The organism is Pseudomonas sp. NFACC43 (genome assembly GCF_900119645.1).
Taxonomy (GTDB): domain Bacteria; phylum Pseudomonadota; class Gammaproteobacteria; order Pseudomonadales; family Pseudomonadaceae; genus Aquipseudomonas.
Genome location: NZ_FPKK01000010.1, coordinates 1 through 114,060 on the forward strand (window position 1 = coordinate 1; position 114,060 = coordinate 114,060).

109 protein-coding genes, 1 tRNA gene and 2 pseudogenes (1 of these 112 only partly in view) are annotated in these 114,060 nt (G+C 61.4%); 60 read left to right on the forward strand and 52 right to left on the reverse strand.

Annotated elements, in window-relative coordinates; translation table 11 throughout:
• Positions 1–138 precede the first annotated feature (138 nt).
• From groL to BT179_RS17595, 4 genes are all read right to left on the reverse strand, one after another.
• On the reverse strand, positions 139–1,785 hold the full coding sequence (gene groL / locus BT179_RS17580) for a chaperonin GroEL (protein WP_072394986.1): 1,647 nt from the start codon (positions 1,783–1,785) through the stop codon (positions 139–141).
• A 52-nt stretch (positions 1,786–1,837) separates the two neighbouring features.
• Positions 1,838–2,131 carry a co-chaperone GroES gene (locus tag BT179_RS17585; protein ID WP_072394988.1) on the reverse strand — a complete coding sequence of 98 codons (294 nt, stop codon included), beginning with the start codon at positions 2,129–2,131 and terminating at the stop codon, positions 1,838–1,840.
• A gap of 243 nt (positions 2,132–2,374) precedes the next feature.
• Positions 2,375–2,851 (reverse strand): FxsA family protein, encoded by a 477-nt coding sequence (locus BT179_RS17590; protein ID WP_072394990.1) that lies wholly within the window; start codon positions 2,849–2,851, stop codon positions 2,375–2,377.
• Positions 2,852–2,952: 101 nt separating this feature from the next.
• Complete coding sequence (locus BT179_RS17595) at positions 2,953–3,684, reverse strand: HugZ family pyridoxamine 5'-phosphate oxidase (RefSeq protein ID WP_072431856.1); 732 nt, start codon at positions 3,682–3,684, stop codon at positions 2,953–2,955.
• A gap of 158 nt (positions 3,685–3,842) precedes the next feature.
• On the opposite strand from BT179_RS17595, the gene BT179_RS17600 reads away from it, so the two are divergent.
• Positions 3,843–4,601, forward strand: a complete 759-nt coding sequence (locus BT179_RS17600; protein ID WP_072394994.1) for an SDR family oxidoreductase — start codon at positions 3,843–3,845, stop codon at positions 4,599–4,601.
• Between the two features lie 59 nt (positions 4,602–4,660).
• Here the strand turns inward: BT179_RS17600 and apbC are convergent, their stop codons facing one another.
• Positions 4,661–5,755: an iron-sulfur cluster carrier protein ApbC gene (gene apbC, locus BT179_RS17605; RefSeq protein WP_072431857.1), complete on the reverse strand. Its 1,095-nt coding sequence runs from the start codon at positions 5,753–5,755 to the stop codon at positions 4,661–4,663.
• A 354-nt stretch (positions 5,756–6,109) separates the two neighbouring features.
• Between apbC and metG the strand changes: the two genes are divergently transcribed.
• The 8 genes from metG to BT179_RS17645 all read left to right on the forward strand — a co-directional run bounded on the left by metG (position 6,110) and on the right by BT179_RS17645 (position 12,900).
• A complete protein-coding gene (gene metG / locus BT179_RS17610; RefSeq protein ID WP_072431858.1) occupies positions 6,110–8,155 on the forward strand; it encodes a methionine--tRNA ligase in 2,046 nt (681 codons plus the stop codon).
• 120 nt (positions 8,156–8,275) lie between these two features.
• Positions 8,276–8,848, forward strand: a complete 573-nt coding sequence (locus tag BT179_RS17615; protein WP_072395000.1) for an Rnf-Nqr domain containing protein — start codon at positions 8,276–8,278, stop codon at positions 8,846–8,848.
• Positions 8,845–9,867 (forward strand): electron transport complex subunit RsxB, encoded by a 1,023-nt coding sequence (gene rsxB / locus BT179_RS17620; RefSeq protein WP_072431859.1) that lies wholly within the window; start codon positions 8,845–8,847, stop codon positions 9,865–9,867. Before BT179_RS17615 ends, rsxB begins: the two co-directional genes overlap by 4 nt.
• Entirely contained in the window at positions 9,854–10,840 is a 987-nt protein-coding gene (locus BT179_RS17625) for an RnfABCDGE type electron transport complex subunit D (RefSeq protein WP_072395004.1), read from the forward strand. Before rsxB ends, BT179_RS17625 begins: the two co-directional genes overlap by 14 nt.
• Positions 10,837–11,445, forward strand: a complete 609-nt coding sequence (locus tag BT179_RS17630; RefSeq protein WP_072431860.1) for an RnfABCDGE type electron transport complex subunit G — start codon at positions 10,837–10,839, stop codon at positions 11,443–11,445. The genes BT179_RS17625 and BT179_RS17630 overlap by 4 nt, the downstream gene beginning before the upstream one ends.
• Positions 11,442–11,975, forward strand: a complete 534-nt coding sequence (locus BT179_RS17635; RefSeq protein WP_072431861.1) for an Rnf-Nqr domain containing protein — start codon at positions 11,442–11,444, stop codon at positions 11,973–11,975. Before BT179_RS17630 ends, BT179_RS17635 begins: the two co-directional genes overlap by 4 nt.
• Entirely contained in the window at positions 11,972–12,610 is a 639-nt protein-coding gene (gene nth, locus BT179_RS17640) for an endonuclease III (protein ID WP_072431862.1), read from the forward strand. Before BT179_RS17635 ends, nth begins: the two co-directional genes overlap by 4 nt.
• A 107-nt stretch (positions 12,611–12,717) precedes the next feature.
• Positions 12,718–12,900, forward strand: coding sequence for a PA3496 family putative envelope integrity protein (locus BT179_RS17645; protein WP_072395014.1), 183 nt, complete (start codon positions 12,718–12,720; stop codon positions 12,898–12,900).
• A 55-nt stretch (positions 12,901–12,955) separates the two neighbouring features.
• Here BT179_RS17645 and BT179_RS17650 read toward each other — a convergent pair whose 3' ends face one another.
• The gene (locus BT179_RS17650; RefSeq protein ID WP_072395016.1) at positions 12,956–13,582 is read right to left on the reverse strand and encodes a response regulator transcription factor; all 627 of its coding nucleotides are present in this window, start codon (positions 13,580–13,582) and stop codon (positions 12,956–12,958) included.
• A gap of 475 nt (positions 13,583–14,057) precedes the next feature.
• Here BT179_RS17650 and BT179_RS26785 point away from each other — a divergent pair.
• Positions 14,058–14,331, forward strand: a pseudogene (locus BT179_RS26785) (hypothetical protein); the annotation flags it as partial.
• Positions 14,332–14,656: 325 nt separating this feature from the next.
• Here the strand turns inward: BT179_RS26785 and BT179_RS17660 are convergent.
• Positions 14,657–15,874 (reverse strand): argininosuccinate synthase, encoded by a 1,218-nt coding sequence (locus tag BT179_RS17660; protein ID WP_072395020.1) that lies wholly within the window; start codon positions 15,872–15,874, stop codon positions 14,657–14,659.
• 125 nt (positions 15,875–15,999) lie between these two features.
• The gene (locus tag BT179_RS17665; RefSeq protein ID WP_072395022.1) at positions 16,000–16,995 is read right to left on the reverse strand and encodes a flagellar protein MotY; all 996 of its coding nucleotides are present in this window, start codon (positions 16,993–16,995) and stop codon (positions 16,000–16,002) included.
• 190 nt (positions 16,996–17,185) lie between these two features.
• On the opposite strand from BT179_RS17665, the gene pyrC reads away from it, so the two are divergent.
• Both pyrC and rnt read left to right on the forward strand, forming a co-directional pair.
• The gene (gene pyrC / locus BT179_RS17670) at positions 17,186–18,232 is read left to right on the forward strand and encodes a dihydroorotase (RefSeq protein WP_072395025.1); all 1,047 of its coding nucleotides are present in this window, start codon (positions 17,186–17,188) and stop codon (positions 18,230–18,232) included.
• Positions 18,229–18,906, forward strand: coding sequence for a ribonuclease T (rnt, locus tag BT179_RS17675; RefSeq protein ID WP_072395027.1), 678 nt, complete (start codon positions 18,229–18,231; stop codon positions 18,904–18,906). The genes pyrC and rnt overlap by 4 nt, the downstream gene beginning before the upstream one ends.
• 102 nt (positions 18,907–19,008) lie before the next feature.
• On the opposite strand, the gene BT179_RS17680 is transcribed toward rnt, so the two are convergent.
• Positions 19,009–19,611: a peroxiredoxin gene (locus BT179_RS17680; protein WP_072395029.1), complete on the reverse strand. Its 603-nt coding sequence runs from the start codon at positions 19,609–19,611 to the stop codon at positions 19,009–19,011.
• 296 nt (positions 19,612–19,907) lie between these two features.
• Here BT179_RS17680 and BT179_RS17685 point away from each other — a divergent pair, with 296 nt between their 5' ends.
• Both BT179_RS17685 and bfr read left to right on the forward strand, forming a co-directional pair.
• Positions 19,908–20,126 carry a bacterioferritin-associated ferredoxin gene (locus BT179_RS17685; RefSeq protein ID WP_003178704.1) on the forward strand — a complete coding sequence of 73 codons (219 nt, stop codon included), beginning with the start codon at positions 19,908–19,910 and terminating at the stop codon, positions 20,124–20,126.
• Positions 20,127–20,325: 199 nt separating this feature from the next.
• A complete protein-coding gene (gene bfr, locus BT179_RS17690) occupies positions 20,326–20,799 on the forward strand; it encodes a bacterioferritin (protein ID WP_072395031.1) in 474 nt (157 codons plus the stop codon).
• 165 nt (positions 20,800–20,964) lie between these two features.
• Here the strand turns inward: bfr and grxD are convergent, their stop codons facing one another.
• The 3 genes from grxD to BT179_RS17705 all read right to left on the reverse strand — a co-directional run bounded on the left by grxD (position 20,965) and on the right by BT179_RS17705 (position 23,931).
• The gene (gene grxD / locus BT179_RS17695; RefSeq protein WP_072395033.1) at positions 20,965–21,303 is read right to left on the reverse strand and encodes a Grx4 family monothiol glutaredoxin; all 339 of its coding nucleotides are present in this window, start codon (positions 21,301–21,303) and stop codon (positions 20,965–20,967) included.
• 99 nt (positions 21,304–21,402) lie between these two features.
• Complete coding sequence (locus tag BT179_RS17700; RefSeq protein ID WP_072431864.1) at positions 21,403–23,511, reverse strand: molybdopterin oxidoreductase family protein; 2,109 nt, start codon at positions 23,509–23,511, stop codon at positions 21,403–21,405.
• A 132-nt stretch (positions 23,512–23,643) separates the two neighbouring features.
• Positions 23,644–23,931, reverse strand: coding sequence for a hypothetical protein (locus BT179_RS17705; RefSeq protein WP_072395037.1), 288 nt, complete (start codon positions 23,929–23,931; stop codon positions 23,644–23,646).
• A 400-nt stretch (positions 23,932–24,331) separates the two neighbouring features.
• Here BT179_RS17705 and argF point away from each other — a divergent pair, with 400 nt between their 5' ends.
• Complete coding sequence (gene argF / locus BT179_RS17710) at positions 24,332–25,252, forward strand: ornithine carbamoyltransferase (RefSeq protein ID WP_072431865.1); 921 nt, start codon at positions 24,332–24,334, stop codon at positions 25,250–25,252.
• On the forward strand, positions 25,249–26,358 hold the full coding sequence (locus tag BT179_RS17715; protein ID WP_072431866.1) for an ABC transporter ATP-binding protein: 1,110 nt from the start codon (positions 25,249–25,251) through the stop codon (positions 26,356–26,358). The genes argF and BT179_RS17715 overlap by 4 nt, the downstream gene beginning before the upstream one ends.
• 64 nt (positions 26,359–26,422) lie before the next feature.
• On the opposite strand, the gene BT179_RS17720 is transcribed toward BT179_RS17715, so the two are convergent.
• Both BT179_RS17720 and ybaK read right to left on the reverse strand, forming a co-directional pair.
• Positions 26,423–27,205: a PhzF family phenazine biosynthesis protein gene (locus BT179_RS17720; RefSeq protein WP_072431867.1), complete on the reverse strand. Its 783-nt coding sequence runs from the start codon at positions 27,203–27,205 to the stop codon at positions 26,423–26,425.
• Positions 27,206–27,368: 163 nt separating this feature from the next.
• Positions 27,369–27,839 (reverse strand): Cys-tRNA(Pro) deacylase, encoded by a 471-nt coding sequence (gene ybaK / locus BT179_RS17725; RefSeq protein WP_072395045.1) that lies wholly within the window; start codon positions 27,837–27,839, stop codon positions 27,369–27,371.
• A 320-nt stretch (positions 27,840–28,159) separates the two neighbouring features.
• Here ybaK and BT179_RS17730 point away from each other — a divergent pair, with 320 nt between their 5' ends.
• From BT179_RS17730 to BT179_RS17780, 11 genes are all read left to right on the forward strand, one after another.
• The gene (locus BT179_RS17730; protein ID WP_072395047.1) at positions 28,160–29,011 is read left to right on the forward strand and encodes an MIP/aquaporin family protein; all 852 of its coding nucleotides are present in this window, start codon (positions 28,160–28,162) and stop codon (positions 29,009–29,011) included.
• A 70-nt stretch (positions 29,012–29,081) separates the two neighbouring features.
• Positions 29,082–30,587: a glycerol kinase GlpK gene (gene glpK / locus BT179_RS17735; protein WP_072395049.1), complete on the forward strand. Its 1,506-nt coding sequence runs from the start codon at positions 29,082–29,084 to the stop codon at positions 30,585–30,587.
• A gap of 83 nt (positions 30,588–30,670) precedes the next feature.
• Positions 30,671–31,426 (forward strand): DeoR/GlpR family transcriptional regulator, encoded by a 756-nt coding sequence (locus BT179_RS17740; RefSeq protein ID WP_072395051.1) that lies wholly within the window; start codon positions 30,671–30,673, stop codon positions 31,424–31,426.
• Positions 31,427–31,766: 340 nt separating this feature from the next.
• Positions 31,767–33,305: a glycerol-3-phosphate dehydrogenase gene (gene glpD / locus BT179_RS17745; protein ID WP_072431894.1), complete on the forward strand. Its 1,539-nt coding sequence runs from the start codon at positions 31,767–31,769 to the stop codon at positions 33,303–33,305.
• Positions 33,306–33,753: 448 nt separating this feature from the next.
• A complete protein-coding gene (locus tag BT179_RS17750) occupies positions 33,754–34,668 on the forward strand; it encodes a glutamate/aspartate ABC transporter substrate-binding protein (protein ID WP_072395052.1) in 915 nt (304 codons plus the stop codon).
• A gap of 193 nt (positions 34,669–34,861) precedes the next feature.
• A complete protein-coding gene (locus tag BT179_RS17755; RefSeq protein ID WP_072395054.1) occupies positions 34,862–35,608 on the forward strand; it encodes an amino acid ABC transporter permease in 747 nt (248 codons plus the stop codon).
• Entirely contained in the window at positions 35,608–36,279 is a 672-nt protein-coding gene (locus BT179_RS17760; protein WP_072395056.1) for an amino acid ABC transporter permease, read from the forward strand. The genes BT179_RS17755 and BT179_RS17760 overlap by 1 nt, the downstream gene beginning before the upstream one ends.
• A complete protein-coding gene (locus tag BT179_RS17765; protein WP_072395058.1) occupies positions 36,276–37,010 on the forward strand; it encodes an amino acid ABC transporter ATP-binding protein in 735 nt (244 codons plus the stop codon). Before BT179_RS17760 ends, BT179_RS17765 begins: the two co-directional genes overlap by 4 nt.
• A 161-nt stretch (positions 37,011–37,171) precedes the next feature.
• On the forward strand, positions 37,172–39,073 hold the full coding sequence (locus BT179_RS17770) for a two-component sensor histidine kinase AauS (protein WP_072395060.1): 1,902 nt from the start codon (positions 37,172–37,174) through the stop codon (positions 39,071–39,073).
• Between the two features lie 44 nt (positions 39,074–39,117).
• Positions 39,118–40,395: a two-component response regulator AauR gene (locus BT179_RS17775; protein WP_231991131.1), complete on the forward strand. Its 1,278-nt coding sequence runs from the start codon at positions 39,118–39,120 to the stop codon at positions 40,393–40,395.
• A gap of 26 nt (positions 40,396–40,421) precedes the next feature.
• Positions 40,422–40,751 (forward strand): GlpM family protein, encoded by a 330-nt coding sequence (locus tag BT179_RS17780; RefSeq protein ID WP_165887865.1) that lies wholly within the window; start codon positions 40,422–40,424, stop codon positions 40,749–40,751.
• Positions 40,752–40,803: 52 nt separating this feature from the next.
• Here BT179_RS17780 and BT179_RS17785 read toward each other — a convergent pair whose 3' ends face one another.
• Both BT179_RS17785 and BT179_RS17790 read right to left on the reverse strand, forming a co-directional pair.
• Entirely contained in the window at positions 40,804–41,418 is a 615-nt protein-coding gene (locus tag BT179_RS17785; protein WP_072431868.1) for an NAD(P)-dependent oxidoreductase, read from the reverse strand.
• 94 nt (positions 41,419–41,512) lie between these two features.
• Positions 41,513–42,391, reverse strand: a complete 879-nt coding sequence (locus tag BT179_RS17790) for an MBL fold metallo-hydrolase (protein WP_072431869.1) — start codon at positions 42,389–42,391, stop codon at positions 41,513–41,515.
• A gap of 112 nt (positions 42,392–42,503) precedes the next feature.
• On the opposite strand from BT179_RS17790, the gene BT179_RS17795 reads away from it, so the two are divergent.
• The 8 genes from BT179_RS17795 (at position 42,504) to BT179_RS17830 (ending at position 52,747) form a co-directional block, all read left to right on the forward strand.
• Positions 42,504–43,409, forward strand: coding sequence for a LysR family transcriptional regulator (locus BT179_RS17795; RefSeq protein ID WP_072431870.1), 906 nt, complete (start codon positions 42,504–42,506; stop codon positions 43,407–43,409).
• 213 nt (positions 43,410–43,622) lie between these two features.
• Positions 43,623–45,131, forward strand: a complete 1,509-nt coding sequence (locus BT179_RS17800; RefSeq protein ID WP_072395066.1) for a sigma-54-dependent transcriptional regulator — start codon at positions 43,623–43,625, stop codon at positions 45,129–45,131.
• Positions 45,132–45,598: 467 nt separating this feature from the next.
• On the forward strand, positions 45,599–45,982 hold the full coding sequence (gene gcvH / locus BT179_RS17805) for a glycine cleavage system protein GcvH (protein ID WP_072395067.1): 384 nt from the start codon (positions 45,599–45,601) through the stop codon (positions 45,980–45,982).
• Between the two features lie 11 nt (positions 45,983–45,993).
• Positions 45,994–48,843: an aminomethyl-transferring glycine dehydrogenase gene (gene gcvP / locus BT179_RS17810; protein ID WP_072395069.1), complete on the forward strand. Its 2,850-nt coding sequence runs from the start codon at positions 45,994–45,996 to the stop codon at positions 48,841–48,843.
• Between the two features lie 173 nt (positions 48,844–49,016).
• Positions 49,017–50,393, forward strand: coding sequence for an L-serine ammonia-lyase (locus tag BT179_RS17815; protein WP_072395071.1), 1,377 nt, complete (start codon positions 49,017–49,019; stop codon positions 50,391–50,393).
• 40 nt (positions 50,394–50,433) lie between these two features.
• Positions 50,434–51,558, forward strand: a complete 1,125-nt coding sequence (gene gcvT / locus BT179_RS17820) for a glycine cleavage system aminomethyltransferase GcvT (RefSeq protein ID WP_072431871.1) — start codon at positions 50,434–50,436, stop codon at positions 51,556–51,558.
• Between the two features lie 393 nt (positions 51,559–51,951).
• Entirely contained in the window at positions 51,952–52,164 is a 213-nt protein-coding gene (locus BT179_RS17825) for a cold-shock protein (RefSeq protein ID WP_011335634.1), read from the forward strand.
• Positions 52,165–52,258: 94 nt separating this feature from the next.
• Positions 52,259–52,747, forward strand: a complete 489-nt coding sequence (locus tag BT179_RS17830) for an RDD family protein (protein WP_072395075.1) — start codon at positions 52,259–52,261, stop codon at positions 52,745–52,747.
• Between the two features lie 189 nt (positions 52,748–52,936).
• Here the strand turns inward: BT179_RS17830 and nadA are convergent, their stop codons facing one another.
• Complete coding sequence (gene nadA / locus BT179_RS17835) at positions 52,937–53,995, reverse strand: quinolinate synthase NadA (protein WP_072431872.1); 1,059 nt, start codon at positions 53,993–53,995, stop codon at positions 52,937–52,939.
• A gap of 339 nt (positions 53,996–54,334) precedes the next feature.
• Here nadA and BT179_RS17840 point away from each other — a divergent pair, with 339 nt between their 5' ends.
• The 6 genes from BT179_RS17840 (at position 54,335) to BT179_RS17865 (ending at position 60,949) form a co-directional block, all read left to right on the forward strand.
• Positions 54,335–56,140 carry a copper resistance system multicopper oxidase gene (locus tag BT179_RS17840; RefSeq protein WP_072431873.1) on the forward strand — a complete coding sequence of 602 codons (1,806 nt, stop codon included), beginning with the start codon at positions 54,335–54,337 and terminating at the stop codon, positions 56,138–56,140.
• Positions 56,141–56,184: 44 nt separating this feature from the next.
• Positions 56,185–57,036 (forward strand): copper resistance protein B, encoded by an 852-nt coding sequence (locus BT179_RS17845; protein ID WP_371128598.1) that lies wholly within the window; start codon positions 56,185–56,187, stop codon positions 57,034–57,036.
• Between the two features lie 59 nt (positions 57,037–57,095).
• On the forward strand, positions 57,096–57,482 hold the full coding sequence (copC, locus tag BT179_RS17850; protein WP_072395083.1) for a copper homeostasis periplasmic binding protein CopC: 387 nt from the start codon (positions 57,096–57,098) through the stop codon (positions 57,480–57,482).
• 2 nt (positions 57,483–57,484) lie between these two features.
• Positions 57,485–58,414, forward strand: coding sequence for a copper homeostasis membrane protein CopD (gene copD, locus BT179_RS17855; protein ID WP_072431874.1), 930 nt, complete (start codon positions 57,485–57,487; stop codon positions 58,412–58,414).
• Positions 58,415–58,713: 299 nt separating this feature from the next.
• The gene (locus tag BT179_RS17860) at positions 58,714–59,901 is read left to right on the forward strand and encodes a cyanate transporter (RefSeq protein WP_072431875.1); all 1,188 of its coding nucleotides are present in this window, start codon (positions 58,714–58,716) and stop codon (positions 59,899–59,901) included.
• Between the two features lie 136 nt (positions 59,902–60,037).
• Positions 60,038–60,949, forward strand: a complete 912-nt coding sequence (locus BT179_RS17865) for a DMT family transporter (protein ID WP_072395089.1) — start codon at positions 60,038–60,040, stop codon at positions 60,947–60,949.
• Between the two features lie 21 nt (positions 60,950–60,970).
• Here the strand turns inward: BT179_RS17865 and BT179_RS17870 are convergent, their stop codons facing one another.
• From BT179_RS17870 to BT179_RS17895, 6 genes are read right to left on the reverse strand one after another with little or no spacing between them, the layout of a single operon-like run.
• Positions 60,971–62,380: an amidase gene (locus BT179_RS17870; RefSeq protein ID WP_072395091.1), complete on the reverse strand. Its 1,410-nt coding sequence runs from the start codon at positions 62,378–62,380 to the stop codon at positions 60,971–60,973.
• Positions 62,381–62,382: 2 nt separating this feature from the next.
• A complete protein-coding gene (locus BT179_RS17875; RefSeq protein ID WP_072431876.1) occupies positions 62,383–63,723 on the reverse strand; it encodes an aspartate aminotransferase family protein in 1,341 nt (446 codons plus the stop codon).
• On the reverse strand, positions 63,701–64,825 hold the full coding sequence (locus BT179_RS17880; protein WP_072395095.1) for an aminotransferase class III-fold pyridoxal phosphate-dependent enzyme: 1,125 nt from the start codon (positions 64,823–64,825) through the stop codon (positions 63,701–63,703). Before BT179_RS17880 ends, BT179_RS17875 begins: the two co-directional genes overlap by 23 nt.
• Positions 64,826–64,833: 8 nt before the next feature.
• On the reverse strand, positions 64,834–65,715 hold the full coding sequence (locus BT179_RS17885; RefSeq protein ID WP_072395097.1) for a TauD/TfdA family dioxygenase: 882 nt from the start codon (positions 65,713–65,715) through the stop codon (positions 64,834–64,836).
• Positions 65,690–67,252: an AMP-binding protein gene (locus tag BT179_RS17890; protein WP_072431877.1), complete on the reverse strand. Its 1,563-nt coding sequence runs from the start codon at positions 67,250–67,252 to the stop codon at positions 65,690–65,692. The genes BT179_RS17885 and BT179_RS17890 overlap by 26 nt, the downstream gene beginning before the upstream one ends.
• On the reverse strand, positions 67,249–67,866 hold the full coding sequence (locus tag BT179_RS17895) for a thermostable hemolysin (RefSeq protein WP_072395101.1): 618 nt from the start codon (positions 67,864–67,866) through the stop codon (positions 67,249–67,251). Before BT179_RS17895 ends, BT179_RS17890 begins: the two co-directional genes overlap by 4 nt.
• 171 nt (positions 67,867–68,037) lie before the next feature.
• On the opposite strand from BT179_RS17895, the gene BT179_RS17900 reads away from it, so the two are divergent.
• Positions 68,038–68,973: a LysR family transcriptional regulator gene (locus BT179_RS17900; RefSeq protein ID WP_072431878.1), complete on the forward strand. Its 936-nt coding sequence runs from the start codon at positions 68,038–68,040 to the stop codon at positions 68,971–68,973.
• Between the two features lie 119 nt (positions 68,974–69,092).
• Here the strand turns inward: BT179_RS17900 and BT179_RS17905 are convergent.
• The 18 genes from BT179_RS17905 to BT179_RS17990 form a co-directional block, all read right to left on the reverse strand.
• Positions 69,093–69,168 (reverse strand) — tRNA-Lys (locus BT179_RS17905).
• Positions 69,169–69,231: 63 nt separating this feature from the next.
• Positions 69,232–69,924, reverse strand: coding sequence for a 7-cyano-7-deazaguanine synthase QueC (gene queC, locus BT179_RS17910; RefSeq protein ID WP_072431879.1), 693 nt, complete (start codon positions 69,922–69,924; stop codon positions 69,232–69,234).
• Position 69,925: 1 nt separating this feature from the next.
• The gene (gene queE / locus BT179_RS17915) at positions 69,926–70,573 is read right to left on the reverse strand and encodes a 7-carboxy-7-deazaguanine synthase QueE (protein ID WP_072395115.1); all 648 of its coding nucleotides are present in this window, start codon (positions 70,571–70,573) and stop codon (positions 69,926–69,928) included.
• A 162-nt stretch (positions 70,574–70,735) separates the two neighbouring features.
• On the reverse strand, positions 70,736–71,566 hold the full coding sequence (gene ybgF, locus BT179_RS17920; RefSeq protein ID WP_072395116.1) for a tol-pal system protein YbgF: 831 nt from the start codon (positions 71,564–71,566) through the stop codon (positions 70,736–70,738).
• 6 nt (positions 71,567–71,572) lie between these two features.
• On the reverse strand, positions 71,573–72,070 hold the full coding sequence (gene pal / locus BT179_RS17925) for a peptidoglycan-associated lipoprotein Pal (protein ID WP_072395117.1): 498 nt from the start codon (positions 72,068–72,070) through the stop codon (positions 71,573–71,575).
• 52 nt (positions 72,071–72,122) lie between these two features.
• Positions 72,123–73,424, reverse strand: coding sequence for a Tol-Pal system beta propeller repeat protein TolB (gene tolB / locus BT179_RS17930; protein WP_072395119.1), 1,302 nt, complete (start codon positions 73,422–73,424; stop codon positions 72,123–72,125).
• Entirely contained in the window at positions 73,421–74,482 is a 1,062-nt protein-coding gene (tolA, locus tag BT179_RS17935) for a cell envelope integrity protein TolA (RefSeq protein WP_072395121.1), read from the reverse strand. Before tolA ends, tolB begins: the two co-directional genes overlap by 4 nt.
• Positions 74,482–74,934 (reverse strand): protein TolR, encoded by a 453-nt coding sequence (tolR, locus tag BT179_RS17940; RefSeq protein WP_161796096.1) that lies wholly within the window; start codon positions 74,932–74,934, stop codon positions 74,482–74,484. Before tolR ends, tolA begins: the two co-directional genes overlap by 1 nt.
• Positions 74,935–74,957: 23 nt before the next feature.
• Positions 74,958–75,653 carry a protein TolQ gene (gene tolQ / locus BT179_RS17945; protein WP_072395123.1) on the reverse strand — a complete coding sequence of 232 codons (696 nt, stop codon included), beginning with the start codon at positions 75,651–75,653 and terminating at the stop codon, positions 74,958–74,960.
• Positions 75,643–76,110, reverse strand: coding sequence for a tol-pal system-associated acyl-CoA thioesterase (gene ybgC / locus BT179_RS17950; RefSeq protein ID WP_072395125.1), 468 nt, complete (start codon positions 76,108–76,110; stop codon positions 75,643–75,645). The genes tolQ and ybgC overlap by 11 nt, the downstream gene beginning before the upstream one ends.
• 128 nt (positions 76,111–76,238) lie before the next feature.
• Positions 76,239–77,300 carry a Holliday junction branch migration DNA helicase RuvB gene (ruvB, locus tag BT179_RS17955; RefSeq protein ID WP_072395127.1) on the reverse strand — a complete coding sequence of 354 codons (1,062 nt, stop codon included), beginning with the start codon at positions 77,298–77,300 and terminating at the stop codon, positions 76,239–76,241.
• A complete protein-coding gene (gene ruvA, locus BT179_RS17960) occupies positions 77,301–77,909 on the reverse strand; it encodes a Holliday junction branch migration protein RuvA (RefSeq protein ID WP_072395144.1) in 609 nt (202 codons plus the stop codon).
• A 113-nt stretch (positions 77,910–78,022) separates the two neighbouring features.
• The gene (gene ruvC / locus BT179_RS17965) at positions 78,023–78,547 is read right to left on the reverse strand and encodes a crossover junction endodeoxyribonuclease RuvC (RefSeq protein WP_024776477.1); all 525 of its coding nucleotides are present in this window, start codon (positions 78,545–78,547) and stop codon (positions 78,023–78,025) included.
• A 152-nt stretch (positions 78,548–78,699) separates the two neighbouring features.
• Positions 78,700–79,446, reverse strand: coding sequence for a YebC/PmpR family DNA-binding transcriptional regulator (locus BT179_RS17970; RefSeq protein WP_072395148.1), 747 nt, complete (start codon positions 79,444–79,446; stop codon positions 78,700–78,702).
• Positions 79,447–79,566: 120 nt separating this feature from the next.
• On the reverse strand, positions 79,567–81,342 hold the full coding sequence (gene aspS / locus BT179_RS17975) for an aspartate--tRNA ligase (protein WP_072395150.1): 1,776 nt from the start codon (positions 81,340–81,342) through the stop codon (positions 79,567–79,569).
• 75 nt (positions 81,343–81,417) lie between these two features.
• Entirely contained in the window at positions 81,418–81,639 is a 222-nt protein-coding gene (locus tag BT179_RS17980; RefSeq protein ID WP_042728755.1) for an FmdB family zinc ribbon protein, read from the reverse strand.
• Positions 81,640–81,813: 174 nt separating this feature from the next.
• Positions 81,814–82,185, reverse strand: coding sequence for a ribbon-helix-helix domain-containing protein (locus tag BT179_RS17985; RefSeq protein ID WP_072431880.1), 372 nt, complete (start codon positions 82,183–82,185; stop codon positions 81,814–81,816).
• Positions 82,186–82,461: 276 nt separating this feature from the next.
• Complete coding sequence (locus tag BT179_RS17990; RefSeq protein WP_024776472.1) at positions 82,462–82,935, reverse strand: Dps family protein; 474 nt, start codon at positions 82,933–82,935, stop codon at positions 82,462–82,464.
• A 377-nt stretch (positions 82,936–83,312) separates the two neighbouring features.
• Between BT179_RS17990 and BT179_RS27095 the strand changes: the two genes are divergently transcribed.
• The gene (locus BT179_RS27095; protein ID WP_072431881.1) at positions 83,313–83,921 is read left to right on the forward strand and encodes a cold-shock protein; all 609 of its coding nucleotides are present in this window, start codon (positions 83,313–83,315) and stop codon (positions 83,919–83,921) included.
• 70 nt (positions 83,922–83,991) lie between these two features.
• Here the strand turns inward: BT179_RS27095 and BT179_RS18000 are convergent, their stop codons facing one another.
• Positions 83,992–84,198 carry a SlyX family protein gene (locus BT179_RS18000; RefSeq protein ID WP_053146960.1) on the reverse strand — a complete coding sequence of 69 codons (207 nt, stop codon included), beginning with the start codon at positions 84,196–84,198 and terminating at the stop codon, positions 83,992–83,994.
• Positions 84,199–84,201: 3 nt separating this feature from the next.
• Entirely contained in the window at positions 84,202–84,627 is a 426-nt protein-coding gene (locus BT179_RS18005) for an HIT domain-containing protein (protein WP_072431895.1), read from the reverse strand.
• 878 nt (positions 84,628–85,505) lie between these two features.
• On the opposite strand from BT179_RS18005, the gene BT179_RS18010 reads away from it, so the two are divergent.
• The gene (locus BT179_RS18010; RefSeq protein ID WP_072395156.1) at positions 85,506–86,834 is read left to right on the forward strand and encodes an OprD family porin; all 1,329 of its coding nucleotides are present in this window, start codon (positions 85,506–85,508) and stop codon (positions 86,832–86,834) included.
• Positions 86,835–86,974: 140 nt separating this feature from the next.
• Here BT179_RS18010 and BT179_RS18015 read toward each other — a convergent pair whose 3' ends face one another.
• Positions 86,975–87,817 (reverse strand): mechanosensitive ion channel family protein, encoded by an 843-nt coding sequence (locus BT179_RS18015; protein WP_072395158.1) that lies wholly within the window; start codon positions 87,815–87,817, stop codon positions 86,975–86,977.
• Positions 87,818–87,888: 71 nt separating this feature from the next.
• Positions 87,889–88,374 (reverse strand): YajQ family cyclic di-GMP-binding protein, encoded by a 486-nt coding sequence (locus BT179_RS18020; protein WP_072395160.1) that lies wholly within the window; start codon positions 88,372–88,374, stop codon positions 87,889–87,891.
• A gap of 142 nt (positions 88,375–88,516) precedes the next feature.
• On the opposite strand from BT179_RS18020, the gene BT179_RS18025 reads away from it, so the two are divergent.
• Genes BT179_RS18025 through BT179_RS18035 form a run of 3 tightly spaced genes read left to right on the forward strand, consistent with a single transcriptional unit; the run spans position 88,517 to position 92,100 of the window.
• Entirely contained in the window at positions 88,517–89,434 is a 918-nt protein-coding gene (locus BT179_RS18025) for a putative 2-dehydropantoate 2-reductase (protein WP_072431882.1), read from the forward strand.
• Between the two features lie 45 nt (positions 89,435–89,479).
• A complete protein-coding gene (locus BT179_RS18030) occupies positions 89,480–91,516 on the forward strand; it encodes a sensor histidine kinase (protein ID WP_072431883.1) in 2,037 nt (678 codons plus the stop codon).
• 2 nt (positions 91,517–91,518) lie between these two features.
• Entirely contained in the window at positions 91,519–92,100 is a 582-nt protein-coding gene (locus BT179_RS18035) for a cob(I)yrinic acid a,c-diamide adenosyltransferase (RefSeq protein ID WP_072395166.1), read from the forward strand.
• A 62-nt stretch (positions 92,101–92,162) separates the two neighbouring features.
• Here the strand turns inward: BT179_RS18035 and BT179_RS18040 are convergent, their stop codons facing one another.
• The 3 genes from BT179_RS18040 to secA form a co-directional block, all read right to left on the reverse strand.
• Positions 92,163–93,107: a Nudix family hydrolase gene (locus BT179_RS18040; RefSeq protein WP_072431884.1), complete on the reverse strand. Its 945-nt coding sequence runs from the start codon at positions 93,105–93,107 to the stop codon at positions 92,163–92,165.
• Positions 93,108–93,291: 184 nt separating this feature from the next.
• The gene (argJ, locus tag BT179_RS18045; RefSeq protein ID WP_072395170.1) at positions 93,292–94,509 is read right to left on the reverse strand and encodes a bifunctional glutamate N-acetyltransferase/amino-acid acetyltransferase ArgJ; all 1,218 of its coding nucleotides are present in this window, start codon (positions 94,507–94,509) and stop codon (positions 93,292–93,294) included.
• 114 nt (positions 94,510–94,623) lie between these two features.
• Positions 94,624–97,365: a preprotein translocase subunit SecA gene (secA, locus tag BT179_RS18050; protein ID WP_072395172.1), complete on the reverse strand. Its 2,742-nt coding sequence runs from the start codon at positions 97,363–97,365 to the stop codon at positions 94,624–94,626.
• 308 nt (positions 97,366–97,673) lie between these two features.
• Between secA and BT179_RS18055 the strand changes: the two genes are divergently transcribed.
• On the forward strand, positions 97,674–98,129 hold the full coding sequence (locus BT179_RS18055; protein ID WP_072395174.1) for a DUF721 domain-containing protein: 456 nt from the start codon (positions 97,674–97,676) through the stop codon (positions 98,127–98,129).
• 127 nt (positions 98,130–98,256) lie between these two features.
• Here the strand turns inward: BT179_RS18055 and BT179_RS18060 are convergent, their stop codons facing one another.
• A complete protein-coding gene (locus BT179_RS18060; RefSeq protein ID WP_072395176.1) occupies positions 98,257–99,744 on the reverse strand; it encodes a helicase HerA-like domain-containing protein in 1,488 nt (495 codons plus the stop codon).
• A gap of 244 nt (positions 99,745–99,988) precedes the next feature.
• Between BT179_RS18060 and BT179_RS27270 the strand changes: the two are divergent.
• From BT179_RS27270 to BT179_RS18080, 5 genes and pseudogenes are all read left to right on the forward strand, one after another.
• Positions 99,989–100,963: pseudogene (locus tag BT179_RS27270) on the forward strand (cache domain-containing protein); the annotation flags it as partial.
• Between the two features lie 93 nt (positions 100,964–101,056).
• On the forward strand, positions 101,057–101,821 hold the full coding sequence (locus BT179_RS27275) for a methyl-accepting chemotaxis protein (RefSeq protein ID WP_371128599.1): 765 nt from the start codon (positions 101,057–101,059) through the stop codon (positions 101,819–101,821).
• A 174-nt stretch (positions 101,822–101,995) separates the two neighbouring features.
• On the forward strand, positions 101,996–103,117 hold the full coding sequence (locus tag BT179_RS18070; RefSeq protein ID WP_072395180.1) for an N-acetylglucosaminyl phosphatidylglycerol synthase: 1,122 nt from the start codon (positions 101,996–101,998) through the stop codon (positions 103,115–103,117).
• 15 nt (positions 103,118–103,132) lie between these two features.
• The gene (locus tag BT179_RS18075; protein WP_072431885.1) at positions 103,133–103,900 is read left to right on the forward strand and encodes an N-acetylglucosaminyl phosphatidylglycerol deacetylase; all 768 of its coding nucleotides are present in this window, start codon (positions 103,133–103,135) and stop codon (positions 103,898–103,900) included.
• A complete protein-coding gene (locus tag BT179_RS18080) occupies positions 103,897–104,892 on the forward strand; it encodes a glucosaminyl phosphatidylglycerol flippase (RefSeq protein ID WP_072431886.1) in 996 nt (331 codons plus the stop codon). Before BT179_RS18075 ends, BT179_RS18080 begins: the two co-directional genes overlap by 4 nt.
• 49 nt (positions 104,893–104,941) lie before the next feature.
• Here BT179_RS18080 and BT179_RS26790 read toward each other — a convergent pair whose 3' ends face one another.
• Positions 104,942–105,112 (reverse strand): hypothetical protein, encoded by a 171-nt coding sequence (locus tag BT179_RS26790; protein ID WP_177305128.1) that lies wholly within the window; start codon positions 105,110–105,112, stop codon positions 104,942–104,944.
• A gap of 53 nt (positions 105,113–105,165) precedes the next feature.
• Positions 105,166–106,014 (reverse strand): formyltetrahydrofolate deformylase, encoded by an 849-nt coding sequence (purU, locus tag BT179_RS18085; protein WP_039591673.1) that lies wholly within the window; start codon positions 106,012–106,014, stop codon positions 105,166–105,168.
• A 306-nt stretch (positions 106,015–106,320) separates the two neighbouring features.
• Between purU and mvaT the strand changes: the two genes are divergently transcribed.
• Positions 106,321–106,698 carry a histone-like nucleoid-structuring protein MvaT gene (mvaT, locus tag BT179_RS18090; RefSeq protein ID WP_072395207.1) on the forward strand — a complete coding sequence of 126 codons (378 nt, stop codon included), beginning with the start codon at positions 106,321–106,323 and terminating at the stop codon, positions 106,696–106,698.
• A gap of 92 nt (positions 106,699–106,790) precedes the next feature.
• On the opposite strand, the gene sbcB is transcribed toward mvaT, so the two are convergent.
• A complete protein-coding gene (gene sbcB / locus BT179_RS18095; protein ID WP_072431887.1) occupies positions 106,791–108,218 on the reverse strand; it encodes an exodeoxyribonuclease I in 1,428 nt (475 codons plus the stop codon).
• A 198-nt stretch (positions 108,219–108,416) separates the two neighbouring features.
• Between sbcB and BT179_RS18100 the strand changes: the two genes are divergently transcribed.
• The 6 genes from BT179_RS18100 to BT179_RS18125 form a co-directional block, all read left to right on the forward strand.
• Complete coding sequence (locus tag BT179_RS18100; protein ID WP_072395211.1) at positions 108,417–109,142, forward strand: RDD family protein; 726 nt, start codon at positions 108,417–108,419, stop codon at positions 109,140–109,142.
• Positions 109,139–110,110 (forward strand): stage II sporulation protein M, encoded by a 972-nt coding sequence (locus tag BT179_RS18105; RefSeq protein WP_072395471.1) that lies wholly within the window; start codon positions 109,139–109,141, stop codon positions 110,108–110,110. The genes BT179_RS18100 and BT179_RS18105 overlap by 4 nt, the downstream gene beginning before the upstream one ends.
• Positions 110,097–111,620, forward strand: a complete 1,524-nt coding sequence (locus tag BT179_RS18110) for a DUF4129 domain-containing protein (RefSeq protein WP_072431888.1) — start codon at positions 110,097–110,099, stop codon at positions 111,618–111,620. Before BT179_RS18105 ends, BT179_RS18110 begins: the two co-directional genes overlap by 14 nt.
• A complete protein-coding gene (locus tag BT179_RS18115) occupies positions 111,617–112,780 on the forward strand; it encodes a DUF4350 domain-containing protein (RefSeq protein ID WP_072431889.1) in 1,164 nt (387 codons plus the stop codon). The genes BT179_RS18110 and BT179_RS18115 overlap by 4 nt, the downstream gene beginning before the upstream one ends.
• Entirely contained in the window at positions 112,777–113,781 is a 1,005-nt protein-coding gene (locus BT179_RS18120; RefSeq protein ID WP_072395217.1) for an AAA family ATPase, read from the forward strand. The genes BT179_RS18115 and BT179_RS18120 overlap by 4 nt, the downstream gene beginning before the upstream one ends.
• Before the next feature lie 175 nt (positions 113,782–113,956).
• Positions 113,957–114,060, forward strand: partial view of a DUF58 domain-containing protein gene (locus BT179_RS18125; protein WP_072431890.1) — the beginning only. 1,228 nt of this gene lie beyond the right edge of the window; the window shows 104 of its 1,332 coding nt (coding positions 1–104); its start codon is at positions 113,957–113,959; its stop codon lies off the right edge, out of view.

Genomic DNA, 114,060 nt, shown 5'->3' on the forward strand with positions numbered 1-114,060 from the left:
TTCATGAGAGATCCTCCGCCGAAAACGAGAAAAGCCCTGCAAGCGTAAACCTGCAGGGCTTCTCGGTCAGGCTGACCATCTCATTAAACCCCGCCTGCTGACGCAGACGGGGTTTTTCAGTACAGGGGTAAGGCTGGCTTACATCATGCCGCCCATGCCACCCATGCCGCCCATGTCTGGCATGCCGCCGCCAGCTGCACCTTCTTTCTTCGGTGCATCAGCAACCGCAGCTTCGGTGGTCAGGATCAGACCGCCGATGGAAGCAGCGGCCTGCAGGGCCGAACGGGTCACCTTGGTTGGGTCCAGGATGCCCATTTCGATCATGTCGCCGTACTCGCCAGTGGCAGCGTTGTAACCGAAGCTGCCCTCGCCGTTCTTGACCTTGTCGACCACAACGCTTGGCTCGTCGCCGGAGTTGGCAACGATCTGACGCAGCGGCGCTTCAACAGCGCGACGCAGCACAGCGATACCAACGTCCTGATCGGCATTGTCGCCTTTCAGTTGGGTCAATGCTTCCAGAGCACGGATCAGGGCTACGCCACCGCCAGGTACCACGCCTTCTTCAACGGCTGCACGGGTAGCGTGCAGGGCGTCTTCAACGCGGGCTTTCTTCTCTTTCATTTCGACTTCGGAACCGGCGCCAACCTTGATCACCGCAACGCCGCCGGACAGCTTGGCCAGACGCTCTTGCAGTTTTTCACGGTCGTAGTCCGAGGAAGTTTCGGCAACCTGGGCACGGATCTGTGCGATACGCGCTTCGATGTCGCCTTGTACGCCAGCACCGTCGACGATGATGGTGTTTTCCTTGGACAGGGTCACGCGCTTGGCATTACCCAGGTGCTCCAGGGTCGTGCTTTCCAGGCTCAGGCCGATCTCTTCGGAGATTACGGTACCGCCAGTCAGGACGGCGATGTCCTGCAGCATGGCCTTGCGACGGTCGCCGAAGCCTGGAGCCTTGACGGCCGCGACCTTGACGATGCCACGCATGTTGTTCACGACCAGGGTCGCCAGGGCTTCGCCTTCGACGTCTTCGGCCACGATCAGCAGTGGACGGCCAGCTTTGGCAACGGCTTCCAGCACCGGCAGCATTTCGCGGATGTTGGAGATCTTTTTGTCCACCAGCAGGATCAGCGGGCTTTCCAGCTCGGCAACCATGGTGTCTGGCTTGTTGACGAAGTACGGGGACAGGTAGCCGCGGTCGAACTGCATGCCTTCGACCACCGACAGTTCGTTTTCCAGGCCCGAACCTTCTTCGACGGTGATCACGCCTTCTTTACCGACTTTTTCCATGGCTTCAGCGATGATGTCACCGATGGAGTTGTCGGAGTTGGCAGAGATGGTGCCGACCTGGGCAATCGCCTTGGAGTCAGCGCAAGGCTTGGACAGGCCCTTGAGCTCCTTGACGATGGCGATGGTGGCCTTGTCGATACCGCGCTTGAGGTCCATCGGGTTCATGCCGGCAGCGACAGCCTTCAGGCCTTCGTTGACGATCGACTGAGCCAGAACGGTGGCGGTGGTGGTGCCGTCGCCCGCGTCATCGTTGGCACGGGAGGCAACGTCCTTGACCAGCTGCGCGCCCATGTTTTCGAAACGATCTTCGAGTTCGATTTCCTTGGCTACGGAAACGCCGTCCTTGGTGATAGTCGGAGCGCCGAAGCTTTTCTCGATGATCACGTTACGGCCTTTCGGGCCCAGGGTCGCTTTTACTGCGTCAGCCAGGACATTGACACCGGTGAGCATTTTCTTGCGGGCGGAGTCGCCGAATTTAACTTCTTTAGCAGCCATGATCGATATTCCTTAAATACTTTGTAGTAACGGGAAAAATGGGCGGGAGAAATCAGCCTTCGATAACAGCGAGGATTTCGTTCTCGCTCATTACCAGCAGGTCTTCGCCGTCGACTTTCACAGTGTTGCTGCCGGAGTAAGGGCCGAACACAACCTTGTCACCCACTTTCACGGCCGGCGCACGTACTTCACCGTTTTCCAGTGCCTTGCCTGGGCCTACAGCGAGAACTTCACCGTGGTTGGCTTTTTCAGCAGCCGAACCTGGCAGGACGATACCGCCAGCGGTTTTCTTCTCTTCTTCGCTGCGACGGATGACGACGCGGTCATGCAGAGGACGAAGCTTCATTGTCGATCTCTCCTAATTTTGGTTTTCATCGGCCGGTGGATTCCCGGCGGGTTTAACAAAAGCCGGCAAAGCCGGATGCGGTTCGTCAGCCGAACCGCGGAAGTCTGTCCAGTGTTGCCACCGGGAACCTTGCGGTGACCGATACATAAGGGCGTACAAGACGATTACAAGGGCCGGGACGAAAAAATTTTCTTCCGGCGCCCCGAAAACGAACACGGCACCCGAAGGTGCCGTGCGGTGGGTCTACTTGGAGTCGCGGTGTTCGAACTCGCCTTCGATCACGTTCGGCTCTCGGCCCAGGGGCTCCCGCGGTGCCGGGCCGCCACGAGGCTGTAGATCGTCGGAAAAGGCACGCTGGCGCATGGCCTGCTCTTCGGCACGCTGGCGCATCTTGTTGGCCAGCATCCGACGGGTGAAAGGCAACAGCATGATCAGGCCCAGCACATCGCTGATGAAGCCTGGCAGGATCAACAGGCCACCGCCCAAGGCCAGCATCAGGCCTTCGAGCATGGTCTGGGCGGGCAGTTCGCCACGGTTCAGGCTTTCACGAGCACGCAGTGCCGTGGCGAGACCGGCGATACGCAATACGAATACGCCGAGCATGGAGCCGAGAATCACCAGCAAGAGGGCCGGGAAAAACCCGATCGCACCGCTGACCTTGACGAATACAAACAGCTCCAGCACCGGGAATAGCAGGAAGAGCAACAAAAAAGGGCGCATCAAAGGGTTCCTCAACGCAAGAATGCCTGGTGGCCTGTACTCGAATCAGCCACACAGGCCACCAGCTATGAAACCCTAAATGACGTCACCCTTTCGTGAATTCAAGCGTCGGCCTCTGCATTTTTTGGCCATTGTTCGGCGTGAGCCAGATAAACCAAGGCTTCGCGTACTTGTGTCGGCGTGTTGCAAGGTGCCTGGAACGCCAGCCAATGCAGTCCTTGGCCGATGCGCAGGTGCATGCCTTCACTGTCGATGCCTACCAGTTGCGCCGGCTCGGTCCTGGGAAGATTGGCCAATTCCACATAATGAGCAATGGCCTTGGCATGATCGGCATTCATGTGCTCGATCATGCTCGCCTCCGCCTTGCCAGCGAAGGGGTTCGCAAGCGTAATCCGGTCGATCCAGTGAATGGCGCCGAAGCCACCGATATAGCGGTGGCGCACCGGGCTGAGCACCCAGAAATCGAAATCGTGGGCCTGGTGGTAGTTCCGCGACTCGGGGAAGTAGCGGTAATAGCGCTCGGCGGCGGCCTCGATGGCTGCGCTGTCTTCGAGCTTTTGCGCCTCGGCCAGATAGGTCAGGCGCCCCACGGCCTGCACGTCCTCGGCTTCCCGTTCGCCCACCAGCATCGAGCATTTGGGGTCTTTTTGCAGGTTATGGGTGTGCTGGGCGATGCGGCTGATCAGGATCAGCGGCCGGCCCTGCTCGTCCAGGCAGTAAGGCACCACGGAACCGAACGGAAAGCCGGGCATGGACTTGGAATGGGTGGAGAGCATTCCACGGTATTCCTTGAGCAGCAATTCTCGTGCATGCTTGGCAACGTCAACGCTCAATTTATGACTCCTTTAGTGAAAGCCGTCTAAAAACGGTCAGGCGTTCGGGCTATGTTTCAGCCCCTCAACGGGCAGTTCTCTGCGCAGCTGAACGACCGTCGCCGATCGAGAGGCCGTCACAGGGCTCCCCTTCACCGCTGCGCCACCGGGACATGAGAATGCAACTCACCGACAAAGTAATCATTATCACCGGCGGTTGCCAGGGTCTGGGCCGCTCCATGGCCGAGTATTTCGCCGACAAAGGCGCAAAGCTCGCCCTGGTGGACCTCAATCAGGAAAAACTCGACCAGGCGGTTGCCGCCTGCAAGGCCAGGGGCGTCGAGGCCCGCGCCTACCTGTGCAACGTCGCCAATGAAGAACAGGTCAGCGACATGGTCGCCCGGGTGGCCGAAGATTTCGGAGCGATCCACGGGCTGATCAACAACGCCGGGATCCTGCGTGACGGCTTGCTGCTCAAGGTCAAGGACGGCGAAATGACCAAGATGAGCCTGGCCCAGTGGCAGGCAGTGATCGATGTGAACCTTACGGGGGTGTTTCTGTGCACCCGCGAGGTGGCCGCGAAGATGGTCGAACTGAAGAACAGCGGTGCCATCATCAATATTTCCTCGATTTCCCGGGCGGGCAATATCGGCCAGACCAACTATTCGGCCGCCAAGGCCGGCGTGGCAGCCGCTACCGTGACCTGGGCCAAGGAACTGGCGCGCTACGGTATCCGTGTGGCCGGCATCGCACCGGGCTTTATCGAGACAGAGATGACCCTGGGCATGAAACCCGAGGCGCTGGAGAGAATGACCAGCGCCATTCCCCTGAGACGCATGGGCAGGCCTGAAGAGATCGCCCATTCGGCGGCCTATATCTTCGAGAACGACTACTACACCGGCCGCATTCTGGAGATGGATGGCGGGTTGCGGATGTAGAACCGCCACGTCCCCTTGCGGGAGCGGGCTTGCCCGCTTCCACGAGGGTCGGCGTGAGATCAGTCGTCGCTGACGGTAATGTTCGGCATCGACGGCATCGCCGCTTCCTGCAGGACGATCCGCGCGCCCACGTGACGGGCCAGTTCCTGGTAGACCATGGCGATCTGGCTTTCCGGCTCGGCAATGACAGTCGGCTTGCCACCATCGGATTGTTCGCGGATCAGCATGGACAGCGGCAACGAAGCCAACAGCTCGACGCCGTACTGGTTCGCCAGTTTCTCGCCGCCACCTTCGCCGAACAGATGTTCCGCATGCCCGCAGTTCGAACAGATGTGCACGGCCATGTTCTCCACCACGCCCAGCACCGGGATGTTCACCTTGCGGAACATCTCCACCCCCTTGCGGGCGTCCAGCAGTGCCAGGTCCTGTGGGGTGGTGACGATCACCGCACCGGCCACCGGGACTTTCTGTGCAAGGGTCAGCTGGATATCGCCAGTGCCGGGCGGCATGTCGATCACCAGGTAGTCCAGGTCGCCCCAGGCGGTCTGCGTCACCAGTTGCAGCAAGGCACCGGACACCATCGGTCCGCGCCAGACCATCGGCGTATTGTCGTCGGTGAGGAACGCCATGGACATGACTTCCACGCCGTGGGACTGGATCGGTACGAACCATTTCTGGTCCTTGACCTGCGGCCGGGTGCCCTCGGCAATGCCGAACATGATGCCCTGGCTCGGTCCATAGATGTCCGCATCCAGCATGCCGACCTTCGCCCCTTCCCGGACGAGGGCCAGGGCCAGGTTGGCGGCGGTGGTGGACTTGCCCACACCGCCCTTGCCCGAGGCCACGGCAATGACATTCTTGACGTTCGCCAGACCAGGAACCTGCGCCTGGGCCTTGTGGGGGGCGATCACACTGGTGATTTCGACCTTGGCGCTCGTCACCCCGTCCAGGGCCTCGATCGCCATCTGCAGCATCTGCGCCCAACCGCCCTTGAACAGGTCGGCGGCATAGCCGATCTCCAATCGAACGTTGACGCGATCGCCTTGCACGTCGATATCGCGCACACATCCGGCGCTGACCGGATCCTGGTTCAGGTAGGGGTCGGTGTATTGGCGAAGGACGGCTTCCACCGTTGCGCAATTGACGGCGCTCATGGGCAACTCCGATAGCAGGACTTGAAAACAGGCCGCTATCCTACGCCCCACGCTTGCGCGTGGCGACCCGATTACAACAGGGCGAACACCTTTTGTGGCGAGGGATTCATCCCCGCCGGGTTGCGAAGCGCCCCAGAACCTCGCGCCCGGGTTGGTCTGGTTCGACTGTTTTTGCGACTGCTGCGCGGTCCAGCGGGGCGGTGCGATGTTTCGCTCGATCCATTCACCACAGATCGTGGCCCGGCGCCCTTCACCGCGCCCAATCGATGCATGCGGAAACAGGCCGGTGGGGTGAAATATATTTCCCAGCGCTTTATAGTGGCCGACCTCCGTTTCATCAAGTAGCCGAGCCCCATGTCCGAGCCACGCAAGATCCTCGTCACCAGTGCCCTGCCCTATGCCAATGGTTCGATTCACCTCGGCCATATGCTGGAGTACATCCAGACCGATATGTGGGTGCGCTTCCAGAAGCATCGCGGCAACCAATGCATCTATGTCTGCGCCGACGACGCCCACGGTTCGGCCATCATGTTGCGCGCGGAAAAGGAAGGCATCACCCCGGAACAACTGATCGCCAATGTCCAGGCTGAACACAGCGCCGACTTTGCCGACTTCCTGGTGGACTTCGATAACTTCCACTCCACTCACGCCGAAGAAAACCGTGAGCTGTCGAGCCTGATCTACCTGAAGCTGCGTGACGCCGGGCACATCGCCACGCGCTCGATCACCCAGTATTTCGACCCGGAAAAGAAAATGTTCCTGGCCGACCGCTTCATCAAGGGCACCTGCCCGAAATGCGGCACCGAAGACCAGTACGGCGACAACTGCGAGAAATGCGGCGCGACCTACGCACCGACCGACCTGAAGGACCCCAAGTCGGCGATTTCCGGTGCCACGCCAGTGCTCAAGGACTCCGAGCATTTCTTCTTCAAGCTGCCGGACTTCCAGCAGATGCTGCAGGCCTGGACCCGCAGCGGCACCCTGCAGGATGCCGTCGCCAACAAGCTCTCCGAGTGGCTCGACGCCGGCCTGCAGCAGTGGGACATCTCCCGCGACGCCCCGTATTTCGGTTTCGAGATCCCTGGCGAACCCGGCAAGTACTTCTACGTGTGGCTGGATGCGCCCATCGGCTACATGGCCAGCTTCAAGAACCTTTGCGACCGCACGCCGGAGCTGGACTTCGACGCGTTCTGGGGCAAGGACTCCACTGCCGAGCTGTACCATTTCATCGGCAAGGACATCGTCAATTTCCATGCACTGTTCTGGCCCGCGATGCTCGAAGGCGCCGGTTTCCGCAAGCCGACCGGCATCAACGTCCACGGCTACCTGACCGTCAACGGCCAGAAGATGTCCAAGTCCCGCGGTACCTTCATCAAGGCACGGACCTACCTGGACCACCTGTCCCCGGAATACCTGCGCTACTACTACGCGGCCAAGCTGGGCCGCGGCGTCGACGACCTGGACCTGAACCTCGAGGACTTCGTGCAGAAGGTCAACTCCGACCTGGTGGGCAAGGTCGTCAACATTGCCAGCCGTTGCGCCGGGTTCATCCACAAGGGTAACGCCGGGGTCCTGGTGGCCGGCAATGCCGCGCCGGAACTGACCGACGCCTTCCTGGCCGCCGCACCGAGCATCGCCGAGGCCTACGAGACCCGCGACTTTGCCCGGGCGATGCGTGAAATCATGGCCCTGGCCGACCGTGCCAATGCCTGGATCGCCGACAAGGCGCCCTGGTCGCTGAACAAGCAGGAAGGCAAGCAGGATGAAGTCCAGGCCATCTGTGCCCTGGGCGTCAACCTGTTCCGCCAGCTGGTGATCTTCCTCAAGCCGGTGCTGCCGCTGCTGGCCGCCGATGCCGAAGCGTTCCTCAACGTGGCACCGCTGACCTGGGACGACCACCAGACCTTGCTGAGCAACCATCAACTGAACGAATTCAAGCCGCTGATGACCCGTATCGAAGCCGCCAAGGTGCAAGCCATGACCGACGCCTCCAAGGAAGACCTGGTTGCCAGCCAGACCGACACCGGCGCTCCTGCCGGCAACGGCGAACTGGCCAAGGACCCGCTGTCGCCGGAAATCGATTTCGATACCTTTGCCGCCGTCGACCTGCGCGTCGCGTTGATCCTCAAGGCAGAGGCCGTGGAGGGTGCGGATAAACTGCTGCGCCTGACCCTGGACATCGGCGACGAGCAACGCAACGTATTCTCCGGCATCAAGAGCGCCTATCCGGACCCGGCCAAGCTCGAAGGCCGGCTGACGATGATGATCGCCAACCTCAAGCCGCGCAAAATGCGCTTCGGCATCTCTGAAGGCATGGTGATGGCGGCAGGCCCGGGGGGTGAGGAGATCTACCTGTTGAGCCCCGACAGCGGCGCCAAGCCGGGTCAGAGGATCAAGTAAACGCGACTGCGTGCTGCACTGATCCCACAGCCGCCCTGCTGGCGGCTGTGGGATTTTCGTATCTGGCCGCGCGCCAGATAATGCCTAATCTTGTAACAGGTTCCTTGCTGTCCACACGCCATGTCAGACGTCTTCCTCACACTGCTGGGCACCGCCCTGATCAGCAACCTGGTGCTGCATTGGCCGCTGGGCGTCGATCCGATGCTGGCGGTGGACGGGAGGAGGCAGGTGCATGCCCTGGGCCTGGCGTCGGCCTGCCTGATGCTGGTGGTCGGCACCCTGGGCTACCTGGTCGATCGCTGGCTGCTGGTCCCGGCAAGCCTGACATCGTTGCGCCTGTTTGCCTGGCTGCCCTTGAGCGTGCTGCTGATCGGACCACTGCTGCGTCTGCTGGCGACTTGGCTACCGGCATGGTCTTTCGAGGGGTTGTGGCCGCTGCTGCTCGGCAATGCCGGCATACTGGGGGTCACGCTGCTCAACAGCCAGGCCGACCAGGGACTGGTCCACGCCATCGCCCTGAGCCTGGGCGCCGGGCTGGGTTTCTGGCTGGTGTCGAGCCTGTTCGATGATTTGCGCCGGCGCACGGTCGACAATGACATTCCCCAGCCCTTTCGTGGCCTGCCGATCCAGCTGATTGGAGCCGGGCTGATGGCGGTGGCATTTCTTGGATTGCGCGGGCTGGTCAAGACATGAACCTGATTCAACGTATCGACGCCCTGCTGCCACAGACCCAATGTGGCAAGTGCGGCCATCCGGGTTGCAAGCCCTACGCCGAAGGCATCGCCGCGGGCGAGCCGATCAACAAATGCCCGCCCGGCGGAAGCGAAACCATCGCGGCCCTGGCCGACCTGATGAAGGTGCCAGTACTGGAACTGGACACCAGCCGGGGCTCGGCGCCGCCCCAGGTCGCCTTCATCATCGAAAACGAGTGCATCGGCTGCACCAAATGCATCCAGGCCTGCCCGGTCGATGCGATTGTCGGTGCGCCCAAGCTGATGCATACGGTCATCGTCGAGCTGTGCACCGGCTGTGACCTTTGTGTCGCGCCCTGCCCCGTCGACTGCATCGAAATGAAACCCTTGCCGGCTTCGACAGTGCCCGTGGTCGGTGACCTGGCCGCCAGCGCAGAAGAACGACTGGCACGAACCGCCAAGCGCGATCACGCACGGCGGCGCTTCGAACAGCGCAATGCGCGTCTGCGGCGCGACGAAGAGCAGCGCCAGGCCGAGCGCCTGGCCCGCACCCAGCGCACCCAGCCAGCCCAGAGCCAGCCCCTTGATCCCGTACAGGCCGCCTTGGAGCGGGTGCGCGCGCAAAAGGCCGCCAATGCCGACGCAGCGCTGAAAAAGGCCAAGGTCGACCTGGCCATGAGCCGGGCGCAACTGAATAAGTCCTTGAAAGCGTTCGGCCATCCACCGACTTTCGAACAGCAGTCGCAACTGATCCAGCTGCAACGCCAGTTCGAAGCGGCGCAACAGGCCCTGGCGCAGTTGGAAAGCGCTGCACCACGCGCCACGCCAGCACCAGCACCAGCACCAGCACCAGCACCAGCGCAGGATGCCGAGCTGAAACGGGCGAAGATTCAATTGGCGATGCGTCGGGCCGAACTCGGCAAGGGCCGGGCCGCCGCCGTCCCGGACCAGGAGCTGCGGGCGCTGGAGCAAGCGGTGAAGGACGCCGAATACCAGGTGGACGCTCATGCCCGGTCCTGACGCCTCGCAGGGTGCACTGCGGCAGGCGATGAGACGCGTGCTGCTGGCGACCCTGCCCGGTGTGTTGGCCTTGATGTGGGTGTATGGCTGGGGTATCGCATTCAACCTGCTGCTGTCCGGGCTCACCGCTCTGGCGGTCGAGGCCCTGGTCCTGCGCTTGCGACATCGGCCCCTCAGACCCGAACTGGACGATGGCAGCGCGCTGGTCAGCGCCACGCTGCTGGCGTTGGCCCTGCCGGCGTATTGCCCCTGGTGGCTGACCGTTTCCGCAGCCGCCTGCGCCCTGTTGTTCGGCAAGCACCTGTGGGGGGGCGTCGGCAACAATCCTTTCAATCCGGCCATGCTTGGATACGCCCTGGTGCTGGTGGCGTTTCCTTCCCACATGAGCCAATGGCCGGCTCCCCACAGCGTTGATTTGCTCGAAGGCCTGCAACAGGTCTTCGGCCTTCATCCACCAGCCGATGCCTGGGCCGGTGCGACAGCGTTGGACAGCCTGCGTATCAACACCACCCTGACCATCGACGAACTGTTCGCCAGCCATCCGGCCTTCGGACGCTTCGGTGGCAAAGGTATCGAATGGGTCAACCTGGCCTTCCTGGCGGGCGGCCTGTTTCTGCTGCAACAACGTGTGTTCAGCTGGCATGCACCGGTAGGCATGCTGGCCAGCCTGTTCATCGTCAGCCTGTTGTGCTGGAACGGTTCGGGCTCGGATTCCCATGGCTCGCCGCTGTTCCACCTGCTCACCGGCGCAACTCTGCTGGGTGCGTTTTTTATCGTGACCGAACCCGTCTCGGGCGCCAAGGCTCCGCTTGCGCGCCTGCTGTTCGGCGCAGGCGTCGGGCTGCTGGTCTATCTGATCCGCACCTGGGGCGGTTACCCCGACGGCGTGGCGTTTGCGGTACTGCTGATGAATCTCGGCGTGCCGGCGCTGGACCGTTTCGCCGAGGCACGACAAGGGCGGCAGGCGACATGAGCAATCCTGGCGGTGTTGCGACCCTGATACTGCTGACCGGCCTGGGCGTTGGGGCTGCCTATCTCACGCAGATCGGCACCGCCGAGCACATCGAGGCCCGGCAACAGGCCGACGCCAACAGAACCCTGCTCGATGTACTGCCGGCCGACCTGTACGACAACCAGCCATTGGCGCAGCCGATCGTGACGGAGCCCGTGCCTCTGGCCCACAGCACCCTGCTGGGCGGCTATCTCGCGACACGTTCCGGCCAGCCATCGGCCATCCTGCTACGGACTCAGGCCCTGGGTTATGAAGGCACCATCGAGTTGTTGATCGCCATCGACCCGCTGGGTCGGCTGCTGGGCGTGAAAACCCTGCGACAGTCCGAAACACCCGGCCTGGGCGCGACGATTGCCGATTGGCCCAATGCCTGGCTGCGGGCTTTCAGTGGCAAATCGCTCCAGACCACCACCGACAGGGACTGGATGCTGAAAAAAGAACAAGGGCAGTTCGATCAATTGGCGGGCGCAACGGTGACGTCCCGGGCAGTCCTCCAGGCCGTGCACGACACCTTGCGCTACTTCGACGAGCACAAGGTTTCCTTGACCACAGGGGGGCGCCCATGACCCACTCATCGTTATTGTCCCGTGGCCTGCTGCTCGTCCCACTGATCGGTGCGAGCCATTCATTGAACAACGCCTTGGGCCTATGGCTGGCATGGACGCTGATCAGCATTGGCCACGGCTTGGCCATGGGGCTTTTGCGGCCTCGCCTGACGATCCATCAACGACACCTGGCCTCCCTCATACTGGCTGCGGCCCTCACCGCTTGTGCCAGCCTGGTCGCACAGGCCTGGGCGCCAGAATCATATCGACCGTCAAGCCTGTACATGGGCTGGATCGCCCTGAGCTGCGTGGTACTGGAACACGATCGCGTCTTCGTCGAATCACGCTGGCCTGGTCACGCCCAGCTGGCAGGACTGTTCGGCCTGTCGATGGTCGGCCTGGGAGTCCTGCGCGAACTGATCGGCCACGGCACGCCTCTGGCCCAACTGACCCCGGGCGGGTTCCTTTTGCTCGGCTTGCTGCTAGCGGCCCGCCAGGCCTGGAAACCTGCGAAAACCCCATCACCTCCCAAGGAAATGCCGCGCCCATGAACGCCGCAAAACGCCTGGAAATATTCCGTCGCTTTCATGAAGACAACCCGGAACCCAAGACTGAACTGGCCTATTCCTCGCCGTTCGAACTGTTGATCGCGGTAATCCTGTCGGCCCAATCCACCGATGTCGGCGTGAACAAGGCCACTGCCCGGCTGTTCCCGGTGGCCAATACTCCGGAAGCGATCTATGCCCTTGGCGTCGAGGGGTTGTCCGAATACATCAAGACCATCGGGCTGTACAACAGCAAGGCAAAGAACGTGATCGAAACCTGCCGCCTGCTGATCGAGCGTCACGGCAGTGTCGTGCCCCAGACCCGAGAAGCGCTGGAAGCCCTGCCAGGCGTCGGCCGCAAGACTGCCAACGTGGTGCTCAATACGGCGTTTCGCCAGTTGACCATGGCGGTCGATACCCACATTTTCCGGGTCAGTAACCGGACCGGACTGGCCCCCGGTAAAAACGTGGTGGAGGTCGAGAAGAAACTGATGAAGTTCGTGCCCAAGGAGTACCTTCTCGACTCCCATCACTGGCTGATTCTCCATGGACGCTACGTCTGCCTGGCCCGAAAGCCGCGCTGTGGCAGCTGCAGGATCGAGGACCTGTGCGAGTACAAGCACAAGACCTCTGACGATTGAAGCGCTATTGCTTTTATTGATCCTTCGATTGAAAAAATCTTTTTTACCCGCTCGTGGTTTATCGATATAAGGAGCGCCAAAGGCAGTCTTAGCCTGGAGTCGAACCCATGAGTACTGGTAAAGAACAACTGGATGTAGAAGACGATTTCATCACCGCTGAAGCCGAAGACGTCGAACCGGTGGTGGTGGAAGTGCCCAAGACCAACCTGAGCAAACGGCGCACCATCGATAACCTGCTGGAAGAGCGTCGCTTGCAGAAGCAATTGGCCGATTACGACTTTGACCTCTGACACGTAAAAGCCTCCCTGATGGAGGCTTTTTACTGAGTACGCGTCACCGCCTGCCTCACACCAACCCGTTACGTTGCGCCAGCTCGATCAGATCGACCAGCGAACGGGCATTGAGCTTGAGCAACAACCGGGTCTTGTAGGTACTGACGGTCTTGTTGCTCAAGAACATTCCATCTGCAATTTCCTTATTGGTTTTTCCACGCGCCAGTTGCTGCAGCACCATCATTTCCCGTCCTGACAGGCGGTCCACCATGTCCGACTCGCTGGCATTGCCAAGACTCGAGCGAACCGTATGCAATGCCTGGTTGGGAAAATAACTGTAGCCGGACAATACCGCCTTTATCGCACTCAATAATTCGGTAAGGTCCTGTTGCTTGCACACGTAACCGGCGGCGCCCGTCTGCATGCAACGCATGGAAAAATGCCCCGGCGATTGGGAGGTCAATACCAGCACTTTCAATGGCGATGGGTTGGAGGTCAGTCGCGCGATAACCTCCAACCCATCCAGTTTCGGAATACCGATATCCAGGATAACGATATCCGGTGACAGTTCCCGGGCAAGTTGTAACGCATCGACGCCATTATCCGTTTCGGCAACAACTTCATATCCATGACGCTCCATCAGCAAACGTACAGCAAGACGAATGACGGGATGATCATCCACGATCAGCACTTTATTCATGGGCAAATCCAACTTCGCTGTTCGAATTTTTAGAGCACGCACAATAGCCTAGTCATTTCTACCTTGGCATGCTGCCCCCCCTGACCGCTCACACCGAAAGACGCAACCTACAAGCAATACAGAAAATTCCTACAAATTAGCCTGGAAATAATGTGCCATGAATTTGTCCAGCAAGAGCAGAACGCTTTTCTGACAGCGTAGCAACCCCATGAACAGCACGGCTTTTACTTGTTAAAAGCACGTCGCCACACAGAAATTGAAGCCTTCCGCTCATAAAAAGTAACTGAATTATTTGCCAATAAAACAGCGCGCATTGCGCATCAAGACGCCTGGATTTATATAAGAAGACCAGCCAAAGTTAATCCAGAAAATACATCAGACACAGGTCTTCCAGTCACTCCCACATGAACTTCAAACCCAATAAAACTTCACTCAACATTCATTATCGAGCCCGAACAACATATGAGCATCCACCATGAACAAACCTCTGAAGACAATAACCAACCCGATGACCCTGATTGCCATATTTGCGACTTTATCCGAAACCTCCGCGGCCATTTCATTGCCGTTCCTGGGTGACCAGGATCGAGAGTATTACCTGTGGTTCCTGATCAGCTTCCCCTTCTATCTACTATTGCTCTTCTTCGTGACGCTCAACTTCAACTATCGCTCGTTGTACTCTCCCTCGGACTTTCGCAAGAACAAGCACTTCGTCAAGACCATGGATGACGCAACCCGTAGACATAAACGCGTATTGCATCGCCCTCGCAAGGTCAGGGGTTGGCTGATACATCTGCATCGGGAAGGGCCCGCTCCACGACGAGGGGTCCTTTTCGTGTCCGGACTCCCGGAGCCTCTGTGCGAGGTCACTCGATCCAAAGGTCCCAAGCGGGCCGCAAGGCCCGGTGAAATCACCGTGTATATCATTTACAGCCGCGATGAGGCGCAGGTCCCCCTGGATGGGCCGGATGGGTAAGCGACACGAGGACCGTACCGCGACGAGAACGCGAGCAACCAGCAAGATATGGGCAAAAAAAAGGCCTGCACATGGCAGGCCTCTTTTTTTGATCGGGATCAGAACAGCTTGCGACCCTTGTTCGCCGCAATGCGCATGCGCAGGGCGTTGAGCTTGATGAAGCCGGCCGCGTCGGCCTGGTTGTAGGCACCACCGTCTTCTTCGAACGTCGCGATATTGGCATCGAACAGCGAGTCGTCAGACTTGCGCCCGGTGACGATCACATTGCCCTTGTACAGCTTCAAGCGTACGACACCGTTCACGTTGACCTGGGAAGCGTCGATCATCTGCTGCAGCATCAGACGCTCCGGGCTCCACCAGTAGCCGGTGTAGATCAGGCTGGCATACTTGGCCATCAGCTCGTCCTTAAGATGAGCCACTTCGCGGTCCAGGGTAATCGATTCGATCGCCCGGTGAGCACGCAGCATGATGGTGCCGCCCGGGGTTTCGTAGCAACCACGGGACTTCATGCCCACGTAGCGGTTCTCGACGATATCGAGACGACCGATACCGTGTGCGCCACCGATACGGTTCAAGGTCGCCAGCACAGTGGCCGGGCTCATTTCCACGCCGTCCAGCGCGACGATGTCACCGTTGCGATAGGTCAGTTCCAGATACTGCGGGGTATCGGGAGCCTTTTCCGGGGAAACGGTCCAGCGCCACATGTCTTCTTCGTGTTCGGTCCAGGTGTCTTCCAGCACGCCGCCCTCATAGGAGATGTGCAGCAGGTTGGCATCCATCGAATACGGGGATTTCTTCTTGCCGTGGCGCTCGATCGGAATCCCGTGCTTCTCGGCGTAGTCCATCAGTTTTTCACGGGACAGCAAGTCCCACTCGCGCCATGGGGCGATGACTTTCACGCCAGGCTTGAGGGCATAGGCACCCAGTTCGAAACGTACCTGGTCGTTGCCTTTGCCGGTGGCGCCGTGGGAAATGGCGTCGGCACCGGTTTCGTTGGCGATTTCGATCAGGCGCTTGGCAATCAGCGGACGAGCAATGGAGGTACCCAGCAGGTACTCGCCTTCGTAGACGGTATTGGCGCGGAACATCGGGAACACGAAGTCGCGGACAAACTCTTCGCGCAGGTCATCGATGTAGATCTCTTTGACGCCCATGGCCTGAGCCTTGGCGCGTGCAGGTTCGACTTCTTCGCCCTGCCCCAGGTCAGCGGTGAAGGTCACCACTTCGCAGTTATAAGTGTCCTGCAGCCACTTGAGGATCACCGAAGTGTCCAGGCCGCCGGAATACGCCAGAACGACCTTGTTTACGTCCGCCATGCCATCACTCCACGGGTTGTACGGAAAGCCGTGAAGTCTAACGTCCGGCGCGGATAATTTACAGAGGCGCGACAGCTTATGACGACGAAGCGACAGATTATGTCGAGCGCGCGACGATCAGCCCTTCAGGATGTCCGCGCCGCCGTGGTCGCCACAGGCTTGCCTGGAGCCGAGGCAGGTGCCGGAGCGGGCGCAGGCGCCCTGGCCGGAGCCGCGGCGGGTGGTGACGGCGGGGTTGCCGGTTGCGGTGCCGGTGCCGGTGCTTCGGTGGGCTCGACACGCGACAACTGCACCACCACCCGACGGTTCCTGGCCCGGTTGGCCGCGTTGGTGTTCGCCACCAGGGGATAACGCTCGCCATGGAAACGCAAGGTGATCTGCGACTCCTGGAAACCATTGGCCTTGAAGAAGTCCATGACCGCCAATGCCCGGCGACGGGACAGTTCACGGTTGGTCAAACGGTTGCCGCTGTTATCGGAATGGCCATCCAGCTCGACGTGATTGACGCTCGGGTCAGCCTTGATGAAGTCGAGCATCACTTGCAACTGGGCCTTGGCCCGGGCGTCGAGTTCGATCCCTTCCCCAGGGAAGGCAATCTGGGTCTGCTTGATCTGCTCGAAGTTCTTGGGCAGCAGCTTCGCCACGCAGCCTTGATAGTCGTTGAAGGCCTTGCTGAAGCGCACGGGCAGCAGTCGCACCTCCGAGACCCGGCCATCCTCGGTATTGCGTCGCACCACCGGGCTGCGCCCCTCCATCAACCCGCTGATCAAACGGCCCGCCTGGACCTGGGAGCTGTTGAACAGCACATCGCCACTGCCGAGCCTGACCGAACCCAGGTTGATATCGCCTCGTCCCGGCTGCCACGGCGCCGCGGCGGCCAGCAAGGTCGCGGAGCCACCGCCGAGCATCGGGTTATAGGCCTTGAGCCGGAACGTCGCCTGCTCACCCGCGCGTCGCACGAACTCGCCACTGCCGAAATCGGTGATCGGCTGGCTCAGCCGACACTCGAACTTGTCGCCTTCGACCGTCCACTCAATGCTCTCCAGACGGGTCTGGAAAGTGAGCGCCATGGCGGGAAGGCTGGCAAACACACTGAGCAAGGCTAGATAACGCTGGCGCACGGGAGGCTCCACTGGCTTTATACAAAAATCGATACACGCCGAGGCGTGACGCCGGTCCGGGGCATTGTCCCGGATCAGGGACATACCTGAAGGGGCTATCGGTAACTTGCGGCAAAACTTGATAGCGGATGCCTGCAACAGTCTTTTCCGGTAGCATTCCCCAGAGTTTGACCCGCCTGGAAGCCCCTCAATGTCCGACCGCCTGACCCTGCTGCGTCCCGACGACTGGCATATTCATCTTCGCGATGGTGCTGTGTTGACCCATACCGTCGCCGATGTGGCGCGTACCTTCGGGCGCGCAATCATCATGCCCAACCTGGTTCCGCCTGTACGCAACGCCGCCGAGGCCGATGGTTATCGCCAGCGCATCCTGGCCGCGCGGCCGGCCGGCAGCCGCTTCGAACCGCTGATGGTGCTTTACCTCACCGACCGTACCCAGCCCGAGGAAATCCGCGACGCCAAGGCCAGCGGCTTCGTCCATGCCGCCAAGTTGTACCCGGCTGGCGCCACGACGAACTCGGATTCCGGCGTCACCAGCATCGACAGGATCTTCCCGGTGCTGGAGGCCATGGCCGAAGTCGGGATGCCGTTGCTGATCCACGGAGAAGTCACCCGCGGTGATGTCGACGTGTTCGATCGCGAGAAAATCTTCATCGACGAGCATATGCGCCGCGTCGTGGAGCGCTTCCCGACTCTCAAGGTGGTGTTCGAGCACATTACCACCGCCGATGCCGTGCAATTCGTCAAGGAAGCGCCGGCCAACGTCGGCGCCACCATCACGGCGCATCACCTGTTGTACAACCGCAACCACATGCTGGTAGGCGGGATCCGGCCGCATTTCTATTGCCTGCCGATCCTCAAGCGCAACACCCACCAGGAGGCCTTGCTCGACGCCGCCACCAGTGGCAGCGCCAAGTTTTTCCTCGGCACGGATTCGGCGCCCCACGCCCGTCACGCCAAGGAAGCCGCTTGCGGTTGCGCCGGCTGCTACACGGCCTACGCCGCCATCGAAATGTATGCCGAGGCGTTCGAACAGCGTAATGCGCTGGACAGGCTCGAAGGCTTCGCCAGCCTCCACGGCCCTCGGTTCTATGGCCTGCCGGTGAACACCGATCGTATTACGCTGGTCCGCGACGAGTGGACCGCCCCCGCCAGCCTGCCCTTCGGCGAGCAGACTGTCATCCCGCTGCGCGCCGGTGAAAAACTGCGCTGGCGCCTGCTGGAGGAAACACCGTGAGTGAAGAGCATTTCGACGACGAACTGGACGGCAACGGTGGTTCTGGCGGCATCCGTCACCCCATGGCTGCACGGTTCCGGGGCTATCTGCCTGTCGTCGTTGACGTAGAGACCGGCGGTTTCAACTCCGCCACCGATGCGCTGCTGGAAATCGCCGCGACCACCATCGGCATGGACGAAAAAGGGTTCGTGTTCCCTGACCACACCTATTTCTTCCGTGTCGAACCGTTCGAAGGCGCCAACATCGAAGCGGCGGCCCTGGAGTTCACCGGGATCAAGCTCGACCATCCGTTGCGCATGGCGGTGAGCGAAGAAACAGCCCTGACCGACATCTTCCGTGGCGTCCGCAAGGCGCTCAAGGCCAATGGTTGCAAGCGCGCGATCCTGGTGGGTCATAACAGCAGCTTCGATCTGGGTTTCCTCAACGCAGCCGTTGCCCGCCTGGACATGAAGCGCAATCCGTTCCACCCCTTTTCCAGCTTCGACACTGCAACCCTGGCGGGCCTGGCATACGGCCAGACCGTCCTGGCCAAGGCCTGTCAGGCGGCCGACATCGATTTCGATGGTCGTGAGGCGCACTCGGCCCGCTACGACACCGAGAAGACCGCCGAGCTGTTCTGCGGCATCGTCAACCGGTGGAAAGAGCTGGGCGGCTGGCAGGATTTCGACGACTAGAGAGTAGAGTCAACCCAGCTCTGTGTTTCAGCCGATGATCCGGCTTGAAATACCCATAAAAAAACCGGCCACCAAGGGCCGGTTTTTTTATGCCTGATTCGCTTACAGCTTGTCGCCGTGCTCGCCCAGGTAGGCAGCAACACCTTCCGGGGAAGCGGTCATGCCTTTGTCGCCTTTTTTCCAGTTGGCCGGGCAGACTTCGCCGTGCTCTTCGTGGAATTGCAGAGCGTCGACCAGACGGATCAGCTCTTCCATGTTACGACCCAGCGGCAGGTCGTTGACGATCTGCGAACGGACCACGCCTTTGTCGTCGATCAGGAACGCGCCACGGAAAGCCACGCCGCCTTCGGACTCGACATCATAGGCCTTGGCGATTTCGTGCTTCATGTCGGCAGCCATGGTGTATTTCACCGGGCCGATGCCGCCGCCGTTGATCGGCGTGTTACGCCATGCGTTGTGAGTGAAGTGCGAGTCGATGGAAACAGCGATCACTTCCACGTTGCGAGCCTTGAAGTCGTCCATGCGGTGGTCCAGGGCGATCAGCTCGGATGGGCAGACGAAGGTGAAGTCCAGCGGGTAGAAGAACACCAGGCCGTATTTGCCTTTGATGGCCGACGACAGGGTGAAGCTGTCGACGATCTCGCCATTGCCGAGAACGGCAGGAACAGTGAAGTCAGGGGCTTGCTTGCCTACGAGTACGCTCATTGTATATCTCCTGGTGTAGTAACGTGAAAAACTCAGGTCCGCGCCAGCCTGCCACCCTCAGGCGACAGCCCTGTGACACGAACCCGCTTCGCAAGGACCGACCATCATACACCGCCCATTTGAGCTCTTCTCAACGGTTTTTGGTGATATCGAAAAATCGACAGCCCGACTTGGAAAGCCGTTCGTCAGCCCGGCATCTCTCTGACCTGGAAGCGTCGAGAAACCACTTTGACAATCATTCTCGTTAACATTAAGATCCGTCTCACTTAAGCCACAACCCGCGACGGTTCTTACTTATGTATGTTTGCCTCTGCACTGGCGTCACCGACGGACAAATCCGCGAAGCGATCTATGAAGGTTGCTGCAGCTATCGTGAAGTCCGCCAGGCCACCGGCGTAGCCAGCCAATGCGGCAAATGCGCATGCCTGGCCAAGGAAGTGGTTCGTGAAACCCTCGCCAAAGTACAAACGGCCCAGGCATCGATCCCCTACCCTGTAGAATTTACCGCCGCGTAAACACCGCTTTTCAAGGAACCGGACTCAATGTCCGGTTTTTTTATGCCTGTAAATCAAACGCTTAGCTTCCAGACGCGGAACACAAACATTCTTATTCCGATTAATTTTCATTTATTATTCAATAACTTAGGTTTGACACCCGGAAATGCGCGGCTCAAACTCTGCCTCATACACAGCTATTTTACAGGCAGGCCTCACCATGAAAGGCGACATCACAGTCATCCAGCATCTCAACAAGATCCTTGCCAATGAGCTGGTCGCAATCAATCAATACTTCCTGCACGCACGCATGTATGAAGATTGGGGCCTGAACAAGCTGGGCAAGCACGAGTACCACGAGTCCATCGACGAGATGAAACACGCGGACAAGCTGATCAAGCGCATCCTGTTCCTGGAAGGCCTGCCCAACGTCCAGGACCTGGGCAAGCTGCACATCGGCGAACACACCCGCGAAATGCTCGAATGCGACCTGCGTATCGAACGCACCGGGCATGCCGACCTGAAGGCCGCCATCGCCCACTGCGAAAGCGTTGGCGACTTCGGCAGCCGCGAACTGCTTGAAGACATTCTCGAGTCCGAGGAAGAGCATATCGACTGGCTGGAAACCCAGCTGGGCCTGATCGACAAAGTGGGCCTGGAGAATTACCTGCAATCGCAGATGGGCGACGAATAACCTCCGGCAAACGCGAACCAACAAAAAGCCCCGCCCTCTTGTGAGAGGCGGGGCTTTTTGTTGCCGGGATTTCAGGCAGTACCGACATCCACCCTGGAGGGAGCAGGCTCGCCCCACAAGGTTTGGCGCTTACCACAACCGGTGCGGTGAACCGACGCCCTTGGATCAGGCCTCGGTCTTCTTGGTCGCGTTGGCGACTGCTTCCTTGATGGTGCTCTGCAGGGAGCCGTCAGCAGCCATTTCAACCATGATGTCACTGCCACCGATCAGCTCACCGGCAACCCACAGTTGTGGAAAGGTTGGCCAGTTGGCGTACTTGGGCAGGTTGGCGCGGATTTCCGGGTTCTGCAGGATGTCGACATAGGCAAACTTCTCGCCACATCCCATCACGGCCTGAGCAGCCTTGGCCGAGAAACCGCACTGTGGCGCATTCGGCGAGCCTTTCATGTAGAGCAGCACGGTGTTGTTGGCAATCTGTTCTTTGATGGTTTCGATGATATCCATGGAGCACCTCGGCTTAAACTTCGCGACTCAAGTCGTCGACACGGTGGCGCATTGTAACGGAAACCCGAGCAAGGTGCTCGGTCTACGCTAGAGACAAATTCACGCAGCCGCCACCTTCACAGGCACACCGTTGAGGGCCGCGTTGCCGGACAATTCATCGAGCTGGCACTCATCGGTCAGGTCATTGGCACTGGAGCCGGGTTGCCCACTGGCGATACTCATCTGCACCCCCGGCCGGGCGTGTCCCCAGCCATGGGGCAGGCTGACAACGCCTTTCATCATGTCGGAGCAACCCTGCACTTCGACTTCAATCACGCCCACCCGCGAGCTGACCTTCACTCGCTGCCCATCGTCCAGCCCACGACTGGCCAGGTCGTCGGGATGCATCAGCAAGTGATGACGCGACTTGCCTTTCACCAGCCGATGGAAATTATGCATCCAGGAATTGTTGCTGCGAACGTGTCGACGACCGATCATCAGCAATTCGTCTGGCTGAGGGGCCTGAATCGCGGCGAACCGCCCGATATCGGCGAGGATCACGGCGGGAGCAGCCTGTATCCGCTGGTTTTCGGTTTTCAATCGCGACGCCAGGTTGGGCTTGAGCGCACCGAGGTCAAGGCCGTGCGGATGGTCGAACAGGGTCGCCAGGGACAGTTTGTGTGACGAGGCATCTCCATAAGGCCCTGCCCGCAAACCGAAATCGATCATCTGCGCGGGCGGCATGGTGGGCTTGAGCTCCTTGCCGGTCCTGGCGGCGAAGGCCTTGGCCAGGCCGACAAAGATCTCCCAATCGTGCAGCGCCCCTTCCGGCTTGGGCAGGATGGCCCGGTTGAAACGGGTCACGTTGCGCACCGCGAACAGGTTGAACGTGGTGTCATAGTGGTCATTTTCCAGCGCCGACGTCGAAGGCAGGATCAGGTCGGCGTAGCGGGTGGTTTCGTTGATGTACAGGTCCACGCTGACCATGAACTCCAGACCGTCCAGCGCCTGTTCCAGCTGTCGCCCGTTGGGCGTCGACAGCACCGGGTTGCCGGCCACCGTCACCAGGGCGCGAATCTGTCCTTCACCCTCGGTGAGCATTTCCTCGGCCAGGGTCGATACCGGCAACTCCCCGGCATACTCGGGACGCCCGGACACACGGCTTTGCCAGCGGTTGAAATGTCCACCCGAAGTGGTGGCGACCAGGTCCACCGCCGGTTCGGTGCACAAGGCGCCCCCCACTCGGTCCAGGTTACCGGTCACCAGGTTGATCACCTGGATCAGCCAGTGGCACAGCGTACCGAATGCCTGGGTCGAAACGCCCATCCGCCCGTAGCAGACAGCCGACGGGGCCGCGGCGAAGTCTCGGGCCAACTGACGGATCTGCGTTGCGGGCACCGCACACAGCGGGCTCATGGCCTCGGCCGTGAAGGCGGCCACAGCCTGGCGCACCTCTTGCAGCCCATCCACCGGCAAATGACTATCACGGGTCAGGCCTTCGCTGAACAGGGTATTGAGCATGCCGAACAACAGCGCGGCATCACCGCCTGGGCGCACGAAGAGGTGCTGGCTCGCGATGGCGGCCGTTTCGCTACGACGCGGATCGACCACCACCACTTTGCCGCCGCGGGCCTGGATCGCCTTGAGGCGTTTTTCCACGTCTGGCACGGTCATGATGCTGCCATTGGATGCCAGAGGATTGCCGCCCAGGATCAGCATGAAGTCGGTGTGATCGATGTCCGGGATCGGCAGCAGCAGGCCATGACCGTACATCAGGTGGCTGGTCAGGTGATGGGGCAACTGGTCCACGGAGGTCGCAGAGAAACGGCTGCGGGTCTTGAGCAGACCCAGGAAATAATTGCTGTGGGTCATCAGCCCGTAGTTGTGCACGCTGGGGTTGCCCTGATAGACCGCCACCGCATTCTGGCCGTGACGCGCCTGGATGTCCGCCAGGCGTTCGGCTACCAGCGCGAAGGCGTCTTCCCAGGCAATGGGCTGCCATTGACTGCCCACCCGCTGCATGGGTTGGCGCAGTCGGTCCGGATCGTTCTGGATATCCTGCAAGGCCACTGCCTTGGGGCAGATATGCCCCCGGCTGAAGCTGTCCAGCGAATCGCCCTTGATCGAGGTGATCGCCAGGCCCTGGCCTTCGGTTTCGGTGGTTTCCAGGGTCAAGCCACAGATGGCTTCACACAGATGGCACGCACGGTGATGAAGAGTCTTGGTCATGGCCAGTCTCTGTTTTATTCGTGGCGGGCACTTTTGGCCGCGGGAACAAAACTATGGCGCCTGGACCGTCACCGCGCCAGCGACGTTCGTCCTGTGAATTGCCGGGCATCAGGCTTGCCGATGAAGTTGGCGTCAGGGCTGCTCCACAGGAGGCGCCAGCAGCTGGATCTCCTCGACAGTCTCCACCTGTTCCTGGGCCATCGGCACGCCGGTCAGCTCGCCGATCAGACGCCAATGCTCGTCGAGCCCTCCGCTGATGGTGGCCATGCGATCGATCATGCGCCGTCCGGCGGCCTTGATGACTTCATCGTCGCTGCGCAACAACTCGAACGACATGGACGTCATCGAGGCGGTAAGGTGCGTCAGGGAGCGTGCCGTCAGCCCCAGCAATTCCATCAGTTGTTGCTCTTTCGAATCCATTTCGACGCTCCTGCCTCTAAGAGGTCTTTTATAACCCAGCCCCCTGCTTTAGGAAATGCTCACATCCGACAACTGACAGGCAGATCCTCAAACGCGAGCGCAAACCATCCACCAACGACCTCGCCCCCGCCCTGCTTGATTGCCAAGCCGTATACCGCCAGTGTACAAAGGGATCGCCGCTGTCAGGAAACCGGCCTCGAATCGCCTCCGTATTCGTACGCCGGCCTCGCTGAATTCCCCTAAAAACCAGGGCACTATTGGTAATACGCGACATTTAATGTCAATATCGCGCCTTCCCCTATTTTCGTCGCCCCGTGCGGCTTTTGCCGCAGGTCTCGCCCGTTTTTTCGTTAAACAAGGCTTTGAGCATCTGCGGTCAGTTACAAAAAGGTAGTCAATGATGAGCGCAAGGCACTTTCTCTCCCTGATGGACTTCACGACCGATGAGTTGCTCGGCGTGATCCGTCGAGGCGTGGAGCTCAAGGACCTGCGTAACCGCGGTGTACTGTTCGAGCCCTTGAAAAACCGCGTGCTGGGGATGATCTTCGAGAAGTCGTCGACCCGCACCCGCATTTCGTTCGAAGCCGGCATGATCCAGCTCGGCGGCCAGGCGATCTTCCTGTCGCCCCGCGACACCCAGCTGGGCCGCGGCGAGCCGATCAGCGACTGCGCCATCGTCATGTCCAGCATGCTCGATGTCGTGATGATCCGAACCTTTGCCCACAGCACCCTGACCGAGTTTGCGGCCCACTCCCGCGTACCGGTGATCAACGGCCTGTCCGACGACCTGCACCCCTGCCAGTTGCTGGCCGACATGCAGACGTTCCTCGAACACCGTGGCTCGATCCAGGGCAAGACCGTCGCCTGGGTCGGTGATGGCAACAACATGTGCAACAGCTATATAGAAGCGTCGATGCAACTCGACTTCCAGCTGCGCATTGCCTGTCCCGAAGGCTACGACCCCAACCCTGAACTGGTGGCCAGGGCCGGGGACCGTGTCACCATCGTCCGCGATCCGAAACTGGCAGTGCCCGGCGCGCACCTGGTGAGCACCGACGTCTGGACCTCCATGGGCCAGGAAGAAGAAACCGCCAAGCGACTCAAGGATTTCGCGCCGTTCCAGGTCACCCGGGCGCTGCTCGACCTGGCGACACCTGAAGTGCTGTTCATGCATTGCCTGCCCGCTCACCGCGGCGAGGAGATCAGCTTCGATGTCCTGCAAGACCCACGGGCGGTAGCGTGGGACCAGGCAGAGAACCGTCTCCATGCGCAGAAGGCCCTGCTGGAGTTTCTCGTCGAGCCGGCGTACCACCACGCATGAGCCATCCCCTGCTCCTGAACCTGCATGACCTGGCCTGTGGTTACCAGAACCAGCGGGTCGTGCAAAACCTCAACCTGCACCTCAATGCCGGCGATATCGGTTGCCTGCTCGGCTCCTCCGGGTGCGGCAAGACCACGACGCTGCGGGCCATAGCCGGTTTCGAACCGGTGCATGCAGGGGAGATCCAACTGGACGGGCAAATTATTTCCCGCGCCGGCTTCACCCTCGCCCCGGAAAAACGCCGCATCGGCATGGTGTTCCAGGATTACGCACTGTTCCCTCACCTGAGCGTGGCCGAGAACATTGCCTTCGGCATTCGCAAGCATCCGGACAAGGAACGCGTGGTCGAAGAACTCCTGGAACTGGTCAACCTGAAGAACCTGGGCAAGCGCTTGCCCCATGAGCTCTCCGGCGGCCAGCAACAACGCGTGGCGCTGGCCCGTGCGTTGGCCCCGGAGCCACAACTGTTGTTGCTCGACGAACCTTTCTCCAATCTCGACGGCGAGCTGCGACGCAAGCTCAGTCATGAGGTGCGCGACATCCTCAAGGCCCGCGGTACCAGCGCGATCCTGGTCACACACGACCAGGAAGAAGCCTTTGCCGTGAGCGACCATGTCGGTGTATTCAAGGAAGGTCGACTCGAGCAGTGGGATACGCCCTACAACCTCTATCACGAACCGCTGACGCCGTTCGTTGCCAGTTTCATCGGCCAGGGTTATTTCATTCGTGGCCAACTCGACAGCCCGGAATCGGTCCAGACCGAACTGGGGGTGCTGCGCGGCAATCGAGCCTACACCTGGCCCATCGGCTGCGCAGTGGACGTACTGCTGCGGCCGGACGATATCGTCTACTCCCCCGATAGCCCGCTCACCGCCACGATCGTCGGCAAGACATTCCAGGGGGCTTCAACCCTGTATCGCCTCCAACTGCCGACGGGAGCACAGCTGGAATCGATCTTCCCGAGCCACGCCGACCATCAGGTCGGCGCCAGTGTCGGCATCCGGGTGTCGGCTGAACACCTGGTGCTGTTCCAGGCTTCCGGCAGCACGGCGGCGCATATCCCGCCAGTGGAAAGCGGCGTGCGCCGATACAGCAGCGCCAACTGATGTTCAAGTGTTCGCCTTTGAGGCGAGGGAAAATGCCCCCTCGCCTCAAGCGCATGGAAAGTGGTCAGCCCAGCATCAGGGTCCCGCTGGCTACCAGCGTCGCATTGCCACCGATCTTCACGCGCTCGCCCTCCAGCCTGCAGAACAGCGCCCCGCCCCGTGCCGAGCACTGGTAAGCCGTCAGCCCTAGCTTGCCCAGACGCTTGGACCAGTATGGAATCAGGCTGCAATGGGTCGAGCCGGTCACCGGGTCTTCGTTGATGCCAATGGCAGGCGCGAAGTAACGTGAGACGAAGTCATGCCGGCTGCCGGGTGCGGTCACGATGGCGCCGGGCCACGGCAATTTCGCCAGGGCCGCCATGTCCGGCTTGCAGTCGAGTACCGCCTGTTCCGACTCCAGCACCACGAACAGCTCATTGAAGCCCAGCACATCCACCGCCTCGACGCCCAGGGCGCTCTGGACCGCCAGGGATGCTCCTACTTCCCCAGGCATGGTGGCAGGGAAATCCAGCCACAGCCGATCCCCTTGGCGAGTGACGCTCAAAGACCCGGATTTGCAGATAAAGTCCAGCCTCTCCACCGTTTCGTGATAGATCTCGAACAACACGTAGGCACTGGCCAAGGTGGCGTGCCCACATAAGGGCACTTCAGTGGTGGGAGTAAACCAACGGATATGCCAACGCTGGCCTTCGCGTACCAGAAAAGCCGTCTCGGCCAGGTTGTGTTCCGAGGCGATCTTCTGCATCAAGTCATCGGCAAGCCAGGCGTCGAGTCGGTAGACCATCGCCGGGTTACCGCCAAACGGCCGGTCACTGAACGCATCGACTTGATGAAACGCGAGCTGCATGGCACTTCTCCTTGTTATTGATGCACCAGCATGAAGGCTGAGGACACCGGTTATCCAGTGACAGATCGGCGGATTTTTCACCCGACAGAACAGGACCGACGATCCAGGTCCCATCGTGCCGGACGCGCTGCCCCACTTCGCGAGAAGGCAGAAAACGGCTCTTTCAAGCCCGCCCGATCTGCGCGAACTTCGCCCCGGTGTGTTCGGCCAATACCGAAGGCGCCAGTTCCACTTCCAGGCCACGCCGTCCCGCGCTGACAAAGATGCTGGCGAAGGGCTGGGCGGAACTGTCGATGAACGTCCGCAGGCGTTTTTTCTGCCCCAAGGGGCTGATACCTCCGAGCAGGTAACCAGTGGAGCGTTGCGCGGCCGCCGGATCGGCCATCTCGACTTTCTTCACACCCGCGGCATGAGCCAGCGCCTTCAGGTCCAGGCTACCGGCTACAGGCACCACGGCCACCAACAGCTCACCTTTTTCGCTCGCCGCCAATAACGTCTTGAACACTTGCGCCGGATCGAGTTCCAGTTTTTCTGCAGCTTCCAGACCGTACGAGGCGGCCTTGGGATCATGTTCGTAACTGTGGATACGATGATCGGCGCGCACCTTTTTCAGCAGATCCAATGCGGGGGTCATGACCGCTCCTGACGAGAAATCAAAAAAGAGTGAACGGGATTCTAAGTGATCGGCATCCAAAAGGCTTCGGGGCACGGCACCACGCTATAGGAGAGATATCGGCACCATGGTCATTCACATCATTGATAGTTGAAAAGTGACTGCTGGTTCATTTTCGACCTTTGACAGTAGCGTTTCTTGTCTATATTTTTTCGAAACTGAAAGACATATCGTGTGTCTACAAGCAACACCCCGAGCCCAGGATGGGGATCCTGCCTCGGTGAAAAACGCGCGATCGAAGCCTTACCGAATGCGCGGACAACAACAAAACCGAGGTTTGCATGACAGTCGATCTACAACAGCCGTCCCTTTCCAGCCAGTGCCTGGCCGAATTCCTCGGAACCGCCCTGCTGATCTTTTTTGGAACCGGTTGTGTTGCAGCGCTCAAGGTCGCGGGTGCCAGTTTCGGCCTGTGGGAAATCAGCATCATCTGGGGCGTCGGTGTCAGCATGGCGATCTACCTCAGCGCGGGTGTTTCCGGCGCGCACCTGAACCCCGCCGTCAGCATCGCCCTGTGCATCTTCACCGACTTCGAAAAACGCAGATTGCCCTTCTATATTGTTTGCCAGGTCGCCGGCGCCTTTTGCGGCGCGCTCCTGGTCTACCTGCTGTACAGCAACCTGTTCTTCGATTTCGAACAATCCCGCCACATGATTCGCGGCACCCAGACCAGCCTCGAACTGGCCTCGGTGTTTTCCACCTACCCGCACCCGGCGCTGTCCACCGGCCAGGCCTTCCTGGTGGAAACGATCATCACCGCCATCCTGATGGGGGTGATCATGTCCCTGACGGACGACAACAACGGTCTGCCTCGCGGCCCGTTGGCACCACTGCTGATCGGCCTGCTGATCGCAGTGATCGGCAGCTCGATGGGCCCGTTGACCGGCTTCGCGATGAACCCGGCACGGGACTTCGGCCCCAAGCTGATGACTTTCTTCGCCGGCTGGGGTGAAATTTCCCTTACCGGTGGACGTGATATCCCGTACTTCCTGATTCCGATTTTTGCACCCATTGTCGGTGCATGCCTGGGCGCCGCGGCTTATCGAGGGCTGATTGCCCGACATCTGCCCAGCGCCACCCATGCTACAAAGGACGCCACACCGGCCATTGACGGCAAGGCCAGAACCTCTTGAAACAGTGGGTGCGCATCGCATGCTGTGCACCGTGGGCTTTATCCCTCATTTACGTCCCAAGGCAATCGACATGACCGATATCCAGAACAAGAACTACATCATTGCCCTCGATCAGGGTACGACCAGCTCCCGAGCGATCATCTTCGACCGCGACGCCAATGTGGTCGGCACCGCCCAGCGCGAATTCGTCCAGCACTACCCGCAGCCCGGCTGGGTCGAACACGACCCGATGGAGATCTTCGCCACCCAGAGCGCCGTCATGGTCGAAGCCCTGGCCCAGGCCGGCCTGCACCATGACCAGGTGGCCGCCATCGGCATCACCAACCAGCGTGAAACCACGGTGGTCTGGGACAAGACCACCGGCCGCCCGATCTACAACGCCATCGTCTGGCAGTGCCGGCGCAGCACCGAAATCTGCCAGCAACTCAAGCGCGACGGCCATGAGCAATACATCAGCGACACCACCGGCCTGGTCACCGACCCGTATTTCTCCGGCACCAAGCTCAAGTGGATCCTGGACAATGTCGAAGGCAGCCGCGAGCGCGCGCGCAACGGTGAACTGCTGTTCGGCACCGTAGACAGCTGGCTGATCTGGAAATTTACCGGCGGCAAGGTGCATGTCACCGACTACACCAACGCCTCGCGCACCCTGCTGTTCAACATCCACTCGCTGGAGTGGGACGCGAAGATGCTCGACATCCTGGACATCCCCCGGGAAATGCTCCCGGAAGTAAAGCCCTCGTCGCAGATCTATGGCCGCACCAAGAGCGGCATCGCCATCGGCGGCATCGCCGGTGACCAGCAGGCCGCCCTTTTCGGCCAGATGTGCGTGGAACCGGGCCAGGCCAAGAACACCTACGGTACCGGCTGCTTCCTGCTGATGAACACCGGCGACAAGGCCGTCAAGTCCAGCCACGGCATGCTCACCACCATCGCCTGCGGTCCCCGCGGCGAAGTGGCCTATGCCCTGGAAGGCGCGGTGTTCAACGGCGGCTCCACCGTGCAGTGGCTGCGCGATGAGCTGAAGATCATCAATGACGCCCTCGATACCGAATACTTCGCCAACAAGGTCAAGGACAGCAACGGCGTGTACCTCGTGCCGGCCTTCACCGGCCTGGGCGCTCCCTATTGGGACCCCTACGCCCGTGGTGCGCTGTTCGGCCTGACCCGTGGCGTGCGGGTCGACCACATCATTCGCGCGACACTGGAGTCGATCGCCTACCAGACCCGCGATGTGCTCGACGCCATGCAACAGGACGCCGGCGAACGTCTCAAAGCGCTGCGCGTGGATGGCGGCGCGGTGGCGAACAACTTCCTGATGCAATTTCAGGCGGACATCCTGGGAACCCGGGTAGAACGTCCGAAAATGCGCGAAACCACCGCCCTGGGCGCTGCCTACCTGGCCGGCCTGGCCTGCGGTTTCTGGGGCAGCCTGGAAGAACTGCGCGGCAAAGCGATGATCGAGCGCGAATTCGAACCGCAACTGGACGAACAAGCCAAGGAAAAACTCTACGCAGGCTGGAAAAAAGCGGTCAGCCGCACCCGCGATTGGGAGCCCCACGAAGACGCCGAATAAGCCCCTGAGGGTCTGAAACTGGCCGGGAGTGGATTCCTGCGGCATCATGGGCAAATTTTGTATGGCAGCCCAAAGGAAGCCCCATGAATCTGCCTCCCCGTCAGCAGCAAATCCTCGAACTGGTCCGCGAGCGCGGCTATGTCAGTATCGAGGAAATGGCGCAGTTATTCGTCGTGACTCCGCAGACCATCCGCCGCGACATCAATCAACTGGCGGAAATGAATCTGCTGCGCCGCTACCACGGCGGCGCGGCCTACGACTCAAGCGTGGAAAACACCGCCTACGCCATGCGCGCCGATCAGATGCGCGACGAGAAGCAACGTATCGCCGAAGCCATCGCCGCCCAGATCCCCGATCACGCCTCGCTGTTCATCAACATCGGCACCACCACTGAATCCATCGCCCGGGCGCTGCTCAATCACAACCATCTCAAGGTCATCACCAACAACCTTCACGTGGCCTCGATCCTCAGCGCCAAGGACGACTTCGAAGTCCTGATCGCCGGCGGCAACGTACGCCGTGACGGTGGCGTGGTGGGCCAGGCCAGCGTCGACTTCATCAACCAGTTCAAGGTGGACTTCGCCCTGGTGGGCATCAGCGGTATCGACGAAGACGGCAGCCTGCTGGATTTCGACTACCAGGAAGTGCGCGTCTCCCAGGCGATCATCGCCAACGCCCGGCAGGTGCTGCTGGCGGCGGACTCCAGCAAGTTCGGGCGCAACGCCATGGTTCGCCTGGGCCCCATCAGCCTGATCGATTGCCTGGTGACCGACCAGCAACCCGTGCCGGCCCTGGCGCAATTGCTGAGCCAGCACAAGATTCGGCTGGAAGTGGTCTGACGCCCTCTCGGTACCCTGTGGCGACAGGATTCTGTGGCGAGGGGATTCATCCCCGCCGGGTTGCGCAGCAATCCCAATACAGTCACTCAATTTGCCTGGTATACCGAGTCGCGCAAATCCAGGGTTGCTGCGCAACCCAACGGGGATGAATCCCCTCGCCACAAATACCTCCTGCCTGCGTCAAGCAATCTTCGTGTTCGAAAATTTTCCTTTCAGCTTCCTTTGATCAGTATTTTCAATCGAAGTTGGCTGGCTGTTGCTGTCTTTATGGGCTAGTATTTTTCGCAAATGAACATTAATGTTCGATTTCAAATATTCAAAAAGACCCCGAGGCCAGCCGATGCCCACTTCTACCTTGCCTACGCCCCCTCTCGCCGAAGTTTATGACATCGCCGTCATCGGTGGCGGCATCAATGGCGTGGGGATCGCCGCGGATGCTGCCGGTCGCGGTCTTTCGGTGTTCCTTTGCGAAAAGGACGACCTGGCCAGCCACACTTCGTCGGCCAGCAGCAAACTGATCCATGGCGGCCTGCGCTATCTCGAACATTACGAGTTCCGCCTGGTGCGTGAAGCGCTGGCCGAGCGCGAAGTGTTGCTGACCAAGGCTCCGCACATCGTCAAGCAGATGCGCTTCGTGTTGCCCCATCGTCCGCACCTGCGTCCGGCGTGGATGATCCGCGCCGGCCTGTTCCTCTATGACCACCTGGGCAAGCGCGAGCAGCTCGCCGGCTCCAGGAGCCTGAAGTTCGGCGCCGACAGCGCGTTGAAAAGCGAAATCACCAAGGGCTTCGAATATTCCGATTGCTGGGTCGATGACGCGCGGCTGGTGGTGCTCAATGCCATGGCCGCCCGGGAAAAAGGCGCCCACATCCATACACGCACCCGTTGCGTGAACGCTCGTCGCAGCAAGGGGCTGTGGCACTTGAACCTGGAACGTGCCGACGGCAGCCTGTTCTCGATCCGTTCCAAGGCACTGGTGAATGCCGCCGGCCCGTGGGTCGCCAAGTTCATCCGCGACGACCTGAAAATGGAATCGCCCTATGGCATCCGGCTGATCCAGGGTAGCCATGTCATCGTGCCAAAACTCTACGAAGGCGAACATGCGCACATTCTTCAGAACGAAGACCAACGAATCGTGTTCACCATTCCCTATCTGAACCAATTCACCCTGATCGGCACCACCGACCGCGAATACACCGGCGACCCGGCCAAGGTAGCGATTACCGACGGCGAAACCGATTACCTGTTGAATGTGGTCAACGCCCACTTCAAGAAGCAGATCAGCCGCAGCGATATCCTGCACAGCTATTCCGGCGTACGCCCGTTATGCAACGACGAGTCGGACAACCCCTCGGCAGTCACCCGGGACTACACCCTGGCGCTGTCCGGCGGCGGCGAAGACGCCCCGCTGCTGTCGGTATTCGGTGGCAAGCTGACCACCTACCGCAAACTGGCCGAATCGGCCATGGCGCAGCTGGCGCCGTATTTCACCCAGATGCGCCCGAGCTGGACGGCCGTCGACCCGCTGCCCGGTGGCGAAAACATGACCACGCCACAAGCATTGTGCTCTTCGATCCGCGACAAGTTCGACTGGGTACCGACCGAGCTCGCCCGCCGTTGGGCCACCACGTATGGCAGCCGTACCTGGCGCATGCTCGAAGGCGTGCACAGCCTGGCAGACCTGGGCGAACACATCGGTGGCGGCCTCTACACCCGGGAAGTCGACTACCTGTGCAGCGATGAATGGGCCGTCAGCGCCCAGGACATCCTGTGGCGCCGCAGCAAACTGGGCTTGTTTACCAGCGCGGCCGAACAGCAAAAGCTTCAACAGTACCTGGACGAGGTCGAACACAACCGCCGCAAGATAGAAGCGGCCTGACGAATATTGCGCACAACCTAAAGCCCCTGAATCCAGCGATTCAGGGGCTTTTTGCTATCCGGCATCCACCGATGCCCCCCTGTGGGAGCGAGCTTGCTCGCGATGAGACCAGCACATTCAACACCCTGGGGAGATTGACACACCGCTATCGCGAGCAAGTTCGCTCCCACAATAGCTCAGGGCAGGTTAAAGGCATTCGGTTTTCCGAACGCGACCCGACAGTCAATTCGGCTAACCGGATAAACAAGCTATACAAAATCCGAAACAAAACATTAATTTCATTTAAAAACAATAAGTTAGCTATACATCACTGGCCTGGCACGAGTCATGCTCTACACTCGTGGAGACGATTGTCCGGGTGCCAGCACAACAGGAGCTACCGGACATCAGAGGTACTCAGGGCCGACGTACCGGCCGAAATAAAAAAAACAATGTCGAGGAAACATCGATGCGTATCGTTCCCCATCTCCTGGGCGCAGCCATTGCTGCCGCTCTGATCAGCACTCCAGTCTTCGCGGCCGAACTGACCGGCACGCTGAAAAAGATCAAAGAGTCCGGCGTCATCACGCTCGGGCATCGCGACGCTTCCATTCCGTTTTCCTACATCGCGGACGCTTCCGGTAAACCGGTCGGCTACTCCCACGACATCCAGTTGAAAGTCGTCGAGGCGCTGAAAAAAGACCTGGACATGCCGAACCTGCAGGTCAAGTACAACCTGGTCACCTCCCAGACCCGTATCCCGCTGGTGCAGAACGGCACCGTGGACCTGGAGTGCGGCTCCACCACCAACAACGTGGAACGCCAGCAGCAGGTTGATTTCTCCGTCGGCATCTTCGAGATCGGCACTCGCCTGCTCTCCAAGAAAGATTCCAAGTACAAGGATTTCGACGATCTCAAAGGCAAGAACGTCGTGACCACCGCCGGCACCACCTCCGAGCGCCTGCTCAAGGCGATGAACGCCGACAAGCAGATGGGCATGAACGTCATCTCCGCCAAGGACCACGGCGAGTCCTTCCAGATGCTGGAATCGGGCCGTGCCGTTGCGTTCATGATGGACGACGCCCTGCTGGCCGGCGAAGCCGCCAAGGCCAAGAAGGCCAGCGACTGGGAAGTGACCGGTACCCCACAGTCGTATGAAATCTATGGCTGCATGATGCGCAAGGGCGACGCGCCGTTCAAAAAGGCCGTGGATGACGCCATCGTGGCCACCTACAAGTCGGGCGAAATCAACAAGATCTACGACAAATGGTTCACCCAGCCCATCCCGCCAAAGAACCTGAACCTGAACTTCCCGATGAGCGACGAGCTCAAGGCATTGATCGCCAATCCGACCGACAAGGCGGCTGACGACAAGAAGTCCTGATTTTCTGACTAACCTTATCTCCTGAAGGGGCCCGGCCCTTTCAGGGGATGGTCACTCCCTGCTGGCAATTTTCAGGAAACACTCGAACCGGTGCTATCGAGCCGAACGCGTGTGCCCGGCCGTCAAGGCTGGACGGGAACGGAGCTTCCCCAGGCGGGCATTTGTACATCGAACGATCTGAGGGGAGACCCTGATGAATTACAACTGGGACTGGGGCGTGTTCTTCAAGTCCACCGGCGTGGGCAGCGAGATCTATCTCGACTGGTACGTGGCCGGCCTGGGCTGGACCATTGCCATCGCCGTCGCGGCCTGGATCATTGCCCTGCTGCTGGGCTCGATCCTCGGCGTGATGCGCACCGTGCCGAACCGGCTGGTGTCGGGTATCGCCACTTGCTACGTGGAGCTCTTCCGAAACGTACCACTGCTGGTTCAGCTGTTTATCTGGTATTTCCTGATACCCGACCTGCTGCCCGAGAACCTGCAGGAATGGTACAAGCAGGACCTGAACCCGACCACCTCGGCCTACCTGAGCGTCGTCGTGTGCCTGGGCCTGTTCACCGCCGCCCGGGTTTGCGAACAGGTGCGCACCGGTATCCAGGCACTGCCGCGGGGCCAGGAATCCGCCGCCCGGGCCATGGGCTTCAAGCTGCCGCAGATCTACTGGAACGTGCTGCTGCCCCAGGCCTACCGGATCATCATTCCGCCGCTTACCTCGGAATTCCTCAACGTCTTCAAGAACTCCTCCGTGGCCTCGCTGATCGGCCTCATGGAGTTGCTGGCGCAGACCAAGCAGACCGCCGAGTTCTCCGCCAACCTGTTCGAAGCGTTCACCCTGGCGACGCTGATCTACTTCACCCTGAACATGAGCCTGATGCTGCTCATGCGCATGGTCGAGAAGAAAGTGGCAGTGCCCGGCCTGATCTCCGTAGGGGGTAAATGATGGAATTCGATTTCACGGGCATCGTCCCGGCCATTCCCGGCTTGTGGAACGGCATGGTGATGACGCTCAAGCTGATGGCCCTGGGCGTGGTCGGCGGGATCGTTCTGGGAACGATCCTGGCCCTCATGCGCCTGTCCCACAACAAGCTGGTCTCCAACATCGCCGGCACCTACGTCAACTATTTCCGCTCGATCCCGCTGCTGCTGGTGATCACCTGGTTCTACCTGGCGGTGCCATTCGTGCTGCGCTGGATCACCGGCGAGGACACCCCGATCGGTGCGTTCGGCTCCTGCGTCGTGGCGTTCATGATGTTCGAGGCGGCGTATTTCTGCGAAATCGTGCGGGCCGGCGTGCAGTCGATCCCCAAGGGCCAGATGGGCGCGGCACAGGCACTGGGCATGAATTATGGCCAGACCATGCGCCTGATCATCCTGCCCCAGGCGTTTCGCAAGATGACCCCGCTGCTGCTGCAGCAGAGCATCATCCTGTTTCAGGACACCTCGCTGGTCTACACGGTCGGCCTGGTGGACTTCCTCAATGCTTCGCGGGCCAGTGGCGACATCATCGGCCGCTCCAATGAGTTCCTGATCATCGCAGGTCTCGTGTACTTCACAATCAGCTTTGCCGCCTCGCTGCTGGTCAAGCGTCTGCAAAAAAGGTTCGCCGTATGATCTCTATCAAGAACATCAACAAGTGGTATGGGGACTTCCAGGTACTGACCAATTGCAGCACCGAGGTCAGCAAGGGTGAGGTCGTGGTGGTGTGCGGTCCGTCGGGCTCGGGCAAATCCACGCTGATCAAGTGCGTGAATGCCCTGGAGCCGTTCCAGAAAGGCGACATCGTGGTCGACGGCACGTCCATCGCCGATCCGAAGACCAACCTGCCGAAACTGCGTTCGCGGGTGGGCATGGTGTTCCAGCACTTCGAGCTGTTCCCGCACCTGACCATCACCGAAAACCTGACCATCGCGCAGATCAAGGTGCTGGGTCGCAGCAAGGAAGAAGCCACCAAGAAAGGCCTGCAGTTGCTTGAACGGGTCGGCCTCTCCGCCCATGCCCACAAGCATCCGGGCCAGCTTTCCGGCGGCCAGCAACAGCGCGTGGCCATTGCCCGGGCGCTGGCGATGGACCCGGTGGTGATGCTGTTCGACGAACCGACCTCGGCCCTCGACCCGGAAATGGTCAACGAAGTGCTCGATGTGATGGTGCAACTGGCCCACGAAGGCATGACCATGATGTGCGTGACCCACGAAATGGGCTTCGCCCGCAAAGTGGCGAACCGGGTGATCTTCATGGACCAGGGCCAGATCATCGAGGATTGCGCGAAGGAAGAATTCTTCGGCGACATCAGCGCCCGCTCTGAACGTGCGCAGCATTTCCTCGAGAAGATCCTGCAGCACTAAACAACACCACTCTCCCCTGTGGGAGCGAGCTTGCTCGCGATAGCAGACTGTCAGTCAACATTATTGTCGGCCGGTAAACAGTCATCGCGAGCAAGCTCGCTCCCACAAGGATCCAGTGTTGGCTTGTAGATTTGTGTTGTGGTTGACCCAAGGCTTCTGTGATGAAATGCGACCCCACCCTTTATCGCGCCGCGCCGCCATCACTCGCCGTGAAACCTCGCCTGATCCGCCACCTGTTGCTGCCACCGCTGATCATCGCCCTGACGATCGGCCTGGGTTATCTCGGTTTCTGGATCAGCGAGCACTACGGCATCCGTGGCCTGGCCGAGAACGGCGAGCGCCAGCTGGAGCTGCATGCCCGCGCAGTAGAGAGCGAGATCAGCAAGTACACCTACCTGCCCAGCCTGCTGGAGCTTGAATCCAGCGTCTCGCAACTGCTCGACGACCCGACACCCGAGCATCGCAAGACCGTCAACGAATACCTCGAAGGCCTGAACCGACGCAGCCGCAGCCGGGCCATCTACGTCATGGACACCACCGGTCGGGTCATGGCCACCAGCAACTGGCGCGATGTCGACAGTTACCTGGGCGAAGACCTGTCTTTCCGGGCCTATTTCCAGAACGCCGTGCGTGGTCAACCGGGCCGCTTCTATGGCATCGGCAGTACGAACGGCGAGCCCGGCTATTACCTGGCCCATGGCCTGGAGCAACAAGGCAAGATCATCGGCGTCGCCGTGGTCAAGGTGCGCCTCGAAGCCCTCGAAGAACGCTGGCAACGGGCCCGCCTGGAGGCGTTCGTCAGTGACGAGAATGGCGTCATCATTCTCTCCAGCGATCCGGCACGACGGCTCAAGTCGGTACGACCGCTGAGCGACGAAACCAAGGAACGCCTGGCCCGCAGCCTTCAATACTACTGGTTCCCGCTGAACGAACTGGTGCCTCTGGACCGGGAGCGGCTAACCGAAGGCATGGAAAAACTGACCTTCCCCGCCAACACCCAGGTGGCGCCCGACAAACAAGCCATCAGCTACCTCTCCCAGACCCGCCCCCTGAGCGATACACCGTGGAATTTCACCTTGTTGACGCCGCTTGAGGACCTGCGCCGACAGGCCGTCAACCAAGGCATCCTGGTAGCGGTGGCGTTCGCCCTGGTGGCGTTCCTGCTGATCGCCTGGAACGAGCGACGCAAGGTTATCGCCACCCGCCTCGCCGCCCGCGAGGCCCTGCAGGAAGCCAACAACCAGCTCGAACGGCGGATTACCGAACGCACCAGCGACCTGCGGGCCAGCAATGAACGCCTCAAGAACCAGATCCGCGAACGCCGCCAGGCCGAAGAGACCCTGCGTCGCGCCCAGGATGAACTGGTCCAGGCGGGAAAACTGGCGGCTATCGGCCAGATGTCCACCAGCATCGCCCACGAACTCAACCAGCCACTGGCGGCCCTGCGCACCCTGTCCGGCAATACCGTGCGCTTCCTGGAGCGTGGCCAGCTGGATATCGCCAATGCCAATCTCAAGACCATCAATGAACTGATCGACCGCATGGGCCGGATCACCGCCAGCCTGCGCTCCTTCGCCCGACGTGGGGACGACCAGGGCCGGGCCAGCCTCGGCAAGGCCGTCGAGGCCGCCTTGCAACTGCTGGGCGCCCGCCTTGAGAACCTGAACGTGAAGGTGCAGGCCGATTTCGATAACGTGCAGGTACAGATCGACCAGACACGCCTGGAGCAGATCCTCGGGAACCTGGTGGGCAATGCCCTGGATGCCATGCAGGCGCAGGCCGAGCCTCGACTGTGGCTTGAAGGCGAAGCCCTGGAGGGCAAGTATCGCCTGCGGGTGCGGGACAATGGCCACGGCATCGATCCGCAGGCACGCAAGCATCTGTTCGAACCTTTCTTCACCACCAAACCCGGCGAGCAGGGCCTTGGCCTGGGCCTGACCCTCTCGGCGAGCCTGGCCGCCGCTGCGGGCGGTCACCTGGAAGTCGAGCACCCCGATGACGGTGGCACCACCTTCGTCCTCAGTTTACCGTTGGTAAGCCTTTCACCTGCCGAGCCGCTATGAACAACGACCTGAGCGTACTGATCGTCGAGGACGATCCCCATGTCCTGCTGGGCTGCCAGCAGGCCCTGGCCCTGGAAGACATTCCCTGCATCGGCGTGGGCAGCGCCGAAGAGGCCCTGGAGCGGGTCGGCGATGATTTTGCCGGCATCGTCATCAGTGACATCCGCCTGCCGGGCATCGATGGACTGGAACTGCTGACCCGTCTCAAGGCGCGGGACCGCAGCCTGCCGGTGGTACTGATTACCGGCCATGGCGACATCTCCATGGCGGTGGGCGCCATGCAGAAAGGCGCCTACGACTTCATGGAGAAACCCTTCTCCCCCGAACGCCTGGTGGATGTCGCCCGCCGCGCCCTGGAGCAGCGCAGCCTGGCCCGGGAGGTCTCCTCCCTGCGCCGGCAATTGGCCGAACGCGACTCCCTGGAAGGTCGGATCATCGGCCGCTCCCCGGCCATGCAGCACTTGCGGGAGCTGATCGCCAACGTTGCCGACACCTCGGCCAACGTCCTGATCGAAGGCGAAACCGGCACCGGCAAGGAACTGGTCGCCCGTTGCCTGCATGATTTCAGCCGCCGCCACGACAAACAGTTCGTTGCGCTGAATTGCGGGGGCCTGCCGGAAAACCTGTTCGAAAGCGAGATTTTCGGCCACGAGGCCAACGCGTTCACCGGGGCCGGCAAGCGTCGGATCGGCAAGATCGAGCACGCCGACGGCGGCACACTGTTTCTCGATGAAGTGGAGAGCATGCCCCTGCCCTTGCAGATCAAGCTGCTGCGGGTATTGCAGGAGCGCACCCTGGAACGCCTGGGATCGAACCAGAGCGTGGCCGTGGATTGCCGGGTGATCGCCGCCACCAAGTCCGACCTGGATGAAATGGGGCGCGCCGGGCAGTTTCGCAGCGACCTGTATTACCGTCTCAACGTGGTGACCCTTGAACTGCCCCCCCTGCGGGAACGACGTGAAGACATCCTCCAGTTGTTCGAACATTTCCTCCAGCAGTCGTCCCTGCGCTTCGACCGTACGCCGCCGGAGCTGGATAACCAGACCCTGTCGAACCTGATGAGCCACGACTGGCCGGGCAATGTGCGAGAACTGCGTAACGTCGCCGAGCGCTTCGCCCTGGGCCTGCCGGCCTTCAAGAAACCCGGAGCCAGTGGCGGCCAGGGGCTGGCCTTCGCCGAAGCGGTGGAAGCCTTCGAGCGCAACCTGCTGGCGGACGCCCTGCAACGCAGCGGTGGCAACCTGACCCAGGCCAGCCAGGAGCTGGGCATGGCCAAGACCACGCTGTTCGACAAAGTCAAGAAATACGGCCTGAGCCATTAACCTGGGGTGATGAAACGGTGGACCTGATTTTCAAGGCGGCGCTGGGTGCGGCGGTCGTGGTCATCCTGGCGATGCTCGCCAAGACCAGGAACTATTACATCGCCGGGCTGGTGCCGTTGTTCCCCACCTTTGCCCTCATCGCTCACTACATTGTCGGCAAGGGTCGCTCGGTGGACGACCTGAAGACCACCATCGTGTTCGGCATGTGGTCGGTCATTCCGTACCTGGTATACCTGGGCACGCTGTATGTGATGGTCGATCGCATGCGCCTGGAAGCTTCGCTGGCCGTGGCGACAGTGGCCTGGCTGATGGCCGCGACGCTACTGGTCAGCGTCTGGGTGAGAGTTCACGCCTGAACAGCCGGGTGTGGGAGCGGTCTCGCTCCCACCGGGGGCACGAGGCGCCGGATCAGTAGCCGACGGTAAAGCGGGCGCGCGGGAACTGCGGGCTTTCCACTTCATCGATCATGGCGATGGCGTAATCGGCGAAGCTGATCCAGCTGCGCCCGGACTCATCGAACAGCAAGTGATCCTCGCCGATACGGAACCGGCCGGTACGCTCGGTTTCGACGAACTCCGCAGAAGGCGAAAGGAAGGTCCAGTCCAGGTCTTGTTCATTGCGCAGCACGTCGAGAAATAACGCGCCGGCCGTGGCTTCGGCAAGGTATTGCTCCGGGAAGCCATCGCTGTCGATCACCCGGCTGTTATCCGGCAGCAGCAACGAACCGGCCCCGCCCACCACCAGCAAGCGCTTGACTCCAGCCGCCTTCACCGGCGCAATGACCTTGTCGGCCGGCACGGTGGCGAAGTGGGCGGCGCTGATCACCACATCATGCCCTGTCACCGCGGCGGTCAACGCCTCGCTATCGAGCACGTCCAGTTGTTTGCTGGTCACTCCGGCCCGCTGGCCGATCTTTGTCGTATTGCGGGCAATGGCCGTAACGCTGTGACCACGACGCAGCGCTTCTTCCAACAGCTGGCTGCCCGCACGCCCGGTGGCGCCGATGATTGCGATCTTGCTCATGATGTTCTCCAGTGATTCGCGATGTTGAATACCTGCTCTTGCGGCGAGAGGGTTATGCTCTCGACACGACGGTGCTCCGATCACAGATCGGGATTCACCACTTCATTTCTCCCTTGGCGACCTTGGCACTGAGATCCAGGGAGCTGGCTTCGCCCAGCTCCGGATAACGCTGCTTCATGGCGGCGACCAGCGCGGTGGAGTCCTTGGCCCGGACGGTTTCCTCGTCGAAGGCCTTGATGTAACCGGCGGTGAATGCCACCGGCGCCAGGGAGCGGACGCTTTCGCCCAGGTAATGGCCCGGGATCACGGTGTTCGGCTGCAGTTTTTCAATGCCTGCGAGCGTCGCCAGCCAGTCCTGGTGGGACTGCGGCGTCTGGGTGTCGGCCATCCAGACGTGAATGTTCTCGGCCACCACCACACCGCCGACCACGGCCTTGATCGAGGGGATCCACACGAAGCTGCGGTCCGGCTGCGGGCCCTCCAGGCCAACGATCTGCAGACGCTTGCCTTCCAGGGTCAGGCTGTGGCCCTTGAGTACCTGGGGCACGATGGCCTTGGCCGGTGCGTCGGCCTTCAGGATCGGCCCCCAATACTTCAGCTTGCCCTCGACGGTCTGTCGGATGTGCTCGACGGTCGGCGCGGAGGCCAGCACCTTGGCCTCAGGGAACGCGGCGGTCAGGGTTTGCAGACCAAAATAGTAGTCTGGATCGCCGTGGCTGATGTAGATGGTGGTCAGTCGCTTGCCGCTGGCGCGGATTTTTTCCACCACCTGGGCCGCCTGGGACTGGCCGAACTGGGCGTCCACCAGGATGGCCTCCTTCTCGCCGCTGACCAGCACCGAGGTCACGGGAAAGATCGCCGCCGTGCCGGGGTTGTAGACATCGAGCGTCAGCTCGGCCGCCCAGGCGTGGGCGGCGAATGCCATCGATGCGCCTACCAGGAACAGGCGTTTGAGTGGGGTGAATGCGGTCATGGATGCTCCAGTGTCCAAAAGCCCGGAAGGGAATGAGACGGAGCTTAGTGACGTGATTGATTTCAAAAAATGCGATGATCGAACATAGTTTGTTTCTGAAATCGGGCAAATCATGGATCGTCTACAAGCAATGCGGGTGTTCGTCACGGTGGTGGACCTGGGCAGCCAGTCGGCAGCGGCGGATCACCTGGAGCTGTCGCGCCCGGTGGTGTCGCGCTACCTGGCGGAACTGGAGGACTGGGTGGGTGCCCGCTTGATGCACCGCACCACCCGCAAGCTCAGCCTGACGGCCGCGGGGACGGAGATCCTGCCGCGCTGTCGGCAGATGCTGGAGCTCTCTGGCGACATGCAAGCGGCGGTCAGCACACCCGACGATGTGCCCCGGGGCATGCTGCGCATCAGCGCCAGCCCCTCGTTCGGCCAGGCCCAACTGGCCGGGGCCCTGGTCGAATACGTCAAGCGATACCCTGGCGTGAAAGTCGACCTGCAATTGCTCGATCGCACCGTGAACCTGGTGGACGAGCGTATCGACCTGGCCATCCGCATGAGCAACGACCTGGACCCGAACCTGATCGCCCGGCGCCTCACGGTCTGTCGCTCGGTGATCTGCGCCTCGCCCGCCTACCTGCGCGACCACCGGGCACCGCAGCGGGTCGAAGACTTGAGCGGGCACAACTGCCTGACCCACTCCTATGTGGGCAAGAGCCTCTGGCATTTCGAGCAGGACGGCGAGCAGGTTTCGGTACCGGTGCAAGGCAACATCTGCACCAACGAAGCCAGCACGCTGCTGCGGGTCACCATGGCAGGCGCCGGCGTGGCCATGCTGCCCAGCTACCAGGCCGGCACTCATATCCGCAGCGGCGAGCTGATCCGCCTGCTGCCTCACGCCGAACCTCGTCAGATGGCCATGTATGCGGTGTATGCCTCACGCAAGCACATGCCGTCGGCGCTGCGCAGCCTGGTGGATTTCCTGGTACTGAAGTTTCCCGAGGATCCAGAGTGGGATATGGGGTTGTAACCTTCATCCGCGGGAGCCTTTGTGGGGGAGCGAGCTGGCTCGCGATGGCGGCGTGTCAGCCACCCCTTTGTTAACTGGCTGACAGCCATCGCGAGCAAGCTCGCTCCCAGAGGGAATCGCTGTACAGCTTCAAGCCTCGCACCAGGATTTCACCAATAGCCCGCCCCAAGGCATACTTGCCACCCTTCGTCGTCCAGAACCCGAAACCGCCCCATGCGCATCCACGTCAGCTTCATCGACCGCGTCGGCATCACCCAGGAAGTCCTGGCGTTGCTCGGTGGGCGCAATCTCAATCTGGATGCGGTGGAGATGGTGCCGCCCAACGTCTACATCGATGCGCCGACCCTCAGCCCGCAAGTGCTGGATGAATTGCGCGAGGCGCTGTTTGCCGTGCGGGGCGTGCAGTCGGTCACCGTGGTGGATATCCTGCCCGGCCAGCGCCGGCACCTGCAGCTCGACGCCCTGCTGGCCGCCATGACCGACCCGGTGCTGGCACTGGACAGCGCCGGCAATGTATTGCTGGCCAACCCGGCATTGATCGCCCTGTACGGACGTGACCCCACCGGCAAGAGCGTGGCCGGGCTGTTCGGCGATGAAGCGCTGCTGGGCGCCCTGTTGGAAAACGGGTTCCGCCTGCCACTGCGGGAAGTCACCCTCAACGGCCAGACGCTGCTGCTGGACGCCACGCCCATCACCGACGCGGGGGCGCTGCTGACGCTGTATCAGCCCAATCGCATCGGTGAACGCCTGTCGGCGCTGCACCACGACCATGCCGAAGGCTTCGATGCGCTGCTGGGCGAATCCCCGGCGATCCGGACCCTCAAGGCCCGGGCCCAGCGGGTGGCGGCCCTGGATGCACCGCTGCTGATCCAGGGCGAAACCGGTACCGGCAAAGAGCTGGTGGCCCGGGCCTGCCACGCCATCAGTGCCCGCCACAGCGCGCCGTTCCTGGCCTTGAACTGCGCCGCCCTGCCGGAAAACCTGGCTGAAAGCGAACTGTTCGGCTATGCCCCCGGCGCCTTCACCGGTGCGCAACGGGGCGGCAAGCCCGGGCTGATGGAATTGGCGAACCAGGGCACGGTATTCCTGGATGAAATCGGCGAAATGTCACCGTACCTGCAAGCCAAGTTGCTGCGATTCCTGAACGACGGCAGCTTCCGCCGGGTCGGGGGCGACCGGGAAATCAAGGTCAACGTACGCATCCTCAGCGCCACCCATCGCAACCTGGAGAAGATGGTCAGCGAAGGCTCGTTCCGCGAAGACCTGTTCTATCGCCTGAACGTGCTCAACGTCGAAGTCCCGCCCCTGCGCGAACGTGGCCAGGACATCCTGCTGCTGGCGCGCTATTTCATGCAGCAGGCCTGTGCGCAGATCCAGCGTCCGGTCTGTCGCCTGGCTCCGGGGACGTACCCGGCGCTGCTGGGCAACCGCTGGCCGGGCAACGTCCGGCAACTGCAGAACGTGATTTTCCGCGCCGCGGCTATCTGCGAAAGCAGCCTGGTGGACATCGGCGACCTGGACATCGCCGGCACCTCCGTCGCGCGTCAGGGCGACGTGGAAGTCGAAAGCCTGGAACAGGCCGTGGAAACCTTCGAAAAACAGTTGCTCGAAAGCCTCTACGTCAACTACCCCTCCACCCGCCAACTCGCCAGCCGCTTGCAAACCTCCCATACCGCGATTGCCCATCGGTTGCGCAAGTACGGGATTTCCAACAAGCCGTAGACCCTGGGGGAGCGAGCTTGCTCGCGATGGGGACTGCCAGTCACTGCTGTGTAAACCGATCCGCCGCTATCGCGAGCAAGCTCGCTTCCACAAGGTGACGGCCCCCCGAGAAGGTGGACAACCACCTGACTTTTTGGGTGTTCCATGGGCCAGCGTTGCGTTCAGAATCAAGCCAAAAACGACCTCCATCTGTACTGAAAGCGCTACAGCGGAACGATATCGCTACACCCTTCGCTAATCTGCGCTGCGCAAGGCTTTGATCCCACAACGTTTTTATTGCACCTCATAGCTGTAGCGATTTCGCTACAGACGAGGGGATTCCCGTCCTGAAAGATCCGATCAAACCATTGATTTACAAGCACTTATCCATATTGGCCGCATTCTTGCTAAGGGTATAGCCATTCGGCCGGGCCAAGCCCCGCGCCTTCCTTCGCGTCCACCAGACGAATCTGGCCCCAGGAGTTTCCATGAGCGAGTTGCGTTTCACTGAAGATCACGAATGGCTGCGTGCCGAAGCCGATGGCAGCGTTACCGTCGGCATTACCGCTTTCGCGCAGAACGCATTGGGGGACGTGGTTTTTGTGCAACTGCCTGAATTGCAGTCCTATGAAAAGGGCGCCGAGGCCTCCACGGTAGAATCGGTCAAGGCCGCCAGTGGTGTGTACATGCCTCTGGACGGTGAAGTGCTGGAAGTGAACGACAAACTCGACGCCAGCCCGGAACTGGTCAACGAAGACCCGATGGGCGAAGGCTGGTTCTTCCGCTTTAAACCGACCGACGCCGACGCAATGGCTAAGCTGTTGGATCAGGATGCGTACGACCGCCTGATCAAAGCCAACGCCCAAGCCTGAGGAACCACGACATGACCATCCATCTGGGCACCGCCAACGAATTCATCGCCCGCCACATCGGCCCGCGAGCCAGCGACGAAAAAGCCATGCTCGAGCGCCTGGGCTACGACTCCCTGGAAGCCCTGAGCGCCAGTGTCATCCCTGAAAGCATCAAGGGCACCAGCGTGCTGGACATGGGCGACGGCCAGAGCGAAGCCGAGGCACTGGCTTCGATCAAGGCCATTGCCGGCAAGAATCAGTTGTTCAAGACCTACATCGGCCAGGGCTACTACAACTGCCACACGCCGGCGCCGATCCTGCGCAACCTGCTGGAAAACCCCGCCTGGTACACCGCCTATACCCCATACCAGCCGGAAATTTCCCAAGGCCGTCTCGAAGCGCTGCTGAACTTCCAGACCCTGATCAGCGACCTCACCGGCCTGCCTATCGCCAACGCCTCCCTGCTGGACGAAGCCACCGCCGCCGCCGAGGCCATGACTTTCTGCAAGCGCCTGAGCAAGAACAAGGGCAGCAACGCTTTCTTCGCCTCGCGCCATTGCCACCCGCAGACCCTCGACGTGCTGCGTACCCGTGCCGAGCCCCTGGGCATCGACGTGGTGGTAGGCGATGAGCACGAACTGACCGACGTCAGCCCGTTCTTCGGTGCGCTGCTGCAATACCCGGCCAGCAACGGTGACCTGTTCGACTACCGCGAACTGACCGAACGCTTCCACGCCGCCAATGCCCTGGTGGCGGTTGCGGCCGACCTGCTGGCCCTGACCCTGCTGGCCGCCCCGGGCGAGTTCGGCGCCGACGTGGCCATCGGCAGCGCCCAGCGCTTCGGCGTGCCGCTGGGCTTCGGCGGCCCGCACGCGGCCTACTTCTCCACCAAGGATGCCTTCAAGCGCGACATGCCGGGCCGCCTGGTAGGCGTTTCCGTGGACCGTTTCGGCAAGCCGGCCCTGCGCCTGGCCATGCAGACCCGCGAGCAACATATCCGCCGCGAAAAAGCCACCAGCAACATCTGCACCGCCCAGGTCCTGCTGGCCAACATCGCCAGCATGTACGCCGTTTACCACGGCCCCAAGGGCCTGACGCAAATCGCCAACCGCATCCATCACCTCACCGCGATCCTCGCCAAGGGCCTGGGCGCGCTGGGCTTGAGCGTGGAGCAAGAGAGCTTCTTCGACACCCTGACCCTGCACACCGGCGCACAGACCGCCGCCCTGCACGACAAGGCCCGCGCCCAACGCATCAACCTGCGCGTGGTGGACGCGCAGCGCCTGGGTCTGTCCCTGGACGAGACCACCAGCCAGGCTGATGTCGAAGCGCTGTGGAGCCTGCTGGCCGACGGCAAGGCCCTGCCGGACTTCGCGGCCCTGGCCGCCACCGTGCAAAGCCGTATCCCGGCCGAGCTGGTGCGCCAATCGGCAATCCTCAGCCACCCGGTGTTCAACCGCTACCATTCCGAAACCGAGCTGATGCGTTACCTGCGCAAGCTCGCCGACAAGGACCTGGCCCTGGATCGCACCATGATCCCGTTGGGTTCCTGCACCATGAAGCTCAACGCCGCCAGCGAGATGATCCCGGTGACCTGGGCCGAGTTCGGCGCCCTGCATCCGTTCGCCCCGGCCGAGCAGAGCGCCGGCTACCAGCAGCTGACGTCCGAACTGGAAGCCATGCTCTGCGCCGCCACCGGCTACGACGCCGTGTCGCTGCAACCCAACGCCGGTTCCCAGGGTGAATACGCCGGCCTGCTGGCGATCCGTGCCTATCACCAGAGCCGCGGCGAAGAACGTCGCGACATCTGCCTGATCCCATCCTCGGCCCACGGCACCAACCCGGCCACCGCCAACATGGCCGGCATGCGCGTCGTGGTCACCGCCTGCGATGCCCGCGGCAACGTCGACATCGAAGACCTGCGGGCCAAGGCCATCGAGCACCGCGAACACCTCGCCGCGCTGATGATCACCTACCCGTCCACCCACGGTGTGTTCGAAGAAGGCATCCGCGAAATCTGCGGGATCATCCATGACAACGGCGGCCAGGTGTACATCGATGGCGCCAACATGAACGCCATGGTCGGCCTCTGCGCCCCGGGCAAGTTCGGCGGCGACGTGTCGCACCTGAACCTGCACAAGACCTTCTGCATCCCTCACGGCGGTGGCGGCCCGGGCGTCGGCCCGATCGGTGTCAAGTCGCACCTGGCACCGTTCCTGCCGGGCCATGCCAACATGGAGCGCAAGGAAGGCGCGGTGTGCGCGGCGCCGTTCGGCAGCGCGAGCATCCTGCCGATCACCTGGATGTACATCCGCATGATGGGTGGCGCCGGCCTCAAGCGCGCGTCGCAACTGGCGATCCTCAACGCCAACTACATCGCTCGTCGCCTGGAAGAGCATTACCCGGTGCTCTACTCCGGCAGCAACGGCCTGGTAGCCCACGAATGCATCCTTGACCTGCGTCCGCTCAAGGACAGCAGCGGCATCAGTGTCGATGACGTGGCCAAGCGCCTGATCGACTTCGGTTTCCACGCCCCGACCATGTCCTTCCCGGTGGCCGGCACCTTGATGATCGAGCCGACCGAAAGCGAATCCAAGGAAGAACTGGACCGCTTCTGCGACGCCATGATCTGCATCCGCGAAGAAATCCGCGCGGTGGAAAACGGCAGCCTGGACAAGGACGACAACCCGCTGAAGAACGCCCCGCACACCGCGGCGGAGCTGGTCGGCGAATGGACCCACCCCTACAGCCGCGAACAGGCGGTCTACCCGGTGGCCTCGTTGATCGAAGGCAAATACTGGCCGCCGGTAGGCCGGGTCGACAACGTCTTCGGCGACCGCAACCTGGTTTGCGCCTGCCCGTCGATCGAAAGCTACGCTTGACCTGGGGGGCGGGTTTGCTCGCCCCTCTCGAGAACACCGCGAACCTTGTGGAAGGTCACTTTCTCAAGGAAACCACATCTGCTTTGTGGGAGCGAGCTTGCTCGCTTTCACAAAGGAGCCTGTGCCCCCATTCATAACCGTCGATCCTCATAAAAAGAAACCGGAGAAACACCATGTCGTTAAGCGTGTTCGACCTGTTCAAGATCGGTATCGGCCCTTCCAGTTCCCATACGGTCGGCCCGATGCGTGCCGCTGCCCGTTTCGTCGAGGGGTTGCGCCGTGATGACCTGCTCGAGACCATCACCAGCGTCAAGGTGGAGCTGTACGGATCCCTCGGTGCCACCGGCAAGGGCCACGGCAGCGACAAGGCCGTGCTGCTGGGCCTGGAGGGTGAACATCCGGATACGGTGGATACCGAAACCGTGACTGCCCGTCTGCAGGAGATCCGCAGCAACGGGCGCTTGAACCTGCTGGGCCAGCACCCCATCGATTTCAATGAAAAACTGCACCTGGCGATGATTCGCAAGCCCTTGGCGTACCACCCCAACGGCATGATCTTCCGCGCCTTCGATGCCGCGGGCCTGCAAGTGCGCAGCCGCGAATATTACTCGGTGGGGGGTGGTTTCGTCGTGGACGAGGACGCCGCCGGCGCCGACCGTATCGTCGAAGATGCCACGCCACTGACGTTTGCGTTCAAGAGCGCGAAGGACCTGCTGGGCCATTGCAGCACCTATGGCCTGTCCATCAGCCAGGTGATGCTGACCAACGAAAGCGCCTGGCGCCCCGAAGCCGAGACCCGCGCCGGCCTGCTGAAGATCTGGCAGGTGATGCAGGATTGCGTGGCGGCCGGGTGCCGCAACGAAGGGATCCTGCCGGGGGGGCTGAAGGTCAAGCGCCGGGCCGCGGCGTTGCACCGCCAGTTGTGCAAGAACCCCGAAGCCGCCCTGCGCGACCCGCTGTCGGTGCTGGACTGGGTCAACCTCTATGCCCTGGCGGTCAACGAGGAGAACGCCTATGGCGGACGCGTCGTCACCGCCCCGACCAACGGGGCGGCAGGGATCATCCCGGCCGTGCTGCATTACTACATGCGCTTCATTCCCGGGGCCAACGAGGATGGCGTGGTGCGGTTCCTGTTGACTGCAGCCGCCATCGGCATCCTCTACAAGGAGAACGCGTCCATCTCCGGTGCCGAGGTCGGCTGCCAGGGTGAAGTCGGCGTGGCCTGCTCCATGGCGGCCGGCGCCCTGTGCGAAGTGCTGGGCGGTACCGTACAGCAAGTGGAGAATGCCGCCGAAATCGGCATGGAACACAACCTCGGGCTGACTTGCGACCCCATCGGAGGCCTGGTGCAGGTGCCCTGCATCGAGCGCAACGCCATGGGCTCGGTGAAAGCCATCAACGCCGTACGCATGGCCATGCGCGGCGACGGCCATCACTTCGTCTCTCTCGATAAAGTCATCCGCACCATGCGCCAGACCGGCGCCGACATGAAAAGCAAATACAAGGAGACCGCCCGCGGCGGTCTGGCGGTCAACATCATCGAATGCTGATGCGTGTTGCGCGCCCCTCTTCATTTTTCCAGGAGCCGATATGTCCACCGAACCACTGTTGAAAACCCCGCTGCATGCCCTGCACCTCGAACTCGGCGCCCGCATGGTGCCGTTCGCCGGCTACGACATGCCGGTGCAGTACCCACTGGGCGTGATGAAGGAACACCAGCACACCCGAGACCAGGCCGGGTTGTTCGACGTGTCCCACATGGGCCAGATCCGCCTGACCGGCGCGGGTGCCGCCCAGGCCCTGGAAACCCTGGTGCCGGTGGACATCGTCGACCTGCCGGTGGGCATGCAGCGCTATGCCATGTTCACCAACGAGAACGGCGGCATCCTCGACGACCTGATGGTCGCCAACCTGGGCAACGACGAACTGTTCCTGGTGGTCAATGCCGCCTGCAAGGACCAGGACCTGGCCCACCTGCGTGCCCACATCGGCGACCAGTGCAGCATCGAACCGCTGTTCGAAGCCCGTGCCCTGCTCGCCCTGCAAGGCCCAGCCGCCGTAACCGTGCTCGCCCGCCTGGCGCCGGAAGTGGCAAAGATGACCTTCATGCAGTTCCAGCGTGTCACGCTGCTGGGCGTGGAGTGCTTTGTCAGCCGTTCGGGCTACACCGGCGAGGACGGGTTTGAGATCTCCGTACCCGCCGCCGAATCGGAAAAACTGGCCCGCGCCCTGCTGGCCGAACCGGAAGTGGCCGCCATCGGCCTCGGTGCCCGCGACTCCCTGCGCCTGGAAGCTGGCCTGTGCCTCTATGGCCATGACATGGACACCCAGACCACACCGGTAGAGGCCAGCCTGCTCTGGGCCATTTCCAAGGTCCGGCGTGCCGATGGCGCTCGCGCGGGAGGCTTCCCGGGCGCTAACACCGTGTTCGCCCAGCAACGCAATGGCGTAAGCCGCAAACGTGTCGGCCTGTTGCCCCAGGAACGCACACCGGTGCGCGAAGGCGCGGAGATCGTCAACGAGGCCGGCGAGATCATCGGTACCGTCTGCAGCGGCGGTTTCGGCCCTACCCTGGGTGGTCCGTTGGCAATGGGTTATCTGGACAGCGCCTATGTCGCACTGGACACGCCGGTCTGGGCCATCGTGCGCGGTAAAAAGGTGCCTTTGCTTGTAAGCAAAATGCCATTCGTTCCACAACGCTACTACCGTGGCTGATTGACTGTTTCTATAAGTAACGCGGTTGCGTTATCCGTGCACTAATGTGTAACGCAACCGCCATAAAAAGGTGCATTTATTACTTACTGGGCAAGCGTTATAACAGCGACAAACAATTGAACCAGACTATCGACTAAGCCCAGGCTGGCGAAGCGCGCAAATAGCGCAGACTCAGGAAATCCGTGCCTTTGAGAGGGGGTTGTTTTTTTGTCGGTAGTTGGCGTAGAGTTTGGTCACTGTGTTTGCATGGGTCGCTTGGAATCGTGACCTGGGCAGTAGCCTATGAAGTTCGCTACATCCCGTTCGACGTCTCTTACTTTCCTGCAACCCAGCCCCAGTACTCTTTCATGTGAAAGAGGCTGTCATTAATTTAGCGTCAAAGGAAATAAGAAAATGTCTCAGCGTCAGAGCGGTACCGTCAAGTGGTTCAACGACGAAAAGGGTTTTGGTTTTATCACTCCTGAGAGCGGTCCGGATCTGTTCGTACATTTCCGCGCCATCCAGGGCAACGGCTTCAAGAGCCTGAAAGAAGGCCAGAAGGTCACCTTCGTTGCCGTGCAAGGCCAGAAAGGCATGCAAGCTGACGAGGTTATTGCCGAGGCCTGAGGCTTTCGCAAACCAAAAAGCCCCTGATTGATATCAGGGGCTTTTTTATGGACGTAAATCCGTAGAATGGCTTCTTTTTCGGTTCGAGGCCGTCATGTCGAAACACCTGCTCACCCCTCAGGGTGACTTCCCTCCCGTCGGCCTGGGTCGTCGCCTGGCCGCGATGTTCTATGACTTCCTGTTGTGCACGGCCCTGCTGATCGTCACCAGCGGCATCTACAAGATGATCCAGATGAGCATCATCGGCGAAGAAAAAATGCGCGCCCTTACCGAGGCCGGCGCGCTGGACGGCGACCCGCTGCTGTCCACCGTGCTGCTGTTCGCGCTGTTCGGCTTCTTCGCCAAATTCTGGACCCATAACGGCCAGACCCTGGGCATGCAGGTGTGGGGCATCCGAGTACAGAACGCCGATGGCACAGCCATCAGCCTGTGGCAGGCATTGCTGCGGTTCGTGGTGTCGATTGCTTCGTTGTTGCTGGTGGGGCTGGGCTTCATCTGGTCGTTGTTCGACAAGCACAAGCGCAGCTGGCATGACATCTACTCGGATACGCAATTGGTGCGGATTCCCAAGAAGACGAAGTAAAAAAACACCGTGTCAGCGGATTGAAATACATTGTGGCGAGGGGATTTATCCCCGCTGGGTCGCGAAGCGGCCCAATTTGTTCATCCTGATACGCCGTGGTGTCAGGCTGTAGGGCTGCTTCGCAGCCCTACAGGGGTAACTCCCCTCGCCACAAAAAACCTCGCAAGTCTCAAAATACTCTTCAGTGCCTCAAGCATTCCCCGCCAGTTTCATCCGCGCTGCCTGGGTGAAATCCAGCATGCGCTTGAGCGGGCGAATGGCCTGGGGGATCAACGCCGGGTCGACGAAGATCTCGTTGGTGCCTTCCTGCAGGCTCTTGAGGGTACGCTCCAGGGTGTTCATCGCCATCCATGGGCAATGCGCACAACTGCGGCAGGCCGCGCCGTTCCCGGCGGTAGGGGCCTCGATGAAGACCTTGTCCGGGCACAACTGCTGCATCTTGTAGAAGATACCCCGGTCGGTCGCGACGATCAGTGTCTTGTTCGGCAGGCTCTGGGCCGCCGCGATCAACTGGCTGGTGGAGCCCACAGCGTCCGCCAACTCGATGACCGAAGTCGGCGACTCCGGATGCACCAGGATCGCGGCGTCCGGATAAAGGGCCTTCATATCCTCCAGTTGCTTGGACTTGAATTCCTCGTGGACGATGCAGGCCCCGTCCCAGAGCAGCATATCGGCGCCGGTCTTGCGCTGGATATAGGTCCCCAGGTGCTTGTCCGGGCCCCAGATGATCGTCTCACCGTTGTCCATCAGGCTCTCGACGATTTCCAGGGCACAACTGGAAGTCACGACCCAGTCGGCACGCGCCTTGACCGCCGCCGAGGTGTTGGCATACACCACCACGGTACGCTCCGGGTGCTGGTCGCAGAACGCCGAGAATTCCTCCACCGGGCAGCCCAGGTCCAGGGAACAGGTGGCCTCCAGCGTCGGCATCAATACGCGTTTTTCGGGGTTGAGGATCTTGGCGGTTTCCCCCATGAACTTGACCCCGGCCACCACCACAGTCTTGGCCGGGTGGGCGTTGCCGAAGCGGGCCATTTCCAGGGAGTCGGATACGCAGCCCCCGGTCTCCTCGGCCAGGGCCTGGATGATCGGGTCGCAGTAGAAGTGGGCAACCAGCACCGCGTCCTGAGCCTTGAGCTCGGCGGCGATGGCGGCGCGGTACCAGGCCTCTTGCTCGGCGCTCAGCGGCTTGGGCTGTTTGGCATCGAGATGGGCCTGGACTAGAAGGCGTTCGGAAATTTGCGTCATGTTCGCAAGACCTGCAAGCGCGTTCGCGCGAAAGTCGAGTATACACCCGGCTCCGGACCACTCGGGTACCGCCGGGAAAGTGGGTATCAATCAGGCACGGGACAGCGTGAAGCCGGCAAGGCTACAGAATATCCGGTCGATGCAAAAGATCATTCTGATCGACGTCCGGCCGGTACGCTCCGGCGCGTCCTCGACGCCCTGCCGCAGGCGAACGAGGGCCGCGTCAACCTGACTGAAATGTAATCACTCGCCCCGCTCGCCTGTGTCATCGTTGCCTTCAGATCTGCACGGGGAAATGCTCCTCGGGCACGTTGCGAATCGACGGACGGACATTTATCGATGCAAACGAACACCTCCCGACGAACCTTCGTAAAGGGCTTGACCGCTGGCGGCATCCTCGGTGGCCTGGGCCTGTGGCGCGCGCCTGTCTGGGCACTGACCGGCCCTGACCAACCCAATGTACTGAGCGGCACCGAATTCGACCTGTTCATTGGCGAAAGCCCGGTCAATTTCACCGGCCACCCTCGTACCGCCCAGACCATCAACGGCGGCATCCCCGGCCCGCTGCTGCGCTGGCGCGAAGGCGACACCGTGACCCTGCGGGTACGCAACCGCTTGAAGGACACCACATCCATTCACTGGCACGGCATCATCCTGCCGGCCAACATGGACGGTGTTCCAGGGTTGAGCTTCAAGGGCATCGAACCCGACGGCCAGTACGTCTACCAATTCAAGGTCCGTCAGAACGGCACCTACTGGTACCACAGTCATTCCGGCTTCCAGGAACAGTCCGGGGTCTATGGCCCGCTGGTCATCGATGCCCGGGAACCCGAGCCCTTCCAGTACGAGCGCGACTACGTGGTAATGCTCAGCGACTGGACCGATGAAGACCCCGCCGACGTCATTCGCAAGCTCAAGAAGCAGTCGGACTATTACAACTACAACAAACGCACCGTGGGCGACTTTATCGACGATGTCGCCAGCAAAGGCTGGGGCGCCACCGTGGCCGATCGCAAGATGTGGGCTGAAATGAAAATGAACCCCACCGACCTGGCGGACGTCAGTGGCGCCACCTACACCTACCTGATGAACGGCCAGGCGCCGGACATGAACTGGACCGGTCTGTTCAAGCCCGGCGAGCGGATTCGCCTGCGCATGATCAATGGTTCGTCCATGACCTACTTCGACGTACGCATCCCTGGCCTGAAAATGACGGTGGTCGCTTCCGACGGCCAGTACGTCAACCCGGTGCAAGTCGACGAATTCCGGATTGCCGTGGCCGAGACCTATGACGTCATCATCGAGCCGACCGAACAGGCCTATACGCTATTCGCCCAATCGATGGACCGCACCGGGTATGCCCGTGGCACCCTGGCGGCCCGACCCGGACTCGCGGCCCCGGTGCCGCCGCTGGACCCTCGGCCGCTGGTCACCATGGACGACATGGGCATGGGCGGCATGGATCATGGCAGCATGGGCGACATGGGCGCCATGGACCATGGATCGATGCAAGGCATGGATCACAGCCAGATGCCAGCAATGGACCACGGCTCCATGCAAGGCATGGATCACAGTGAAATGCCCATGATGGATCACGGCGCCATGCCAGGCATGGGCGATATGCCCACCCATCCTGCGTCGGAAAAAGACAACCCGCTGGTGGACATGCAGGCCATGAGCGTCAAGCCCAAGCTCGACGACCCCGGCATGGGCCTGCGCAACAACGGCCGCAGGGTACTGACCTATGCGGACCTTCGCAGTACCTTCCCCGATCCGGACGGTCGCGAACCGGGCCGCACCATTGAATTGCACCTGACCGGCCACATGGAGAAATTCGTCTGGTCATTCAACGGCGTGAAGTTCTCGGACGCTGCGCCGTTGCTGTTCAAGTACGGCGAGCGACTGCGCATCGTACTGGTCAACGACACCATGATGACTCACCCCATCCACCTGCATGGCATGTGGAGCGACCTGGAGGATGAAGACGGCCAGTTCATGGTGCGTAAACACACCCTCGACGTGCCACCGGGCTCCAGGCGCAGTTATCGGGTCACCGCCGATGCCCTCGGACGCTGGGCGTATCACTGCCACCTGCTCTTTCACATGGAAATGGGCATGTTCCGTGAAATCCGGGTACAGGAATGAGGAGCCGAATCATGACCACCCACATTCATTACCCCCTTGTGTCGATGATGTTCATGGCCAGCCTGGCACAGGGCATCGCCACGCCCGCCTGGGCGGCGAGCCACGACATGCAAGGCATGGATCACAGCCAGATGCAGGGCATGGATTCGATGCAGGGCATGCAGTCGATGGATTCGCCCACCACCAGCCGTACGCCGATCCCCGAACCGAGCGCGGCCGACCGTGCGGCGGTCTATGAAGATCACGGCGGTCATGCGGTGCATGACAGTGCACTCAACTCGTTCTTCCTGGTCAACCAGCTGGAATGGCAGGACGCCGACGAGGGCAGCGCCGTGAGCTGGGACGCCTCCGGCTGGATCGGCGGCGATATCGACCGGTTGTGGCTGCGCTCCGAAGGCGAACGCACCAATGGCAAGACCGAGGAAGCCGAGCTCCAGGCCCTCTGGGGCCATGCCATCAGCCCCTGGTGGGACGTGGTGGCGGGCGTGCGCCAGGACTTCAAGCCGGGCGAGCCGCAGACCTGGGCCGCCCTGGGCCTACAGGGCATGGCACTGTACAACTTCGAAACCCAGGCCACGGCATACCTCGGCGAAAACGGCCAGAGCGGGCTACGCCTGGAAGGCGACTACGACATTCTGTTGACCAACCGCCTGATCCTGCAGCCTACCGCCGAAGCCAACTTCCATGGCAAGGACGATCCGGCCCGCGCGGTAGGCTCAGGCTTGTCGAACACCGAACTGGGGCTGCGGCTGCGCTATGAGATCCGCCGCGAATTCGCCCCCTACATCGGCGTCACCTGGAACCGCGCCTACGGCAACACCGCGGACTACGCCCGGGAAGAAGGCGACGACCGCAGCGAAGCGCGCCTGGTCCTGGGTGTGCGCCTGTGGTTCTGATCGGTTGACCTCATTCGATCCCCCAAAAAACCAGAAAAAACCGTTGTAGGAGTCCTTGCATGTCATTGATCAAAACCGCTGTCATCACCGTCGCATTGTCCGCTGGCCTGTTGGGCAGCGGCCTGGCCCAGGCCCATCCCAAGCTGCTGTCCTCCAACCCCGCCGATGGCGCGCAGGGGCCGGCGCCAGCGAAAATCGAACTGCATTTTTCCGAAAACCTGATGACGAAGTTCTCCGGCGCCAAGCTGTTGATGACCGAGATGCCCGGCATGTCGGCCCATTCGCCGATGGCGATGCCGGCCAAGGTATCTGGCAGCGATGATCCCAAGACGATGGTCATCACCCCGAACACCCCGCTCACGGCGGGCACCTACCAGGTCCAATGGCGCGCCGTGTCGTCCGACACTCACCCGATCACCGGCAACGTCACATTCAAGGTGAAGTGATCTTGAGCGACTCGATCAATCTCGAACTGATCAACATCGCTCTGCGCCTGGCCCTGTATCTGGACCTGATGCTGTTATTCGGGCTCGCGGCATTCGGCCTTTATGGCCTGCGGGGCCGGGAGCGCAGGTCTGGCGAGGTGTTGCCTTTCGCGGGGCTCCTGGCGACGACGGCACTGGTGGGCGTGTTGCTTTCCATGGCCGGCATGTTATGCATGGCCTGGAGCATGAGCGGCGTTTCGGACTGGGCGGAGCTGCGCCCGCATGTCGAAATGATGGTGCTGGAGACTGACGTGGGCACGAGCTGGAGCCTGCGGGTCCTGGCGCTGATACTGGCCACTGTCGCCGCGACGCAAAGCAAGCGCTGGCCGACCGCCAGCCTGTGGCTGGTCACACTGGCCGCGGGTGCTGCCGTTGCGACACTGGCCTGGGCCGGTCATGGGGCCATGGATGAAGGTGAACGACGGACCTGGCATCTGATCACCGACTTCCTGCATCTCTGGGCCGCCGGGGCCTGGGTCGGCGCCTTGGCCGCGTTCGTCCTGCTGCTGCGCCAGGCCGAACATCGGCTGTCGGTGCTGGCTCGAACGCTCACCGGCTTCGAAACCGCCGGGGCCGTGATCGTGCTGGTCATCAGCATGACCGGTGCGGTGAATTACCTGTTCATCGTAGGCCCGACGCTGGATATCCTTCCGGACAGCCTCTATGGCCAGTTGATGGCGCTCAAGCTCGGCCTGTTCATGGCCATGCTGACATTCGCCGCGCTGAACCGCTTTCATCTGAGCCCACTGCTGGAGCAGGCCAGGCAAACCGGCGAGCATCGTGTGGCGGTGAATGCCCTGAGGCGCAGCATGGCCCTGGAGTTATCGGTGGCAGTGATCATCCTGGGGCTGGTCGCCTGGCTGGGCACGCTGAGCCCGGGAATAGACGCCTAGGCTCTGTATGAAAAGTCTTGATTCGAAGGTCGGGCAAGGCGAAATCAGCCGAGCAAGCGCAGTGTACTGGCGCGCATGAGCATGCCGAGGCTGTTTTCAACGCAGCCTGAACGAATATCAAGGCTTTTCGTACAGAGCCCAGGCCGATCAGAGGCCGGCGATGCGTCAGCAGCGCTGGCCCCCGTACTCAGCCCCACCTTCGGGCGCATCTAATTTTTCGATACCGCCCGCCAGTTTTCAGTTTGCCCCCGCCGCCGCTCCCCAGCCCTAATGATGCTTTGCTCAGTCAAGGCTCTGTTATGGAAAACGTTCGAACTTCAAGTACTCACGCCGTCTGGCTGATGGTCAGCGTGGTATTGGTAGCCCTGAACCTGCGACCCTCGATGGCCGCGGTCGGGCCATTGTTGTCAGCCATTCGCGGCGAGGTACCGTTGAGTTTCAGCGCCGCCTCGCTGCTGACCATGTTGCCGGTCATGGCCATGGGCCTGGCGATGTTCCTGGGCATGCGCATTGCCCTGCGCATCGGCGAACACCGCACGATCGTACTGTCGTTGTTGATCATCGGCCTGGCCACCGCGTCGCGCCTGTACCTGGACAGCGCCGTCGAACTGATCGTCAGCGCCGTGGTGGCCGGGTTGGGGATCGCCCTGATCCAGGCGGTGATGCCGGCCCTGATCAAGTCACGCTACAGCGACAATGTCTCGCTGTTCATGGGGCTGTACGTCACCTCGATCATGGGCGGGGCGGCACTTGCGGCGTCATTTTCACCCTTCGTCCTGTCGCAGACCGGTAGCTGGCGCATCGGCCTGGCCATCTGGGCGATCCTGGCGCTGGTGGCCCTGGGCTGCTGGTATGCCCAGCGCTCGTCCGTGACTCCATTGCCCGAAGCACCGAGCCGCAACCAGGAGTCGTTTTTCAGCAACGGCCGGGCCTGGTTGCTGGCGATTTTCTTCGGTTTGGGCACCGCCTCCTACACCTGTGTGCTGGCCTGGCTGGCGCCTTACTACGTGGAAAAAGGCTGGAGCGAGCAGCATGCCGGCCTGTTACTGGGGTTCCTCACGGCGATGGAAGTCCTGTCGGGCCTCGTCACCCCGGCCATCGCCAACCGCAGCCAGGATAAGCGCCTGGTGCTGGCCGTCCTGCTGGCCCTGATCATGGCGGGTTTCTGTGGCCTGATCCTCAGCCCGGAACGCTTCAGCCTGCTGTGGCCTTGCCTGTTGGGGCTGGGTATCGGCGGCCTGTTCCCGATGAGCCTGATCGTCTCCCTCGACCACCTGGACAATCCGCGCCGGGCCGGTGGCCTGACGGCCTTCGTGCAAGGCATCGGCTATCTGATCGCCGGGCTTTCACCGCTGATCGCCGGGATGATCCGGGATCAGCTGGGCAGCTTCGAATGGGCCTGGTGGTCGCTCACCGCGGTGATGGCACTGATGATCCTGATGGTGTTGCGCTTCAATCCCAAGCAGTACGCGCGGCATATCAGCTAGGCGGCCGATTCCTCTCGTCTCAACGAACAAGGGCCGCAATGAATGCGGCCCTGTCTTTGTCGAACCTTACCCATGACCGGCCGACGGACTTGCCCATCATGACATTCCAGTACGCACACACAGGAATAAGACCTTGATGAAAAACGTCGGTTTTGCGGCCGCTCACTGGGGCATGCTCATCTGGGCGATGCTGATCGCCTCGTCCTTCTTCGCGGCGGCCCAGGTCAGCCAGACCATCGATCCGATTCTGCTTACCGGCCTGCGGCTGCTGTTTTCCGCCCTGATGTTCCTGCCGCCGCTGCTGTTGAAAAACACCTCGCCCATCACCGCCAGGGGATTGCTGGCCCATGCCGTGCTCGGCCTGCTACTGGCGACCTACTTCGGTTCGCTCTTCGAGGCATTGCGCTATACCTCAGCGGTCAACACGGCGACGTTGTACACGCTGGTGCCGTTGATGACGTTGTTCTTCGAAGTTTTCCTGTTGCCCAGCCCGAGCCTCAAGAGCCGTTTGCTACCCATGCTGATCGCGGCGGCCGGGGCGGTGTTGCTGACACTCAAGGGGTCCGCGCCGGGGCAGATGCCCGCGCTCTACCCGGTGCTGGTCTTTGGTGCCGGTTGCCTGGCGATGGCGTTGTACTCGCCCCTCAGCCAGCGGTTCAAGGCCAATGCACTGCAAGGGCGGGATCCGGTGGCGATGACGTTCTGGAACATGCTGTTCGGCTCGCTGTTTCTCTTGGTGTTCTGCCTGTTCAGTGGCGGCTGGCGCAGCGGCTTGCAACTGTCGACGCTGGATATTGGCTGGCTGGTCTACCTGGCGCTGTTCGGCACTCTCGCCACGTTCTGGCTGTTGCACCGGGCCATCGGGGTGATCGCACCGTCAACGGTGATTTCCTACGTGTACCTCAACACGCTGTTCGTGACGCTGCTCAACTGGTTCTGGTTCAGGCAGCAACCGATGGCCCTGGAGATCATCGGCGCTGCGCTGGTGGGTGCGGGGATGCTGGCGCTGGTGATTTCAAGCCGTAACACGAGAACCGTTACGGCCTGAAATCGTCCCAGGCCGGTACGATCATACCGAGCCTGTAGGTGAAACCGGGCTCCAGCGCTCCAGCTCCCGTTCAAGGAAAGCCGCGACCGCCAACAACCGCTCTTCCTGCCAGTGGGGCCCGACGATCTGGATGCCGATGGGCATTGCGGTGACGGGATCGGTGCCGGCGCGGATCACCACCGCCGGCGAACCGCTGAGGCTGAACGGGAAGACGAAGGCGTAGCGATCGCGGTCCTGCAGGGACTCCCCATGCCGGAACGCGACGTCCGGGAATACCGGGCAGATGAACAGGTCATGCTGCTTGAAGAACTTCGCCAGCTGATAGCGGAACGTGTCGATCGCGATCCAGTCGCGCTTGACTTCATCCACGGTCAGTTCCACGGTTTCGCTCATGTCCAGCAACTGGGCGATGGCCGGTGTGAAGCGACGCTTGCTCATCGAGTCGAACAATTGCCGCCAGCCGCGCCCGGCGTCGGCGCCGGTGATGAACACCCGCCACAGCACATCGCAGGCCTCCTCGAGCATCGGCGGAGCCACCGGGCTCACTTGCGCCACCACCGTGCCCAGGCACCGCTCGACCTGTCGCAGCACCTGGCTTACCGCCGCGCTGACCGGGGTCCGGCTGGACTCCGAGAACAGCGCGACGCGCAGGCTGGCCAGCGGCTCGCTTTCGGCGAACGGTACATCGACGGTGTCCGGATCATGTCCGTCGGCGCCGCTGATCAACGGCCCGAGCAGGGCAAGGTCATCCACATAACGCCCCATCACGCCAAAGGCCGAGGTCATGTGGAACAGCCCGGAGCGGTCGTTGGGGAACTGGCCGGTCAGCGGCACCCGGCCCTGGGTCAGCTTCAGGCCGCAGATGCCATTGAAATGGGCCGGAATGCGCACACTGCCGCAAGCATCGGATGCCAGGCCGGCCGGCGAGCAGCCGGCGGCGATGGCTGCCGCCTCCCCTCCACTGCTGCCGCCGGCGGAGCGTTGCAGGTCGTGGGGGTTGAGGGTGCGGCCATAGATCAGGTTCTCGGTTTCGAAGGCCATGCACAGCTCGGGCACGTTGCTGATGCCCAGGATGATCGCGCCGGCCTGCCGAAGCCGGGCCACGGCCGTCGCGTCCTGCTGGCTGGGCTCGCCCAGCAGTTCCTCCAGCCCGCGGGACATCTTGAACCCGCGGACATGAAGGACATCCTTGATGGTGATGGGAATGCCGTGCAGCGGGCCGCTGATCTGCCCGACGCGGGCCATTTCGTCAGCCTCCCGCGCCTGGCGGCGCAGTTCCTCCACCGGAGCCAGCTGGATCAATGCATTGATCTGCCGGTTACGCTCGGCGATGCGCTGCAGGTAGAACTCCAGCAACGTGACGCTGGTCAGCACGCCCCGTCGCAGCAGGCCGGCCATTTCCCTCAAGGTCAGCGTATCGGGGTTGAACATGCTCACGACGCCTCCTTGCTGCGCAGCCACTTGTTGGGCAACTGATACATGTTGCGCACCACCAGGGAGAACGCCTTGACCGCCAGCGCCGGGCGTCGGTCAATGGCGGCCAGGGCTTCTTCGACCATCGTCAGGACATGACGCAATGCGTCGGAGGAAATGTTCAGCGGCGGATAGAAGCGCAACACCGGGCGCTCGGCCTTCTCGTTCATCGAATGCCCGGCATGAATACCGCGCTTGCCCAGTTCCATGCTCATCAGGGCTTCATAGACCGAGCCGCGCAGACGCAGGCCAGTCATCAGGCCCACACCCGGCACGTCCTCGACGATGTGCGGATAACGCAGCGCCAGGCGCTGCAGGCCATGACGCAGCAAGCCGCCGTTGACCCGCGACTGCTCCACCAGGTTGTGCTGTTCAATGTAATCGATGGCCGCGAGCGCCGAAGCGCATGCCACCGGGTGCCCGCCATTGGTACGCGTATCGGGCTCGATCTCGCTGAGCGGGTACTGAGTGGCCAGGCGCTGGCTGTACATGGCACAGGCGAAAGAGGTGTAGCCGCCGGTCAGGCCCTTGGAGAGGATCATGATGTCAGGCACCACGTCGTCATACTGCACGGCGAACCATTTGCCGCAGCGACCGAAACCGGTCTGGATTTCATCCGCCACCAGCAGGGTGCCGGTGGCATCGCACAAGGCCCGCAGGTTGGCCATATAGCCCACCGGAGGTACCTGCAGGTGTGCGCCGCCCAGGATCGGCTCGACGTACACGGCGCACACGCCCTCGCCCACGGCTTTGTGCAGGGCGGCGAAATCGCCATAGGGCACGCAGGTGACCTCCGGGGAGTCGATGCCATAGCTGCTGTGGTTCTGGCGCTGGCCGAGAATGCTCATCGCCGCCAGCGTCTTGCCGTGGTAGGAGCCACTCATCACCACGATCCCGCGCCGATGCGGCTGGATCCGCATCGCATAGCGCAGGCTCTGTTCCACCGCTTCGGCGCCGGACACCATGTACTGCACGTCGCCCCACTCCCCCGGCACCAACTGGCACAGGCGCTCGGACAATTTGTCCTGCAGCGGATGGCGCCGGCCTTCCGGCACCCAGGCCAGTTGGTTCAACTGCGCCTGCACCTGCTCGCGCACCATCGGGTTGCGGTGCCCGACGATGAACACCCCATAGCTGCATGCGCAGTCGATGAAGCGCTTGCCGTTGTGGTCGGTGACATGGATGCCATCGGTTTCCTGTTCGACCGTGGTCTTGCCCAGGCGATACAGCTTGGCTGCCGATGCGCTCCAGTGCCGCTGGCAATCGTCCAGCAGTTGTTCATGCGGCCTGAGTAAGGACATGGCTCAGCGTCTCCTTGATGATGTTTGCGGCACGTTGGATATGTTCGGGACGAGCGGTGATCGGGCAACGCAGGATCAACTCGCGACCGCGAGGAACGCTGACATAGACGCCTTTTTCATAGAGCGCCTCGCACACCGCGCTCGGTTGCAGGTCGTCGGTCAGCGGCAGGCTGACCCAGGCGCCTTCGGCCACGGCACCGAATGACGCCAGGGTCTGTGCCAGTCGCTGACCGTTCTCCTGGCATTGCCGGGGCGAGTCGTGGCTTTGCACGTAGTCGAGTGCGGTCAGGGCCGCCACGCAGGCCATTGGGTTACCGGCCGTGGTGCTGCCGTGCTTGGCTGGGCTGCTGCGGCCGTAGACCTGCCAGGCCATGCGCTCGCTGCAGGTATAGGTGCCGATGGGGATCGCACTGCCGCCCAGGGCACCGCCTAGCACGACGATGTCCGGCACGGCGCGATAGCGCTGGAAACCGAACAGCGTACCCAGGCTGCCAAGGCAGCTCTGGGTATCGACGGCGATGACCGGTACCGTTGCCTGCGCCGCGCGGGCGTGCAAGCGCTCGACCAGCGCCGGCTCGAGCATCTGCAGTCGACCGTTCGCATCGAGACGGGTGTTGCTGTGGCATACCGCGAAGCAATCGCTCCAATCCACCGTGTCCAGATCGGCAAGGTGACGAATGGCCACCCGCTTGAAGCCCAGGAAACCCTGCGCCGGCAGATCGCCCTGCGTGGCATTGAGGCAACGCCCGTAAGTCAGCGAGCCGTAATCGCCGCCCTGGACGAACACGATGGTGTTGCCCTTGGGCTTGAGGCCCTTGCACAGCTTCAGAGCGCCTTCGAAGGCTTCGTCACCGGAGCTGCACACATAGGAACTGACCAACGGCTCCGGCAGCAACTCCGCCAGGCGGCGGCACAAGGCAATCAGCGGTTCGGACATCAGCACCCGATTGGACAGGCCCATGACCTGCGCCTGACCAGTCACCGCCTCGATCACCGCCGGCACCTGAAAACCGAACCCGCCGGTCAGGTCGATGATCTGCCGGCCCTCGCCATCCAGGTAGGTCTCGTACTGCCCGCCAATAATATAGTTATCGTTTTTCATGGGACCTCTCAGCGATAGCTCAGGGCGTTGAAAATGCGCCGACGGTCGTCGACGATGGTTTCACGGCCGTGCATGACCCGACGGTTATCGATCATCACCACGTCATGGTCGCGCCAGCCCACCGCAACGGTGTACTGGGCCGATACTTCGGCGATCTCGGCCAGGAACTGGGCAGGAATCGCCTGCCCGCTCACCGTGTCGATCACCGGCGCTTCGTAATTGAACGACGGTCCCAGGATGCTGTTGGCAAAGGCCGGGCGCTGGCTGAAGGCGGAAGTGAGGATCGCCGAGGTGCTGAAGGCGTAGTGGATCGAATCGTCGGAGGGGTTGAAGGAAATCAGGGTTTGCGGATCATCGCCGATGATCTGCAGCAGATCATCGATGACCACGGCCGCCGGGTCCGACAAGGTCGGCGAGTAATGGCAGACCAGACGGCGCCACTTTTCCCCCGCCACGGTGCGGCTGTAGCGAATCGGGTTTTCTTCGAAAAAGCTGCGGCAGGCCGGGGACAGTTTCGCCAGTACCTTCTCACCGTCGCATATCGTGGTTTGCGAGCCCTTGCGCGGCGCTTCCTGGCAATAGAACCAGGTCATGTCCGGCCAGAACGGCGAGTTGCCATTTTCGCAGTGCAGCCCTACAGCCTGGCGCCCGGCATCCACCAACTGTGCCGCACCGCCAACCATGACCCGGGCCGGATCCAGGCTCAAACGGGAGCTGTTGCGCTTGACGTAGGCGCTGAAGTCCTCGGCGCTGTGGATGCAGTTGCGAAACAGCACGACACCGTAGTGCCCCAGCAGCTCGTACAGCTCAGCCTTGCCCAGGCTGGCGAAGTGATGGGCGTCGACGATGGAGACGTCCGGGTTTTCAAAGTGAAAGGCAGGTGTGCTCATTGGATGCGTTCCCTTGCAGAGTGGAAAAAACAGTGGCGATATCGGCGCGTTTCGGCCGGCCGGTAACGGTGTAGAGCTGCTCGATCAGCGGATCGTCCTTGGTCAACAACCAGAGCCGGTTCGGCCGCTCGATATCGGAAAAACGCCCGCTCGACCAGGCCACCAGCTCATCGCTGGGCGGTGCCGACTCGACGCACAACAACGCCACCAGACCGTGCTGCTCGTCGAAAAACACTGCGGCATCGTGCACGCCCGGGTATTTGCGGTACTCCAGCTCGACCTGTTCTGGGCTGACGTTGCGGCCGTTGGGCAGGCAGATCACGTTCTTCTTGCGTCCGTGTACATAGAGATAGCCGTCTTCGTCGAGCATCCCCAAGTCACCGGTGTCCATCCAGCCGTCGCCAGACATGGAGCATGCGCTGGGGTCGGTCCCCGAATAACCGCTGAACAGCGAGCTGCTCTTGACCTCGATGGTCTGGTCGGCGCCGATGCGCACCTGGACATGGGGAAGCGGCTTGCCGACGCTGCCCAGGCGTTGCTGTTCGCGGGTGTTCACACTGACCACCGAAGCGTTCTCGGACAGCCCATAGCCCTGGTACACCTCGATACCCTGCTCGGCCAGGTCGCGCAGTGCATCGATGCTCACCGCCGCGCCACCGCAGGTGATATGTGCACCGGACTTGAGGTAACGCCCCAGCCGCTCGCCCGGCTCGCCGCCGTCGTTCAGTTGCTCGAGGAAACGATTGACCATGACCGGCGGCACCGTCAGGGCCGTTGGCTGGACTTGCAGGATCCAGTCGACCAGACGTTGTGGCGAAGCGCCGGGTTCGCCGAGCAATGCTTCGCTCGGGGGCAGGAAATGCACGGTTCCACCGGCCAGCAGCGGCAGGTAGGCGGCGGTGACCTGTTCAAGCAGCAGACTCAGCGGCACCAGCGATAGGTAACGACGATGGGCACCGACCGGCATGCGCTCGCGCAGCGACGCCAGTACCGCACCGACAGCCTGGGTGCTCAAGCGCACGCCTTTAGGCCGGCTGGTGGTGCCCGACGTATGAATGATCTTGCAGATCCAGTCGCGATCACCCTCCGGCGCATGCAGCAATGGCTGCTCGATCACCGGCTCGTTCAGGCGCCGCAGGCGGCTGTCGGGAAAATTCAGCTTCCAGCGTTGCGCCAATGTCCGCTGCCCGGCAGCGTCCACCAGAAAGCCGTCACAGCGCTCGGCCAGGTGTTCGGCCTGGGATTGACTGAACGCCAGGGGCAGCGGCAGCGCGGTGATCCCGGCGAACAGACAGGCCAGGTCGGCTACCAGCCAATCGCTGCTGTTACGGGTCGCGATCCCCAATACCACGTGGTCGCCATGGGCCGGGCTGGCGAAGCGCAGTTGCAGCTCAGCCGCCAGGTTCAGCGCCCGGTGCTCCAGCTCGCCATAGGTCAGTTCCACCCGTTCGGTGGCCGACGTCCAGTCGACCGCGCAAATGGCCTGGGGATCGCTGTGCAACGCCTGCTCCAATTGATCGATGAATCCGCCACTCATGGTTGCGCCCTCGCCAGGGAATCGCTGGGCAGTTGAGTGAACGAGGTATTGAGGGTCATGGCCGCGAAACGGGAACGCTTCGGATCGACCCGGATGAAACCGGTCACCGGCAGCTTGGAATAATAGGTTCCCCAGTTCTTGCCGCCGTCGTCGGCCAGACGGTTGGGATCTGCGGTCAGCAACGGCTCGAAATCGATCTGGCAACTTTCCATCATTTGCCGAACGCGGGGCGTAACCGTGCACAACAGGTAATGCCCACCCATGCACCAGGACAACAGCGGAATCATATTAACGAGAATCATTCCTGCCGTAAGGTGATGGGAAATCAGGTTACCGATCTCGACAATATTCGAACGCTCGATCGTTTTTTCGAAACGCTCGGACAGGATTTCATCGATCGGTTGTGTCAGGTATTGCTCGGAAAACAGAATGCGGTGGTCCGCAAACGTAATACCGGCACATGCAAGAATGCGATCAGCCTGATCCTGAGTCACCGCAAAGTATTGTGGGTTCGGTTCAACGGATGCCGAATAAGAACTTCGAAACTTCTCTTTTACTACTTCAGTGGCTTGCACCCATAACGGTGTTTGAGTTTCAGCGACACGTATTTGCATTTCGTCCTCCTCCGTCCTTGTGCAGGATTTCTAAAAAAAGCGAGGCGAGCATATTTAAGAAAATTCCTACAAGCCATTTAAAAAATAAATTGCTTCCGCTAATATATAAATAAATGCCTTTGTCATAAAAACAAAGCACGCTAGCCCATGGATTGTGTCGAGAAGGACCTTATGCTCAATAGCAATTTGCTTAGAAAGCTGGACATGCAGGACTTGATGGTGTTCGTCGCGGTGTATGAGCAGAGCAGCGTTACCGAAGTCTCCGAAGCCCTGTGTGTCAGCCAGTCCACCGTGAGTTACTGCCTGAAGAAGCTGCGTACCAGCTTCGAAGATGAGTTGTTCATTAATACCCGTAGTGGCATGCGGCCAACAAACAAAGCCAATGCCATGTACAGCCATATCGTCAAGATTCTGCAGACGATAAATACCTGCCACTCAGGCCTGCAAACCTTCGACCCCATGCAGAATGAAATAACTTTCAATATTTGTGCGCCGGAATACTTCGAGTTATTGATTCTACCCAAACTGGTCAAGCGTTTTATTGGCAGCCACTTTCCCATAATTATCAATATAACGAAATTCCATAAAGATATTCCCGCCGAGGAACTAATGGATGGTCGTTTCGATCTGGTCGTTTGTTTCGGCCCCAACTTTCATCGCGGTGCCAAGGGGCTGCGCTCGCAAGTACTACTGGAAGATGAACTGGTCTGCGTGATCGATAAGAATTTTGACTTCCCGCAGGAGGCGTTCAGCCTGGAAGCGTTCGTCGCTTGCCAACACGTCTTTCCGACGCCCTGGACCTCCGACACCAACATGATCGATGGCTGGCTCGCCCGACAGGGCTATAGCCGACAGATCGTCGCTCGGGCCAACAGCTATGTGGCGGCGTTGAACATGATCACCGGGACCGAATTCGTACTGACCCTGCCCCGACGCATCCAGGCCCTGACCTGCGACGAAGACAGGTTCAGCCATCGCAAGGCACCGACCGGCTTGCCGAATTTCACGCTGGATATGATGTGGAGCGAGAAACCAGGCCAGGACAGCGCCAACGTCTGGTTTCGCGAGCAGATCGTGAAAATCTGCGCAGAGGATGGCCTGCTCTGATTCCAGCCCGGAGCCGCGGTTCGTCTCGCGGCTCCGGGCCAGTGAGTTTTCTACAGGCAAAAAAAAATCCGGAAATCCTCACTTTCGTGGGCCTTCCAGACTTTTAAAACTGCTGAATATGGTGGGTCGTGTAGGATTCGAACCTACGACCAATTGGTTAAAAGCCAACTGCTCTACCAACTGAGCTAACGACCCGCTTCGTGGTGGCGCGTATAATACTGATTTCTAAGGACTATTCAACACCTAATTTGAAAAAAATCAAAAATAAGGGGTTGGATCGCTCACGCCCGCCGCTGCGAAGCCTTCGGCGCGCAAGCGGCAGCTGTCGCATTTACCACAGGCACGGCCCTGATCGTCCGCCTGATAGCAGGAAACGGTCAGTCCATAATCCACGCCCAGCTTCACACCTGCCTGGACAATTTGCGCCTTGCTCAGATTTTGCAGTGGCGCCTGGATGCGAAAGCCCTGGCCTTCCACACCGGCTTTGGTCGCCAGGTTGGCCATGCGCTCAAAAGCCTCGACGAATTCCGGGCGGCAATCCGGGTATCCCGAATAATCCACCGCGTTGACGCCGATGAAAATGTCCCGCGCCCCCAGCACTTCAGCCCAACCCAACGCCAGCGACAGGAATACCGTGTTGCGTGCAGGTACGTACGTCACCGGTATGCCTTCGCTCGGGGCTTCAGGGACATCGATAGAACTGTCGGTCAACGCCGAGCCGCCAATGCCGTTGAGGTTCAGGCCGATCACCTTGTGTTCCACCACGCCCAGATCACGGGCTACCCGCTCGGCGGCTAGCAGTTCAGCACGATGGCGCTGACCGTAGTCGAAGCTCATGGTATAGCAACGGTAGCCTTCGGCGCGGGCCATCGCCACGACCGTTGCCGAATCCAGGCCGCCGGACAACAGGATGACCGCACGTTTTTCCACTGTGTTCGATTGCTCTGTCATATCAGCGCCCCGGCTCGTCGTTCCAAAGATATTTATGCAGCTGCAATTGCAGGCGCACCGGCAGGTTATCTGCCACTACCCAATCCGCCAGATCGCGAGCGTTCAAGTCGTGATGGCTGGGGGAAAACAATACCTCCCCCGCTCGCTGGTCGAGCCCGTACTGAATGAGCTTGGACACAGCCCAGTCGTAATCCTCACGCGAGCAGATCACGAACTTGACCTGATCGTTGCGTGTCAGCAGCTCGATGTTTTCGTAACGGTTGCGATGCGCCTCCTTGGAGCCTGGGGTTTTCAGGTCCAGGACGCGACTGACCCGCGTATCGACCGCCGAGATATCCAAAGCGCCGCTGGTTTCCAGCGAGACCTCGTAACCGGCATCACACAGCCGTTTGATCAAGGGAATGGCATTGGGTTGCGCCAGCGGCTCGCCGCCCGTAACGCAGACATAGCGCGGACGATAACCGGCCACTTGCTCAAGGATATCGTCGAGGGTTCGCAGAGTGCCGCCGCTGAAAGCGTAGGCACTGTCGCAGTATTGGCAGCGCAACGGACAACCGGTGAGCCGCACGAATACAGTGGGCAGCCCGGCCGTTCGCGTTTCACCCTGCAACGAGTAAAAAACTTCGGTGATTCTCAATGTGTCTTGCATAGTCGCCACGGGCGTAACAGCTAAACAGGCCGTCCGCCTCCGTCAGGCACTTCAAGGAACCCCGCCAACGCGCGGGCCCCAAAAAGCGTGTTTCATGAAAAGGGCGTGAATTCTAACGAAAAAACCCGCGACAGGCGCGGGTTTCTTCAAAAGCTGGCAGGTCTACATCCGCTGCAAGTCACGCTGAGCCAACTGAGCGGCGGATGTGCCCGGGTACTGGGCCACCACCTGTTGCAGGATCCCCTTGACCTTGTCGGTATGGCCGAGGCGACGCTCAACATCAGCAAGCTTGTATAGCGAATCCGGGACCTTGGCATGCTTTGGGTACAACTGGGAGACCTTGGCGAACGCCTGTCCGGCGCCTTGCAGGTCACCCTTTGCCAGGTTCACTTCACCCAGCCAGTACTGGGCGTTGCCCGCGTATTGGCTGTTGGGGTATTTGCGCAGGAAAGCGCCGAAGGCCTGGCTGGCCTTGTCGAAATCCTTGGCCTTGATCAGGTCGAAGGCAGCGTCGTAATAGAGCTTTTCCTTCGCCGGATCAGCCGGCTCACCGCCGGCGGCAGGTGCTGGAGCGGTTGCCCCCGCGCCTGCAGCTGCACCGGGGGCATTCAAGTCGCCACCGGCTGGAGAATTCTCAGGAGTCGCGGCAGGTGCAACACCGGTTCCTATGCGCCGATCAAGATCCTGGTAACGTTCCAGGTTTTCCTGCTTCATGCGCGATACTTCGTTTTGCAGCACTTCAATCGCGCCTTGCTGGCGTGATATCTGATCCTGCATTTGCTGCAGTTGGTTGAACAGCTCGCCCTGTGCCGAGACAGGGGCCGAAACCCCTCCCCCGGCATAGGCGCCGTTCGTACCGTAACCCGCAGGCGGATAACTGCTCCCGCTATTGTTATAGCCGGAATCGTTATCGACCACAGGAACCGCAGCCCACGCCGCAAGCGGCGCGAGGCTGAGAGCCAGAACAGTTACAGCACGACGGCACGTTCGCATGACGAATTACTTACGCAGTTCGACGCGACGGTTTTGAGCCCAGGACTGCTCGTCGTTGCCGGTAGCAACTGGACGCTCTTCGCCGTAGGAAACCAGTTCCAGCTGAGCTGGGGAAACACCTTGCAGTACCAGGTAGCGCTGAACGGCTTTCGCACGACGCTCGCCCAGAGCCATGTTGTACTCACGAGTACCACGTTCGTCGGTGTTGCCTTCCAGGGTAACGCGGTTGCCGTTGGCTTTCAGGTCCTTGGCGTGAACGTCCAGAGCGCGCATGGCTTCTGGCTTCAGGTCCGAGCTGTCGTATTCGAAGTAGAAGGTGGTGATTGCGCGCAGAGCAGCTTCTTCGCTCAGGGAGCCGTCAACTGCACCAGTGTTTGCGCCGTAACCAGCGTTTGGATCAACAGCACCTTCACCGGCGTTGTCGCCGCCTTTGGACGAGCAACCTACAGCTACAGCCATGGCCAGAGCCAGCGCAGCAAATTTACCAAACTTCAGCATTTCCATCGTGAAACTCCTAATGAACCCCAGTGTGTTAAGTAAAACGTATTGCGCCGCGTCAGTTCAGGTAAGGGGACCAGGACGGTTCTCTGACTTCGCCTTGAGCGGTAGGAAGCGGGAGCCTCACGCGTCCGTTAATGGACACGAGCATCAGGACTCCCCGGCCCTGCTGGCGGGTGGCGTAGATTACCATGGTGCCGTTGGGCGCAACAGTAGGCGACTCGTCCAGAGTGCTATCAGTGAGGATTTTTACGCTACCGCGCTGCAAATCCTGAGCCGCCACCTTGAAATTGGTGAAGCCATCCTGGCGATGGATCATCACCAGGGTCTTTTCATCCGCCGACAGTTTAGGGTTGGCGTTGTAGTTACCCACGAACGTCACGCGTTCTGCACCGCCGCCACCGGCGCTGGTCTTGTAGATCTGTGGCTTGCCGCCGCGGTCGGAGGTGAAGTAGATGGTCGAACCATCCTTGCCCCAGAACGGCTCGGTATTGATGCCCGGGCCACTGGTGACGCGGGAGATCGATCGCGAAGCCAGGTTCATCACGTAGATGTCCGGGTTGCCGTCCTTGGACAGCACGAACGCCAGGCGGCTGCCATCCGGCGACCAGGCCGGCGCCCCGTTCAGGCCTTCGAAATTGGTGATCTGCTCACGACGACCGGTGTCGATGTGCTGGACGAAGATGCGCGGACGCTTCTGCTCGAACGACACATAGGCGATGCGCTTGCCATCGGGCGCGAAACGCGGAGACAGGATCGGCTCGCGCGATTGCAGCAGGGTCACGGCGCGAGCGCCATCGTAGTCGGAACGCTGCAGGGTGTAGCGGGTGTTCTTCTCGGAAAAGCGCTCGGCCGTCACGTAGAGCATGCGGGTAGAGAACGCACCCTTGATGCCGGTGAGTTTCTCGAACGACTGATCGGAGATGTAGTGCGCCATGTCGCGCAGTTGATCGACACTGCCCGACACGCTGCCGGTCAGCACTTGCTGCTCGGTGGCGACGTTGAACAGGGCGTACTGCACTTGCAGTCGGCCACCGGCCGGCACAATGCTGCCAACCATGATGTACTGGGCGCCCAGGGCCTTCCAGTCACGGTAGATGACTTCGCTGGCCTGGGTCGGCAGGCTGATCATGTTCTGTTTCGGAATCGGCGCGTAGTAACCCGAGTTACGCAGGTCATTGCCGATGATTTCCGCCATGTCGTCTGGCAGGACGCTACCGCCCTGCCAGCCGAACGGTACGACGGCGATCGGGGTGGCCCGATCGCTGCCGCTGGTGACCAGAATGTTCTTTTCCTCTGCCACCGCTATCCCTGCCAGGCAGCAGATAACGACAAGCATTCCTCGAAGAAGGTTTCTCACAAGGCTAGATCCTCAGGTGTGAATGTCATCTTGAATGAACGATACGGAGCGAAATCGCTCGGCTTCATTCCTTGCATTTCCGTCAATCGTCCAATGTTCTTGACCGCTGCAACCGCCGAAGCATCGAAAGGCCCGTCACCGCTGGACTTGGCCACGCTGACCGAGGCCACCGTGCCATCAGGCAACATGCCAATCTGCAATACCACCGTCATGCCTTGACGCGCCGAAGGTGGACGAGCCCAGCCTTCCGCCGCCCGGGCACGAATCAGATCATCGAAACTGCCGGCGACTTCATCGCCCTGCTCATCGGCCAAGGCCTGCTGGCGCTCCGGCGTGTCGGAAAGCAAATCTGCCAGGGCCTGGGCCTTTTTCTCTTCGGCGGATTTACGCGCTGCGTCCTGGGCCTTTTTCTTGGCGGCGTCGGCGGCGGCTTTCTTCTTCGCGTCTTCGGCGATTTTCTTTTTCGCCTCTTCAGCTTCAGCTTTCTTCTTGGCGTCTTCGGCCGCTTTCTTCTTCGCGTCCTCGACGATCTTCTTCTTCGCCTCTTCAGCGGCCGCTTTCTTGGCCTCTTCTTCCGCGGCTTTCTTGGCTTCTTCTTCGGCTTTCTTCTTGGCTATATCAGCCAATTGTTTCTCTTCTGCCTTCTTGGCCTCGGCGGCTTTCTTCGCCTCGTCGGCTTTCCTGGCCTCGTCAGCTTTCTTGGCCTCGTCGGCCTTCTTCGCTTCTTCGGCCTTTTGAGCAGCTTCCTCTTTCTTTTGTTCCGCGGCCCTTATCGCTTCCTGCTCGACCTTTTTCTGCTCCATCTGCTCGACTTCGGTCTGGCGCGCGGCAGACTTCTTCGCCTCGCCGGCAATCTTCTGGTTGGTCTGCGTGGTGGCCTGGCTCTTGGACTTGAGCTGGTACAGGGTCGCCTGCACGATCGGCTTGGCCGGCGGCAGCTCCGGGGTCATGGAGAAACTGACGAACAGCATGCCGAACACCAGCACATGCAGGCCAATCGCCCAGACGCTGGGCCAGAAGTAGCTTTCCGAGGCGGATGGCTCTCGCTGTTGCTGCATCAGGGCGCCTCAGTGATTAAGCCAACATTACCGACTCCGGCTTTCTGCAGACCACCCATGGCGCCCATCACGGCACCATAGTCGACGGTCTTGTCGCCGCGAATGAAGACCTGGGTACGCTTGCCGGCATCGTTGCCGACGCGAATGATCTTGGTCACCGCATCGGTCATCTGCGGCAAGGTCATGGCCCGGTCCTGCTGCTTCTCGGTGTCGACTTCGCTGCCAAGGTTCCAGTAGTAGGTCTTGTCAGCCTTGATCGAAATGGTCAGCACCTGGGTGTTGTTGTCCTGCGGCAAGGCTTCGCTGGAAACCTTGGGCAGATCGACCTTCACCCCCTGGTTGAGCATCGGCGCGGTCACCATGAAGATGACCAGCAGCACCAGCATCACGTCGATGTAGGGCACCACGTTCATCTCGGCGACCGGCTTGCGCTTGTTTCGGGCTCGAGCGATTAAAGCCATTGGGAAATACCTGCTTATTCTTCGCTGGTGTGCACTTTACGGTGCAGGATCGCCTGGAACTCATCGGCGAACGTGTAGTAACGGCTGGTCAGCGTTTCGCTGCGGGCAGCGAAGCGGTTGTAGGCGATAACGGCGGGGATGGCCGCGAACAGGCCAATGGCCGTGGCGATCAGCGCTTCGGCGATACCCGGGGCTACGGTGGCCAGGGTCGCCTGCTGGGCGGTGGCCAGGCCGCGGAAGGAGTTCATGATCCCCCACACGGTACCGAACAGGCCGATGTACGGGCTGACCGAGCCGACGGTGGCCAGGAACGGCAGGCCCTGCTCGAGCTTCTCTTCCTCACGGGAAATGGCGACGCGCATGGCACGGGCCACACCTTCCATCACCGCTTCAGGGTCGACGCCAGGCTGCTGGCGCAGGCGGGAGAATTCCTTGAAACCGGCGCGGAAGATCTGCTCGACGCCCGAGTCAGGGTCCGGGTTGCTGCCGGCCTGGCGATAGAGCTTGGACAGGTCGATGCCGGACCAGAAGCGCTCTTCGAAGCTCTCCAGGGCACGGCGACCGGCGCGCAGCATGTTGCTACGCTGAAATATCATGATCCATGAAGTCACCGATGCGGCTACCAGGGTCAGCATTACCAACTGCACTACAACGCTGGCATTGCTGACCAGGCTCCACATGGAGGAATGGTCGACGACGTTAGCTTCCACGCTTTATCTCCTGCTCTGAGTGTGTACCCGCGCCGCTCACGCCGGCAAAGGCCGCGCGTAGAGCTTCGGGAATGGCCCGGGGTTTCAAACTATGGGTGCGCACACAGGCCACCAAAAACTGCCCTTCGCAGAGCAGCGCGTTATCCGTTGCCCGCCTCACCTGCTGCTTGAAGCGCAGGCTGGCACGGTTCAATTCGATGACATCGGCACTTACCAGAAGCTCGTCGTCCAGTCGCGCCGGCGCGTGGTAGCGCGCTTCGCTGGAATGCACGACGAATAACAGGTCCTCCCCTGCCAGCGCGGATTGGGCGAAACCCAGTTCCCGCAGCCGTTCGGTTCGAGCCCGTTCCATAAACTTGAGGTAATTGACGTAGTAGACGATGCCGCCGGCATCGGTGTCCTCGTAATAAACGCGACAGCGATGTGCGAACGACTCCAGCCCGTTTTGCGCGCGCATACTCTAGTGCTTACTCCTCAGGTTGCCAATCCGGCCAGGCAACTGTTTTTTCATTCTCGAGTGCATTGACGCTCCGGGCGTTGTCTGGGACAGCACGAACCGGAAAAAAGTCGCCGCAAAGAGGTCGGTCAATCGTCCACGGCATCGAGGAATTCGTCTACCACTGGCATCTCCCCCATTCGTGTCGGAATGTTTAAGCCAAAGTGCAGATAGGCATGCCGCGTCACCACGCGCCCGCGAGGGGTGCGCATGATATAGCCTTGCTGGATCAGGTAAGGCTCCAGCACATCTTCGATGGTATGGCGCTCTTCGCTGATGGCCGCCGCCAGGCTGTCCACGCCCACCGGCCCGCCATCGAACTTCTCGATCATGGTCAGCAGCAGACGGCGGTCCTGATGGTCGAAGCCACGCTCGTCGATGTCCAGCAGGTTCAACGCCAGGTCGGCAATCGGCTTGGTAATGTGCCCCTTGGCCCGGACCTCGGCGAAGTCCCGGACCCGGCGCAGCAGGCGGTTGGCGATACGCGGCGTGCCCCGGGCCCGACGGGCCACTTCGTAGGCACCCTCCGGATCCAGCGGCAGCCCGAGGATACCTGCCGAGCGACTGACGATCGTCGCCAGGTCCGCGTTGCTGTAGAACTCCAGGCGCTGGACAATGCCGAACCGGTCGCGCAAGGGATTGGTCAGCATGCCGGCGCGGGTGGTGGCCCCCACCAGGGTGAACGGTGGCAGGTCCAGCTTGATGGAGCGCGCCGCCGGCCCTTCGCCGATCATGATGTCCAGCTGGAAATCCTCCATGGCCGGGTACAGCACCTCCTCGACGATGGGCGACAGCCGATGGATCTCGTCGATGAACAGCACGTCATGAGGCTCGAGGTTGGTCAACAGCGCCGCCAGGTCTCCCGGCCGCTCAAGAACCGGCCCCGACGTGCTTTTGATCGACACGCCCATTTCCTGGGCGATGATGTTGGCCAGGGTGGTCTTGCCCAGCCCCGGCGGCCCGAAGATCAAGGTGTGGTCCAGGGACTCGCTGCGCCCGCGGGCGGCCTGGATGAACAACTCCATCTGCTCGCGCACGGTCGGTTGGCCGATGTAGTCGGCCAGGCTGACCGGGCGAATCGCACGGTCCTGGATTTCCTCGCGGTCACGGGGCGCGCCCGTGGCGGCGATCAGACGATCGGCTTCAATCACTTAAATCATTCCCTTCAGGGCACGGCGGATCATATCTTCGGTGCTCAGGCCTTTTTCCTTGATGGCGGAAATCGCCTTGCTGGCTTCCTGCGGCTTGTAGCCCAGGGAGATCAGCGCCGTGACCGCATCGTTTTCGGCGCTGGCCGCCGGCATCGGCGCGTCCGGCTGGTTCGGCACCAGGGCGAACATGGCCGGCACCGTTTCCCAGGCCTTGAACCGGTCCTTGAGCTCGACCAGCAGGCGTTCGGCGGTTTTCTTGCCCACGCCTGGCACCTTGGTCAGTGCGGAAGTGTCCTGGGACTGCACGCAACGAATCAGCTCGTCGACTTCCAGGCTCGACATCAAGGCCAGGGCCAGTTTCGGACCGACGCCATTGAGGCGGATCAACTCGCGGAAGAAATCCCGCTCGCGCTTGCCGACAAAGCCATAGAGTAACTGCGCGTCCTCGCGCACGACCAAATGGGTATGCAATGTCAGGGGCTCGCCGACCGACGGCAAGCGATACAGCGTGGTCATGGGCACTTCCAGCTCATAGCCCAGGCCATTTACATCCAGAATCAGGTGCGGTGGCTGTTTTTCAGCCAGGGTGCCGCGCAAGCGTCCAATCACGTTTCAGATCCTTGGGCGTTGGCCAGCCGCTGGCTGGCAGGTAACAACCGGGGCATGAGGCCGACGACACAGGCACTCGATGCTCAGGCTCATGAATGATTGCGCAGATGCTATCAGAGACGCAGGCGGCCGCCACGACTGCGTGCGGTTCCCAGCCCATGAGGCAAGAGACTGGAACGGGTATGGGCATGACAGATGGCTATGGCCAGGGCATCGGAGGCGTCGATCTGCGGCTTGCTGACCAACTTCAGCAAATGCATCACCATCATCTGCACCTGCTCCTTGTTCGCCGCCCCCGTTCCGACCACGGCCTGCTTGACCTGGGTCGCCGTGTATTCGGCGATCTCCAGGCTTTCCTCGGCCCCGGCAACGATCGCCGCGCCCCGGGCCTGTCCCAGCTTCAATGCAGAATCGGCATTGCGCGCCATGAACACCTTTTCGATCCCCATGGTGACCGGGCCGTAGGTCTGGATGACCTCGCGCACCCCGCGATAAACGATCTGCAGACGCTCATGCAGCTCGCCCGCCCCGGTACGGATGCAGCCGGAAGCCACATACACGCAGCCACGCCCGGTGTCGCGAACCACACCGTAGCCGGTGATACGCGAACCAGGGTCGATACCAAGGATTAAAGTCATAACGCCTGCGGTTCGAAGAGAATTTGACCAGACCTATGGGAGCGAGCTTGCTCGCGATGGCGTCGGGTCAGCAAGCACAGTGCTGACTGAAGTATCGCTATCGCGAGCAAGCTCGCTCCCACATCGGCATTCGTGCAGTTAAAAGGAAGCCATCAGCCCAGCTGTTCAGCCACCGACTCCGGAATGTCGGCGTTGGAGTAGACGTTCTGCACGTCATCCAGGTCTTCGAGCATGTCGATCAGCTTGAGGACTTTCTCGGCGCCCTCCAGGTCGAGCTCGGCGCTGGTGGTCGGTTGCATGACGATTTCCGCGTCGGCTGGCTTGAAACCGGCAGCCTCCAAGGCGTTGCGCACCGCGTAGAAGCTGGAGAACGACGTGAACACGTCGAACGAGCCGTCATCATGGCCGACCACGTCGTCGGCATCGGCTTCCAGCGCCGCCTCCGTCAGCGCGTCCTCATCGAGCCCCGGCGCAAAGCTGATCTGGCCCTTGCGCTCGAACAGATAGGCCACCGAACCATCGGTTCCCAGGTTGCCACCGCACTTGCTGAAGGCGTGGCGCACGGCAGCGGCGGTACGATTGCGGTTGTCGGTCATGCACTCGACCATCACCGCCACGCCGCCCGGACCGTAACCTTCATAGGTCAGCTCTTCGACGTTATCGGCCTCGGTCGCACCGGCGCCGCGGGCGATCGCCCGATCGATGATGTCGCGGCTCATGTTCGCACCCAGTGCCTTGTCCAGGGCCAGGCGCAAACGCGGGTTGGAACCTGGATCACCGCCACCCTGGCGGGCCGCGACCGTCAGTTCACGGATCCACTTGGTGAAGATCTTGCCTCTCTTGGCATCCTGACGTTCTTTGCGGTGCTTGATGTTCGCCCACTTGGAATGACCTGCCATAACTCGCTCCGGTTTCTCTCTTGAAACATCGCCCGCCCTGCACGGATGCAGCCGCCGGCAATCAGAAATATCGACACCAACGAAAAGGCGCATCCGAAGATGCGCCCTCAGGTGCCAGCCTTACTCAGCCTTTGGCTGTTCGCGCAGACGGATATGCAGTTCGCGCAGAGCCTTGGCATCCACTTCCCCAGGCGCCTGGGTCATGACGTCGGCCGCGCTCTGGGTTTTCGGGAACGCGATCACTTCACGGATCGACTGGGCGCCGGTCATCAGCATCACCAGGCGATCCAGGCCGAAAGCCAGGCCGCCATGGGGTGGTGCACCATACTTCAGGGCGTCCAGCAGGAAGCCGAACTTCTCTTCCTGTTCCGCTTCGTCGATGCCCAGCAGGCGGAAGACCGACTGCTGCATTTCCTTGCGATGGATACGGATGGAACCGCCACCCAGTTCAGTGCCGTTGAGCACCATGTCATAGGCACGGGACAGCGCGGTCGCCGGGCTGGCTTCCAGCTCCTGCGGCGTGCACTTGGGTGCGGTGAACGGGTGGTGCAGCGCGGTGAAGCTGCCGTCATCGTTCTCCTCGAACATCGGGAAGTCGACCACCCACATCGGCGCCCACTCACAGGTAAGCAGTTCCAGGTCGTGACCTACCTTGATCCGCAGCGCGCCCAGGGCCTCGCTGACGATCTTGGCCTTGTCGGCACCAAAGAACACGATGTCGCCATCGACCGCGCCGACGCGATCGAGGATCACGTTCAGGTTGGCTTCGGGGATGTTCTTGACGATCGGCGACTGCAGGCCCTCGACGCCTTTGGCGCGCTCGTTGACCTTGATATACGCCAGGCCCTTGGCACCGTAGATGCCGACGAACTTGGTGTAGTCATCGATCTTGCTGCGCGGCATGCTCGCCCCGCCCGGTACGCGCAAGGCGGCTACGCGGCTCTTCGGATCGTTGGCCGGGCCACTGAAGACCTTGAACTCGACTTCCTTGAGCTGGTCGGCAACGTCCACCAGTTCCAGCGGGATACGCAGGTCCGGCTTGTCGGAGCCATAGCGGCGCATGGCCTCTTCGAAGGTCATGTGCGGGAACTCACCGAATTCCAGGCCCAGCACTTCCTTGAACAGGTTGCGGATCATGCCCTCGGTCAGGCCCATGATGTCTTTTTCGTCGAGGAAGCTGGTCTCGATATCGATCTGAGTGAACTCAGGCTGACGATCGGCACGCAGGTCTTCGTCGCGGAAGCATTTGGCGATCTGATAGTAACGGTCGAACCCGGCCACCATCAGCAGTTGCTTGAACAGCTGTGGCGATTGCGGCAAGGCGAAGAAGCTACCGGGGTGGGTACGGCTCGGCACCAGGTAGTCGCGAGCGCCCTCGGGGGTGGCACGGGTCAGGATCGGCGTCTCGACGTCGATGAAGCCGTTCTCGTCCAGGTAGCGACGGATGCTGGTGGTCATGCGCGAACGCAGACGCAGCTTCTCGGCCATCTCGGGACGACGCAGGTCGATGAAGCGATAGCGCAGACGGGTTTCTTCGCCCACATCGGAGTATTCGTTGAGCGGGAACGGCGGGGTTTCCGCTTCGTTGAGCACTTCCAGCTCATAGCCCAGCACTTCGATCATGCCAGACGCCATGTTGGCGTTGCCGGCGCCAGCCGGACGCAGGCGCACCTTGCCGGTGATCTTGACGACGTACTCACTGCGCACGCGGTCGGCCGTGGCGAAGGTTTCAGCGCGGTCCGGGTCGAACACTACCTGGGCCAGGCCTTCACGATCACGGATATCGAGGAAAATCACCCCGCCATGGTCACGGCGACGATGGACCCATCCGCAAAGAGTAACTTCCTGACCTTCCAGGCTTTCGTTCAGTTGGCCGCAATAATGGCTGCGCATCATGGTAGTGGTTTCACTTCTCGTAATTCGACATTCGGTTGGGGACCCTGCCCGTGCAGGAACCCGCGCGTATTCAACTCAGTCAGCTTTGTCGCCACCGGCCAGGTTCTTCTTGGCGCCGGTCTTGAAGTCGGTTTCATACCAGCCTGTGCCACCAAGGCGGAATCCCGGCATGGACAGCATCTTTTTCAGTTCCGGCGCCTGGCAGGCAGGGCAGTCGACCAGCGGTGCCTCGCTGATCTTTTGAATGACTTCCATCTGATGACCACAGGAAGCACATTGATAGTCGTACATCGGCATGGGAGGTTGTCTCGGCGATCAGGTTACTCACGCAAAAGCTGGGCTTTGCGGCAAAGAGCGGGATTATATCCATTAAATGCTGCCTGTGCAGCCGTAGGGACCGTTCCCGACTCGTTTTCCCGGAAAGGGCAAACGAATCGGGAACACCCCGGGAGCATCCACCTGCGGTCCAGCTCAATCACCGCCACGCGGCGTACCACGCCAGTGGCGTTCCACAACGTCCATGCCGGCCTCCTTCAGGCTATGCACCACGCAGACCACACGCACCAGCCCGCTGAAGTTGCGCACCCCGCCATGGCGCAGGTGCACCTCCCTGTCCACATGGGACAACAGGGTGCTGATGGAACAATTGTTGAGCTGCGCCATGTCGCCGAGGATGTCCCAGTAGACCTGTTCCAGCCGCAGGCAGGTGGCGAACCCGTTCAGGCGGATGGAGCGGGACAGGGGCCGGGCCAACTCCATGTCGAACCCACTGACGAACGGGTCCACGGGGATGACCTGATAGCGCCCCTGCGCACCCTCCCTGGCTTCTTTTCCTTGAATCATACCGTTGACACTCCTTTGCCATACGAACCTCTCAGTCAGGACAACCAATCTGTGACCCCATGGAAGCTCAACGGGGGTGCCCAGATCCAGATGACTTTTTGACCATCAACGTAGGACAAGCCAACAGCAAGCCGGCGACGAATTACGCCGTCCTACACACGATGGGTTATCCCAGAGGAAGCCTGTGGACTGATCGAAAAGGCCGATACAAAGAGCAGCAACGGTAACCCCAAACGGACGGCGATGTCGGGCAACACATCACCGCCCGCCCCGGCCTTACCGTTCGTCCAGCAGTGAACGCAGCATCCAGGCGGTCTTTTCGTGCACCTGCATGCGCTGGGTCAGCAGATCGGCGGTGGGCTCGTCGCTGACCTTGTCCAGCAGCGGGAAAATACCACGCGCCGTGCGTGTCACCGCCTCCTGGCCATCCACCAGTTGCCGGATCATGTCCTCGGCACTGGGCACACCCTCTTCCTCCTTGATGGAGGACAGGCGCGCATACACCGAGTAGGCACCCGGCGCGGGAAAGCCAAGGGCACGGATGCGCTCGGCGATCAGATCCACCGCGAGCGCCAGCTCGTTGTACTGCTCCTCGAACATCAGGTGCAGGGTCCGGAACATGGGACCGGTGACATTCCAGTGGAAATTGTGGGTCTTGAGGTACAACACATAGGTGTCCGACAGCAGACGTGACAGCCCATCGACGATGGACTTGCGATCTTCTTCACTGATACCGATATCTATTGCCATGTTGGTGGGTCTCCTGACGGTGATGAATTCAACGGCGGTCCTTTCACTCTAGCGGGTGTTACCGCTCGCACCCTGCGACAAATCGCCTGCACTCCCTGAACTGACAAGGCAGGGCGCCAGGAAATTCAACGCCCTTTGGTGAAGACCTTCAAGGACCCGCCCGGTTTTCCCGCCGACGAACAGCGCGGCACTCGCCCGTAACCCGTTTGAGAAGGCCCGGGCTTTACTGTTAAATAGACAGTGTGTCGCTACGCTTATTTTCCGGGCGTGGCGCATAGGCTGATTCGAGTACGTGTCCAACGCCTCTCATCGTTCCGAAGCGAACCGTCCTCGAGCAGCTCTTCCTTGTGATCTGTCTTAACCGTGAGCCAATCAAAATGTTGAAAATCGTCCACTTGCTAATGGGCGCAGCTGCCCTGCTGCTGTCCTTCATCCCTAGCCTGGGTTCCGAAGCCACACCTTACCTGCAACATCCCGATGCGCTGTACCTGGCCTTTTTCGGCCTGCTCAACCTGATCCTCGCGCCTGTCATCCCTTACTGGCACAAAGGTCCACGTCATCAACTGCAAAACCTGGTCAGCGCACTGCTGGTCCTGGCCGTTGCCCTGCAAACCCTCAGCCTGCTGGCTCCCCTGCCGGAAATCGCCGGTCATCCGGCCGTTCTGTTCAGCCTGACCGCTGCGCTGCTCGCCGTAGCCCTGCACCTGGCCGTCAGCTTCTACAACAAGAAGTCCTCGCCGGCCGCGGCACCGCAGAACTACGACATGTCCAACCGTGATACCGGCACGGTGAAATGGTTCAACACCTCCAAGGGGTTCGGCTTCATCTCCCGCGACTCCGGCGATGATATCTTCGTGCACTTCCGAGCCATTCGTGGCGAAGGCCACCGTGTACTGGTCGAAGGCCAGCGGGTGGAGTTCTCCGTGATGCACCGCGACAAGGGCCTGCAGGCCGAAGATGTGATCGCAGCGCTACCGCGCCGCTGACTTCAGCGTAAAAAAACCGCGATGCAGCCAGGCTGCTCGCGGTTTTTTTATGGCCTGCCGTACGGGCGTATCAATAGTGGGGAGGCGGCGCCTCTTCTTCGACGGACTCGAATTGCCCGGCCATTTCCTCCTGTCGCTTGAGCAAGGCCGCCATTTGCAACTGCAGCCGCTCGACCACCCGCTGCTGCTCCACCAACACATCGTTCAATGCCTGGATGGTGTCATCCTGAAACGCCAGGCGCGTTTCCAGATCGGTCACACGCTCTTCAAGATTCATGGTTCAGCCCTCCATAAACTTGAAATCATCGGTCAAGGCTACCCGCAAGCGCTCACGAATAGCCATTACCTGTTCTGCAGTATAGGGCCGGGCCGGGTGTTTGCCCCAGACCGGTGCCGGCCAGGCCGCATCGTCCTGTTTGCGCACGATGACATGCATATGCAATTGACTGACGACATTACCCAGGGTCGCGACATTCAGTTTATCGGCATCAAAGCAATCCTTGAGGACCTCAGCCAGCATCGTGGTCTCTTTCCATAACCGATGTTGATCCGTGTCATCCAACTGAAACAATTCACTGATATTTTCCCGTCGCGGCACGAGGATGAACCACGGGTAATTCGAATCGTTGGACAAGAGCAGCCGACACAGTGGGAAATCGCCAATGGGCAACGTGTCTTGTTGCAGTCGTGGATCTAAGGCAAACACTGCGGTACTCCTCGTTCGTGATGAAAACAGCCGGTTCAAGCCATCCAGGGGCATGACTCGGACATAGACCGGCAGCATACTCGCGAATGACTGAACGTTCACGGCGTGACATCCATAGTTGGACGCCCACGTCTTTTTTCAGAGCAGATCGACCCCGAGCCGGAACTGTTCGCACCAACACAGCGCACCCGAATACAGAAACGGGCAGGAGGAGCGCGTCGGAAAACGGCGGTAGATCAGGCCCCAGTGTTTTTCTCGAAGTTTTTTGCACCAAAACCGCACAATGCGTCTACGCTCAGAGCACGTAACATCCGGGATTTACTCACTCGACAGGGTGAACCGGTAACGTTTTTGGTTGTCTCGCGGAATTTCCATGCTTCAAACACGAGAGCGCCCCGACAGTCAACCCTATTTAAAACAAGGCCTTTGGAGCCCGGTTTCATGAGGTTTCACCGCACCCGAAGGCAGAATGTGAAAAAAACGTGAACGAAAATTCGAATTTGTGCATGCTTGTTGCATTCATTCTGACATCGCCTACAGGGCACCGCCGGACGCGAAACCTGCAGGCCTATAAATAAAGTGGCAAGGTTGCCCTCAGGGAGCTTCAGGCGCAGTAATAAAGGACTCTTTACACCGACGCTGAAAAAAAATAAGCAGCATTCAAGTTGCAAGTCCGATTGCGTCGGAACAGCCTCATTGCGACATGGATCGAGCCATTGGCGACATGGTCGTAAAGAAGCTGCAAGGTTGAATGGGCAAGTATCGCCAATAGGGTCAGCGTGATATAAGTTTGCGCCGACACAAAAAAGAAAGAGCCGCCCAGATAAAAAAACAGGTGGGACGGCAGTACTCTTCTAAAACCAAAGGAGCAAATCACGATGCGCGTGATGAAGTGGAGCATGATCGCACTGGCCGTTGCTGCAGCAGCCAGTACACAAATGGCTACGGCCGCACCGTTCGTAAGTGACCAGGCTGAAGCCAAGGGCTTTGTTGAAGACGCCAAGCTCGATTTACTGCTGCGCAACTATTACTTCAACCGCGATCGGAAAGATGGTGCAACCGATCAGAAAGACTGGACCCAAGGTATCTGGGGCAACTTCAGCTCCGGTTACACCCAGGGTACTGTAGGTGTCGGCGTTGATGCGTTCGGTTACCTGGCACTCAAGCTGGACGGCGGCGACGGTACTGGCGGCACAGGCAACATGAGCCGCGACGCCGATGGCGAAGTCAACGACAGCCAAGGTAAAGCCGGCGCGGCCATCAAGTTCCGTGTTTCCAAAACCGAGCTGAAAGTCGGCGACATGCAGCCAAGCACTGCTCCAGTGTTTGCAATTGGCGGCTCCCGCGTCCTGCCTCAAACTGCCAGCGGTTTCCAACTGCAGAGCAGCGAAGTCAAGAATCTTGACCTCGAAGCCGGTCACTTCTATTCGGGCACCAGCCAGGACCGTAACGCTCGCGACGGCGGCCTGTGGGCGACCTACGCCGGCGTCGAAGCCAACACCATCGACTACGCTGGTGGCAAATACGCGTTCACTGACAACCTGAGCGCATCGGTCTACGGCGCCAAGCTGGAAGACATCTGGAACCAGTACTACGGTAACCTGAACTACACCATTCCAATGGGTGGCGATCAGTCCCTGAACCTGGACGGTAACATCTACCGCACCACCGACGCAGGTAGCGCCAAAGCCGGCGACATCAGCAACACCGCCTTCTCCCTGGCTGCTGCTTACTCTTTCCTGAAAGCACACACCGTTACGGTCGCCTTCCAGAAGATCAACGGTGATACTCCGTTCGACTACATCGGCGTGGGTACCAACAACCGCGGCGGCGACTCGATCTTCCTCGCCAACTCCATCCAGTACTCCGACTTCAACGGTCCTAACGAGAAATCTGCCCAGATCCGTTACGACCTGAAGATGGCCGAGTACGGCGTTCCTGGTCTGAGCTTCATGACCCGTTACGTGAAAGGCTGGGACATCGACGGCACCAACACTCCAACTGGCAGCGCCTACGCTGGTCTGTATGGCGAAGACGGCAAGCACAACGAAACCAACCTGGAAGCCAAGTACGTTGTTCAGTCTGGCCCAGCCAAGGATCTCTCCTTCCGCGTTCGTCAAGCCTGGCACCACGCCAACGCCGACGAAGGTGAAGGCGATATCAAAGAGTTCCGCCTGATCGTCGACTACCCGATTTCGGTTCTGTAATTGCCGAAAGTCTGTTCGCGGTAATCAAAAAAGAGGCCCATCTTCGGATGGGCCTTTTTTATTGCTTATATCCAGGGCACTTACCAACGAGTCACTCAAACGGAAGCATCGTTGGCAAGCCAGCCTACCTTCAGGAAAATCTACGCCTGCGCGCCTTCCTGAACCACCCGGATCACCCGCTGTGGGAACGGAATATCGATGCCCGCATCCTTCAGACGATCCCGGGCCTGCTCATTGAGCATGAACATCACGTTCCAGTAGTCCGCAGTCTTGACCCAAATGCGCAACGACACGGTGATGGAACTGTCGCCCAGGGTGGAAATCACCGCTTCAGGCGCCGGATCGCTCAGCACGCGTTCATCCTTGGCCAGCTCCAGCAATACTTCCCGAGCCTTTTGCAGATCAGCCTGGTAGTCCACGCCGACATCGAACACGACCTTGCGGGTCGGCTGACGGTTGGTGTTGGTGATGATGCCGTTAGACAGGTTGCCGTTGGGCACGATCACCGTCTTGTTGTCACCGGTACGCAGCACGGTGTGGAAGATCTGGATGCTGTCGACCGTACCGGCGACGCCCTGGGCCTCGATCCAGTCGCCAATGCGAAACGGACGGAACAGCAGGATCAGCACGCCACCGGCGAAGTTCGCCAGGCTGCCCTGCAATGCCAGGCCAATCGCCAGGCTCGCGGCACCGATGGCGGCGACGAACGAGGTGGTTTCCACACCGATCATCGAAGCGACGCTGATGGCCAGCAGTATCTTCAGGATGATGTTCGCCAGGGTACTGATGAACCCCTGCAGTGCCAGGTCAGCATTACGCAGGGCCAGCAGCGCACCGAGTTTCTGCGTGACCTTGTTGATCAGCCACCAGCCTATGGCCAGGGTCACGATCGCCAGCAGCACGCGGCTGCCGTACTCCATGATCATCGGAATCCAGGCCTGGGAAGCCTTGATCAAGTGGTCCACTTCTGCGTTCAAGTCCATCGTGTTCTCCTTTTTCCCGTTCGTGGCGAGGGGACAAGCGCCCTCGCCACCGTCATGCGAACAACCTGATATCAGTCGCGGAAGTTGTTGAATTGCAGCGGCATGTCGAATGACTTGGCGCGCAGGGCCGCGATGGCTTCCTGCAAGTCGTCACGCTTCTTGCCGGTCACGCGCACCTGCTCGCCCTGGATGGCGGCCTGCACCTTGAGCTTGGCGTCCTTGATATGGGCGACAATCTTCTTCGCCAGCTCCTTGTCGATGCCTTCCTTGAGCACGGCCTCCTGCTTCATCAGCTTGCCCGAAGCGTAGGCGTCCTTGACCTCCAGGCACTGCACATCGATCTTGCGCTTGACCAGCGCAAGCTTGAGGATCTCGATCATCGCCTCGAGCTGGAAGTCGGCTTCGGCGGTAAGGTTGACGGTCAGTTCCTTTTCCTTGAACTCGAAGCTGCCCTTGCCCTTGAGGTCATAACGACGGTCGAGTTCCTTGACGGCATTTTCAACCGCGTTGGTGACTTCATGTTTGTCGAGTTCGGATACCACGTCGAATGACGGCATGTAGTGTTCTCCAATAAAAAAGACGCGCCAGTAACGAAGGCGCGCGCTTGGCTTGTGGTTAAAATCGCGCTCATTATAACGAGTCTTTCCACCCCATACCGCGAGCCCCCAAGATGCCTGCGCCAAACCGAGTGAAAAACTGATGTCCACCACCTGGCATGTCCTGGGGGCCGGCAGTCTCGGCACATTATGGGCGACGCGCCTGGCCCGGGCCGGCCTGCCGGTGCGACTGATCCTGCGCAACGAAGAACGGTTGCAGGCATACCAGGCTGCCGGCGGCCTGACGCTGATGGAACAGGGCCAGTCGCAGTGCTACAAGGTGGCGGGCGAAACGGCGAACAGTCCCGAACCGATCAAACGCCTGTTGCTGGCCTGCAAGGCCTATGACGCAGAGGCGGCCGTGGCCTCGGTGGCCCGGCGCCTCGGCGCCGACTCGGAGCTGATCCTGCTGCAGAACGGCCTCGGTAGCCAGGATGCGGTGGCGAACCGCGTTCCCCAGGCCCGCTGTATCAGCGCCTCCAGCACCGAGGGCGCCTTTCGCGATGGCGATTGGCGCGTGGTGTTCGCCGGTCACGGCTATACGTGGCTGGGTGACCCCGCCCACCCCGTGGCGCCGATCTGGCTGGATGACCTGAGCGCCGCCGGCATTCCCCACGAATGGAGCGCCGACATCCTCACCCGGCTCTGGCGCAAACTGGCGCTCAACTGTGCGATCAACCCGCTCACCGTGCTGCATCAATGCAGCAATGGCGGCTTGCAGGACCATCGCTGCGAAGTCGCGACCCTGTGCGCGGAACTCACCGATCTGCTCGAACGCTGCGGACAGCCGGCCGCTGCCGAGGATCTGCATTCGGAAGTCGAACGGGTGATCCAGGCCACCGCCGCCAACTACTCCTCCATGCACCAGGACGTAGCCCATCGGCGTCGCACCGAAATCAGCTACCTGCTCGGCCATGCCTGCAAGGTCGCCCAACGCCATGAGCTGGCAGTCCCGCACCTGGAGCAACTGCGCCAGCGGCTGATCGCTTACCTGGACAACCTCGGATTGCCCAGCGACTGAGCAGCGGCTACGCTGGCCTCGTGTTCCCTTTTTGCGACGAGTCTGATGCCATTGCGCCAGCGCCTTGAAAACCTGCCGGTCGGCCAGAAGCTGCTGGCCGCCCTGTTGGTGTTATTGACCACCGTCCTGCTGGTGGCCAACCTGACCTTTATCAGTGCCGCCTACTACATTTCCCAGGAGAGCATGGCCCCCCAGGCTCTGCAGACCATCGGCCGGCTGATCGCCAACCCGAGCCTGATCTCCGATGCCCTGAAATCGCCGCAAAACGCCAGGCGCCTGCTCGATGAGCTCAACAATTATGCGCCCCTGCGAGCGGCGGCCCTGTATGACGGCGATGGCGAGCGCCTGGCGCAGTTGCAGCAGGGCGAGAAGCTCAAGCTGCCAGACCATTTCCGCACCATGCAGGCCTGGCAGGCTGGCGAATTCCGCAGCAACCAGGTCATCACCCTGCCCCGCCCCGGCCAGTCCCCGGGACACCTGCTACTGGTCGCCAGCAGCGAACTGCCCACCGCGTTCTACACCGGCACTCTGACGGCAAGCCTCGGCATCCTGATTTTCAGCGTGTTGCTGTGGCTCGTCATCGCCCAACAGATCAAGCGCCTGATCACCCAGCCGATTCATCAGCTCGAAGAACTGTCGCGCCAGGTCACTCGCGAGGAGAACTACTCCCTGCGGGCCGCCCGGGGCAACCACGATGAAATCGGCAGCCTGGCCGAAGCGTTCAACACCATGCTGTCACGCATCGAGGCCCGGGAGCAGCAACTCAAGCGCGCCCGGGACGACTCCCAGGCCGCCTATGACCAGGCCCAGGGCCTGGCGGAAGAAACCCGGCACACCAATCGCAAGCTGGAGCTGGAAGTCCAGGTACGCAGCAAGATCGAGAAAAAGCTCACGGGCTTCCAGAACTACCTCAACAGCATCATCGACTCCATGCCGTCGGCACTGATCGCCCTGGACGAACAACTTTACGTGACCCAATGGAACCAGGAGGCCAGCGCCCTCTCCGGGACCCGGCTGGACGAAGCCCTGAACCAGCCGATCTTCCTCGCCTTCGAGCCCCTCAAGCCCTACCTGCCGCAACTCAAGCAGACGGTCGAACAGCATACGGTTGCCAAGATCGAACGCGTGACCTGGACCAAGGACGATGAAGCACGGCATTACGCCCTGACCTTCTACCCGCTGATGGGTGGCGCCGGGCGAGGAGTGGTGATCCGGATCGATGACATCACCCAGCGCCTGTCGCTGGAAGAGATGATGGTGCAATCGGAAAAAATGCTCTCCGTTGGCGGCCTCGCCGCTGGCATGGCCCATGAGATCAACAACCCCCTGGGGGCGATCCTGCACAACGTGCAGAACATTCGCCGGCGCCTGTCGCCGGAACTGCCCAAGAATCTCGAACAGGCCGAACAACTGGGTATCGAGCTGCAGGTGGTCAACCGCTACCTCGAAGGGCGGGATATCCCGCAGCTGCTGGACGGCATCCAGCAGGCCGGTGCCCGGGCGGCGAAGATCGTCACCCACATGCTCAGTTTCAGCCGGCGCAGCACCCGGCAGATGGCACCCTGCGACCTGCCGGCGCTGATCGACCAGGCGGTGGAGATCGCCGGTAACGACTTCGACCTGGCAATCGGCTTCGACTTCAAGGGCCAAGCGATCATCCGCCAGTTCGACCCCAACCTGGGCCCGGTACCCGGCACCGCCAACGAACTCGAACAGGTACTGCTCAACCTGTTGAAGAATGCTGCCCAAGCGATCCACCAACGCCAGGACAACAGCGAACCGGGGCGCATCATCCTGCGCACCCGGCTCAATCCGCCCTGGGCGGAAATCCAGGTCGAGGACAACGGGATCGGCATGAGCGAAAACGTACGCAAACGTACCTTCGAGCCCTTCTTCACCACCAAGGAAGTCGGCCAGGGCACAGGCCTGGGCCTGTCCGTGTCGTATTTCATCATCACCAACAACCACAAGGGCCAGATGGAAGTGCAGTCGGCGCCAGGCCAGGGCACTTGCTTCACCCTGCGCCTGCCTTTGGCGGGCGCTTCGATGGCGCCGCAGGAAAACAAGCAATTGGAGCGTTGAACATGGGCTTTCGCCTGTCGAAGATTTACACCCGCACCGGCGACAAGGGTGAAACCGGGCTGGGAGACGGTCGCCGCGTGGCCAAGGACCATCCACGGATCGAGGCCATCGGCGAAGTGGATACGCTCAACAGCCAGTTGGGGTTATTGCTGGCCGGTCTCGCTGCTGAAACCTCGCGACACCCGCAGCTGGCAGGGGTGATCGAGGTACTAGCGCCTTGTCAGCACCGCTTGTTCGACCTGGGCGGTGAACTGGCCATGCCGGCCTACCAGGCCCTGAACATTGCGCAAATCCAGCGACTGGAAGCCGCGATCGACGAATGGAATGAGGAATTGGGGCCGCTGGAGAACTTCATCCTGCCCGGTGGCTCGACCCTGGTGGCCCAGGCCCATGTCTGCCGCAGCCTGGCACGTAGTGCCGAGCGTCGCTGCCAGCATTTGAACGCCGTGGAACCGTTGACCGGGCCAGGGCTGGCCTACATCAATCGGTTATCGGACCTGTTGTTCGTGGCAGCCAGGGTGATCGCCCGGCGCCAGGGGGTTGCCGAAGTGCTTTGGGAGGCGGCGGCCAAGCCTGGGGGCTGAATCGTTCATGAGGCCGCCATCGCGAGCTTGCTCGCGATGGCGTCAGCAGCCACACCACAGAATCATGTCCCAGGCCAGAACGCCCGGATCCCCGCCACACCCTGCGCCCCGGCTGCCCAGGCTTGTTGCCGTTCGCCAGGGCCGACCCCACCCAACAGATAAACCGGCCGGTCGAAGCCCTCGATCAACCGCGCGGCCTCTTCCCATCCCAACGGCTGGGCCTCGGGATGGGTCTGGGTCGGTCGAACAGGCGAGAGCGTCACAAAATCCACGTCCATCTGCTGCGCCAGGGACAACTCCTCGGCGTTATGACAGGAGGCCGCCAGCCAGCGGTCCTTGCCGAACGGTCGACCCGCCGCCGCATGCTTGCGCAACTGTGCGGCAGTGATGTGCCAGCCAGCGGAAGGGAAATCCCCCAGCCATTCGAACGGCCCCTTGAGCATCAGTTGGGCCTTGCCGGCGCACAGCCCCGCCGCATCCACCGCCAGGTCGCGGTATTGCGGGTCATAGCCATTGGGGGCGCGTAGCTGGAGCAACCTGATCCCGCCGGCGATAGCCTTCTGCATGCCGCGCAGCAAGGCCGGTGTTTCGAGGCCTTCGGGCGTGATCAGGTATTCGCCCGGCAGACGCGCCGCCGCGACGATCGGCTGATTGGCCGCCGGAAACTCGTAATCCGACAACTCGCGGGCCGTGACCCAGGCCAACGGCTGCCCCTCGGCGCCATGGGGCTCGCCGGTAAACGCCGAAACCTCCCAGACATCCAGCAGAACCTGCTTGTCCGGGTAGTCGTGGCGCACCTTGATCAAGGGCCGGGCGGCACCGACGACAATGCCCAGCTCTTCGTGAAGTTCCCGGGCCAGGGCCGCTTCGACAGACTCATCAGCCTCGACCTTGCCTCCGGGAAACTCCCACAGGCCACCCTGGTGCTGGGTATCGGCCCGGCGGGCGATCAGGATTTTGCCGGCGGCGTCTCGAATGACGGCCGCGGCGACGTGAATTCGTTTCACCGTACTGTTTCCTCTTGGCCGGCGGGATGCGACTTTACAGTGCCGGCCATTGGTGGATGCCCTGGACATGGACCACAGACCAGCGGCTTCTTGCTATCTGCCATGCCGCTCTCGCAAGCACGAAGATCGCCTCGACGGCGGGAGCGAGCCACTCGCGGCAGGAGCGGCTCGACCCCAGCCCTTGTCAGGTCCGATATTCGGCGTTGATCTTCACGTATTCGTGGGACAGGTCGGTGGTCCAGATGGTTTCACTGCACTCGCCACGTCCCAGTTCGATACGGATGGTGATTTCTTCCTGCTGCATCACCGCCGCCCCCTGGGCCTCGGTGTAGGTGGCGGCACGGGCCCCCTGACTGGCGATGCAGACGTCACCCAGGAACACGTCGATCTTGCTCACGTCCAGGTCCGGCACGCCGGCACGCCCGACAGCCGCGAGGATCCGGCCCCAGTTCGGGTCGGAGGCGAACAGCGCAGTCTTGATCAGCGGCGAATGCGCCACGGTGTAGCCGACGTCCAGGCATTCCTGGTGGTTGCCACCGCCGTTGACCTGTACGGTCACGAACTTGGTCGCGCCTTCACCGTCGCGCACGATGGCCTGGGCCACTTCCATGCATACCTCGAACACGGCCTGCTTCAGGGCCGTGAACAGTGGGCCGCTGGCTTCGGTGATTTCTGGCAGGTTGGCCTTGCCGGTGGCGATCAGCATGCAGCAGTCGTTGGTGGAGGTATCACCGTCGATGGTGATGCGGTTGAACGACTTGTTGGCGCCATCGAGCATCAGGTCCTGCAGTACCTGGCGGGACACCTTGGCGTCGGTGGCGATGTAGCCGAGCATGGTCGCCATGTTCGGGCGGATCATGCCCGCCCCCTTGCTGATGCCCGTGACGGTAACGGTCACGCCATCGTGCTGGAACTGGCGGCTCGCACCCTTGGGCAGGGTGTCGGTGGTCATGATGCCGGTGGCGGCGGCAGCCCAGTTGTTTTCCGACAGGTCATCGAGGGCCGCCTGCAACGCGCCTTCGATTTTCTCTACCGGCAGCGGCTCGCCGATCACACCGGTGGAGTACGGCAGCACCTGGGCAGCGTCGACGCCGGTCAGTTCGGCGAGCCTGGCGCAGGTACGCTCGGCGGCGGCCAGGCCTGGCGCGCCGGTACCGGCGTTGGCGTTACCGGTATTGGTCAACAGATAACGCACCGGCCCTTGCACGCGCTGCCTGGCCAGGATGACCGGAGCGGCACAGAAGGCGTTGAGGGTGAAGACGCCGGCCACCGTCGAGCCTTCGGCGCAACGCATGACTACCACGTCCTTGCGCCCCGGACGCTTGATGCCCGCCGAGGCGATACCGAGTTCGAAACCGGCGACCGGGTGCAACGTTGGCAACGGACCAAGACCAACAGCCATGAATGCGCTCCTTAAAAAATGTAAATCAGCACCGCCCCCAGCGGAGCGATGGATCAAATGGCAAAACGCCGCGATGGTGAGTCGCGGCGCGGGTGGTTCAGCGTTGAGACGGGGTTACTGGATCTGCCCGTGGCAATGCTTGTATTTCTTGCCCGAACCGCAGTAGCACAGCTCGTTACGGCCCAGTTTCTGCTCGTTGCGTACCGGCGCGGTCGCTACCGCGACGTCCACGTCGACACCTTCTTCATGGGCCTGGGTCGCGCCCAGTCCCGGTGCCTCGGCATGCTCGAACTGCATGCGCGCGGCCAGAGCCTCGGCTTCCTGACGCAGACGGGCCTCTTCCTCGGCCGGGTCTTCGCGGCGAACCTGGACGTGGGACAGCACACGGATCGAATCGCGCTTGATGGAATCCAGCAGTTCGGAGAACAGCGTGTAGGACTCGCGCTTGTACTCCTGCTTGGGGTTCTTCTGGGCATAACCACGCAGGTGGATACCGTGACGCAGGTGATCCATGGTGGACAGGTGATCTTTCCAGAGATCGTCCAGCACCCGCAGCACGATCTGCTTCTCGAAGGAACGCAGTGCTTCGGCGCCCGCCTGGTCTTCCTTCTCGTTGTACGCGGCGATCAGTTCGGCCAGCAGTTTCTCGCGCAGGGTCTCTTCGTACAGGTGGTCGTCTTCGTCGAGCCACTGCTGGATCGGCAGCGACACGCCGAAGTCGCTGCGCAGGGCCGCTTCGAGGCCGGCGATGTCCCACTGCTCGGGCAACGACTGCGGTGGAATGTGAGCACTGACGGTGGCGTTGAGCACTTCCTGGCGGAAATCGGCGATGGTTTCACCGATGTCGTCGGCCGCCAACAAGCTGTTGCGCATGTGATAGATCACTTTACGCTGTTCGTTGTTGACGTCGTCGAACTCCAGCAGTTGCTTGCGGATATCGAAGTTGCGGCCTTCGACCTTGCGCTGCGCTTTCTCGATGGCATTGGTCACCATGCGGTGCTCGATCGCCTCGCCGGGTTGCATGCCCAAGGCTTTCATGAAGTTCTTCACCCGGTCGGAGGCGAAGATGCGCATCAGGCTGTCTTCCAGCGACAGGTAGAAACGGCTGGAACCGGCGTCGCCCTGGCGGCCGGCACGACCACGCAGCTGGTTGTCGATACGGCGCGACTCGTGACGCTCGGAGGCGATCACCTGCAGGCCACCGGACTCCAGCACCTGCTGGTGACGCTTCTGCCAGTCGGCCTTGATCTGCGCGATCTGCTCGGGGGTCGGGTTTTCCAGGGAAGCCACTTCCACTTCCCAGTTGCCGCCCAGCAGGATGTCGGTACCCCGGCCGGCCATGTTGGTGGCGATGGTCAGCGCCCCCGGGCGACCGGCCTGGGCGATGATCTCGGCTTCCTTCTCGTGGAACTTGGCGTTGAGGACCTTGTGCTCGATGCCTTCCTTGGTCAACAAGGCAGACATGTGCTCGGAAGTCTCGATGGTGGCGGTACCCACCAGGATCGGACGGCCCTGGGCCATGCCTTCCTTGATGTCATTGATGATCGCCGCGTATTTCTCCTCGGCGGTCAGGAACACCAGGTCGTTGTAGTCTTTACGTGCCAGGGGCTTGTTGGTCGGGATCACCACCACTTGCAGGCCGTAGATCTGATGGAACTCGAACGCCTCGGTGTCGGCGGTACCGGTCATGCCGGACAGCTTGTTGTACAAGCGGAAATAGTTCTGGAAGGTGGTCGAGGCCAGCGTCTGGCTCTCGGCCTGGATGTTCAGGCCTTCCTTGGCTTCGATGGCCTGGTGCAGGCCCTCGGACAAGCGACGGCCCGGCATGGTACGGCCGGTGTGCTCGTCCACCAGCACGACCTGGCCGTCCTGGACGATGTATTCGACGTTGCGATGGAACAGCTTGTGGGCACGCAGGCCGGCGTAGACGTGGGTCAGCAGGCCCAGGTTATGGGCCGAGTACAGGCTCTCGCCTTCGGCCAGCAGGCCGACACGGGTGAGCATTTCCTCGATGAACTGGTGACCGGCTTCGTTGAGTTCGACCTGGCGGGTCTTCTCGTCGACCGTGTAGTGACCGGCCTGGGTCACTTCGCCCTCGACTTCCTCGACGTGCAACTTGAGCTGCGGGATCAGTTTGTTGATCTCGGTATACAGCTTCGAGCTGTCCTCGGCCTGGCCGGAAATGATCAGGGGCGTACGGGCTTCGTCGATGAGGATGGAGTCGACTTCGTCGATCACGGCGAAATTGAGTTCACGCTGGAATTTTTCATCCAGGCTGAACGCCATGTTGTCGCGCAGGTAGTCGAAACCGAATTCGTTGTTGGTGCCGTAGGTGATATCGGCGGCGTAGGCGGCGCGCTTCTCTTCCGGCGGCTGGAACGGCGTGACCACGCCGACGCTCAGCCCGAGGAACTCATAGAGCGGGCGCATCCAGTTGGCGTCGCGGCGGGCCAGGTAGTCGTTGACCGTCACCACATGCACGCCCTTGCCGGACAGCGCGTTGAGGTAGACCGCCAGGGTCGCCACGAGGGTCTTGCCCTCGCCGGTGCGCATTTCGGCGATCTTGCCTTCGTGCAAGGTCATGCCGCCAATCAACTGGACGTCGAAGTGACGCATGCCCATGACCCGCTTGCCGGCTTCGCGAGCGACCGCGAAGGCTTCGGGCAGGAGCTGGTCGAGGGTTTCCCCCTTGGCGATGCGGTCCTTGAATTCGGCAGTCTTGGCGCGTAACTGATCGTCCGAAAGGGCCACCATCTGCTCTTCGAAGGCATTGACGATCTGTACCGTCTTGAGCATGCGCTTGACTTCACGCTCGTTCTTGCTTCCAAAGAGTTTCTTTAACAAAGGCGCAAACATATCGGCAGGATCTTCCACACTAAAGGGATGGAGGGCGGCCCCGTGAGTCGCCCGTGCAGCCCTCATGGCCGCATGCGAACGAGCATTCTACCCGGAAACGATGGTGAGGAAAGTGGCGTTATTCCACGATGCTGGCACAGCGCTGTGACGGGGCTTTCCTAAAATAAGGGCTTTTACGCGAAGTTCAACCCGAAAAACGCAGAAGTTACCAGGGTTTGTGCCTGAAGGGGGCCTCGGGCGACAGGGTCGCGGCGCGGCGCACGCTTTCTGCTACCATGGCGCCTCTGTCATTTGCGGTAATTGCATCCATGGCCTTTCGCCCTCTTCCAGCCAAGGCTCCCGCCGTTCTGCTGCGCGAAGCCAAGCCGCTGAAAGCCATCTTTGGCCACGCCAGGCGCCTGGGTCACCTGCAGCGGCTGCTGGACAGCCAGTTGCAGCCGGCCGCACGGGAACATTGCCATGTGGCGTCCTGGCGCGAAGGCTGCCTGCTGCTGATCGTCACCGACGGCCACTGGGCCACGCGCCTGCGCTACCAGCAAAAGCGCCTGCTGCGCCAATTGCAGGCATTCGAGGAGTTTGCCGGCCTGACGCGGGTACTGTTCAAGGTCCAGCCACCCACGGTACAGGCCATCGCCAAGGGGCATACGCTGGACCTGTCCAGCGATGCAGCCGCGACGATCCAGGCCACGGCGGACGGCATCAGCGATCCCAAGCTGCGTGCCGCGCTGGAGCGGTTGGCGGCGCATGCCAGGACCAAGCCCTGAGATTGCCGTTGCCTGTTGCATCGCCATCGCGAGCAGGCTCGTCCCCACAGCGATCGCGTTGCATCCCAGGCACGCAACCTCTTGTGGGAACGAGCCTGCTCGTGATGGCGACGACTCGGTCCCCCGGCTAGCGGCGCTTACTGCCCCCCAGCAGCGACCCCATCAACCCGCGCACCAATTGCCGTCCCAACTGGTTGGCCGCCTGGCGCATCGCCGACTTCAACGCCTGGCCGGCCGCGGTGCCGAGAAATTCCCCGGCCTGTTCGGTGAAGCTCGGCTGTTCAGTCGCCGGCTTGCCTGGAACCTCCTGGACCTGCGGTTCAAGCCCCTTGCGTCCCATCAGCACCTCGTAGGCCGACTCGCGGTCGATGGGCTTGTCGTAGCGCCCCTGCAAGGGTGAAGCGGCGATCAGGCTGGCGCGTTCGGCTTCCGTCAACGGTCCGATACGCGACTGCGGCGGCGCCACCAACACACGCCGCACCATTTCCGGCGTGCCTTTCTCCTGCAAGGTGCCCACCAGCGCTTCACCGATACCCAGTTCGGTGAGCACCGTCAGGGCATCGAATTGCGGGTTCGGCCGGAAACCGTCCGCCACCGCCCGCAGGGATTTCTGCTCCTTGGCGGTAAAGGCCCGCAGGCCATGCTGGATACGCAACCCCAACTGCGCCAGTACGTCGTCCGGCAAGTCCCCCGGCGACTGGGTCACGAAGTACACCCCCACGCCCTTGGAACGGATCAGCCGCACCACCTGTTCCAATCGTTCCTGCAACGCCTTGGGCGTGCCGGCGAACAGCAGGTGCGCTTCATCGAAGAACAGGGCCAGTAGCGGCTTGTCCGCGTCGCCGCGCTCGGGCAGTTGCTCGAACAGCTCGGCCAGCAGCCACAGCAGGAATGTGGCGTAGACCTTGGGGGCTTCGTGTACCAGGCGACTGGCGTCCAGCAGATGGATGCGGCCACGGCCATCGCTGCCCGGTTGCAGGATGTCCTCGAGTTGCAAGGCCGGCTCGCCGAACAACGCATCCGCGCCCTGCTGCTCCAGCGTCGACAGGCGCCGCAACAGTGCCTGGCTGGAACCGGTGGTCATCAGGGCCGCATCGTCCCCCAGCAGTTCGGGGTTGTCCTTGAGGTGATTGAGCAGTGCCTTGAGGTCCTTGAGATCCAGCAGCAACAGGCCTTCACGGTCGGCTACCTTGAACGCCGCGTACAACGCCGATTGCTGGCTGTCCGTCAGCTCCAGCAGGCTGCCGAGCAACAACGGCCCCATTTCGCTCAGGGTGGTACGCAACGGATGACCGGACTGGCCATGGATGTCCCACAAGGTCACCGGATAAGCCTGGGGCTTATGCTCGAGCCACGGCATCCCGGCAATGCGCTCGGCAATCTTGCCCTGGGGCATGCCGGCGGCACCGAGGCCGCACAGGTCGCCCTTGATGTCCGCGGCGAACACCGCGACCCCGGCATCGCTGAACGCTTCGGCCAGGCGTTGCAAGGTGACCGTCTTGCCAGTGCCGGTGGCGCCTGCGACCAAGCCGTGACGGTTGGCCAGGCGCATGGCCTGGGCGATGGGCTGGCCGGCAAGGTCGGCCCCGATTACGAGTTGCGATGAGTCAGGCATTTGGTCACCTGTGATTAATCCTTGGCCCTGTATGGCCGATAAATAAAGCGACAGACCAGACTGAAAACAAGGTCGGATAATTCCCTAGGGAAAGTTGGAAATATCGTCTTTTTTTCAAGATGACGCCATTTTGCTCGCTTATATCAAAGCACGCTCAGAGCATTAAGACCTTAGCGGACCCTACTCCATGAATAAAACCCTGCGTTTCAGCCACAAGATCCTGATTGCCGCCGCACTTATCGTGATGGCTGCCTTCGCTTCGTTCACGGCCTATAACGATTACTTGCAACGCAACGCCATTCGCGACGACCTCGACAGCTACCTGCATGAGATGAGCGATGTCACCGCGAGCAATATCCAGACCTGGCTGAGCGGCCGGATCCTGCTCATCGAGAACCTGGCCCAGAACATCGCCGGCACCCCGGACCCGGCCAGCGTCGCCCGCCTGCTGGAGCAGAAAGCCCTGACCTCTACCTTCATGGCGTCCTACCTGGGCGATGCCCAGGGCAGTTTCGTCATTCGCCCCGATGCGAAGATGCCCGAAGGTTTCGACCCTCGCGTGCGGCCCTGGTACAAAGGCGCCCAGAGCAGCAGCACCTCGACGCTGACCGAACCCTATATCGATGCCGCCAGCGGCGGGCTGATCATTTCCATCGCCAGCGCCTCCCGCAACGGCGGGCAAAGTGTCGGCGTGGTAGGAGGCGACCTCAGCCTGCAGGCCATCGTGGACAACCTCAAGACCGTGGACTTCGACGGCATGGGCTACGCCTACCTGGTCAGCGCCGATGGCAAGATCCTGGTGCACCCCGACAAGAACCTGGTCATGAAGACCCTGGCCGAGGCCTTCCCGAAAAACACCCCGGCGATCAGCGACCGGATCAGCGAAGTCGAAGTGGATGGCCACACGCGCATCGTCACCTTCACCCCCATCAAGGGCCTGCCGTCGGTGAACTGGTATGTCGGGGTATCGGTGGACAAGGACATGGCCTATTCCATGCTCAGCGATTTCCGTACCTCGGCCGTGGTGGCGACGGTCATCGCCGTGGTGTTCATCATCGCGCTGCTGAGCATGCTGATCCGCCTGCTGATCCAGCCATTGCACGTCATGACCCGGGCCATGGAAGACATCGCCGACGGCGAAGGCGACCTGACCAAGCGCCTGGCGATCCACAACCAGGATGAATTCGGCATCCTGGGCACCGCGTTCAACCGTTTCGTGGAGCGGATCCATGGTTCGATCCGCGAAGTGTCCTCCGCCACCGAGCATGTCAACGAAGTCGCCCTGCGGGTGGTGAGCGCATCGAATTCGTCGATGGTCAATTCCGACGAGCAATCCAGCCGCACCAACAGCGTCGCCGCGGCCATCAACCAATTGGGCGCCGCCGCCCAGGAAATCGCCCGCAACGCTGCCCAGGCGTCCCACCAGGCCAGCGACGCCCGTGGCCTGGCCGAGGACGGCCAGCAAGTGGTGGAGCGCAGCATTGCCGCGATGAATCGCTTGTCCGACCTGTTGAGCGCTTCAAGTACCAACGTCGAAACGCTCAACAGCAAGACCGTGAACATCGGGCAGATCCTGGAAGTGATCACCAGTATCTCCCAGCAGACCAACCTGCTCGCCCTGAACGCGGCCATCGAGGCCGCCCGGGCCGGCGAGGCCGGGCGCGGGTTCGCCGTGGTGGCCGATGAAGTGCGCAACCTGGCCCATCGCACCCAGGAATCGGCGCAGCAGGTGCAGACCATGATCGAGGAACTGCAGGTCGGTGCCCGGGACTCGGTCACCACCATGAACGACAGCCAGCGTCATAGCCAGGAAAGCGTGGAAATCGCCAACCTGGCCGGCGAGCGCCTGAACAGCGTGACCCAACGCATTGGCGAGATCGACGGCATGAACCAGTCGGTGGCCACGGCCACGGAGGAACAGACCGCCGTGGTGGAATCCATCAACGTGGACATCAACGAGATCAACACCCTGAACCAGGAAGGCGTGGAAAACCTGCAAGCCACCTTGCGGGCCTGTTCCGACCTGGAGCGGCAGGCGTCGCGGCTCAAGCAATTGGTGGGCAGTTTCCGCATCTAGTGGCCGGTACGGTTAGCCGAACGACCACTAGCGCCTGTACGCCCCCCTTTGCGAGCAGGCTCGCAAAGGGGGCCTGTCACACAAGCAACAGCCAAGACACGCCATCCACCACACAACCCCAACCGAACATCTATTCTTCATAAAGGTCAACACAGGAGAACTCAGACCGGAGGGATGTTCATCGTGCATATAGCGGACATAACCATGTTCTACGCCCCCGCCAGCGGCGGCGTGCGCACTTACCTGGATGCCAAGCACCGGCGGCTGGCGAACCGGCCCGGAATTCGCCACAGCCTGTTGATACCCGGTGCGCACTTGAGCGAGCAGGACGGGATCTACAAGGTACCGGCCCCTCCTCTCCCTTTTGGCAAGGGCTACCGCTTTCCCCTTCGCCTGGCGCCCTGGCGCAATGCGCTGCGCGATCTGCAACCGGACCTGATCGAGGTCGGCGACCCCTACCTCACCGCCTGGGCCGCCCTGGATGCGCGGCGCCAGCTGGACGTGCCCGTCATCGGCTTCTATCACTCCGACCTGCCTCTGCTGGTGAGCAACCGCATGGGCAACTGGTTCACCCCCAATATCGAAGCCTATGTCAGCAAGTTGTATGGCAATTTCGACCGGGTCCTGGCGCCCAGCCAGGTCATGGCCGACAAGCTGACCGGCCTGGGTGTCAGGAATGTCTTCGTGCAACCCCTGGGGGTCGACCTGCAAACCTTCAACCCCGCCGCCAGGGACCCGGAACTGCGCGCCGAACTGGGGATTGCCGAAGACGCCCGCCTGTTGATCTTCGCCGGCCGCGGTTCCAAGGAAAAGAACCTGCCGGTGCTGCTCAAGTGCATGAAGCGCCTGGGCGAGCGCTACCACCTATTGCTGGTGGGCTCATCGATGCCCGCCGCCGTGCCGGAGAACGTCACCGTCATCGATGAGTTCTGCCCGGCGCCGCAGGTGGCACGGCTGATGGCCAGCGCCGATGCCCTGCTCCATGCCGGCGACCAGGAGACCTTCGGCCTGGTGATCCTCGAAGCCATGGCCAGCGGTATCCCGGTCGTGGCGGTAGCGGCCGGGGCCTTCACCGAAATCGTCCACGAAGACTGTGGCCTGCTGTGCATGCCCAACAATCCACAAGCGATGGCCAATGCCGTACGGCAGCTTTTCAGCGAAGGCTGCCAGCGCCGCGGCGCGCTGGCGCGGCGTCATGTGGAGCGTCACTACGCCTGGGATTGCGTGGTCGATAGCTTGCTGGGGCATTACTACGCCGTGCTGGGCGAGCAGATGCCGTTGCTGGCCAATGGCTGAGGCGAGGTTGTGTCCATGAATCAAACTCCCAGCCTGCTGCTGGTCCTGCACGACGTGGCGCCGCAAACCTGGCCCGATTACAAACCCTTCGTCGAAGCCGTCGACGCCCTCGGCCATGTGCCGATGACCTGGCTGGTGGTGCCGGATTTCCATCACACCAATGCCCTGGACCATCATCCAGCGTTCAGGCGCCTGCTCGACAGACGGGTCGAGCGCGGCGACGAACTGGTGCTGCACGGTTACTACCATTGCGACGACGGACCGCCGGCCCTTCATCCCAAGGACTGGTTCATGCGCCGGGTCTATACCCATGAAGGCGAGTTCTACCAATTGTCCGAGGAGGCGGCCCTTGCCCGGCTGCGAGCCGGCATCGAGCTCTTCGAACGTCATCAATGGCCCCTGGAAGGTTTTGTCGCCCCGGCCTGGCTGATGAGCGAAGGCACCCGCCAGGCCCTGCGCCAGTTGCCCCTGAGCTACACCAGCGATACCCGTCATCTCTACCGCTTGCCGGACTTTTCGGCCATCGACGCCCCTGGACTTGTCTGGAGTGCCCGCAGCGCCTGGCGCCGAGGGTTGTCGAAGATCGTCAGCGATCAACGGGAACAGCGCTGGCGCCAGGCGCCGGTGATCCGCCTGGGCCTGCATCCGGTGGACATGCGCCACGGCTACTCCCGGGATTACTGGCTGCGGACCTTGCAACGCCTGCTCGACGAGGGTCGCGTGCCGATGACCAAGGCTGGCTGGCTGGCGACCCAAGGGCTGCGGGTCAGCAGCGCCGCATGAAAAAGTTGATCTGGCTGGGCGCCGCGCTCGTCACGGCATTGCTGGTGCCGTTGCTGGTGGGCGGCGGGGAGATGTGGTCGCGGGTGCAGCGTTTCCCCTTGTCGCTGCTGCTGGCCATGCTCGGCATGATCGGGCTTTGCTGGTGCCTGAACGCCCTGCGCCTGCGTCTGCTGCTGGGTGAACACCGTGCCCGCCTGGGCGGGCTGAACAGCATTGGCGTGGTGATGTCCACCGAGTTCGCCATGTGCGCCACGCCTGGCGGCAGTGGCGGGCCGCTGACATTGATGGCCTTGCTGGCACGCAACGGCGTGCGTCCGGCCCATGCCAGCGCGGTGTTTGCCATGGATCAGTTGAGCGACCTGCTGTTCTTTCTCTGCGCCTTGGTGGGCATCCTGCTGTACGCCCTGTTCCAGAACCTCAGCCAGCGCATGGAATGGATGCTGGCGTTGAGTGCGATCTCCCTGCTTGGCGGGCTGTTCGGCTGTGTCCTGGTAGCTCGCTACCATCGTCGGCTGATCCTGCTGGGTGCCCGATTGCTGCGCCACCTGCGGGTCAAGGCGCATACCCGTCGACGTTGGGGACGCAAGATCCTGAATTTTCTCGCGGCGTTTACCGACACCCTGAAGTTGCCGCGACAAACGCTCCTTCAGGTCTTCGGCCTGACCTGCCTGCACTGGGGGCTGCGCTACAGCGTCCTGTACCTGGCATTGAAAGGGCTGGGGGCGGACCTGCAATGGGCATGGAGCTTCCTGATCCAGATGCTGTCCTTGAGCGCGGGGCAATTCAGCCTGCTGCCCGGCGGCGCCGGGGCGGCAGAGCTGACCTCGGCGGCGCTGCTGGCCCCCATGGTGGGCAAATCCACAGCGGCGGCGGCCATCCTGATCTGGCGAGCGGTGACTTACTACTTCTATCTGGTCGCCGGCGGGCCGGTGTTCTTCCTGATGGTGGGGCGGCCGCTGATCAAGAAACTGATGAGGCTGCGGCAGGCCTGAGCCAGACGGCCCAGGGCCCAGGCTCTGTACGAAAAGTCTTGAGACGAGTCTAGAAGGCTTCGGGAGTGTCCTGCGGGTGCAGTTGCTCCCACAGCTGGGCGGCATCGGGAAATTCCGTGCCATCCTCCGGGCCCACCTCCTCGGGATCGTAGCGGCTCAGGCAGCCCTCACCCAGGGTCGCTGGCGCCCTGGAGGTAGCTTTGTCCAATGGATCGGTCATCAGGGCAACCTTATGAAAAAAGGCCTGGCGATTACTCGTGCAGGCCTTTGGATTCAGAACACCACGGTCTTGTTGCCGTGCACCAGCACCCGGTCCTCGAGGTGATAGCGCAAGCCTCGGGCCAGCACCATTTTCTCCACATCACGGCCGAAGCGCACCATGTCTTCGATGCTGTCGCTGTGGCTGACGCGCACCACGTCCTGCTCGATGATCGGGCCGGCGTCCAGCTCTTCGGTCACGTAGTGGCAGGTGGCGCCAATCAGCTTCACGCCGCGCATCGAGGCCTGGTGGTACGGCTTGGCCCCGACGAACGATGGCAGGAAACTGTGATGGATATTGATGACCTTGTGGGCATATTCGCTGCACAGGGACGGCGGCAGGATCTGCATGTAGCGAGCCAGCACCACCACCTCGGCGTCGTGCTGCTTGACCAGCCGCGAGACTTCGGCGAACGCCGGTTGCTTGTCCTGCGGATTGACCGGTACGTGGTAGTACGGGATGCCGTGCCACTCCACCATGCTGCGCAGATCGTCATGGTTGGAAATGACACAGGCGATGTCGCAGTCGAGCTCATCGCTGTGCCAGCGATGCAACAGGTCAGCCAGGCAATGGGACTCACGGCTGGCCATCAGCACCACGCGTTTTTTCTGCGCAGTGTCGGTGATGCGCCAGTCCATCGAGAACTCTTCGGCAATCGGTGCAAAGGCCTCGCGAAAGGCTTCGATGCCGAAGGGCAGCGAGTCGGCACGGATCTCATGACGCATGAAGAACCAACCGCTCTGATTGTCCGAATGATGGCTTGCTTCAGTGATCCAGCCGTTATGGGACGCCAGAAAGTTACTGACTTTAGCAACGATACCGACGCGGTCCGGGCAAGCGATCACCAGCCGAAAAGTGCGCATTAGGGAAACTCCAGAACTTCGCAAAGGCGGCTATTCTAGCCATTGCGCAGCAAAACTGCAGTATCGATGACGCGCCGGGCCTCTCTAGCCTCATGCCGGCAGCGCTGAGGCTGGCCCGGGACTGCTTGCTATAAATGTGAACAGATGTGAAGAGCCTCTCACAGTATTTAACTGCAATCCCCTTTTTTGTGGCGCGGCACTAATTAATTAAATAAAAGCCGGCTTAAATGTTTACTTGATGAAACTGTCTGATTACTATTGCCACACTGTCTCCTTGTCATCAGCGTCCTACATAAGGTAGTCCCCATGTCCTTGATCAATGAATACCGCGCTACTGAAGAAGCTATCAAAGAGCTGCAAGAGCGCCTGAAAAATCTGTCCCAGGACGACAAACTGCAAAAAGAACTGGAATTCGAAGGCAAATTGCGCACTCTGATGGGCGAATATTCCAAGTCCCTGCGCGACATCATTGCCCTGTTGGATCCAGAAGCCAAGTCGGGCAAAGCCCCCCGTGGCGCCGTCAAAACTACCGGCACCAAACGCGCTCGCAAAGTTAAGCAATACAAAAACCCGCACAACGGTGAAGTCATCGAAACCAAAGGTGGCAACCACAAGACCCTGAAAGAGTGGAAAGCCAAGTGGGGCGGTGACGTGGTTGAAAGCTGGGCCAAGCTGCTGGGCTGAATCCTGCCGCTTCGAGCCGCTCTTCACGAGCAAAAACAACGCCAGCGATCGCTGGCGTTTTTTTATGCGGTCAACTTTTCACTTATCGACGTTCACAGGCTTAAACGCTGGCGCAATTGCTGGCTGTAACCCTGCCATTGCACAAGGACCTCTCGCTGCATGGGTGTAGCCAGGGCCATCCACTCTTGCATCGCCTCATCAAAAGTTTCCAGGGTATTCGGTGCGCCCCATTGTGGGGATGACAGGCGCTGCTGACAGAACAGTCTCCAGCGCTCCTGTTCTTCAGCACTCAACGTATCCGGGAAGTTGCGTGCACGATATCGAAACAGTAATTCCGGCAGACGCTCATCATCGAACAGCCAGCGTTCCCGTGCCAGTTGCACCGGGTCCGCCAAACGGACTTGTTCGCATAAGCGACGATCACGATCACCGAGAAAACCTGCATACAACTGTTGTTCGGGATCTTCACTGGCGGCGAAGTCCTCACCACCGTAAATAGCCTGAAGTTTCTCCTGCCAGACCTGCTGTGCGTCACTTAGCCGCAGCGCCCGTTGCTGCAGGCCATCCATATCCAGTTGCAGTCGCTCCAGGTCTTCGGCACGCAGCACCGAAAGTGGCGCGACCACCGGGCACTTGTTGATATGGATAAGTTTGAGAGGCACCGGTAACTCACCTTCAAGCAACTCTTCGCGACGGGTATACAAGCGCTGGCGCAGGATTTGCGCGTCATGCTCCAGCAACCCCTGGGGGTCCAGGTGCAGGTCGCAAACGATCAAGGCATTGCGGTTTTTCGGATGCCAGGCCAGCGGCAGGACGACGCCGATATAGTTTCGCGCAGCGGAAAAACGCCCGGAAACATGTACCAATGGTTGTAACAGACGGACCTGATCCAGGACCTTCTGTTTGCCTCGCAGCTGGAACAGCCAATCGTAGAGCCGCGGCTGCTTCTGCCGGATCAGGCGAGCCAGGGCAATGGTCGCACGCACATCCGACAACGCGTCATGGGCCTGGCCATGGTCGATGCCATTGGCGGCGGTGAGGCGCTCGAGCTTGAGGCTGACGCGACCATCCTCCTGCGGCCAGACGATGCCTTGCGGGCGCAACGCATAGGCGGCGCGTACCAGGTCGATGAGATCCCAGCGACTGTTACCGCCCTGCCACTCGCGGGCGTAGGGGTCGAAGAAATTCCGATACAGGCTGTAGCGAGTCATCTCGTCATCGAAACGCAGCGTGTTATAGCCGGCGCCACAGGTACCCGGCGCGGCCAGTTGCGCGTGGACACGGGTCATGAAATCGGCTTCGCTCAGCCCTTGCTCGACCAGGCGCGCCGGCGTGATGCCGGTGATCGCACACGCAGCGGGATGCGGCAGGATGTCATCACTGGGCCGGCAATACAGGTTCACCGGTTCGTCGATTTCATTGAGTTCGAAATCGGTACGGATACCCGCCATCTGCAAGGGGCGATCGCTCCTGGGGTCGATGCCGGTGGTTTCGTAGTCGTACCAGAAGATGGAAGTCACGGCCTGTTCCTGAGTTGAAGACTGGCGAAGTCTAGGCGCTGGACCCCGGCTGCGGCCAGTGTTGTCTGGATTCAATCCTGTTGCGAGCTATTGGATGACACAAAGTCTGGTATCGCCTCGTATCGTTTGCGCGCACGAACACTGTTAGCATCTGTGGCCAGATCGAATGTTCGAACCGGCCTATCATTCAGGTTGCCCATGCTCGAGAGACCAGCACTGCAAAGGAACGCGCCGCTGCCCCCGCCACTGGACACGCGGTATCAGGTCGAAACGCCAGAAGGCATCGACCTGCCACTGCGGCCGGCGGGGTTGATGCCCCGCGCACTGGCCTTCGCCATCGACCTGGGCATACGGGGCCTGGTCCTGGGTGTCCTCTTCTTCATCCTGGCGTTCTTCGGCGAACTGGGGATCGGCCTGGGTTCTATCCTGCTGTTCGTGGTCAGCTGGTGGTACATGGTGCTGTTCGAGGTGCTGAGGCAGGGGCGCTCCCCCGGCAAGCAGATGATGGGGTTGCGCGTGGTGCAGGACGACGGCCGGCCCGTCGGCTGGTCGGCCTCGCTGATCCGCAATCTGTTGCGCTTCGTCGACATGCTGCCCTTTGGCTATGCCTTCGGCGCAGTCTGTTGCCTGCAGCATCCGGCCTTCAAGCGCCTGGGGGACCTGGCGGCCGGCACCCTGGTGGTGTATCGCGAACAGCCGGTCAAGCGCCCCGCCCTGCCCCAGGCGCCCCCCTTGCGACCTCCGTTTGCCCTGAGCCTCAACGAACAGCGCGCCGTGCTCGGTTTCGCCGAACGCCAGGCCGAACTTTCCCAGGCCAGGGTCAACGAACTGGCAACCATCCTTGCCGCACCGCTGAACGTGCAACCTCCCCGCGCCGTGGCCGAACTCAATGGCATCGCCCGCGGCCTGTTGGGGCCGACATGAAGCAAAGCCTGTTCGAAAACCGTCACCAGCAGGAATGGGAGCAGCTGTCCCGGCTGCTCGATCAACTGGAGCGCAGCCGCAACGTGCCCCAGAGCAACGAGTTTCCCCACGCCTACCGCCGGCTCTGCCAACACCTGGCACTGGCCCAGGCGCGAGGCTACAGCAGCCTGCTGGTCGACACGCTGCAACAACTGGCACTGCGTGGTCACCAGCAACTCTACCGGGACCGCGGCAGGCCTTCGGGCCTTACGGCATTCATCCTGGTGGGTTTCCCTCGACTGGTTCGTGAGCAATGGCGGTTCGTGCTGGCTGCCTGCGTGATGTTCCTCGGCAGCCTGGCCGGCATCGGGCTGCTGGTCTATCTGTTCCCGGAGCTGGTCTACAGCGTGCTGGGCGCCGAGGAAGTCAGCCAGATACGCAGCATGTACGACCCCGCCGCCGGTCACCTGGGGCGCTCGGTGGAACGGGCGGCCAGCGAGGACTGGGTCATGTTCGGCTACTACATCATGCACAACATCGGCATCGCCTTTCAGACCTTCGCCAGCGGCATGATGTTCGGCCTGGGCAGCGCGTTCTTCCTGTTCTTCAACGGCCTGACCATCGGGGCGGTGGCCGGGCACCTGACCCAGATCGGCTCAGGCGGGACATTCTGGTCGTTCGTGATCGGTCACGGCGCCTTCGAACTCACCGCCATCACCCTGGCCGGTGCCGCCGGCTTGCAGCTGGGCTGGGCGTTGATTGCGCCGGGACGCCTCACCCGGGGCGAAGCCTTGCGGCTCGCCGCTCGCAAAAGCGTGTCGATGATCGCCGGGGTGATACTGTTGCTGCTCATCGCCGCCTTCATCGAAGCCTACTGGTCCTCCAGCGCCGTGACGCCCGCCACCAAGTACACGGTCGGCGCCCTGTTGTGGCTGCTGGTGTTGAGCTACCTGCTGTTGGCCGGACGGGTACGCCATGCGGCTGAGTGACGCCAGCGTAGCCATCCGCCCGCGCACCACCTGGGAAGCCATGGACCTGGGCATCCTGATGAGCCAGCGGCATCGACGCCTGCTGATGACCAGCTGGGCCATCGTCACGCTTCCGGTCTATGCGCTGTTGTCGCTGTTGCTGTGGGATTCGCCGTCCCTGGTGATAGTGGTGTTCTGGTGGTTGAAGCCGGCCTTCGACCGCTTGCCGCTGTATATCCTGTCCAAGGCATTGTTTGGCGAAACACCCACCTTGAAGCAGGTCTTGCGCCAGTGGCCCGCCCTGCTCAAGCCCCAACTGCTCGCCAGCCTGACCTGGCGCCGGCTGAGCCTGAGCCGCAGCTTCCTGATGCCGGTGGTGCAGCTCGAAGGCCTTTGCGGGCAAGCACGGGAACAGCGCTTGCGGGTTCTGCTGCAACGCAACGGCGGCGCGGCGCAGTGGCTGACCGTGATCGGCGTGCACCTGGAGACGGTCCTGTGGTTCGGCCTGATGGCCCTGTTCTACCTGTTCGTGCCGCAGCAGGTTGAGCTGGAATGGGACTGGCAGGCCTTGATCGCCGTCGCCGAGAACGACTGGTTGTGGTTCGAACACCTGATCAACTTCCTGTATCCCCTGTTGCTGATCCTCTGGGAGCCGGTATATGTCGCCTGCGGTTTCAGCCTCTACCTGAATCGACGCACGATCCTGGAGGCCTGGGACATCGAGCTGGTGTTCCGGCGCCTGCGCCAACGCCTGAGCGGCGTAGCGCCCGTCCTCATGCTGCTGGCCCTGGTGCTGTTGCCCCTGGCGCCCAAGACCTGGGCCGCCGAAGACAACACCGCGCCTGACAGCCCCCGGCTGCTCAATCAGCCCCTCACCAGCGAGGCATCCCGGGACAGCATCGAAGCGATCCTCCAGGCCCCGCCATTCAAGAACACCGAGACCGTGACCCGTTATCGCTTTGGCGAGGAAACCGAAGAACCCGACGAGGACGGCGAACCCTCGGGTTGGCTCAAGGCGTTGTTCCAGTGGCTCGGCGGCCAGCGCTTCGAGACCGCCGCCGCGCTGATCCAGGTCCTGCTCTGGGCTTGCCTGGCCGGGGCGATCGTCTGGCTGGTCTGGCACTACCGTGATCGCTTCCAGGCCCTGCCCAGTCGCCGGGCGACGAAACGCCCGCCACCGGTTCAAATGTTCGGCCTGGATATCCGTGAAGAAAGCCTGCCCGAAGATGTGGCGGCCAGCGCCGAGCAGCTTTGGAGCACAGCCCCCCGTGAGGCCCTGGGCCTGCTGTACCGGGCCTTGCTCAGTCGCTTGCATCACGAGTTCGGCGTTGCCCTGAAAGCGGCCGATACCGAGGGCCAGGTGCTGCATCGCGTCGAACAGCTGCAGCAGGAACACCTGCTGGCGTTCAGCAGGCTCCTGACCCTGCACTGGCAGAACGTCGCCTATGGGCACCGCCCGCCATCGCCCGACCTGCAACAGGAACTGTGCGACGGCTGGCGCGGGCTGTTCGGTCCGGGAAGGGCGCGATGAGCCGGCGCGCGGGGTTGCTGCTCGCCGTCCTGGCGATCGTCCTGCTGGGAACAATGGTCGCCTACCTGGGCTCCAAGGCGGTGCCTTACCAGGAAACCCTCGACCACGGCCCTTCGCCCGAGGCCCAGGCCAACCCTTACCTGGCCGCCGAGCATTTCCTGCGCCAGCAAGGCATCAAGGTCGAACACGCCAATGACCTGAACATGCTGCCGACTCTGGAGCCACGCCAACGCAGCCTGCTGTTGCTGGGAGAGCGAAGCGACATGACACCGCGGGAAGTCGACCAGTTGATGAACTGGACCCGGGCCGGCGGGCGCCTGCTCTTCGTCGCCGAGGCGCTGTGGGACGACAGCACCGGCAGCAGCGGCGACCTGCTGCTGGACCGCGTGCGCCTGCGCCAGTTCTTGAGCGAGGACCTCAAGGAGCCGGCGCCGGAGCTCATCAAGGACCGCTACCCCGAATTGACCAAGTTGTACCTGGAAGACGAGGAAGCACCGGCCTATGTCGGCTTCGACACCGACTTCCACCTCGAAGACCCGCACAACCTGGCCCAGTCCTGGGCCAACAGCGCCCAGGCCACCCACATGATGCAGCTGAACCACGGCCAGGGTTCCATCACCGTGATCACCGACGCCGAGCTGTGGAAGAACGACCAGATCGATCAGTACGACAACGCCTGGCTGCTCTGGTACCTGAGCGCCGACTCGGACGTCACGCTGCTGTACAACATCGACCACGACAGCCTGCTGACCCTGCTGCTGCGCTACTTTCCCCAGGCACTCGTCGCACTGGCGGCCTTGATCGCCCTCTGGCTGTGGCACTCGGCCGTGCGTCATGGCCCGCTGCAGCCGCCGGCCCCCAAGGCACGGCGCCAGCTGGAGGAGCATGTGCAGGCCAGCGCCGTGTTCCATCTGCGCCATAATGGCCGGCAGCACTTGCTGCGCGGCTTGCAGCAGGACGTACTGCGCCGGGCCCGCCATCGTCACCCAGGCTTCGAACAACTGGCCGTGGCCGAGCAATGGCAAGTGCTTTCCCGCTTGACCCGCCAACCCACCAAGGCCATCAGCCAGGCCCTCAGCCCCCGGCCGAAACAGCGCCTGTCCAGCGCTGAGTTCTGCCGCCAGGTCGCCCATCTGCAAACCCTCAGGAATGCCTTATGACTGAACAGAACGAACCTGTCGACGGCCAGGCCCACGCCGCCCAACAGCGCCAGCGCGCCAGTCAGCTGGCCCAGGCCATCCGTACCGAGCTGCACAAGGCGGTGGTCGGCCAGGCCGCGGTGATCGATGACGTGCTGACGGCATTGATCGCCGGCGGCCACGTGCTGCTCGAGGGCGTTCCCGGGCTGGGCAAGACGCTGCTGGTGCGCGCCATGGCCCGTTGCTTCAACGGCGAGTTCGCCCGCATCCAGTTCACGCCCGACCTGATGCCCAGCGATGTCACCGGGCATGCGGTGTACGACCTGCAGACCGAGCAGTTCAAGCTGCGCAAGGGGCCGGTATTCACCAACCTGCTGCTGGCCGACGAGATCAACCGCGCTCCGGCCAAGACCCAGGCCGCGCTGCTCGAAGCCATGCAGGAACGCCAGGTCACCCTCGAAGGCCGCGCCTTGCCCATCGCCCAGCCGTTCATGGTGCTCGCCACCCAGAACCCCATCGAACAGGAAGGCACCTACCCGCTGCCGGAAGCCGAGCTCGACCGCTTCATGCTCAAGGTGCGCATGGACTACCCGGACGCCGACCAGGAATTGAACATGGTGCGTCAGGTCAGCCGCTCCACGCGGGCCGACATGCTCGATGTCCAGCCCTTGCGCACCGTGCTGCAGGCCAAGGACGTGCAAGCGCTGCAACGCATCGCCAGCGACCTGCCGATGGACGACCAGGTGCTCGACTACGCCGTACGCCTGGCCCGTACCACCCGCAGCTGGCCGGGCCTGACCCTGGGGGCCGGCCCCCGTGCCTCCATCGCCCTGGTGCGCTGCGCCCGGGCGCGGGCCTTGTTGCGCGGCGGTGAGTTCGTGGTGCCGGACGACATCAAGGGCTGCGCCCTGGCCGTGCTGCGCCACCGGGTACGACTGGCGCCGGAGCTGGATATCGAGGGGCTGTCGGTGGACCAGGTACTGGGACAACTGCTCGACCAAGTGCCGGCGCCACGGTTGTGAGCAGTACCAATATGCCGAGGATACCTTGCGTGGCGAGGGGATTTATCCCCGTGGGCCGCGCAGCGACCCCTTGCGGTGTTTCAGTCATATCCGGGGGGCCGCTGCGCGGCCCGTCGGGGATAAATCCCCTCGCCAGAAAAGCTCGCTCTGCATCTCTTCCAAGGGGAATGCATCGATGAAACCCTCGCGCCTGCTCTTGATCTGGCTCGCGGTACTGCTGGCCCTTGGTATCGTGCTGGGTGCGCTGCGAGCCCTGGGGATTGCGTTGCCGCCATCGGC

Excerpts from the sequence above, each read along its gene's own strand:
- BT179_RS17880 (WP_072395095.1), bottom strand. The coding sequence starts at position 64,825 with ATGAAAAACGATAACTATATTATTGGCGGGCAGTACGAGACCTACCTG.
- BT179_RS17755 (WP_072395054.1), top strand. The coding sequence starts at position 34,862 with ATGAATTACAACTGGGACTGGGGCGTGTTCTTCAAGTCCACCGGCGTG.
- BT179_RS17630 (WP_072431860.1), top strand. The coding sequence starts at position 10,837 with ATGAGCAATCCTGGCGGTGTTGCGACCCTGATACTGCTGACCGGCCTG.
- BT179_RS17740 (WP_072395051.1), top strand. The coding sequence starts at position 30,671 with ATGAATCTGCCTCCCCGTCAGCAGCAAATCCTCGAACTGGTCCGCGAG.
- ybaK (WP_072395045.1), bottom strand. The coding sequence starts at position 27,839 with ATGACCCCCGCATTGGATCTGCTGAAAAAGGTGCGCGCCGATCATCGT.
- BT179_RS17985 (WP_072431880.1), bottom strand. The coding sequence starts at position 82,185 with ATGATTCAAGGAAAAGAAGCCAGGGAGGGTGCGCAGGGGCGCTATCAG.
- BT179_RS17660 (WP_072395020.1), bottom strand. The coding sequence starts at position 15,874 with ATGGCGGACGTAAACAAGGTCGTTCTGGCGTATTCCGGCGGCCTGGAC.
- argJ (WP_072395170.1), bottom strand. The coding sequence starts at position 94,509 with ATGGCTGTTGGTCTTGGTCCGTTGCCAACGTTGCACCCGGTCGCCGGT.
- BT179_RS18115 (WP_072431889.1), top strand. The coding sequence starts at position 111,617 with ATGAGCCGGCGCGCGGGGTTGCTGCTCGCCGTCCTGGCGATCGTCCTG.
- BT179_RS18030 (WP_072431883.1), top strand. The coding sequence starts at position 89,480 with ATGCCATTGCGCCAGCGCCTTGAAAACCTGCCGGTCGGCCAGAAGCTG.
- secA (WP_072395172.1), bottom strand. The coding sequence starts at position 97,365 with ATGTTTGCGCCTTTGTTAAAGAAACTCTTTGGAAGCAAGAACGAGCGT.
- BT179_RS17585 (WP_072394988.1), bottom strand. The coding sequence starts at position 2,131 with ATGAAGCTTCGTCCTCTGCATGACCGCGTCGTCATCCGTCGCAGCGAA.
- BT179_RS17875 (WP_072431876.1), bottom strand. The coding sequence starts at position 63,723 with ATGTCCTTACTCAGGCCGCATGAACAACTGCTGGACGATTGCCAGCGG.
- gcvH (WP_072395067.1), top strand. The coding sequence starts at position 45,599 with ATGAGCGAGTTGCGTTTCACTGAAGATCACGAATGGCTGCGTGCCGAA.
- BT179_RS26790 (WP_177305128.1), bottom strand. The coding sequence starts at position 105,112 with ATGACCGATCCATTGGACAAAGCTACCTCCAGGGCGCCAGCGACCCTG.
- BT179_RS17865 (WP_072395089.1), top strand. The coding sequence starts at position 60,038 with ATGAAAAACGTCGGTTTTGCGGCCGCTCACTGGGGCATGCTCATCTGG.
- BT179_RS17750 (WP_072395052.1), top strand. The coding sequence starts at position 33,754 with ATGCGTATCGTTCCCCATCTCCTGGGCGCAGCCATTGCTGCCGCTCTG.
- BT179_RS17830 (WP_072395075.1), top strand. The coding sequence starts at position 52,259 with ATGTCGAAACACCTGCTCACCCCTCAGGGTGACTTCCCTCCCGTCGGC.
- BT179_RS18010 (WP_072395156.1), top strand. The coding sequence starts at position 85,506 with ATGCGCGTGATGAAGTGGAGCATGATCGCACTGGCCGTTGCTGCAGCA.
- BT179_RS17680 (WP_072395029.1), bottom strand. The coding sequence starts at position 19,611 with ATGAGCGTACTCGTAGGCAAGCAAGCCCCTGACTTCACTGTTCCTGCC.
- BT179_RS27095 (WP_072431881.1), top strand. The coding sequence starts at position 83,313 with ATGTTGAAAATCGTCCACTTGCTAATGGGCGCAGCTGCCCTGCTGCTG.
- BT179_RS17885 (WP_072395097.1), bottom strand. The coding sequence starts at position 65,715 with ATGAGCACACCTGCCTTTCACTTTGAAAACCCGGACGTCTCCATCGTC.
- bfr (WP_072395031.1), top strand. The coding sequence starts at position 20,326 with ATGAAAGGCGACATCACAGTCATCCAGCATCTCAACAAGATCCTTGCC.
- metG (WP_072431858.1), top strand. The coding sequence starts at position 6,110 with ATGTCCGAGCCACGCAAGATCCTCGTCACCAGTGCCCTGCCCTATGCC.
- pyrC (WP_072395025.1), top strand. The coding sequence starts at position 17,186 with ATGTCCGACCGCCTGACCCTGCTGCGTCCCGACGACTGGCATATTCAT.
- argF (WP_072431865.1), top strand. The coding sequence starts at position 24,332 with ATGAGCGCAAGGCACTTTCTCTCCCTGATGGACTTCACGACCGATGAG.
- gcvT (WP_072431871.1), top strand. The coding sequence starts at position 50,434 with ATGTCCACCGAACCACTGTTGAAAACCCCGCTGCATGCCCTGCACCTC.
- nth (WP_072431862.1), top strand. The coding sequence starts at position 11,972 with ATGAACGCCGCAAAACGCCTGGAAATATTCCGTCGCTTTCATGAAGAC.
- glpK (WP_072395049.1), top strand. The coding sequence starts at position 29,082 with ATGACCGATATCCAGAACAAGAACTACATCATTGCCCTCGATCAGGGT.
- BT179_RS17980 (WP_042728755.1), bottom strand. The coding sequence starts at position 81,639 with ATGCCGATGTACGACTATCAATGTGCTTCCTGTGGTCATCAGATGGAA.
- BT179_RS17815 (WP_072395071.1), top strand. The coding sequence starts at position 49,017 with ATGTCGTTAAGCGTGTTCGACCTGTTCAAGATCGGTATCGGCCCTTCC.
- BT179_RS17870 (WP_072395091.1), bottom strand. The coding sequence starts at position 62,380 with ATGTTCAACCCCGATACGCTGACCTTGAGGGAAATGGCCGGCCTGCTG.
- BT179_RS17645 (WP_072395014.1), top strand. The coding sequence starts at position 12,718 with ATGAGTACTGGTAAAGAACAACTGGATGTAGAAGACGATTTCATCACC.
- nadA (WP_072431872.1), bottom strand. The coding sequence starts at position 53,995 with ATGACGCAAATTTCCGAACGCCTTCTAGTCCAGGCCCATCTCGATGCC.
- BT179_RS17720 (WP_072431867.1), bottom strand. The coding sequence starts at position 27,205 with ATGCAGCTCGCGTTTCATCAAGTCGATGCGTTCAGTGACCGGCCGTTT.
- BT179_RS17625 (WP_072395004.1), top strand. The coding sequence starts at position 9,854 with ATGCCCGGTCCTGACGCCTCGCAGGGTGCACTGCGGCAGGCGATGAGA.
- BT179_RS18060 (WP_072395176.1), bottom strand. The coding sequence starts at position 99,744 with ATGCCTGACTCATCGCAACTCGTAATCGGGGCCGACCTTGCCGGCCAG.
- BT179_RS17650 (WP_072395016.1), bottom strand. The coding sequence starts at position 13,582 with ATGAATAAAGTGCTGATCGTGGATGATCATCCCGTCATTCGTCTTGCT.
- ybgF (WP_072395116.1), bottom strand. The coding sequence starts at position 71,566 with ATGCGAACGTGCCGTCGTGCTGTAACTGTTCTGGCTCTCAGCCTCGCG.
- BT179_RS17685 (WP_003178704.1), top strand. The coding sequence starts at position 19,908 with ATGTATGTTTGCCTCTGCACTGGCGTCACCGACGGACAAATCCGCGAA.
- BT179_RS18015 (WP_072395158.1), bottom strand. The coding sequence starts at position 87,817 with ATGGACTTGAACGCAGAAGTGGACCACTTGATCAAGGCTTCCCAGGCC.
- queE (WP_072395115.1), bottom strand. The coding sequence starts at position 70,573 with ATGCAAGACACATTGAGAATCACCGAAGTTTTTTACTCGTTGCAGGGT.
- purU (WP_039591673.1), bottom strand. The coding sequence starts at position 106,014 with ATGCGCACTTTTCGGCTGGTGATCGCTTGCCCGGACCGCGTCGGTATC.
- BT179_RS17765 (WP_072395058.1), top strand. The coding sequence starts at position 36,276 with ATGATCTCTATCAAGAACATCAACAAGTGGTATGGGGACTTCCAGGTA.
- ybgC (WP_072395125.1), bottom strand. The coding sequence starts at position 76,110 with ATGCGCGCGCAAAACGGGCTGGAGTCGTTCGCACATCGCTGTCGCGTT.
- BT179_RS17590 (WP_072394990.1), bottom strand. The coding sequence starts at position 2,851 with ATGCGCCCTTTTTTGTTGCTCTTCCTGCTATTCCCGGTGCTGGAGCTG.
- ruvC (WP_024776477.1), bottom strand. The coding sequence starts at position 78,547 with ATGACTTTAATCCTTGGTATCGACCCTGGTTCGCGTATCACCGGCTAC.
- BT179_RS17795 (WP_072431870.1), top strand. The coding sequence starts at position 42,504 with ATGGATCGTCTACAAGCAATGCGGGTGTTCGTCACGGTGGTGGACCTG.
- BT179_RS18080 (WP_072431886.1), top strand. The coding sequence starts at position 103,897 with ATGAAAAAGTTGATCTGGCTGGGCGCCGCGCTCGTCACGGCATTGCTG.
- queC (WP_072431879.1), bottom strand. The coding sequence starts at position 69,924 with ATGACAGAGCAATCGAACACAGTGGAAAAACGTGCGGTCATCCTGTTG.
- apbC (WP_072431857.1), bottom strand. The coding sequence starts at position 5,755 with ATGAGCGCCGTCAATTGCGCAACGGTGGAAGCCGTCCTTCGCCAATAC.
- rsxB (WP_072431859.1), top strand. The coding sequence starts at position 8,845 with ATGAACCTGATTCAACGTATCGACGCCCTGCTGCCACAGACCCAATGT.
- pal (WP_072395117.1), bottom strand. The coding sequence starts at position 72,070 with ATGGAAATGCTGAAGTTTGGTAAATTTGCTGCGCTGGCTCTGGCCATG.
- BT179_RS17840 (WP_072431873.1), top strand. The coding sequence starts at position 54,335 with ATGCAAACGAACACCTCCCGACGAACCTTCGTAAAGGGCTTGACCGCT.
- BT179_RS18105 (WP_072395471.1), top strand. The coding sequence starts at position 109,139 with ATGAAGCAAAGCCTGTTCGAAAACCGTCACCAGCAGGAATGGGAGCAG.
- BT179_RS17895 (WP_072395101.1), bottom strand. The coding sequence starts at position 67,866 with ATGCAAATACGTGTCGCTGAAACTCAAACACCGTTATGGGTGCAAGCC.
- BT179_RS27275 (WP_371128599.1), top strand. The coding sequence starts at position 101,057 with ATGGTCAATTCCGACGAGCAATCCAGCCGCACCAACAGCGTCGCCGCG.
- BT179_RS18020 (WP_072395160.1), bottom strand. The coding sequence starts at position 88,374 with ATGCCGTCATTCGACGTGGTATCCGAACTCGACAAACATGAAGTCACC.
- BT179_RS17600 (WP_072394994.1), top strand. The coding sequence starts at position 3,843 with ATGCAACTCACCGACAAAGTAATCATTATCACCGGCGGTTGCCAGGGT.
- gcvP (WP_072395069.1), top strand. The coding sequence starts at position 45,994 with ATGACCATCCATCTGGGCACCGCCAACGAATTCATCGCCCGCCACATC.
- BT179_RS17970 (WP_072395148.1), bottom strand. The coding sequence starts at position 79,446 with ATGGCAGGTCATTCCAAGTGGGCGAACATCAAGCACCGCAAAGAACGT.
- grxD (WP_072395033.1), bottom strand. The coding sequence starts at position 21,303 with ATGGATATCATCGAAACCATCAAAGAACAGATTGCCAACAACACCGTG.
- groL (WP_072394986.1), bottom strand. The coding sequence starts at position 1,785 with ATGGCTGCTAAAGAAGTTAAATTCGGCGACTCCGCCCGCAAGAAAATG.
- BT179_RS18070 (WP_072395180.1), top strand. The coding sequence starts at position 101,996 with ATGTTCATCGTGCATATAGCGGACATAACCATGTTCTACGCCCCCGCC.
- copC (WP_072395083.1), top strand. The coding sequence starts at position 57,096 with ATGTCATTGATCAAAACCGCTGTCATCACCGTCGCATTGTCCGCTGGC.
- BT179_RS17900 (WP_072431878.1), top strand. The coding sequence starts at position 68,038 with ATGCTCAATAGCAATTTGCTTAGAAAGCTGGACATGCAGGACTTGATG.
- BT179_RS17845 (WP_371128598.1), top strand. The coding sequence starts at position 56,185 with ATGATGTTCATGGCCAGCCTGGCACAGGGCATCGCCACGCCCGCCTGG.
- BT179_RS17860 (WP_072431875.1), top strand. The coding sequence starts at position 58,714 with ATGGAAAACGTTCGAACTTCAAGTACTCACGCCGTCTGGCTGATGGTC.
- tolA (WP_072395121.1), bottom strand. The coding sequence starts at position 74,482 with ATGCAGCAACAGCGAGAGCCATCCGCCTCGGAAAGCTACTTCTGGCCC.
- BT179_RS17770 (WP_072395060.1), top strand. The coding sequence starts at position 37,172 with ATGAAATGCGACCCCACCCTTTATCGCGCCGCGCCGCCATCACTCGCC.
- BT179_RS17890 (WP_072431877.1), bottom strand. The coding sequence starts at position 67,252 with ATGAGTGGCGGATTCATCGATCAATTGGAGCAGGCGTTGCACAGCGAT.
- BT179_RS17990 (WP_024776472.1), bottom strand. The coding sequence starts at position 82,935 with ATGGCAATAGATATCGGTATCAGTGAAGAAGATCGCAAGTCCATCGTC.
- BT179_RS17705 (WP_072395037.1), bottom strand. The coding sequence starts at position 23,931 with ATGGATTCGAAAGAGCAACAACTGATGGAATTGCTGGGGCTGACGGCA.
- mvaT (WP_072395207.1), top strand. The coding sequence starts at position 106,321 with ATGTCCTTGATCAATGAATACCGCGCTACTGAAGAAGCTATCAAAGAG.
- aspS (WP_072395150.1), bottom strand. The coding sequence starts at position 81,342 with ATGATGCGCAGCCATTATTGCGGCCAACTGAACGAAAGCCTGGAAGGT.
- BT179_RS17785 (WP_072431868.1), bottom strand. The coding sequence starts at position 41,418 with ATGAGCAAGATCGCAATCATCGGCGCCACCGGGCGTGCGGGCAGCCAG.
- BT179_RS18025 (WP_072431882.1), top strand. The coding sequence starts at position 88,517 with ATGTCCACCACCTGGCATGTCCTGGGGGCCGGCAGTCTCGGCACATTA.
- BT179_RS18120 (WP_072395217.1), top strand. The coding sequence starts at position 112,777 with ATGACTGAACAGAACGAACCTGTCGACGGCCAGGCCCACGCCGCCCAA.
- BT179_RS18075 (WP_072431885.1), top strand. The coding sequence starts at position 103,133 with ATGAATCAAACTCCCAGCCTGCTGCTGGTCCTGCACGACGTGGCGCCG.
- BT179_RS18055 (WP_072395174.1), top strand. The coding sequence starts at position 97,674 with ATGGCCTTTCGCCCTCTTCCAGCCAAGGCTCCCGCCGTTCTGCTGCGC.
- BT179_RS17615 (WP_072395000.1), top strand. The coding sequence starts at position 8,276 with ATGTCAGACGTCTTCCTCACACTGCTGGGCACCGCCCTGATCAGCAAC.
- BT179_RS17715 (WP_072431866.1), top strand. The coding sequence starts at position 25,249 with ATGAGCCATCCCCTGCTCCTGAACCTGCATGACCTGGCCTGTGGTTAC.
- BT179_RS17825 (WP_011335634.1), top strand. The coding sequence starts at position 51,952 with ATGTCTCAGCGTCAGAGCGGTACCGTCAAGTGGTTCAACGACGAAAAG.
- glpD (WP_072431894.1), top strand. The coding sequence starts at position 31,767 with ATGCCCACTTCTACCTTGCCTACGCCCCCTCTCGCCGAAGTTTATGAC.
- BT179_RS18110 (WP_072431888.1), top strand. The coding sequence starts at position 110,097 with ATGCGGCTGAGTGACGCCAGCGTAGCCATCCGCCCGCGCACCACCTGG.
- BT179_RS18035 (WP_072395166.1), top strand. The coding sequence starts at position 91,519 with ATGGGCTTTCGCCTGTCGAAGATTTACACCCGCACCGGCGACAAGGGT.
- BT179_RS17760 (WP_072395056.1), top strand. The coding sequence starts at position 35,608 with ATGGAATTCGATTTCACGGGCATCGTCCCGGCCATTCCCGGCTTGTGG.
- BT179_RS17635 (WP_072431861.1), top strand. The coding sequence starts at position 11,442 with ATGACCCACTCATCGTTATTGTCCCGTGGCCTGCTGCTCGTCCCACTG.
- BT179_RS17790 (WP_072431869.1), bottom strand. The coding sequence starts at position 42,391 with ATGACCGCATTCACCCCACTCAAACGCCTGTTCCTGGTAGGCGCATCG.
- BT179_RS17730 (WP_072395047.1), top strand. The coding sequence starts at position 28,160 with ATGACAGTCGATCTACAACAGCCGTCCCTTTCCAGCCAGTGCCTGGCC.
- BT179_RS17800 (WP_072395066.1), top strand. The coding sequence starts at position 43,623 with ATGCGCATCCACGTCAGCTTCATCGACCGCGTCGGCATCACCCAGGAA.
- BT179_RS18000 (WP_053146960.1), bottom strand. The coding sequence starts at position 84,198 with ATGAATCTTGAAGAGCGTGTGACCGATCTGGAAACGCGCCTGGCGTTT.
- BT179_RS18100 (WP_072395211.1), top strand. The coding sequence starts at position 108,417 with ATGCTCGAGAGACCAGCACTGCAAAGGAACGCGCCGCTGCCCCCGCCA.
- BT179_RS17700 (WP_072431864.1), bottom strand. The coding sequence starts at position 23,511 with ATGACCAAGACTCTTCATCACCGTGCGTGCCATCTGTGTGAAGCCATC.